This window comes from Clostridium sp. BL-8 (genome assembly GCF_002006495.1).
Taxonomy (GTDB): domain Bacteria; phylum Bacillota; class Clostridia; order Clostridiales; family Clostridiaceae; genus Clostridium.
Map to the genome: position 1 here is coordinate 1 of NZ_LZZL01000013.1, position 86,711 is coordinate 86,711.

Below are 86,711 nucleotides of genomic sequence, written 5' to 3' on the forward strand. Positions count from 1 at the left end.
TATATCATAATTGCTGTAATCGCATTTACTAAATAAAATTCAATTTATATTTGGAGGAATACATATGCTTAGATATTTAATAATTGCTAAAGGACGAGTGCAAGGCGTTGGTTTTCGCTATTTTGCAGAGCTTACAGCTTATAAGCTAAATTTAACTGGCTGGTGTAAGAACCTTATGGATGGATCTGTAGAAATTGAAATACAAGGTTTAGAAAAAAATGTTCTTTCATTTATTTCCGCAATAAAATCTGGCAACAATTTTTCTAGAATTGAAGATCTTGACCTAAGCAGCATTGATTTAATAGAAAATGAGAAGAAGTTTAGAATTAAATATTAAAAAATAAATCGATAATTTACATTCCTTGATAATTATCGATTCATTTTTCAACATGTTTCATTATCTAGGTATCCATCTGTAAACTTGCAACGGATATTTTTTAATAAGTTAATGAAGAAAAGTATTTAACCTGTTATAAGTTAAAAGTTATGAATAAGTTTAAACTATCTATTTTATATCTAGATCTTTTAACTTTCCTTTTTTCTTTAATCTAAGTAACAATTCATTTGGATCCTTATTTATTATAAGTTCTTCTGGGAATTCTATAGATTCTAACATATTTACTGCTTCTGCAAATTCTCCTATCTTTGTGCAAAAGTGTGCATCACTATTTATTATGAGCTCAGCATTATGTTTTTTGCATAATGATGCTATCTGGGTGCACTTGCTTAAGCTTCCTATTCTAGATGTTGTAAATGAACTATTATTAATTTCAATTAAGACATGATTTTCAATGGCACATTTTATTATCTTTTCAAAATCAACTGGAACTTCTGGATTTCCTAAATGTCCTATTATATCTACCTTTCCACTCTTTATAACATTTATAAAGGCTCTTGTATTTTCTTCAATACTCCCAACCTTATAGACCTCATCATGTATACTTCCAATTACAATGTCAAGCTTACCTAGTGTAAGATCATCCATATCTAAATTTCCATCATAATCGATTATATTAGCCTCTGTACCATATAGCATAATAACGCCATACATTTCTCTAGGTAAAACCTTGTAATTATTAAAATACCAAATATGTGGAGAATGTGGCATTGTAATTCCATGTTCTGTAGTTCCAAGTACCTTAATTCCTTTTTCTGATGCTGCTTTAGCATTTTCCATTAAAGTGGAGTAAGCATGCCCACTAGCTATTGTGTGAGTATGTACATCTAATGCATATTTCATCAAATCACCTCGTTTTATTTTTTATATAGTTTTATATAACACAATTACCACTATAAATTATTCCTATCCATTTCTTATAGTACCATATTTTATTTTTAATTTAAACCAAGAGCTTCATCAGTTTACAGTTTATAAGAAATCAAGTTTTTGATTTGATTATGTATATATGGTATTATTAAAAATGATATATTTTAAAATTAAAGTATTGAAAGGAGTTCTTATGATTAGATTAATTGCAACAGATATGGATGGAACATTATTAGATGAAAATGGTCATTTACCAGAAGGCTTTACTGAAATACTAAATCGCTTAAACGCTAAAAATATAAAATTAGTTATTGCCAGTGGAAGACCTTATTACACATTACAAACAAACTTTGGACCTGTTGGAAGACATTTATCTTTCATATGTGAAAATGGAGCGTTAGTTGTGGATAATAATAAAATAATATATGAAAGTGCTATCGATAAAAATCTTGTTACAGAAGTACTTAATTCTGCAAAAGCTATCGAAGGAAATGCTGTTGTCTTATGTGCAGCAAATTGTGCTTACATAGAGGATTGTTCTGAAGAACATTTAGCCGAAATAAAAAAATATTATACAAACATAGAACGTGTAGATAACTTAGCAAATGTTACTGATGATATAATTAAAGTTACTATTTGCAATTTAAATAATTCTTTTGAAAATTTGAATAACATCTTTAAACCTAAATTTGACGATAAATTAAATGTAGTAGGTTCTGGAGATATCTGGATTGATATTTCAAATAACGGTGTAAATAAAGGGCTTGCGTTAAAAAATTTAATGGAAGCTGACGATATATCTAGAGAGGAAACTATGGCTTTCGGAGATTACTATAATGATATAGAAATGCTTGAGCAAGCAGAATATAGCTTTGTAATGGAGAATTCTCCTGAAGATATGAAAAAACACGGAAAATATATAGCTGCAAGCAATATAGAACATGGTGTTTTAAGAGCTATAGTTGAATACGCACTTTAGCCTAGACTTATGTGGTGGTAACTTACCGAAATAACATACATTTTTATTCCACAGGACTTAGGCACTATCAAATAAATAACAAGTCCGCTTGCAAGGATATTTCCCATAATGCTGCGTCAACAAAATGTCCTAATAGGCCTGCTATGATGGCATTTTGTTTCCTGCCCTGATGAAAAATATCCATTGCAATTTTGGACTCGTTATTTATTTTCATGTGCCTTATGAAATTTTCGCTGTAAGTTTCTAAATTGGAGCATGCATCCATTTCTGCATGCTCCTAAAACAAGTTAATGACAAGCAGTAAATGCAGATTTATATACATCAACTTGACACTAAAAAAGGCTTATCTGCTCCATTTCTTGCTCTTTAAATGAGGATATGCTGACTCCTATTAATCTAACTTCTTCATTTAGTTCTTCACTTTCTAATAATTCTTCTGCAACTTTAAAAATTTCTTTTTGATTTCCAATATAATTATTTAAAGTTTTACTTCTTGTATGATTTTCAAAATTCTTAGTCTTATATTTCAAAGTTACAGTCTTTCCAAGAATATCTTTTCTATTTAAAATTTCCTCTATCTCAAAAGAAAATTCCTTTATGTATTCAATGAGCTCTTCTTTATTTTTCGTGTCAAATTTTAGTGTTGTTTCTTTTCCAACAGATTTTCTTTCACGCACAATTTCAACTTTTCTATTATCAATTCCCCTAATTCTATCATATATATCCATTCCATTTTTTCCGAAATATTCGATGTAAAATTCTTTAGGCATATTATATAAATCCTTTATATAATAAATACCCATGTTATTTAATTTAGCTGCTGATACTTTTCCTAGACCATGAATTTGAGATATTGGAAGAGGAAAAAGTATATCTGGAATCATTTCTTTACTTATTTCCTTAATTCCATTTGGTTTATTCCAATCTGAAGCGAGCTTTGCCAAAAACTTATTATAGGATATTCCAACAGATATAGTTAATCCAATTTCCTTAAAAACTCTATTTTTTATATATCTTGCAGCTTCCATTCCATCCTTGATCTTTCCTTCTGATAAATCTAAGAAGCCTTCATCAATAGATACTGGTTCCACTAATGGTGTTACTTCATTTAATATCTTAAATATTTCTTGAGAAACCTTAGAATATCTGCCATATCTCCCTGATACAAAAATTCCATTTGGACATTTTTCTCTAGCCATAAACATTGGCATAGCTGAATGTACTCCAAACTTCCTCGCTTCATAAGAGCACGTAGATACAACCCCTCTTTCACTTACACCACCAACGATAACTGGTTTACCTTTAAGCTCTGGATTGTCTCTTTGCTCAACAGAAGCAAAAAAAGCATCCATATCTACATGTAATATTTGATTTTTCATTTACGTAGCCACCTCATAATAGTCACAATCAAGTAAATAGCAAGTCTATTTGCCGGCCTGTTATTTATTTTCATATGCCTTATTTCTTACAATTTCATATTATCTATTATAATCTAAATTTACTTTTACATATAGAATATATTTAAAAAACTACCTAATTCTAATCAACATATGGTATAATAATAAAGTATTTTAAAAATAATAGCGTTATTGGCGATATTTTTATGTAAAGGAGTAATTATTATGGGTCTTAAAGAAAAAATAAGCGGTAAATTTGGTAACTACTTTCAAAATGCTTACATGGAAAAATACGGTGATAGACTCACAAGCATATCTGGAACTGTTTTATCTGCAAAACTTATTGAGAAGAGTTACATTATTTTCAATAGATTAATGGTTGAAATGGTTATCAAACCTGAAGTTGGTAAGAAAGTTGTTAAGTGCTGGTACAAAAAGAATAGATGGTTTAAAAAACCTGAATTTATCCCTGTAAAACAAGGAAATAAAGTCATAGTTATGGGAGTTACAGGAGATAGGGAAAGTAAAAAAGAAAATTCGCAGGAAGTTCAAATTATGAACCTGCTAAATCTCACAACTAAAAAAGATTTAATACCGATAGATCACAGTCAAATAAGAAAATCACGTCAACAAGCAACAAACATGATGAGAAGATAATAGTAGCTGTATCAAATTGAGTTTTTAAACTTAATATTGATGCAGCTTTTTCTTATATTCTCATTTTATATTTACAAATTCATTTTTAATTATTGGAATACAATTTATTCTCAAGCACGATAGATAGCTAGAAATTCAAACTTATTCATAATTTAAACGAGCATGGCTTTTCTCACTTTTTAATCTTGCATCAGCAATAACAGTTTCATACCTTATATATAAATTTGCATACACTTCGATTTTTATTTCGTCAATAAATATATTTTAACCCCTATTCTACTAAGTTCGCCTAATTTAATAATAAATTATAAAATTAACATCTTTTCCAAATGCCTTCAGGTATAATGTTTTATCCATTGATATTGTTTTTGTTCATACTAATATTATGCTCAATAAAACCACTTATTTCTCAATTCTTAAATAATAATCAGTAGCTTACTTTTTTATTAATTCAATTCATTTTAACAATTTGAAATTAAATTTATTTAAATATTTATTAATTGCTTTGTTATATCTCATTTACTAATTCAGCATATCTTTTTAAAAATTCTCTTTCATTAAACATACTTTCTGCGATTCTAATATTTTTTAATTTAGTTTGCTCGATTAACCCATTCGAAATAAGCTCACTAAAATCAGCTATATTTGTTAAGTCATTTAAAAATATTCCATTATTATCAATTATAACTTCCTTATTTCCTCCAACAGGCGTAAGAATTGGAATGTTTCCATAACTCATTGCTTCGATTGTGGCAAAATCAAAAATTGAGATTCTATGTGTAAGAATATAAAAATCTGTATATCTAAATAGAGCTAGAATATCATCATGAGGTATTTTATTCTTTATCCATATAACATTTTCCTCTATATTATATTTGTCTATGTTAGCTTGCAATTCAGATTTTTTTATACCATCTCCTACAATAATCCACTTAAATTCTCCATACTTCTTTTTTATTTCTGATAAAAATCTTGGAATCCTTTCTACTCCCTTTACTGAATTTAGAACTGCTACTGTAATAAATTTGAACTCCGAAAAATTTTTAATTTTTTCTATTACTTGCTTAGCCTCTTCTCCTAGTGGTTCAATATTTCCCGAATTCTTAAATCCATTGTATAGAATCTTTATATTTGATTTATTTACAAGATTTTCCAGAGAAGGCTCTGAATCTATTAAGCCCTGTTTTGCTCCAACCGAAGGAAAACCAAGATAATTAATTCGTGATATCGCTTCCTTAAGCAAATTATCTAGGTGCTTCTTTTTATTTTCATCTTCCACTCCACCAAAAGCCACATTTTCTCTATATAAGCTTCCTTGCTGATGATATACCAATACTGTTTTACTTGCATTAAATAAAGACATAAAAATTAAAGCGCTTTCCACATCATGAAAAATATATACATCATCATTTGAAAAGTTATAGTATGAATGTAGTTTTAAATATTTCTTCTGCGTTATTTCTTCATATGATTTTCCTCTCATTCCGACTAACTCTACAGTAAGCATAGAATCATTGTCAATTATAACATCTTTGAATATATTATACATCTCATCTATATATCTATATTCTCTGTTAGCAAACAATAATTTATAATTTACTCCGCCAGATCCACCGCATGGTTCTGCCGGACAATTTCTATTTGAAAATGAAAATACTCTTCTTTTTTGCATATCAAATCATCCTTTTTTATTTATTTCAAAATTTAACAATCTATTCTAATTATATATTTTTTTACTTACTTTATCTACATATATATTATAAAATATCCCAATAAAACATATAAATATTATATTTCCTACATATTTTTAAAACATTTTAGTAATACTATTTAATACAATATTCTAAAATATAACATATAATCTTATATTTTTTGTAAATAAAAATATATTTTTTATAGGATTTACTGTAACTTAATTAGAAAAATTCTAAAAAAACAAAAAACATAATAGTTCAAATTTTGGATTTGATATGCCCCCTTTATAGTGGACAAGTTGAAATAATAAAATTCTTATTTTTCCTTAACAGAGAACAGTTCAGCCCATTGATAAATAATTAAACCTGAATTATTTATAGATATAGTTAATAGCAAGAAAAAGTTGGATTTTTTGCTATTAGCTATTTCTGTTCTGAAATTTTAATTATTTTTATAAATATGAATATAGCTTCGCTACGGAATTTGGCCCTTTACCACATTTTATATATATAATTGTAGTTTTAATCAATTTAATAAAAGTAATGAATTAATATTTTTTAAAATGCATCAAAAATCACTTTTATAAGCACATGAGCTACAAAGTTTGAATTTTAAGTATCTGCTACTTTTTACAAGTTTACCAGCTACTTTAATTATTTTCATTCTTATTGTATCTATTTTTATAGACTTCATTGAATTTGTGAAGCATAATCTTCTAATCCAATTATTTAAGTTGTATGCTAAAACCATCTCTTGAATCTTATTAGCATTTGTAATAAAAGATGAACCAATCATTTTGTGGAAAGCAAAGCTATTTTCCCCTTTTTTGATTAAGTTATCCATTGTTCCTCTATTACAATAAAACTTTATTACTGCTTCTGAATGGCTGATCATATTTGTTACAACAAAAGTATAATCTAGACACATTTGACCTTCTTTCTTTTCTAATTTCACAACACCCCTGCGCTCTTTAGTCCATTTCTTTGCTTTATACATAAATTCACCATATATAACATGATGGTTATACATGTTTCTTTTATATAATTTCTCCATTCTTTCAGCAAATTCTTCAGAATACTTATACAATGTTGCATTTGCTTTTAGTCTTATGGCGTATTTATAATCATGTTCTTCAGCATTCTGGTAGCGCAAAACCGCTGCTGCCACGAATGTATGTGCCTATACATCTATATTTATTTGAGTATCTTTTTAGTAATGGACCAATAAAAGTCACTGTTTTTCTTGATGTATAAACATTTCCAGATCTTAATTCTGCCTTTAATAAATCACCTGTTAATCCATCAAGAACTAATAACGGATGATATCCCATTGCTGAATAATGGGAATTATATGCTGAATCATATTGCTTGCCATAAGTTTCAAATTTACTAGAATCAATATCCAAAATTATTTGATTTGGAATATCCATAGCATACCTTATCCAGTAGTAATTCATTTATTTTATTGAATTGTTTTAAATTCTCTTTATCAAGCTTGCTGTTAAAGCGTGAAGTTATTGGCTGTGAAGCCAATGCGTTTTTATCTAAAATTGTAGTAAGCGCTTGATCATACCTCAATTCATCTGAATTATCGTCGGTTGTGTAACCAGATATTCGTTGATAAATCTTTTGTATCAATATATCTTCATTTTTATGTTCTCTATGATTAATTTTATCATTAACATAAAAAACATCTTTTACAGTTCTTGAAAAACGGATTCTTTCATCAAATTCACTATATAAAATAAGTCCAGAATCTGATGTTAACTTTCCACCATCAAAATTAATTTTTATGTTTCTCTTGAAATTCAAAGATTTTTCTAATAAACTCCCTATATGGACTCTCCTTTGTTAGATGTTTTTGTGCAAATTAACCATAACAAATTTGAGTCCATTCTTCTATATTTTTTACTTAATAAGTGAAAATTTTAATTTGTTAAGAACCACTTAACGAGCCATGCGAAGCATGTTCTTATAATTTTATGAATAATTCAGGTTAAAAATAATAACAAATCATTTTCTAAATACATATATTTCAAAATCCCTACAATGGATTCTTTCCTTAATCACTCCATTAACTTATTTTGATTTAATCAATAAATACACACTATTGATCAATGCAATAATCCCAGAAAAGAATATTACAATAAGCCACTGCTTTACCGACAATGCTACAGTGTGAAATATCTCCTGCAAGAATGGAACATATAATACAGAGCACATTAATATCATTGATATTGAAACAGCAGCTACTAAATATGGATTTGTAAATAATTTTATTTGGAATATTGAGTGCCTTTCTGATCTACACTCAAATACATGTATAAGCTGCGACATTATTAAGGTACACAATGCTATTGTTCTACAGGTTTCTAAGTTCATCCTATAATATCTGCCTACCATAAATGACAATAATGTACACAATCCTATTAATGACCCTCTAATAGTTATTTTTTCAACTAGTCCTCTAGCAAATATACTTTCTTTTTTCTCTCTTGGAGGCTGTCTCATTATATCCTGCTCTGGAGGATCAACTCCAAGTGCTATAGCTGGAAGTCCATCTGTCGCTAAGTTTACAAGTAAAATTTGTATTGGGCTTAATGGATTTGGCAAATAAAATACTGTTGCCAAAAACATTGTGAGCACCTCTCCAAGATTACATGATAATAAATATCTAATGAACTTTCTTATGTTATCATATATTATTCTTCCTTCTTCTACGGCTGAAACTATGGTGGAGAAATTATCATCCATTAAAATCATGGAAGATGCTTCTTTTGTTACATCCGTACCTGATATTCCCATTGCAACTCCTATATCAGACTCTTTAATAGCTGGCGCATCATTTACACCATCTCCAGTCATAGCTACAATATTTCCTTTTTTCTTAAAGGCCCTTACAATTCTTAACTTATGATTAGGTGACACTCTTGCAAAAACTCTAACCTTCTTTATCTTTTCTTCTAATTCTAAATCACTTATTTCCTCTATTTCTTCACCTGTCATAACCTGCTCAGCACTACTGCATATATTTAATGATTTAGCTATCGCAAGGGCAGTATTTTGATGATCTCCTGTTATCATAACTGGTTTTATTCCTGCAAGCTTACATTTTAAAACTGCATCCCTTGCTTCTTCTCTTGGAGGATCTATGCTCCCTGCTATACCTATAAAAATCAAGTTTTGCTCTAGATTATCTCCCTTACTTAAATTTTCTTCTTTATATGCTGCTGCTATGCATCTTAAAGCTCTTGATGACATTGCCATAACAAATTCTATTACTTGCTTTTTCTTTTGATATGTGAACGGTTTAATCTTATTATTTTCTAATATGAAATTACACCTTTCTATTACCCTTTCTGGAGCACCTTTTACGTAACAAGTTTCTTTGTCTCCTTCCTTCGTTACAACTGACATCATCTTTCTTGTTGAATCAAAGGGTATATCAAATACTCTATCAGCATTATTTACGAAACTCTCTAAGTTATTTACATCGTTAAAAAACATACTTATTAATGCTGTTTCTGTTGGATCTCCATGAAGTGCTTCATTCATATTTTTTTTAGTAAAGTCGTAATTACAATCATTACAATATACAAGAGCCTTCATAAACTTTGAATAATCACTTAATTTTTCTCTTTCAAGTTCATGAATTCTTCCATTTAAATAAACTTCTTTTACTGTCATTTTATTTTGAGTTAGAGTTCCAGTCTTATCAGAACATATTATTGATGTACAGCCCAATGTTTCTACTGCAGGAAGCTTTCTAACAAGTGCGTTTTTCTTAAGCATTCTTGATACCCCAAGTGCTAATGAAACTGTGACAATAGCTGCTAATCCTTCTGGAATTGCCGCTACCGCAAGACTAACTCCAAGCAAGAACATTTCTGTTATATCATTTCCTCTTATTATTCCCATTATAGTTACAATTGCACATATTATGACACATATGATTACTAATATTTTGCCTAATGAATCTAATCTCTTATTTAATGGAGACTTTTCTTCTTCAATATTTTGAATTAGATCTGCTATCTTTCCCATTTCTGTGTTCATTCCTATACAGTCAACCTTAAATAAGCCTTTTCCTTTTACAACAGTAGTCCCCATAAATCCTTCATTATTTTTCTTTAGTTTTTTCTTATCTTTGTCTTTATTACTTTCTATTTTTGTTTTCTTAGTGATGGTATCATATTTACTGGACTCTTTATTTACACCAACTGATTCTCCAGTTAGTAACGATTCATCAACTACTATTCCAGAACTTTCAATAAAGAATCCATCTGCTGGTATTCTATCTCCAGCTTCCAAAATTACAATATCTCCTATTGTCAAATAAATTGAATTAATTATCTTTATGCTCGAATCTCTTAATACCTTGCAGGTTGGAGCAGCTAATTCCTTCAATGCCTCTAGGGACTTTTCTGTTCTAAACTCTTGAACAAATCCTAGTACTGCATTAATAACCACTATTATAAGTATAGTTATTGCGTCTGCTTTATCTCCTATAATCCCTGAAATTATTGTAGACGCTATTAATACCCACACAATAAAATCATTAAATTGAGATAAGAATATTTTAACTGCTGAAGTCTTATTATGGTGCTTCAATTCATTAAGTCCGAATTCTTTAATTCTCTTTTCCGCTTCCTTCGTACTGAGACCAGATGTCAACTCTTTTTCCTGTATCACAACTTTTCCTCCTATATATAGAACTTCATATAATTATATATATTTTCCTTTATAAAAGTTATGACGTTTTTTTAGTTATAAATTAAAGAGGCAAATTAAAGATAAAAAAGGTACCACAAAATACTCAAACATATATTTTGTGATACCTTATTTAACAATATATTAAATTGCATATAATTCATACTATATATGTTGCAATAATAAAATTACATTTAAAACATCTGTAGGCTAAATGAATACCAGAATATAAAATGTAGAAAGCTAATTGCAACATACATATAATTAATATTTTGATTTTTTTCGAAAAGTCTTAGGATTTTCGATCCAAACTCTTAATTTATAACTCGTAATTCTTGACTAAATTCTCTATTTCATTGAATTAATTACATTAGTAAGTGGTGGTATTACTTGTTTCTTTCTTGATAACACACCTGGTAAGAATGCCATTGAATCTTTTAATTCAACATTAAATGTTTTTTCAACATAATCTTGTCTTTCACCTGCAACTAGTACCTGTGAACCTTCTGTTAAAATATCAGTTAAAAGAAGCATTACCACATCATACCCTTTTTTATCCGCTTCACTCCTCATAAAGCTTAGCATCTCATCTTTTAGCGGCATAAATCCTTCAATATCCATTGTGTTAACTTGAGCAACACCTACTTTAGACTCACCCATTGTAAAAGGCTTAAAGTCTTGGTTAAAGATTTGTGATACACTCTTTCCCTTTAATGAAGTTCCTGCTTTAAACATTTCCTTTGCGAAATCTTCTAGACTTGATATTCCAGCGATTTCAGCAAGTTTCCTGCATATAACTTTATCCTGTTCTGTACAAGTTGGGCTCTTAAATAATAAAGTATCAGATATTATAGCTCCACATAATAAGCCTGCAACTTCTTTAGATGGAGTTATATTATGTTCAAAATAACTCTTACCAACTATAGTTGATGAACTTCCAAGCGGTTCATTTCTAAAGAAAATAGGATTGCTTGTTTGAATATCAGCAACTCTATGATGATCTATAATTTCAAGAACTTCTGCTTCTTCTAATCCATCTACAGATTGACCTCTTTCATTATGATCTACTTGAATAACCTTTTTCTTGTGGTTTGAAATTAAATGATATCTTGAAACAGTTCCAATAACTTTTCCCTCTTCATCAACTACTGGATAGCTATTATATCTAGTTTCAGCCATAGTATCCTTAATATCATCAGCTAACTCATCCTTTGAAAAAGATATTAAATCTTTAGTAGCCATAACATAACTTACTGGTATACTTTGAATTAATAATCTTGAAGCTGTAAACGAGTCATGTGGTGTGCTTATTACAGTGACTCCATTTTCCTTAGCTTTTGAAAGTAAGTTTTCAGCAAGTTTATGAGAACCTGTTATTATAATTAGTGATGTTTTTATATCAATTAAAGCTTCATGTACATCAGGTCTATCTCCAACAATTGCAATATCACCTTCATCAACGATTTCCTTTAAGCTTTCCGGCTGCATTGCTGATACTACGATTTTTCCATTAAATACTTTGCAAGCTTCATTTATGTATATGCTAGTAGCAGAAAGTGTATCTAAAATATTTTCAATAGATGTTTTACTTTTTGCTAAAATGTCATTATCTCCTATGTCCATATAGGCTGATGTTAAATTTGAAATTGAAAGGATTCCTATTAATCCACCTTTATCATCAACTACAGGCAAAGATTTAATATGGTTATCTCTCATAATGTTCCATGCCATTCTTAAAGAGTAATTTCCATTTATCGGCTTAATTGTATCAAAGTTTAAATCTTCCACCTTAAGCTTAACTGTTTCTAATAATCTTGGGGCCTTAACGCTAAAATAATCTAAAATAAATTGCGTTTCTGGATTTACATTTCCTAGTCTTACTGGTACAGCTGGAAGATCACTAGTCTTATTTTTAAATTCTGCATAGCCATATGCAGCACAAATAGAATCTGAATCAGGATTTTTGTGTCCAGTTACATAAACTACATTTTCCAAAACAATTCCTCCTATAAATCTACATTTTATTATCATAATTCACACATACTTATTGTACTTATAAAACCTATTTATGTAAAGCCCCATTAGACACAGTTTATAATTTGCAGTTCACACTTGTAAGTTAACGAAAAAACCTTATCCTGTTATTAATTAAAAGTTATGGGTTATAAGTTTAGGAAGAAAAGCTTTTAGACTTTTCAAAATATATATTTCACAATCCCACTTCGAAAAAAGTGAGAGACCAAACGTGATGCTCCAAATCTTGCATTCGGTAAGCAGAACTTTCTCTGCGAGCATCTTGTATTTGGTCTCTCAAACTTTCTCTTTGAGTTTCATACACAACTTATAACTTTATCATTCGTCACTGAATAAGGGCTTGTCACTTTTCACTAAATAAATCTTGCCAACAATAACACATATCAAATTAATGATTCTTATATGTAATTCTCGTTAATTATACAAATATGTATATTTCATATAATTTGCGCCCTAACTTCTCATACTATTTATCATACTCCAAAGATCATCTGTAGTAGTAAGTGCCTTTGAATTAAGCTGAAAAGCTTTTTGAGTTAATATAATATCAGTCATTGTTTCAGTTGTATCCACATTAGAGTTTTCTAATGATCCTGATACTATATTATAATTATTACTTGTTGTGACTTGAACACCTGAACTTGGAGTGAAACAATTTCCTCCTATTGGCGTAAAACTCCTATCCCCAACTGCCGTAAACACAGGAATAGTACCAATATTAACTTCACCTTGTTCAGTTTTTACTGTTATTCCACCTTCACTATCTATAGATACATTCTTACTATCTAATACAGGATTTCCTTCTGAATAACCATTTGCATATTGAATGTATACCTTTTTTCCATCTGAATTCACTAAAGTTCCATTTGAATCAACTTTAAAATTTCCATCCCTAGTATATACTATACTTCCATCAGCTTCTGAAAGCGCAAAATATCCTTCTCCATTTATTGCTAAATCAGTATTATTACCTGTTTTAGTAAAGCTTCCTTGAGTATTTGTTGCATAATTTAAACCAAGTTTCACACCAGTTCCTGATGTAGCTTTTGTATTTACAAGAGGAGTTCCTGCTCTGTTTAAAGATTCTGTTACAAGATCTTTAAATCCCACATCTGTACTCTTGTAACCTGTTGTCTGCATATTAGCTAAATCATTTGAAAGATAATCAAGCTTTTCCTGATATGCATTTAGCCCACTCTTTGAAGTATCAAAAATATTAAACATAAATTCTTCCCCCTAATCTTATCTGTATATTACTATACTTTGCCTAAATCATTAGCAGCTTTTTGTACTGTATCATCTTGCATTTTTACAAACTTTTGATTCGACTCAAATTGCCTCTTTATTTCCATAAGTTTAGTCATTTCAGCTGTTGCATCAACATTTGAAGCTTCAAGATATCCTTGCCTTACATTGACTTTAGCATTATAAATAGGACTTTGCTGTGTTATATAATTCTCACCAAGCGGTTCCAATGATTTATAATCTTGAAAATCAGCTGTTAATAGCTTGTCAGCAGCACCAGTTCCTGCAACATTAACATTATTTTCTGCATCTATAGTAAACTTTGAGTCTCCAATATATATTGGCTCTCTTGCACCTGTAGAATTATTTACACCTAGGACTTGACTTCCATCATTAGTTATCAAATACCCCTGCTCATTAACTTTAAAATTACCATCTCTAGTATAAACTTCTGTATTTCCATCTTGAGCTACAAAAAATCCACGTCCATCTATCGCCAAATCTGTTGAATTTCCTGTTGATTTAATAGATCCTTGAGTAAATGCAGTTTCTACATCATTAACTTTTACTCCTAAACTTAAATCACCAATGTTATTCCTCACATATTGATCTCCCACAAGCTTTTGCCTATTAGATACCATAACATCATTGAAACTGCTTTTTGTGAGCTCACGTTCTTTAAATCCCGTATTATTCATATTAGCAATATTATTACTGACTACTTCTTGTTCATTCTGCAGTGCTATAAGTCCAGAAACAGAAGTATATAATCCTCTTATCAATCTAATCCTCTCCCTTTAAAATAGATTTGCGTTCCTCCCCATAAATCATACCTAAAGCTCTAGCTTTTTCTTCTATTTGACTGTCAGATAAATTATTATTATATTTATATCCAAACATAATTATCACGCCTAAAATCAACCCAATTCCTATCCCAAATAAAACTTTATTATCCATAAGAAATACCATGGCACTTTTTATTTTCTGAATAATCCTTTTACTAATAATACTTCCCCCTTACTTACAGATAAATCATAGCATATTTGTTCTACTGTCAATCCATCTTCTAAAAGCTTTTTAATACTCTGGGTTTTATTGCTGTCTGCTTTCTCTGGAAAGCTAATTTCTGATATTACATCATCATCATAATTCAATTTATAGGATGAATTTTCATCTATAATACTTTCATTTGAACTTTCTATATCTTTTATATCTTCGTATATTTTTTCATTATTCTTAAGTTTATTAAAATTATCTTTTATCTCAATAATTTCTTCCTGTAATTCCGTTAAACTTTCAGCTATGTCTCTCCTTAATCTCCCAATTTCAATTTTGTAATCGCTTAGTCCATCCTTATTATCCTGCAACATATTCTTAAAAGAGATTTTTGAACTCTTATCTTCACTCTTGATTCCATTCTCTTTTTTTATTATGCGATAATTATAAATTACTAGAATACTTCCTATTATTAATAATATAAATGGCATAAAGCACCTCTATTCAGTTAACACTTAATAATTTATGTATATTCGTCCATTAGTATCTAATTATAATAATGAAGCTTTTTCATGCATTCCCTAAGGCTTACAATAGCCCTGCTATGTAATTGACAAACTCTAGATTCAGATACACCTAGCACTGATCCTATTTCTTTTAACGTTAATCCTTCATAATAATAGAGATTTAAAATCACTCTATCTTTTTCTTTAAGTAAATCTATTGCTTTCGTAAGAATCTCCAGCTGCTCTTTATCCTGCAAATATGTATCAGGGCTTGGACTATTTTTATCTTCTATAATTCCAATTAAATTTACATCCTCATCATCTGAAAAAATCACATTTTCCAGAGATACCATTGAAATATAGTTTATGTAATTCTCAATTTCCGCGACCTCATTCAGTGAAATCTTCAAATAGGCCGCTATTTCATTATTAGTAGGTTCCCTTAAAAATTCTAGCTGTAAGGTATCAATAGCTTTATTGTATCTATTTAACTTATCCATAGCCCCTTTTGATATGGGCCTGTTTTTTCTAAGTTCATCTATCATTGCCCCCTTAATTCTTATCGACGCATATGATGAAAATTTCATTCCCTTTGTATCATCAAATTTATTTAAAGCATCCATAAGTCCTATCATTCCATAGCTGACTAAATCCTCATATTCCATATATTTATTTTTCCCAAACATAACCCTTGAAGCAATATATTTTACCAATGGAATATACTCCTTAATTATCTCTTCCTTGCCATCGACCTTTTTCCTGACCGCTGCTTCCATATTCTATTCCCTCCCCATATACTTCTCTCATATATATTATGGCCTATACCTTAAGCCTTATTTTCATATACCAAAATTTAAGCATTTGCTCTCTGTCTTCTCACTACTTCAAAAAGCCCTTGAATAATTTTTTCACTTTGTGCATTTGTTATATCTAAAAATCTGAGTCCGCACAATTTTTGTTTATCCATTGTATTCTCAACTCTTACAATATCACACTTTATTTTAAATTCAATTGTATTTAGTTTAAAATTAACTAAGATTAAATCTTTCAGATCAATCTTTTCATTTCCTTTTAGCTTCAAGCCGCCTGCGCTTAAATCTACCATTAATCCATTTTCATATGGAATAGTATCAAACTCTTCTTCTTTAGCATTAGTAATTATTTTATATTCTACAGCATCAACAAGGCTAACTCTAAAGAAATTTCTTCTTTGTATTTTTGTCACATTAAAAGGTTTTGATATTTTATAATATATTATGTTTCCTTCTCTGCCTCTTGATATTATTTCTGAGTAAAAATTAAAACATCTATTCTCATCTAAATAAGAATTCATTTCAACTTCATCTCCTGGATTAAGCATTAAATATTCTCCATTATTCACTGGTAAATTTATTCTTAAGGAATCTTCATCTACATCTATTATTAAAGCCTTGTACACCTTATCTGCCATCATTACTTCCATTTTGTCATTTACTTCTAAGTTGAAATTATCCACTCTTAACTCCTCCTACGAAAATATATTGAATAGTCTTCTAAATAACCCTTTCGCTCCATCCATTGTATTTACATCTTGTCCAATAAGTTTCATAGCTATACTGTCGATATCTCTGGACGCCTCACAATTTGGATACAATACAACAAAAGGCTTTTGTTGTCTTACGCTTTGCACTAATTTTTTATCTTCTAATATGCTTCCTAAGTATTCAATATTTATCTCTAAAAATCTGCTGACTGCTCTATCAAATTTTTTAAATGTTTCTTCGCCTTCTTCTTTAGTAAAAGCCTTATTTACAACAATTTTTGCTTTATCTTTTAGTTTATAATGATCAGTAGCTTTAATTAAACTGTAACCATCTGTTAGTGATGTAGGTTCAGGAGTAGTTACAATAATTAATTCCTCAGATGCCGCTATAAACGATAGAACATCCCTATTAACTCCAGCACCTGTGTCCATAAGAATATAATCATATTCATCTAATGCTTCAAGTTTTTCTAAGAACATTTTTCTCTGATCTTCTTCCAAATCTTGCGCTTTAATCAAAGCCGATCCAGCTGGGATTAAATGCACTCCATTAGTACCTTCTATAATTATATCCTTTATTTCCAAACCAGTAAATAGTATATCGAATATATTATGTTTTGGATACAGTCCCATTAATACATCATCATTACCCATACCTAGATCTGCATCAAAAATCAACACTTTCTTTCCTTTATTTTGAAGTGCTATAGCCAAGTTCACAACAAAATTACTTTTACCAACTCCACCTTTTCCAGATGTTACAGTAATAATTTTCGTAGAAGCTTGTTTTTTCTCTTCTTCTCCATTATTAATTAATTTTCGTAATGATTCAGCTTGATCTAGCATATAATTTCCTCCCCAAGGATAAAACTTGCAACTTTCTCTTTTTCAGGCACCATTATATCATCGGGAACATTTTGTCCTGTAGTTATAAAGCTGATTGGCTTGTTAGAAATTTTAGCTATGTTATATAATGAACCATATACCGTAGTTTCATCAAGCTTTGTGATAATAATATTATCATATTTAAGCTCTGAATAACCTTTTAATATACTCTTAATATCACTATTCTTAGTTGTTGCACTTATAACCATGCATGTGTGATCAGGATTTGCTTTTTGAACAAAAGCCCTAAGTTCGGAAATTTGCATTGCATTCTTGCTGCTTCTTCCTGTGGTATCTATAAGTATTACATCACATTCCTTCATAGAATCGATTGCCTCTTCCATTTCTTTCATTGTAATGACCACTTTAAACGGAATATTCATTATTTCTGCATAAGTTTTTAATTGTTCTATTGCACCAATTCTGTATGTATCAACTGTTATTAAGCCAACTTTTTTCTTCTCAACTAATGCAAGCCTTCCTGCTAGCTTTGCTATAGTTGTTGTTTTTCCTACTCCTGTAGGTCCTACTAATACAATACGTCCATTTAAACTCTTACTTGATACTAAAATATCTCTTTCAAAAACATCTCGTAAAACTTCTATCTCTTCAATATCAACATTGGAATTTCCTTCTGTTATGTTAATAATTTCTTCTTGAAATTCTTCATCAATATCTAAGTTCTTCAGCTTTTCCTTTAGTAAATCATCTCTATTTTCTTCATATACAGAATTTTTTATTACCTTATTAAGTAAATTTTTTAATTCGCTCACTTCTTTATGTATAGATTCTATATCTGAATTTTCAATATCACTATCTTTTAAATTCGTCATATTTTTATCAGAGTTTTCACTTTTTTTAGGCATTCTACTGATTTCATTTATTATATCTAAACCATTCTTTTCTTCTTCATCTTTTAAAGATTCTTTCTCTACATTTAAATTATGTTCTAAAATCTTATCATTTAACGTTTCAATGTTTCTTTCTTCATTAATATCCGCTTTTTTCTGATCAAATAATTTATCATCCTGCATAAGCTTTTTTATGTTCTCTAATGAATTCATAAACTCTTCGTCGTCATTTTGTTTATAAGAATCATTATTTTGCTTAAAGCCTCTGCCATCCTTTTTCTTCTCTGCAGAATTTTCAACTGCTGCTGTAACTTCAATTACTTTTTTAGAAAATAAGCCAGTAAAGCCAGGCTTCCTGACTTTTCTTTGACTTATTATTATGGCATCTTTTCCAAGTTCATACCTAATGCGTGTCAAACCTTCATTCATGTCTTTTACTAGATACTTTTTTATAACCATCTATATTCTAACGACTCCTTCACTATTTATTTGAACATCATTAGGTATTTCATTTAATGAAATTACCATAACATGAGGAAATACCATCTCTATTAATTTTCTAAATGCAACTCTTATATTTGGAGAAACCAATATAATAGGTTGATTATTATAAAAATAAACAGATTCAATAGTATTTTGAACTCCTGTAAGTATTTTTGTAGTTGTATCTGGATCTACTGTTGGAAAAGAACCTTGAACTGATTTTTGAATATTTGCCCCTATTATGCTTTCTATATCTGGCTCTAACGTTACAACAGTAATTTTTTTCTTTTCATCTACTACTTGATTACAAATGGTTCTGGCAAGTGAAAATCTTACGTATTCGGTTAAAGTTTCAATGTCCCTGGTATTTTTAGAATTATCAGCTAACGATTCCATTATTGTAACAATATCTTTAATTGGAACTTTCTCTCTAAGTAAATTTTGTAATACTTTTTGAATATCACCAATACCCAATAAATCAGGTATAAGTTCATCAACAACAGCGCTATACTTTTCTTTAACATTATCAATAATATTCTTAACTTCCTGTCTTCCAAGTAATTCATATGAATGACTCTTTATAGTTTCAGTTAAATGAGTCACCATGACTGTTGTTGGATCAACTACTGTCAGACCTTTAATCTCCGCTTCCTCTCTTTGATCTTTATTTATCCAGATCGCTGGAAGCCCAAAGGTTGGTTCAACTGTTTTTATACCTGGTATATCAGAATTATCTCCCGTTGGATCCATACATAAAAGCATATTAGGCATAAGTTCAGATGAAACTACCATTGTTCCTCTTATCTTAATTATATATTCATTAGCCTTCAATTGTAGATTGTCTCTAATTCTAATTGGTTGAACCACTATTCCCATTTCAATAGCACATTGTCTTCTTACTGAAGCAATTCTTTGAAGCAGATCTCCACCAGAGCTTTCATCTGCAAGTGGTATAAGACCATAACCTATTTCTACTTCCATAGGTTCAACAGAAATTAGATTCATAACATTTTCTGGTTCTTTACGTTCAGCTTGAATGATTTGTTCTTCTTCTGATACGACTTCCTGAATATTTTTAGCCTCTGTTTCTTTAACTAATAAATAAGTCAATCCCCCCATTGCTAAAGATGCAACTAAAAATGGAATTTTAGGCATTTGTGGCACTATAGCTAAAAACAACATTAAAGCACTGGCTATCCCAGTAGCTACTGGGAAGGCTGATAATTGTTTGGTTACACTTTCACCAAAGTTGTCTGAACTTCCAGAACGAGTTACTAAAATACCAGAAGCCGTTGATATTAAAAGTGCTGGAACCTGGCTTACAAGACCATCACCTATAGTTAAAGTAGTATAAAGCTGAGCTGAATCTCCTGCCGATAATCCATGTTGAAGCACTCCAATTATAATCCCCGCTGTAATATTTATGATGGTAATTATTACACTTGCAATAGCATCACCTTTAACAAACTTAGATGCACCATCCATAGCTCCATAAAAATCTGCCTCTGCTTGTAAATCTTTTCGCCTTTTTCTCGCAACTGCCTCATCAATCATTCCTGAATTTAAGTCAGCATCAATACTCATCTGTTTACCTGGCATTGCATCAAGAGTAAATCTTGCAGAAACTTCTGCAACTCTGCCTGCACCGTTAGTAATAACCATAAATTGTATTACTACTATAATTAAAAATATTACAATACCGACTACGTAATTCCCACGAACAACAAATTTACCAAAGGCTGTAATAATCTCTCCTGCATTCCCATCACTCAATATTAATCTTGTTGAAGATATGTTAAGTGCTAATCTAAATAATGTTGTTACAAGCAGCAACGTTGGAAACACTGAAAGTTGTAATACACTAGTAGTAAACATAGTAATCATAATTATAACTATAGATATCGTTATATTTAAAGCTAATAACAAATCAAGCATCATCTTAGGTAATGGTATTATTATCATAAGTACTATAAAAATAACTCCAAATGCCACTATTACATCTAAATTTTTCTTTATGTCTAGCCTTCTGCTAAATTCCAAAACTCAATCCTCTCCCTTCCGATATCACTCAGTTAACTGTGAACTATTAATTATGCAATCCTTTTATGTTTTTTGTAAAATTAATTGCTAACAGTAGCAATTAATTCATCTACATAAATTGATATGTTGCAACATATGTTTTTTTAATTGTTTTTCTTTTTAAGTTTCATTACTATAACTAAAATTTCTGCAACCCCTTGATATAAATCTTGAGGTATATTCTGATCTATTTCTACCCTATCATACAATAATCTTGCAAGAGGTTTATTTTCAATAACTGGAACATCATATTCCTTTGCCTCTGTCTTTATTTTAAAAGCAATATAATCAGCGCCTTTAGCTACAACTTTTGGAGCTTCCATACTCCCATTTTCGTCATATTTCAAAGCAATAGCTAAATGTGTAGGATTTGTTATAACGACTGTAGCATCTGCAACAGACTTCATCATTCTTCTCATACCTATTTCTCTTTGCTTTTGCTTAATTTTTGCTTTTATTTTAGGATCACCTTCTGATTGCTTATATTCATCTTTAATTTCCTGCTTGGTCATCCTCAAATCTTTTCTATAAGCTCTAACTTGATAAAAATAATCTATTGCTCCAATAATAACAAGAACTATACATATCTGCTTAAAAATATCTACAATTAGATTTTTAACCTCATTTCCTAATGACGGTAAATATAAATTAGAAATAGATAATATATTTGTATAATTTTTCACAATATAATTATATGTTATAATTCCTACTATAGCTATAATTACCACGTTTTTCGCTAATCCCTCAAAACTTCTTTTCGAAAACATCTTTTTTATTCCTGCTAGAGGATCATTAGCTTTAAATGGAAGCTTGAACTTTATCTTCGTTATTAAAAATCTTGATTGAATTAAATTAATAGCAACCCCAGCAATCATAATAAACAACATAAAAGGTAATATTAAGCCTGATGTTTTCATTATAGTAGTATACACAACATTAGAAAATGTTGCCTGGTCAAAATTTTCTAGCATAGGTAACTTTAAAAAATAAACCATAATTTCTTTCATTCCATTAATTATGGTTCCCCATAAGGCGTTTATAAGAAGTGTACAAACAACCATAGTTACTGCTACAGACACATCTTTACTTTTAGCTATTTGTCCTTCTTTTCTAGCTTCACTAGTTTTCTTTGGTGTTGCTTCTTCAGTTTTATCATCAGCCGCAAAGATTAACGCTACAGGTACTGCAGGTATTAAGTTAACTATACCTTTAATAGTATTTGGTAAATTATATATAGCTGTACCTATTAATTTAAGCATTATTGGTAATAACACTATATATGTTATAATACCTAATATATTTTTTACAGGTAATCCCAAAAACATAACAGGAAATGTTGGTACTGTCCTTGAAATCAGACCTAAGCATATATCTGTTATAACAATTATCAATACCATTGGTATTGCGATCTTTACACCTAACGTAAAAAAGTTAAAAATAGTTTGAATAACTCCCATTATTGTTTCTTGATAAACTATAGTTTTTCCAATTGGTATTATGCTTAAACTTTCAGCTAACATGTTTATAATTATATGATGCCCATCCACTATAAAAAAGAAGGTTAATGAAACAAAATATGATAAATTACCAAGCAGAGTTGATGAAGTTCTACTTGTTGGATCAAATATATTTACCATTGAAAACCCAACATGAACATCCATCCATGCCCCTGCAAATCTTACAATTTCAAAAATAAGATTAGTTATGTATCCTAATATTAAACCTGTCATTATCTCGCTTATTGCATAAAATACTACTATGTAATTATTATTTATTGAGGTCATTAAATTAGAGTAATCTACTCCTGATAATATTCCTAATGAAAGTATCAAGGCAAATACTCCTTGCATAATTTGCGGTGTTCCTGATGGAAAAAATATTTGAACAGCTACAAAATATGAAGTTATCCTTAAGAAAATAAAAAATAATGCAAGAAAGTATGCGGTATCTATCACCTTTTCCTACCTCCTTATGTAACAACCCTTGAAATCAACTCGAAGATTCTATTGGTAAAAGACAACATTGTTTGAAGCATCCAAGGACCTAGAAAAATTCCAATAACTGCAGCTCCTATTAATTTAGGAACAAAAGATAATGTTGTTTCCTGTATTTGAGTTGATGCCTGCAAAACACTTATTACTACCCCTAATACAAGAACAACTAATAATATAGGTGCACTTACCTTTGCTGCTGTTATCAAGGTATCCTTAACTACTGCATTAAGCATTGTTTGTGTCATTCTATTTCACCTCACATAAAGCTCTGAATCAAAGAACTAACCAGTATATTCCATCCATCAACCATAACAAATAATATCAGTTTAAATGGTATTGAGACTTGAGTTGGCGGCACCATCATCATTCCCATTGACATTAATAAACTTGCTACTACAACATCTATTACAAGGAAAGGCAAGTAAATCAAAAATCCAATTTGAAATGCTGTCTTTAACTCACTTATAGAAAATGCAGGAATTAATGTTGTAAATGGGATATTTTCCTTTGTCAAATTATCTTGATCCACCTTACCAATATTAACAAATAATTGCAAATCCTTCTCCCTAGTCTGCTTTAGCATAAACTCTTTTAACGGTTTTGAAGCTTCTTCAACAGCTTGCTCCTGTGTTATTTTATTTTCTAAATATGGTTGAATTGCATTAGTGTTCATTACATTATATACAGGTTGCATAATAAACAATGTTAAAAACAAAGCTAGTCCTATAAAAACTTGATTGGGAATAGCTTGTTGAACACCAAGTGCACTTTTAAGAAATGAAAATACTACTACTATTCTAGTAAAAGATGTCATCATTATCACTATAGATGGCAATAACGATAAAATAGTAAAAAATATTAGAATCTTTATACTCGACACATAATCTTGTGGTGTATTTCCATCACCAAGAGATATATTTAATTGTGGTAAGTTTGTATTATTCGGAGCTGCATATGCACTAATACTGAATGCCATCATAATTCCAAGAACAGTTATAAAAGTGATTGCAATTCTTCTCTTTTTATTTTTCATGTTTCTCTTCCTTTGATTTTATATTTTTTACTATTTTAGAAAAACCTTTTTTTGATTTTACCATTAAATCAGTATAATATTGTATTGCCTCTTCTGATGCCCTCTTTTTTGCTTCCTCAACAATTCTAATTTCTTCTTCTGATAACTCTGATATTTTTTCCATGTGCCCTGCAGCACTAGTCATAACATATCCTTTTTCACCAATTTTAATTATTAATATAGCATTTTCTTTTGTTATCTGTACTCTCTCAATAACTTTAATATACTTATTGTTATTTGTAGCATCAAGCTTTTTTCCCATTAATTTAAAACTCAAAAACATCAAACCTAATGTAAACATCAAAGCTAAAATAAGACGTACAATCATTCCTAAAAATTCAAAATCCATCTCTTCTACCTACTGAATTATCATACTTTTGAATCTTACATCAGTAATTTTACCTTTAATTAAATCTTTATTTATCGCTTCAATTAATTCTTTCTTCATTGTTTGTTCATTTGCTGTATTATTAATAAAATCGGCTTTTTTACCTTTAAAATAAAATATAATATCATCTCTAACAACCGCTTGATCCGCTGTCAATTCATCTGCTAATTTTGTTTTAGTCTTATCATAGCCTAAAGATATTTCTCCTTTAAAATATCTTTTTCCACCTTCATCAGCTAAATTCACTGTAAATTCACTTAAATCCATATATGCATTTTCTACTACAACTTCCTGTGCATCCACAGTTTTGCTTGTTTTCATAAACAAATACACACCACCAAAAGCTGCTCCCCCTAATACTAGTAATCCTAAAATAAATAGAATCACCATGACCCCTTTATTGCTTTTTACTGAATCTTCACTTTTTTCTTTTTTCTTTCCAAAAGCCATTATTATCACTCCTTATTATTCCCAACAATTAAAAAGTATTGTTTTTTTAACTCAATGCTCATTTTTTATAAATACATGTTACAATTTACAATACATAAATTATATTTTAAATGTAAAAATCTTATTTTTATATTCTATAACGGCATTTTTTACTTCTTGTAAGCTTTCCAATACTATATACTTCTTCCCATTCGTTAATGTAATTATTGTTTCTGGTACTGATTCAAGTTTTTCAATATGATCAGCATTTAATACAAAGCGTTCATGGTTCATCCCTGTTACGTCTATCATAAATTCTCACCCCTTTAAATATAACTGTACAGTTCACAATACACAATTAAATATATTACCCGAACTTTATAATAAATTATTTAAAAACTTTAATTGTGCATTGTGAATTGTGCAATATAGAATTTTAATATAAAATTCTATATTTTTTAATTGATAGCAAATTGAGGCTAAATTCAACTTGCTATCATATTATTATCCCCACATATATTTCAATTATAATTCTATACTTTTATTAATTGAATATATTGCTATTAGATGGATTACCTTATCAATCCAATAACAGTATCAAGCATATCGCTTTCATTTGTTATCATCTTAGAAGCCGCTTGGAAAGATTTACTTGTTGTAATCATATTTGCAAATTCAGTTGTTAAATCAACATTAGAAGCTTCAAGATATCCAGATCTTATTGCACCAAACGAACCACTATTGTCGGTAGTTCCACTAGCAAGAGTTTTGCAGCTACTTATTTGAGCTGCTCCGGAATTTCCTGATTGTGCGAGGAAATTATTTCCTTTATCTTCAAGACCTTCAGGATTTGTAAAATTAGCCCTTGCTACTTGACCTATTGCATATGTTTTACCTGATCCTACTGTAATTGTCACAACTCCATCACTTCCTATAGCAAAACCTGTTACAGCTTCAGTAGTGGTACCACTTGTTGTAACAGTAGAAGGTATTACTAAAGGTTGTAACTTGGTACCATCATATGTTGAAGTATCTGGATCTGCAAGCCCTGTTTCAGAAATTGATATTACACCATTTGTAACTGTATAAGCACTACTCCCAGCATAATATCCCATTACTCTATATCCATTTGAAGTTACCAAGTTTCCATTTTCATCTAAATGAAAATTACCATCTCTTGTATACGCAGTATCATATGTAGTACCAGTAGCAGTTCCTGTTCCTGATGTATCAAATGCATTGTTAGTAATAGGGAGAGATTCATCTGCTGATCCTTTGGTAACTATAAAATATCCATCACCATCATTAGCTAAATCTAAAGTTCTTCCTGTTGATTCCATATTACCTGTTGACATTAACTTATCAATACTAGATACATTAGCTCCAAGACCTACTTCTTGTGCATTTGTACCCCCAGTATTTGCTGTTGGTGCACTTGCACCTGCAGATGCTTGATACAAAGTATCTGCAAAGTTTACACTTGAACTTTTAAATGCTGTAGTAGTTGAATTCGCTATATTATTTGAAATAACATCTAATTTAGTTTGGTTTGCTTTCATGGCAGTTATTGCCGTATTCATTGCTCTTGACATATAGATTCCTCCTCATAAACATAAATTATTAACTTGCATCTATCGTTCAGCAAGTTCAGGCCCCCGCAGGTTAGTTATGAGTTATGAATTACAAGTTATGAGTTATCATGGAAACCCTTACAGGATTTCTTTATTCTTTAAATTCCCGCCAAGTAATTTGTTCCTTAACTCATCACTCTTAACTAATTTAAGTCCAGCCTATAAAATTACCACACTATCAATATTCGTAAATATATTATCTTTTGCTCTCTCTTTATTTACTGCTGTTATAATAGTTTTATTTTCAATACTTGCAATCAAGGCAGTATCTTTATATATCATAACGGCATTTTTTGAGTTTTTTTCCTTTGCTATTTCAAATCCCTTTTCTACTGCTTTCATGTCTTCATCTGTAAAATTAATTTCATTCAATCTTGACGCTGCATGTTTAGATACTGTAAATTTTTCATTTTTATTTGCAACATTATCTAATATACTTTGGAAACTATTTGACTTATTAGTTTTATTTACATTAGTTTTATTTAAACTTACATTATTAGATGCATTTTCAACCTGCCTAAAATCTCCGAAAGAATATGCCTGTCCATTAATAATCCTATAACTCATTTATTATCTTCCAATATTAATTATGCGCTAGCAGAATTATTAGTAGCAGATTCACTATCATCACTATCGTAATCTCCTGCTTTCACCACAGATGCGAATGGATATTCCTTCGTAGTTCCATCTGAAGTAGTAACTTTTATCATTACTTGTCCATTATTTATATAGGCACTTTTCATTGTTCCAGAAACTTGAGTCGCTTTACCATCAGAATCAGTTGTAGATACAGTAACAGGTTTTCCTGTTAATGCTGAAGCCGCTAAGAAGCTTGAACTTAATGCAGCAGCACCAACTGCAGATTCTGTAGCGCTGCTTGCACCTGAATCCGTAACTCCCATAATATCTTCCGCATTAAAGTCCTTAGTAGTAAGTGAACCATCACTTCCTTCTATTTCTAATGTTATCATTGTATTATTATTTGAATCTGTATATACAGATTGCACAAGTCCAGCATAATTTTTTCCACTATCATCAGTATCACTCATAGCAACACCTTTACCAATTAATCCTTGATATGAAGATTTAGTCAATGTATTATTTAAGTTATCCATTTGCTCTATTGATGAAAATTGTGCCATTTGTGCTACATATTGCGATGAATCTTGATCTTGCGTAGGATCTATATTTTGTAATTCTGCACATAAAATCTTCAAAAATGCATCCTTATCCATAGCTCCGCCGGCTTCAGATTGCTTAATAATTTTAGTTCCATTACTAGTAGTTCCAGAACTAGGAGCACTGGTATGTTGACTGTCAAGTGGATTTACATTACTCATTTATTTCCCTCCTATGCTAAGAAATTTACGTTTCCATTATCGATAGCTTGTGTGTTACTATCTGCCAAATAATCTTCGTCACTTATTTTGTCATTTCCACTCTCATTAGCGTGATTAGAATTTTGTTGCTGCTGAGCAAATTGTCCATCAAAATTTCCATTTTTAAAGAATGTTGTATCTTCTTGATAAAGCTCTATATTAATCTCACTAATTTTTATATTCTTATCATTTATCTGATTCTTTATGTCAGTTAAATTTTGCATAAGTAAACTAGTAGTGTCTTTTGAATTAGCTTTTAAATTAGCTTTCATAACTCCATCTTCTTGAGTTAAGCTTATAGTTACTTCACCCAGATTGCCTGGATTAATTTTAACTGTTAATTCTTTTAATCCATTCGTGCTCATAAAGTTAACATCCTGAACTATATCATTTGCAAATGTAGCTTTATTCACAGTAAGATTTTTTGATGTTTCTGTTACTACTGCGTCTTGATTTTGGATAAGTTGGTTTCTAGAAACAAATAAATTTATTTTATTTGTTGTATCTCCAGTTTTATCATCAGTAGCTAATGAATTTAAAAATTTATCTTCTTTAGAAGATTCTTTATTTTCTAGCGTAGTATTAGAGTTACTGCTTTCATTTTCAGTAGAATTTTCATTATTACTTTGTGAATAATTCTTATTTAGCAAATCTTCTAAAGTTAAAACTTTGCCATTTTGATTTTGTTTATCATCTATCAGCTTAGATATTTCTGACATTAAATCTTTAATACCATCTTTAACTTCTTTTGAAGTGTTGCTGTCGTCATTTATATTTTTTAAAATGTTTTGTACTAGGCTTAAGGAATTAGTATCTAATTTATCTTTTACTGAATCTGTTTGTAAAAGCTTCATCAAATTATCCATAACACTGTTTAAGTTATCACTCGATGACGATGTATCCTTGCCAGCACCTTCTATCAGTTTTTGCAGCATATCAGAATTAACTTTTCCATCTGTTGATGTTATATCTTTTTGATCTATACCCAATTGAGCAAGCAAATTCATAAGTTCATTCAATATGTCATTAACATCATCTTTTGACGCTGATTTACTTTCTTTCTCCAACTCTTCAAGCTTATCTTTTAATTCATCAATTTTAGAAGAGTCTTTATCTTCAACTTGATTACTTTGTTCATTATTATCAACTTTAGATCTATCATCTTTATCATTGACTTTAGTATTAGAATCTTTATCATTAGGTTTAGTACTGATATTTTTATTATCTACTTGCTTTTCGTTTTTCTGAGAACTTAAGGTTTCTTGGAAATCTTTATTTCTAGTAGGCTTATTTGATGAACTTGTCGTAGAATTTACACTGGAACTCACTATACTATTTTGAGCATAATCATAAGATATTTTAGTAGCTGTAGCCATTATTCTCACCCCCTTTCAAGTCTAGGAACTTTACATATCTTTGAATAAAAACATGCCTTTTCCACAACTTTATTATTGAATACTTTTCCCTCTCATATATGCATAAAGAGCTAACTCATCTATATTAATCTGCTCTATTCGATCCTGTTCCTTTATGTACGAATTATATTTTTTATCCTTTAAAGTTTGAACAGTTTTTCTTTCCACCTGTTTTACTATTAAATCTTTTCTTCTGTTATTAATTTCTATATTTTTGACATCTAAATCTTTCTCTGCTGTTCTTATTCCACTTTGAACTCCTTGTATATAATATCTTTTTAACTTTTGATATACTACATCTTCATTTGGAGTTATACCTTTGTATTTATCATAATTGTCCTTAAGTTCCTTTAATCTCTCTTCTATCTTATTTTTTTCTCTCTGACTTTCAATAAGTAATCTTTTACTTTCTTCTTCTTTTGAAATTCTTATCTCAAGAAGTTTTTGCAACCCAAACTTAAATCTTTCAGCCAAAGTGAAACTCCCCCCTTAATCAGTTCACAGTTAACAATTAGCAATTTACAGTTATGATTGAAATCCATTCTAGATTTCTCTAATTATTTTCGCAACTTGTATAGTTATTACTGTTTTTTAAAATTTTTACTCTTCAATTTTAAAACAGGTATATGTACATTGTTATTATCTAAACATTGATAACAATGCAGCCTCTGTCTCTTCAAAGCTTGATTTTTCATCAATTCCTTGACATAAAAAGCTATTCAGCTGATCATTATAATTAACAGCCATATCAATCTTTTTATTACTTCCTTTAACATAAGCACCTATGTTAATTAAGTCTTCTGAGTCCTTATACGTTGCTAAAAGATCTCTAGCTATGGATGCTGCTTCTTTATGCTCTTCAGGTGCTATTTGACTCATAAGTCTGCTGACACTGTTTAAAACATCAATAGCAGGATAATGGTTTTTATGTGCTAAATCTCTAGATAAAACTATATGTCCATCTAATATACCTCTAACAGCATCTGCTATAGGTTCATTAAAGTCATCACCATCAACAAGTACAGTATAAAATGCAGTTATGGATCCATCGCTTGATGTTCCAGATCTTTCCATGAGTTTTGGAAGCTTTGCGAATACTGAAGGAGTATACCCTTTTGTAGCTGGTGGTTCTCCTATTGCAAGTCCAACTTCTCTTTGAGCCATAGCGAATCTTGTAACCGAATCCATCATAAGAATAACTTTTTTACCTTTATCCCTAAAGTACTCCGCTATTGCCGTAGCCGTTAATGCTCCCTTAATTCTTATTAATGCAGGTTTGTCCGAGGTAGCACATACTACAACCGACTTTTTCATACCTTCAGGTCCTAAATCTTTTTCTATAAATTCCCTGACTTCTCTTCCTCTTTCTCCAATTAAAGCTATTACATTTACATCTGCCTTAGCTTCTCTTGCTATCATTCCGAGAGTTGTACTCTTACCTACTCCACTTCCTGCAAATATACCAATTCTCTGGCCATCTCCACAGGTTAAAAAGCCATCTATAGCCCTTATCCCCGTTGGCATTATTTCTTGTATTCTCTTTCTCTTCAAAGGATCTGGAGCATCATTTTCTAAAGGATACTCTTCTCCATCCATCGCTATACTTTCGCAATCAATTGGCTTTCCAAGTCCATCAATTATGTGCCCAAGTAATTTATCTGAACATCTAACACTTAATGGTTTATGCTGTGGTACAACTCTACAGCCTGGTGATATTCCTATAAGCTCATCAAGTGGCATTAAAATTACAAATTCATCTTTAAATCCGACAACTTCACAATTTATTGGAATATTTCTTTCGTTATATATTACACAAAGTTCCCCAACAAATGCCTTAATACCTTGTACTTCAATGGTAAGACCTATTACTTTCTTAACAACGCCTTCACTATATATAGTCGAAGTGTTATTTACCTTTTTTATTAATCTACTAAAATCCAAGTCCAAATCAAGCATTTTAGAATTACCCCTTTACAACACACAGCATGCAGTTTACACTATCCAGTTAACAATTATGTTAAGAATATTTTAATTTAATAATTCCTTTGGAGACCTACTCCATAACTGTAAGCTGTAAACTGTGAACTGTATAAATTATCCTAATATCGCTTTGCGTATTTGTTCCATACCGATTTCTATTCCTACTTTTACTATACCGCTTGGTTTTTCCAATACTGCATTTCCTGGCTTCATAGATTCATCGGTAATTACAAAAATTTCGTTCTTTATACCATAAGATACTTTCCATCTTTTAACTTCAGCTTTTAATTCTTCTACATGGATCGAATTTGCCTTTAAAATAACATTATCTTCTCCTTTTGAAATCTTAAAAGCTTCTTCAATAATTGCATTCATAGCATCATCTCTACTTAATTCCTTTTGAGCGATGCTTTCTGCTATTTCTAATGCCAATTTCACTACTTCTTCTTTTTTTGCTTCTAAATATTTTTCATAATTCTCGTGTGCTGATTTTAAAAGTATATCTGCTTTGTTCACAATTTCAGAAGCCTCCGCTTTAGCTCCATCTATTGTCTCATCATAAGCTTTTTTATAGCCGTCATCATATCCATTTTTAAGCCCTTGCTCATAACCTTTTTCATAGGCTTTTTTCTCAGTAGCGTTAGCTTCCATTTGAGCTCTTAAAGTTATTGCCTGCTTTTCTCTTTTTGCATCTTCTATTATTCTCTGACCAATATCTTCATATTTCTTTAAAAGTTCTTCTGGATCAATTTGAGGTACTTTTTCTTCGCTTTCTTCTTTTAGTTCTTCGAAGCCTTCTAATACTGACTTCTTACTAACATATTCTGTTGAAATAACCTTGCTATTTCCCTCTTTTGCAAATCCTTTTTTTATTAAGCTATACGATGATTGCATCTTCTCCACCTCTTGCTATGATGATTTCATTAGCATCATCTAACCTTCTAATAACAGAAACAATCTTTTGTTGTGCTTTTTCAACATCCGTAATTCTTACTGGTCCTAAGAATTCCATATCTTCCTTCAATGCAGCAGCTGCTCTCTTAGATTGATTTCTATAAATACAATTTGCAACTTCATCAGAACATCCTTTAAGTGCAAGGGCAAGATCTGAAGCATCAACTTCTCTAAGAATTCTTTGAATAGATACATCATCAAGAGAAACAATATCTTCAAATACAAACATGGAGCTCTTAACTCTATCTGCAAGCTCAGCGTCTTCTCTTTCTAAGCTTTCAGTAATATTCTTTTCAGTTGTTCTATCAACTTGATTTAAAATACCTACTAAAGTCTCTACACCACCTAAGCTTGTCATCTCTGTTCTTACTACTGAAGATAATTTACTTTCAAGTACTGACTCTATTTCTTTAATTACCATTGGAGATGTATTATTCATAGTAGCTATTCTATAAGCAACTTCACTTTGTGTTTCTTCTGGTAACTCTGCCATTACTTGTGCAGCTTTATCTGCTTGTAGATAACATAATATAAGTGCTATTGTCTGCGGCTGCTCTGATATTATTACATTTAATAATTGATGAGAATCTGCCTTTCTTGCAATTGAGAAAGGTCTGTATTGAGCTGTAGCCTCTGACACCTTTTCCAATATTTCACTAGCCCTTTGAGATCCTAATGCTTTTGAAAGTAATGTCTTAGCATAGTCCATACCGCCTTCAATTATGTAATCCCTAGCTTTATTTATTTGTAAAAATTCATTTAATATTTCTTCTCTCTGCTCTGAAGTAACAGAAGTGATATTAGCAATTTCATAAGTTATTTTTTGAATATCACTTTCTGGTAATTTTTTCAATATACCAGATGAAGCTTCTGGACCAAGTGTTATAAATAGAATTGCGGCCTTATGCACTCCTGTTAATTGGTTTTGTTCCTTTGGCATATCTATCTATCACCTCTCATTTTCTGTCAACCATGACCTGATTATTTCTACAACTTGATCTGGTTTTTCAATTGCATATTTCTTTATTTCATCTTCTAGATGAGATTTTTGCGTTTTAGACTCGAATTCTATTGGTTCAAAAGCTTCTGGTTCCTTAGGTATTATACTATCATCAATTAATGTATCTAGTATTTGATCTTCTTCTGCTCTCTTCCTTCTTCTTCTTCTCATTAAGATCACTGCACCTGTAACCGCTCCAGCTAAAACTATTGCCCCTAAAACTCCTGCAATCACCATCATCCTATTTTTACTTGCTGCTGCCTCAGCTGCATTCATTGCATCCAATTCTGACTTAGCTTGATCTTGAGAGCTTGTATCAAATGCCATTCCAAGTACTGAAACTTGATCTCCCCTACTTGTATCAAGTCCAATTGCATTTGCAACTTGTGTCTCAAGTGCCTGCTTAGTTGTATCATCTAAATTTCCATCAATCATAACTGATGCTGTAAGTCTTTTAACTTCTCCTGGTGCACTAATAACTTTTGACTCAGTTTTTCCTGTATCATAGTTAGTTTTTTGATCTTCTTTACTCGAAGTTGAATTATTAGTAGCACTATTAGTAATCTGATTGCTCATATTATTATCCACAGGACTCTGACTATCTGTACCTGTCCCTGCAGTATTTGCTTCTTTAGAATTTTCTTGACTAACAATAACTTTATTAGGATCAACCACTGTCTGTGTCTTCTGCTTTGAATCAAAATCTAAATCTGCATTAACAGACACTTTTACTTTATCTTTACCAACAACTGGTTCAAGTATACTTATAATTGCTTTCTGTAATTTATCTTCATATGCTTTTTCTGCTGTCTGCTGTTTTGATAACGTATCAGAACTCACTGAATCTTTATCATCACTATTCATATCTTTAGTTAGTAAATTCATCTTGTCATCAATAACATCTATGTTTTCCTTGGGAACATTTGCTGTGGCTCCTGATACCAAAGCTACTATAGATTTCACTTGATCATCGTCAATAGTTTGTCCAGTTTTAAGTTTTAAGTATACAGCAGCCTTACCTGCTTGCTTATCCTTTGCAAATACAGAATCTTCTGCTTGCGTAATATGTACTCTTGCGTCCTGCACCTGAGGAAAACTCTTTATAGTCTTTTCTAGTTCTCCTTCCTGCATTCTAACTTCTTTAATTTTAAACTCCTCATCCGTCATCCCAAAAGAGCTTCCACCGTCCATAAGCTCATACCCTTTACTTTCTGTTGTAAGATTGGGTGCTAATGTAAGTCTTAATTTGTCAACTTGGTCTTGAGGAACACTAATAGTATTTGTACTATTATCTATTTTTGCATCAATCTTATTATCATTTAAATATTTTATTACAGTTTGTGCATTTCCTTCATCAAGATTAGAAAATAAAACTTGGTACTTATTGGTAGATGAGTAGAAAATCCCACTAGCAATTGCTATAACAAGCGCTAAAATCGAAGCTATTATAGCAATTTTCACTCTTCTGCTCTGGGATTTAAACTTTTCTAAAAGCCCCTTAACCTTTTCCAAAAGTTTCTTCATTATTTTGCTCTCCTCACCCTACTACAATTGCATCTTTATTAATTGATTATATCCATCTAATAGTTTATCTCTAGTTTGAGCTAAAAATTGCAAATTCAAACTAGCTTCCTGGCTTTTAATCATCATGTCATCAACGCTTACATCTTCACCTTTAACAAACTTTGATGTAGTAAGATCAGCCTGTGTCATTTTATCATTAGCATCATCTAAAGACTTTTTTAACACATCTCCAAAATTAACACCATTATTTTGTTCATTATTTTCATTACCATTGTCAAGTTTATTAAACTTACTGTTAAATAAAACCTCATTTTGTGCAAATTTATCCTCTATTTTCATTTCTCATACCCCTACTTTCCTATCTCTAAAGCTTTTGAAAACATACTTTTCAAAGCATTAAATGTATCAACATTAGCCTCATAAGACCTTGTGGCTACCATCATATCTGCCATTTCATTTAATACATTTACATTAGGCTTTGTAACATATCCATTGGCATCTGCATCTGGATTTGTCGGATCATATTCTTTTCTAAGTGGTGACGGATCCTTTTCAATCTTTACAGCTTTTACCCCCGCCATATCCTTATTCGCATCAAGAGCTTCCTGAAATACTGCCACCTTTCTAACATATGGGCCGCTTCCATCAGCACTCCTCGTTGTATTTGCATTTGCCATATTTGATGTTATGGTATCCATTCTTAATCTTTCTGCCGAAAGCCCTGTTGCACTAATTTGCATAGAACTAAATGCATTCATCTCTCTTCCCCCTCATTTTATAGCCTTGATATCTTGTTTTTTTACCCTAATAATTATACAAACCCAATTTTTTTACTTTAGTACAGTTTTCATATTGTTATATTCACTGTTTATCCTAGTTACTAATGCATTATATTTAAGTGTATTGGCCGCTTGATTTACTTTTTCAATATCTAAATCAACGTTATTACCATCACTTCTCATACTAGTACTATTATCTCTATCAATTGATATGTAATCACCACTTGAATCATCATCTCCAATATGCTTAGAATTAGTTTTCTTTAATTCTAATCCAGATGAAGAAGTTCCGTTTTTTAAATTTTCTTCAAAAACAACATTAAACCTTTTGTAATCTTTTGTATTTATATTAGCCATATTGTTAGCAATTGTCTTTGATCTAACGTCAGAAGCATTTAACCCTAATTTGACTAAATCATAAGTTGAATCACTTCCAATAAAATCTATCCCCATAATCTCACTCCCTTATAAATTTGTTATTATGATATAACTTAATTTTTAGAATATTAAGTATGAAACCCAAATAGTAGCTTTCTAAATTTTACACCATTTAGACTATATAATTTAATTATAGAATAATCCGAGCAAATTTTCCATATTTTTTTTTATATAATATATATAAATTGTTGTATTTATTACTATATTGGTTATAAAATGTTGTTTAATCCAATATTACGGCAAGATTATTCAAAATTTATGCATTTTTATTTAATCTTAAAATATTGTAATATGCTGTAGATTTCGATATTATAATCGCTAAATTTGTTTTATTTTTATAAGCTCAAGTAAAATTTGCAACAAATAAAAAAAGTGATAAATAACAAGCTTTACCACAAGCACTAGTACCTTTCTTGTTAATTGTCACCTTTAATTAAACTTTATAATTATTTATACTTTCCAATTTTTTATTTTTCATCCTATAATATTTTTAGTCATTTATTCAATACTATTCACTTAAGCATAAGTATCAAATTGACTCGAAGAATTAATATTGTTTAAATTATTTGTCGTATTATTTGCACTTTGAATAATTTTTTTTAAGTTATCACTTAAATAATAAGTATTATTGCTTTTTAAATTTGCAGCTATTTTTTTTATTTCATAAAAAAAACCTTTACGTCCCTTGTTATTGTTTATAAATTCACCAAGTTTTCCCTTTGAAACTGCATCGTTACATTTATCTTCATCTAATTTAAGTTTTCCTTTATCATCAATTGTAACCCCAATGTCAGATAATCCTGAAGATTGGTCATTAATAATTTTTGTCATATTTTTTTTCAAATTCTTAAGTCCCTTATCATCATAACTATCAGTATGATCAACAAAGTCATTATAAGCTTTTATAAATTTTCCAAATAACTTCGTAAACGTACTTGTAACTTTCGTGGTTGAAGATAAACTCGGATCCGAATTTAATTCTGCACTAGTAAAACTTACTCCCATAATTGTACTTGTCTTTGATTTTGCTTCTTTGTACAATTTATTTATAATTTTAACTAAATCTTCGGAATCTTTTTTTGCATCAGATAAGTATTCCGATAATTTAGGTGAAATTTTCGCTTGATCTGAACTTGTTATTGATGAATATATACTATTTATTATACTCGAAACACCTACATTACTCATAATTTCCTCCTCCTAAAAATTCATATATAATTATACTATCGTAAATATCTTTTAATAATTTATCATTTCTTTCTTTATTTATTTAAACACGTATCTAAAATCAGTCTATAATCGGCATTATTTAGTTCTGCATACATTCTTTTTTTCTTATCCAAATCTAAAATATATTTATTAGTATGATAATCATAGTCTACTAATTCAAAGAAAAATTCCTGAAGCTCTCTAAACATTTCGTAATTTACATTTTCTTCACTTCCACCTAGAGCATAAAATTTAACCATATATATATACATGTTGTATATCGTAAATGTAATTTCATCCTTATAATCTCCATAAACATTAAGCTCTTTGAATTTTTTAACCAAGCACCTCAAAGCTTCCATTTTATCATTTATTTGGATTTTCACATGTGAATCACTCGTAATTGATTTAGAATTATTGGTATAATAGTATAAAACAAGATCTGAGGCATAGACATTTTTTAAATATAGCATAACAATAGGTAAAAAATCGACATCTTCAAACGTTATTTTTTCTCTAAACCTTATATTATTATCAATTAATATGCTTCTTTTAAAAATCTTACTCCATACAAACCCTGGATATGCAATAAGATGACGTCTTTTCTCAGTATTCAATTCTCCCCATACTTCTTTGACTGTTGATAGCGCCATTTTCCCAGCACTTTTATTATCAAATCCACAATCTACCATATCATAATTTCCCTGCTTGGCTAATTTATATAATTCCTCATACATCTCTTTTTCTACGTAGTCATCACTATCAACAAACCCTATATATTCTCCCTTTGCAATTTTCATTCCTTCATTTCTAGCCCCACCAGGTTTCTTATTTTCTTTTAAATCTATTATAATAATTTTACTTCTATATTTTTGTTTATACTCCTTTAGAATTCCTATGCTTTCATCGGTAGAAAAATCATTAATTAATATTATTTCTATTTCCTCTAAAGATTGACTTACAATGGAATCAAGACATCTTCTTAGATACTTTCTACTGTTATATACAGGTACAATTATTGATACTTTAATATTCATATTGGCATTATTCCTTTTCTATATTATTTCATACATACATTGAACCACTTATAAATTAGCATTTTATTTAAATAAAATAATGACAACTAATAATTTTATCCATTTATTTCTTTCCTACAAAAATAGGATTTGCAAAAACAAATCCTATTTTTTATTTATCCTGCTTTATAATTCAAAATAAAGCAATGAATTATAAACTCGTAACTAATAGATTTAAGCAATCTTGAGGCAGCTGATTACTTTGTGCCATCAATGAAATTCCTGCCTGCATTAGCATTTGAGAGCTTGAATAAGAAAGATACTCACTTGCTATGTCAGCATCCTCTAAATCACTTTCATTTGATTGCATTGTATCATTCATTTCATCATAATTATTTAATGAATCCTGCAATGATGTCTCTAAAGCCCCATATTTGCTTCTTATTGATGCTATTGTCGCCCCTGCTGTATCAATTTCATTAAGATAATTATCAACATTTGAAGAAGTTGTAATATCTATATTGTCAAGGTTTAATCCAGTAGTTGATACATCAAAATATGGGATATCAATCGACTCACCTGCTAGCTCTCCAACGTTAGCTTTTCTTGTCGTCCCATTACTTTGCGAGAGCTGTATGCCATTATAAGATGTATTATTTGCCAAATCATTTATAGAACTTTTTAGTTCATCTATTTCTTTCTGAAGAGCTTCACGGTCACCGTCACTATAAGTGTTATTTCCTGCTTGTGTAACCAATTCTTTAAGCCTGTTTATACTATTATTCGTTTCTTGAAGCGCTCCATCATAAGTTTGAATCATTGAATTAACATCCTGCACATTTTGCTCTGCTTGACTACGACTCGATAAACTTATTTTTAATTTGTCTAACTGCCCTATTTTTTTAGGGTCGTCCTTAGCAGAACTTATCTTTTTACCTGAAGATATATTTTGTGTGCGTTTAGTAATATCACTTACTGATTTCTTATAATTATTGTATACTTTTAAAGAATACATATTATGCATTAATTGCATATGAAAACCTCCTTCTTGACAATTGCCTCTCTGTCTACTCTCTTGCATTGTATTAATGTTTAAATTATTCAACTTAAAATAAATTCTTCAATAGTTTTTAAATCACTTTACTCATTACAACTATTTCTATTTTCGTAATTGTAATTTAAATCTTTAATTATAATTCTAATTTATCTATTAATGTTTTGAATTATATACATTGAGCCATTCACTAGATCCCTCTTTACTATAAAACCACATAGGTTAAATTCTTCCATCTTCGCTTTCAGGTATTGACCAATTTACAGACATTTTCATATAATTTTCTGCTTCTTCCTTATTTCCTATAGCGTCATAGCATTCCCCTAAGCGCCTTAATGGATAATCTCCATTATAATGAACGTTTAAAAAACTTTCTGTTTCGAAGGCTGCATTGTAATACCATATTATAGCTTCATCATAATCTTTTAATTCGTAATAATATTCTCCTAATTCATAACAAAGCTCTGAACAAGGCTTATCTGCCACTCCTTTCATGCAATTCTTCAAGAAATTATATACATCATTATTTAAGCGATATCCTTTAGAAATTATGCATATAGCATATTTTATCTCATCATTTGAGCGTTCTTCGTCATATAAGACACCCTTAAAGTATTCAAGACCTGATTTAAAATCAAAAGCTTTTCCTGAAATGAATAATTCTTTAGCATACATACTTAAAAGCCTTGAAGACAACCTTTCTCCTCTTTTTATCACTGTTAAAAAAGTCTTAAAATCCCTTTCTGCATGATTAGTCTCAGGCATATGAATTATTTCAATGTCACTATCATAAATTACAGGTTCAATCCTTATAGTTTCATGAATAGAGTCAATCCATGTAAAAGTCCTTAATCTCTTAAATAACTTAGGTCTATATTCTGTATTAAAATTATATGTAGTTCCATACTGTAATTGATTAGTATACTTCATTTGCACTATTTCTATTTCTTCTAATAATACCTGCTTAATTTCTATAAACTTTTTATGGTTTTCATTATTGAGAATTTCATCTGCGTCTGCACTATAAATATAATCTTTAGTGGCTTTTGAAAAAGCAAAATTCCTTGCTGCTGCAAAATCATCTATCCATTTAAAATCGTATATTTTATCTGTATATTTTGTTGCAATTTTTTTTGTGTTATCCGTAGATCCTGTATCTACAATAATTATTTCGTCTCCAATTCCTTTAAGACTATCTAAACACCTTGAAAGAACAACTTCTTCATTTTTCACTATCAAACATATGCTTATTGATATCATAATACCCTCACCTTATTTAATTAACAATTTATAATTATTATCAATGTATTTATTTCATTTCTAACCATTTTTATTTATATAAGTAAATTTAATATATTTACTTATGTATTAATTATTTAATATTTTCTGAATTACTTTTTCGTATTTTCTCTGCCATATGTAAAAATAAAGGCTGCTGGGCATATATAAAAGCCTCTTTACTGTAGTTATAATTAATAACTCTCAAAACGTCATTTTCTGTAGCTAAAATATTTTCATATATATCAACATATATAGTTTTTAAGCTAAGATCATCCATTGTAAATATGTAATCACACATTGTAAAATTAATATCTATACCACTTGCAACATCTCTTACACGCTCTACCCTAGGATTTATGTTTTTTATTTTTTCAAACAGATATTGTCCATAGTTTTCGTAACCATCATCACTTATATAAATCCTACTTTTCTCTCTTACTAATTCCTCTAATTTTTCATCACTTAACTCTAATTTAAAGATTTTATCTTCTGTTGCTTTTCCCAGCATTTGATGCAATGCATCATCATAAGCATACATAATTGTTTTCATTCTGTTTTTTTCTCCTTTATAAAGTGCCTCATAAACCGTATTAAATATTGATCCTAAAAACATTCTTGTCATTTCTTCTAGTTTTTCTACAGGTGTGTATTTGATAAAGAATAAAATCCAATTTCTCCATGCGTAATAAGTTGGAAAAGTATTTTCACTTTCTTTTTTCGCTCCCATTGCGTGTAGCACCTTTGATTTTCCATAAGATGCAACCTTATATCCTGCTAAATTACAAAGATATCCCCATTCTGTATCATCCCAATATAGAAAATTTTCCTCAGGCATCACACCTATTTCTTTTACTACAGAACTTCTAACCATAAGCGAGCATGCTGCTACACTATCTGAATAAACTACTTCTGGCATATTTCCATCTTCAACATAATTTAAATATTTTGATTCAACACAATAATCTTTAAAATCAATATTTATTCCAAACTGCTGCACTAAATTAGGATTATTCATATGATAAACTTTAGAGCCAACCATGCCTACATCATCATGAGTTTCTAAAAAGTTATATAATTCCCCTATAGCCTCTTCGTCAACTAAAACATCGTTATCAAGGCACATTAAATATTTATAGCCTTTTTCAAGCGCTATTCTAAGTCCAGCATTAAAGCCTCCAGAACCTCCTAAATTTTCCTTATTAACAATAAGGTTAAGCTTATCTCCATATTCTTTTTGTATCATCGCAACCGAATCATCTACTGATGCATTATCAACGACATATAGATCAAAATTCTGCATTTTAGATTCTAAAACCGACTGTATACACTTCAATACATAATCTCTTTTATTATAATTACAAATTACTATTCCTATTGATTTCATATAGTAATGCCTCTTTTCTTCTTTCCTAAATTCTTCATAAAAATCATTAATCTTTCTATCTATTTTACACAATATTTTAATTATCGGTAATATTTTATAACTTTAAAGTGTTTGAGTATAAAAAAACTAGAGGTATTTCACTCTAGCACTAACATAGTTCATTTTTATATGCATAGTTTATGTTCACAAAATTCTAGTGCCTGGTAAACAACAGCATCCATATTCATATAACTGTATGTTCCAAGCCTACCTAAAAAATATACATTTTTAGTATTCTCTGCTTCATCCTTATACAACTCATAAATGTGCTTATTTTCTGCCTTTGGAATTGGATAATATGGTTCCCCATCAGCATTTGAAATTTCTTTCATTATGGTTGTTTTTTCGTGTTTTTGACCTGTAAGATATTTATATTCTGTAATTCTTGTATAATCATAATCATTAGGATAATTAACAACTCCTACTGACTGATAGCATTCTTTATCATAGGTTTCTTCTATAAACTTTAATGACCTATAAGGAAGCTTTCCATGTTTCTCTTTAAAAAACTCATCTATACATCCAGTAAAAATAACTTTGGAATATTTTACTTCATCTTTTATTTCCTTAAAACTTGTATTTAGCATAACTTTGATATTTTCATGATTAATGATATTTTCAGCCATTTTAGTATAACCATGCTTAGGCATGCCTTGATATTTATCTATAAAATATCTTGGGTCTCTATTATATCTTGTAGGAACTCTTGAAGTTACTTCTTTCCCTAATTCATAAGGATATAAATCCCATTGTTTCTTAGTATAGCCTTCAAAAAATAACTTGTATAACTCTTCTCCCACCTGACTCACTATTACATCCTTGGAATTATTAACTGCCTCTACATTTTCTCTAACGCTATTAAAAAAATCTTTTATAGTTAATGAATCATAATTTGTATTATAAAGCATGTTAATTGTATCTAAATTTATGGGCATTGGTACAAGCATACCATTTACATAAGATAAAACTTTATGTTGATACTCTCGCCATTGTGTAAATCTACTTAAAAATTCAAAAACTTCTTTATTATTTGTGTGAAAAATATGTGGCCCATATTTATGTATTAAAATCCCTTCCTCATTATAATAATCATATATATTTCCACCTATATGATTTCTTTTATCTATAACGAGAACCTTTTTCCCTTTTTCTGCTAATATTCTCGCCGCTGTCATCCCAGCAAGTCCACTACCTACTAATAAAAAATCAAACATAATTTTCCTCCATACATTTTACTATGAATATTCATAAAAGCTTAACTATCCTTAATTCTTCTGCAACTTAACTAATTAAGTACATTTTAATATTATTATATCTTTGTTATCATATGATAAATTATAATATTTGAATAAGTTTCTTTATTTACAATCAACTTACTTTTTATGCATTAGCATAAGTTTTAGCAAATTCTTTCCAATCATCCTTATTGAAATTAGCCTTTAAATTCTCTACAAATTTTCCAAATTCATTATTAATAATTATATAGTTTTCTAATAATGAATTTTCTTTATAATTAGGAAAGGCTTTTTTTAATATCTCAGTTATTTTAACAAGTATCTCACACGGCACCGGGTCGCATCCTATAATCAATAATTTAGCCACTTCATAATAAAATCCCCTTATAAAATCCAGTTCAATTTCTTCATAGCAAACTGCCATAATTCCTAATTCTTTATACTTATCCAATTTCATGAGTTCTACTGTCAGTTTATCTGAGAAATTAAATTTATCCATAGTACCTATGGCAGAATCAAGATGACCATAATAATGATACATCTGTTCCTCTACAATATAAATGCTTTGAACATAAATTCTAAATACATATCCCCAGTATGAGTCTTCATATATTACTCCCTCTGGAAAAGTAATATTATTTTCATCTATAATCGATTTTTTATATATTCTTCCCCAAACTCCACCTTCACCAAAGTTCAAAAACCAATTTTCTTTTAAATCTTTAAAGTCATTTTTTTTAATTATTATTTTTTGGTCTTTATTTCCTACAAAGCCTTGTCCTTTTCTTGCGCCTTCTCCTATATATCTGCAAGATACCACATCATATCTATATTCTTCTAATTTAGAATAAAGCTTTTCGTACATATCTAAATCTACCCAGTCATCAGCATCAACAAATGAAATATACTCGCAGGATGCATACTGAACTCCAAGATTTCTAGCTCCTCCATGTTTTAAATTTACAGAAGATTGAACAACCATGACCGAGTCAGGATATTTTTTTTCTAAATCTAGTAATATTGAAAAGGTTGAGTCTGTAGATGCATCATCTATAAAAATCAATTCTAAATTCTTTATTCCTATGGTTTGATTTACAAGTGAATCGATGCATCTCTCTAGATATTTTTCAATGTTATAACATGGAATAATTATACTTATTTTTGCCATTATAGAATACTCCTTATACTTTTTTAATTACATAATTTTTCATATTTCCAAGCATCTCTGCACACTTCTGTTATGTCTCTTTTCGCCCACCATCCTAATTTCTCTTCAGCTTTTCTAGGATAGAAACCACTTAGCTATAGGTAATCATTTCCTACATACCGAAACAATATACTATAACCATATTTTATTTAAATTTATCCATAATATTTTTTCATTAGGTATTCCTCTACCAATTAATTCTTCACGTATGCTTTCTGATAACTCTTTATTTAAAACACCTATTATAATATTATCATACTCTACATTACATATTTCATCCGGGTCAACAACTTTGTATACCTTTTTTCTATACTCTTTATAATTCTTATCTACCCACATAACTATATGACTATTTGAGGAATGATTTATTTTTCTATATAAATCTTTACCTAATTTGCCAGCTCCATATAAAACAACTTGCTCACCAAGCATTTCACATGGAAAATTAGCTGCTAACCCATAAAGCTCTTTTTTACTAATTATTTTCTGAAACATTCGCACTAAGTTGCCTAAAAATAAATTATTGTGCTTTTTATAATATTCAATTTTTCTCTTCTCTTCTTCTGTAGCCCTTAAAACAGAATATTCTAAACTTGATCCTTTATAATAATTTTCTAACGGCTCATTTGTTCTAAATAAAAAAATAGAACAAATTTCTTTTTTAGATAATCTTGGAGCAAATTCTATAATCTCTTTTTCACGACCAGATACACTATTAGGCATTCCTCCAAAAAAATCAAGAATTTCTTTATCTGGAGTCTTAGTTATATATTCCATGTATTTAAGAAGAAGTTCTAGATTATCTCCTTGAATATAATTATTTCTTAGAATTAAAGCGTAATACTCAGTAATTTTTTTTATTCCATTTAGATACTCATTGAACCCATGCTTTACTAGCGCCTCACCTTCATCTTGCTTAAGCACCGGAACAATTTTATCATTTTCTCTACAATAACGCATAGTTTGTCCATGAGGTGCTCTACATAGCATTTCTATAATCAAGCTTAAATGCAAAAAACTTGGAATAAAATCATAGTAGATACAATTGTTCATAACATTCATTTGATCTAGCTTAAAAAAGAAATTTCTTATTTTTTTATCATAAAAGTCGCTCATAAGATCTGCCATACAGCCTTGGGTAAGTCCTCCTCCTGCAAGATCAACAAATGCAAAATTATCATCAGTTATATCTATCTCTTGTTTTAAATATTCAACAACCAGTTCTCTTTTTTCTTTATGTGCTTCCTTAAAATACTTTTTAAACTCATTATTATCATTTAATTTCTTCATCAATAATGCAATAAAAGGTTCAGTTAACTTAATATCTTTGTTCTTTAAACTTTCTGGTAAAAAACTTTTTAAATCCTCAACTGGAATTTCAAGAAACTCTGCTAAAGCCTTAACATCTTTAATTTTACTTGCATAAGACCATCTCATAAGTTTAAATAAATCATTATTTTTCTTACTGAACGAAGGAATTCTCCATGCAAGTCTGGACCCATATATATAATAGGTTGAAATATTATACTTGTGCTTTTCAATAATAATATCTGCAATTTCTTTTAATACAAAACCGTCTCTTGCAATGAAATATAATCTTTTAATTCCTTTTCTAAGACTTTCCTGAAGTATCCACCACACATATGGAAAAAGTATAACTGCTCCAACAGAAGCACCTATGGCAGCCGGTCCTGCAAGATTCTCATTAAGCCTTACATTTCTTGTAGAACCTATTGTTAATTGCACAAAAAGATTTTCCTTATTATTTTTTATAATCTCTTTTTCGCATTCTATAAATGCTTCAAAGTCAAATAATTGCGTTTTTATGCCAAACTTTTCTGCTGATTTGATATCTGAAATTTTGTTATCCCCACAGTGTATCCAATTTTTATATTCAGCTTTTTCATTAGTTTTAACAATCTTATATAAATTCCCACTCCACTTAGACTTTTTATATTCTGATGATACATATAAATTTATATACTTAAAAACTGAATCAGTTTTTATAAGCATTTCTTGAATTGTTTGTTTATCTAAATACATATCAGATATAAGCACAACATGTTCTCCACTTGCAATAAGCTGCTTTATTTTATTAATATTAATATTTATACCTACAACATTCTCAAGTTCTGTCTCTTTCTCCAAAGATATGAGTTTTTGAACTTCTTCCCCTGCAACGCTTCCTGTCATGCTCATCGCTTCATATATTTGTTCTAATGTTATGTCCTCTGCTCCACCAACCGCACAGTAGGTATATCTAGCTAATACCTCTGCATTTATACGTAGATGATAAAAATTATTTTTTATGTACTCTGAAAATCCTAAATACTCTTTATTTCTCTGTATTTTTTTTTGTATCAATGCAAAGATACCTTCAGGCGTTGCAGTTTTCCGAGTAATAAGCGTATCAAAAACATCAAAAGTATACATTGAAGTTCACCTCTAAATTAATGATTTTTCAATTAATTGTTTAATTTTTGTAGAACTAGTTCCTTCGGTATACTGAAAAAATTCCATATTAGATCCAACATCACGCAATTGCTTTAAATCGTAATCCCAATCAGATCCATGATCATTTCCCGAGAAATGACAGTCATAATGATACAACTTCCACGCATCTATTTTTACTGTATTATCAAATGATACTGGTACAACTTTATCAACATATTTTATAGATTCTACTATAGCAATCCGTTCTTCAAAAGGAATGTATGGTTTTCTCCCCTTAAAATGAGCAACAAGCTCATCAGTTAAAACTCCCACTATCAAATACTCGCATCTTTCTTTAGAATTTCTAAGCAAATTTAAATGCCCAATATGAAATAAATCAAACACTCCAGGCACATATCCTATTTTATACTTTTTCATGTTTCATCCCCTACTTTATATATTAGTTTAGTTGCAATGCTTAATTATGTGGTTATATTATCTTCAATGATAATATTTAAAGCTTAGTTTTATTCTTCTTCAATCATCCATTCTTTTTCCTGTATATATATGTAATAGTCCTCTACCCCCATGTTATTAAGCTGTTTTTCAATCTCACGATAATGAACGCTGCAAATAATAACTTTACGTTTTTCTTTTTGTATCTTAAGAATTTCCTTTGGATTTCTTATTTCAATTTCATGCCTTTTAGTTCCCCATTTGCCCTTATCATTATCTACAAGAAAAGCTGGTGTGTGCTTTTTACTATTTTTTCTCATATAATCTTCAAACATTAATCCTGCACCAAATAATATGATTATCTTATTTTCGCAATCTCTAAATATATCAAAAAATAAATCTCTATATTTTTTATAAGAATATTCTGTATTAAAAATTCCTTTATGATGTGGTTTTCGTTCTTCTAAAGAAGGATATTTCATATAATCTCTTCCCAAAGACATTTCTAAGCAGCGCTTATATCCTATTGGAGCTTTTAACTCTAAATCTTCAAACTCTAATTCTACTGATGATTCGAAATTACTTTTATCAAATACTTGGTATCTAGCATAATGAGTAAAAATCCCTACATATTCTGTATCTGTTTTACTATAAGCTGTAATAGCAGTATTTAGAAGTCTACATAGCCAGTTATGCTTAACTAAGCGTGCTACAAAACAGCATAGCTTCCACTGAAACTTGCTCATATTCAAAAATTTTTCATAATCCTTACCATATACTTTTGCATAAATTAATTTTTGAAATATATTTATATATTTAACTTTCCTTTTTAATTTCTTCTGATCACTTACACAAGTATCTAACGGCAGTATATCTATCCATATTCCATTATTACAGTCATGACCAATATCCATGACACTAATTCCTGTTGTATCACTATTTCTAAGCCTTGAATATCCATTATAAAAACAATCTGCATCATTTTCTGGCATTTGAAAAAAATAAGGTTCTTTAAATTCATTAGCAGAAATTTTTTTTAATTTCTCATAGTCTTCCCTTGGCATAGTAACATCAATATCATCATCCCACGGTATAAATCCTTTATGTCTAACAGCACCAAGAAGAGTTCCATAAATTATATAATATTTTAATTTATTTTTTTCACATACTTCTATAAAAGCTTTAAGCAAATCCAATTGCACTGCCCATATATTTTTCATTTTTGGTGTTACTTGGTATTCTGAAATACTTTCTATGTTTCCTGCTAGTACTTTTGCATTATTATACATTCTATTTTTATCTATTGCTGCCCATTTATAGAACTGTTTATACAATTCATGATTTCTAACACTCGCAAGAAATTTATTTTCTTCCGCCACAAAAATATTCCAAAGTTCAGTGAGTTCATATTTTTCCTTAAGTATATCTAATGAAATAATATCATTTACATGAGGTGCAAAATAATACATATAATTTAATGCTCTAAAGAGAATATATTTAGCTGGATAGTTATTCCTTACAAATTCTTGGTCAAAAAATAGTATTTCATCATCTACATAAAAACTATTTAAAGGAATAAGCTCAATATATGCCTTCTTTAAAATTATTCCCCAATTTAACTCTCGAGTTTGATCATTACACAATGCATTAAACTCTGACGAAACATGTTCTGAGGATGACAAAATATACTCATACAATCTGTCAAATATATTCACAAACTTGTCCTTATCTATTTTAATTATTTCTTTTAAATAATTCGATAAAGTTATATTCTTCATATAAGGCATTACAACAGAATTCTTTTCTAATTTATGAGGTACAATTTTTAATCCATGGGACTTTATATCCATCATATTCTCATAAAGCTTTAATGTACTTTTTACACCTTCATTATAAATAGCTCTTTTTCTTACAATATCATCCTTATGTATTGTTGTTAAAAATCCATTTTCCTTGCCGCGATCTATTGAAATTGCCGCATAAATAGTTGAACAAAATTCTTCATCAAGTGAACATTCAACCAGAAATGAATTAGAGAAAAACTCAAAAACATGATTATCTACTAAATCATTATATAAATCATTCTCATATGCAATCAAAGTATTCTTATTTATATAATACGGAATTAATCTTTCACCAATATTCTTTTCTGGCAAATAATTTTCCGAATAAATCAATTGAGGCAATTTATAATCTGGCAGTGGATAATAAAATTTGTGAAAAGGAAATCCCGCCATATTAATTATATCCGTGAGTTCCTGCTTACTAAAAGAATATCCTTTTGTTTTATTAGGATAATTATTAATACCAGCAAAAGCCCTGCCTGTATGTAGATCTTCAGCACCGCAAAAGTACTTAATACCATATCGATTTTCAACAGCCAATAACAATTTGCCATCAGGCTTTAGAAGCCCCAAAATTTTATGTAGGTAATCTGCATAAGTATCTTTTTGAAAAGAGCCTGCCCATTGCCGTTCCAATAAACCTACTAAAACAATATAATCAAATTTTTTCTCAAAAGAAATATCTTCTAATTCTCCTGCATAAACATCTAGATTTTTTCTATTTGAATATCTTTTGGAAATAGTTTCTGCACGAAATAGAGAAGATTCTACGGTTGTAACATGAGAATTTCTTTCACATAATGTTCCTGTGATTGCACCAAATTCTCCTCCAATTTCCAAAATCTCTGCACCTTCCTTAAATTCATACCAATTTAATAATGCAGAACGCATTTCGCTTAAGTGATAAAAGACTTCCCATCTATCGTCTTCTTTTATAATTTCATTATACTGTCCTGTATTGTTTTCTTCGATATATTTTCTAATATTTTTATCAGTATCAAGTAGCATTTCTATATTATCTACAAATTTATAATATTGTGTATGTAATAAAGCCATCTATTTACCCTCTAATTATATTTTTTCTTTACTTAATTCATTTAAAATAAACGAATCGATTGAAAGAATATTCTTAAACTCTAGTTTTCTTAATTTATCAATAATCTCATATTGATCTTTTTCTTTTATAGCAACCACTATAACACTTCTATCAATATAACTAGTTAACTCTTCAATGCAATGCACTCTAATTCCTAATACTGATTTTGGGTTTTTGTTAATATCTGATACCGCAAAACAATAAATATCTTTTTCATTATTCATAAAACTTTTTGCAACTTTTTGACCAATAATTCCAGCTCCAAATATAATAATGTTCTTATATTGATTGATATTGTCGAGAATTCCCTTAGTATATAATTTCACATTAAGAGTTGAAAATAATTGTAGTCTCTCATCGTTATAGTCTTTTGCTGTCTCTTTAAAATATTTATTAGGATCATTTAGAACACACTGAAGATCCTTACTTTCAACGTCTGTCCAATACATAGATTCAAATAGCCCATTCTCATACTCTCTTTTTAGTTCTTCATGCATTTTCATTAAGAACGCATATTGAAATACTGAGGCTAATCGCCTATAATTCCACTTATAAGCTATATACTTCATTGCAAATTTTACAGCATTAAGTTCAATTTTCTTAGCAAAATTTTGTTCTAAGAAGTTTTCTATTTCATGATATTCATCACAAACACAAAAAATTTTTCCATGGGAGTTTACGGAAGAATTCATATTATCTACTCTATAATTTAGAAATGCATCCTTCATTAAATACACCCTCTTAGCACATGCCAATATCTTAAACGTAAAAGATATATCTTGATACGAAGCTCCAGGTGTTTCATTAAATTTGATTTCATTTTCAATTAGAAAACTTCTTTTATAAATTCCTGTCCAAATATTTGCTGCTGTGAAAAATATATTCTTCTCATCAATAGTAGAAAAGATACAATCATATCTGCATCCTTCTAGCATCTCTATATATTTTTTTTCTATTCCAAAAGTGCTTTTATATGCAAAATAATTAGACTTAACCACTTCTGCTTGATTATCATTTGCTACTTTATATAAAGATTTAAACATTTCCTGTTCTGCAAAATCATCACTTTCCACAATTCCAATATACTCACCTTTTGCTCTTTCTAATCCAATATTCATTGTATTACCATATCCGGTATTATGTTTATCTATAACAATTATTCGGTTATCTTTTGAAGCATATTCTTTAAGAATATTTAACGATTTATCAGTAGAGCCATCATTTATACAAATAATCTCTATATCTTCTAACGTTTGACTTATAAGACTTTCAAGACATTGTCCTAAATATTCTTCTACATTAAATATCGGAACTAATATAGATATTAATGGCTTGTTCATTAATTATATCCTCCATTTCTCAATATTATGTATTCTTTATAATTTCTTGTGCTAATATCTGTATTGCTGTACTATTTAGATAATAAGGCTTACAACCATATTTAAAATTTCCATCTGTGTAATTAATTTTTTCAGGTACATTAATCACTTTTATTCCCCGGAAATTTTTTTTAAAGAATGAATAATATTGAAACAAAATTTTATTAATCTCAAATATTTTTTTACTTAAATAATATTCTTTTTCTTTTTCTTTTGTATATGCCTCACATAAATACATCTCAACCAAAATAATCTTCTCAATTTCAAATTTATTTTTTAAAAATTCTATGAATTTCAAACAACTATCTTTCCATAACTTATGACATTCTCCACTATTTCGCTTTATTAAATCATATTTATTATTATGAAAAGTACTTTGATCTAAGACTTCACTTTTAGTTATATATGTATCATCTATCTTTATGATGTCGTATCTTTCTTCTAAAAAGTCTATTAGCAAGTAATCATCTTTTTTAAACTCTAATTCTTTAAATGATTTATCTATATCTCTATTTAGCATGTTTAATCTAAATGAATTATGGTGGTCAATTCTATTTAACATACATTTATTTGACATAAGAGAGATAATGCTAGAGAATCCATAATATTTAGTATTTTTATCACAGATATCATATTCAAGCATCAAATAATTTGCAATACGGCTTAAATTATAACTTCCCCATATCCAAAATTTATTATCATAAATATTCCTCCAATTATCAAAATATTTATCTAAAACTTTTTTAAATGAAGTACCTACCTTTTCATATTGTTCTTTACTACATGCCCTTTTTATTCTGCTCAATCCGCTTATCATATGAAATACTGATGTATTTAACAACATTTCTGCATTGTCATTGAACAAATTTAATCTTATAAATTCATCTATTAAATAACTTAATGCTTTAGAATAATATTTTATATTATCCAAATTATCCATTATACTTTTTCCAGTATTAATTCTATAGTAATATAATACTTTACCAACAGACGTTCTTTTTTTAGCAAGCATAACTAAGATTGGGTAAGTCGCTAAATCCTCGTATGGAATTGCTGGCATTTTTATATTGTATTTTTTAAATAAATTTATATTATATAGCCTCCTCCACATATTGGGAGCTTGAAAGTTATTACTTTCAATAACGTTCTCTTCTAAACTCGACGCTAACAATTGAAAGTTATTATTTTGCTCATTGTACATTTGATAATTACAAGTACAAATATCTGCACCTTCAATTAAAATTTTATAATATAATTCTTTAATATAATCTCTATGTACCCAATCATCCGAATCAACAAATGTTATATATACTCCTCTTGCCAAATCGATTCCACGATTTCGTGTAGGGCCTAGTCCACAGTTTTCTTGAAAAAAATACCTTATACGTTGATCTTTTTTTGTCCATTTCTTGCAAATTCCTTCTGACTCATCTGTGGAACCATCATTAATTAAAATAATTTCAATATTTTCATAACTCTGATTATGTATAGATTCTAAACATTGTTCTAAATATAATTCAACATTGTATACTGGAATTACAACACTAATTAGTTTTTTTTCCTTTACCATCAGAAATCCACGCTCCAATTTTATGTAAATATAAAACTTTTACAACATATCTCATCTTTTATTCTATTTAAATGCATTAACAAAAAATTCTAAATCATCAGTAAAATATTTCCAAATCTCAATTCGTTCAATCTGTTTATTATATCCTTTTGGTATTTAGGGATTACAGATACCAACACTATTGAGTTGTCGCAATATTTTTCTAGTTCTTCTATGGAATAAACTGGTATTCCCATTATATATTTAGGATTGTTTTTCTTATCTGAAACAGCAAATCCTAAAATACCTATTTCATTATCATCTATAACTTCTAGTATTTCTCTAGCGATTGTTCCCGCTCCATATATAATGACATTGGGGAAACTCTTAATTTTTTTTAATTTGTCTTCACCAATTTTATTATAAATGATTGGCTTTTCAACTCCAGCTATAAAAAGTTTGAATAGTTGATTCAAAAATACGTTGTTATGCTCTAAGTTGATTTTTATTTTTTCATTTAAAATTTTTATATATATATTTTTTGCTCTTCTATAAAGAGTTAAACTATAAAGTTCAATAGCATCGTTAACATCATCTTTAAATTTATGAGATTGCCAAAAAGCAAGTACTTCACAATATGATATAAATACTCCTTCAAGATTTTTTTGTGAAACGTTTCTTGTCATAATAGAATTTTCTCTATATCGTCGAATAAAATATTTTTTATTTATACAAAATGCTCTTTCGGCTTTTAACAATGCTAAAAATGAAAATATTTCATCTTCATGAATAATTCCTTCATAAAATGTAAGCTTATTTTCTAATAAATACTTTCTACTCCAAAACTGGCGCTGAACTTGTGCCATCCATTCCTCATTTTCAATAAACTTTGCAAATAATTGCTCACCTTTTAATATACCTGAATATTTCTTTTGCCTTTCTGACATTTCAAAACATTTTTCTATCAACAACTTATTTTCAAATATAATTCTAGCATCAAAAAATATAACATCTAATTTTTTTTCTTTAGCTATAAAATACAATTCTTCCATAGCTTCTTTTGTAATCATATCATCTGAATCAAGAAAATATATATATTCTCCATTTGCCAATTCCATTCCACGATTTCTGGCATATGATAGTCCACTATTATTTTTATTATTTATTACTTTGATTCTATTATCTCTGTTTGCATATTCATTTAAAATATTTAAAGAATTATCTGTCGAACCATCATTTACACATATAATCTCTATCTCTTTAAGTTCTTGTCCAATAATGCTCTCCAAACAATCAGCTAAATACTTTTCTACATTAAAAACCGGAACAATAACGCTGACCTTTATCATATTTTCAACTCTTTTCCTTATTTAAAATATTTGTACATTCTTCTTATATATATTGAACTTCTATTAACCCTTTTCTTTATGTTGCATTATACAATTCAATTTTTAATTATACTTTATTCTAGTACATCTTGTTCCTAATTTGTGAATTGCAATTTTTATACTTTAATAGCACTAGTACAATTTCGGCACAATATACTTTCTCCTTGTTCCTTACGCATTTCATTCTTTACAAAATTAATATTTTTTCCATTAATTATATTTTCGTATGATTCATCTAGAAGATTTCCAATTACATGTTGCATTCCAAAATCCATACAACATAATACTACAGATCCATCTGGAAGTAGAACATTGTGATTTAAGCCATGAGCTCTATTGCAATAAATTAATCCCTTAACATTAGATTTTCTAGCTAAGTTTTCATCTGCTAAATTTCCTGCACGATCTATTAATTCTGAAAAGATACGAATTTTTCCATTTGTATGCTGTAATACCTTCTGGTGTGGTTTACTCTGGCAATTCGCACTGTCAATAAACATACTTCCATCATTTTTTTTTGTATCTATTATCAAGTCTAATACTTCAAAATATTCTTCTGTCAATGGAATATTGGCATACTCCTCTTCGTCTGGGGTATGTAATACTACTTCAAGAAATGGAATCTTCTTTATTTTATGAAAAATTTCCTTGGTCATACCTACTAATGTAGTATATAAACTAATATAGCGTCCTTTTTCAGCCGCATATAATATCATTTTTAAACATTCTGGATTTAAGAATGGTTCTGAAAATCCAGAAAAATCTACCATTAGGTTATCTGGTGTTTTATCAATACATGTTTTAAAAGTATCAAACGACATATTGACCGTACTTTTTTTATTATCAAAATAATTTTTACATAATATATCTTGTGGACAATATCTGCAATTAACACTACATCCAATTCTTGTGGTAATCTCCAATACCGGTCTGCTACGTTTATCAATAATTTTCTTATCAAAATATTCTACATACTTTGGAACATCAATATAATTATCATATCCATATTCTTTAAGTACACTTATAACTTCTTTACTCCATTTTTTCCTAACACCAATCAAAACTAAAGTTTTACTTTTTTCAAAATTCATTTCATCTATTTGAATAATTTGTGTTCCAAATTCCTGAGTTTTATTTATTGATTTATCTGTCACACAAAACGCTGATACAATAATATTCTCTTCATTTAAAAGTTTATATAGTGGCTTTGCAATTTTACCTGCTCCATATATAATAACATGATCATATAATTTTGCTACCTGTCTAACATAATCCAAATATTCGTTTTTGCTATTCAACATTTCTTTATTTGTATCATTCTCCATACTTTTTATCTTCCTTCATTTCATAATCTAAATAATATTAAATTTCTTATATTCAAAATTTTCTTTTGCATAAATTTTAATAATAACTTGCTATTGTAAATTAATAACTAAAAGTATAAATCTAATTAGTAGGATGATAATAAAATTTATATAACTATATATTATTTTATGCTTGTGCCAAACAACTGTAATTCATCAAAGTATATTGGTAAAACATTTTTAAATTGTAATTCTTCTAATTTATTTCTAATTTCTTGATGATGATTAGTAAATGTAGCAATTAAAACCAAAGAATTTTCATTATATGAAGTTATTTCATTGATATTTCTCACAGGTATATCATAAATATTACTAGGATTTTTACTTGCATCTGTAACCGCAAAACATATTATATTTATTCCATCAATAGATTTTAAATAATCAGCAACAGTTTCTGCTACCCTACATGCTCCATATATAATAATTTTTTTATATTCCTGCAATGTATGAATGAATTCCTTTTCCTTTATCATATTCTTTTTAATATGCTCTGTAATCTGTTGTGGTTCTAAAAGATATATCTTTGAAAATGCCTTATCTATTTCCTTAGACGACTGATTCTCTATAAAACTGTTAATTTGACATAATAAATCCCTTAATTCAAGATTACCTTCTGCTATGTGTTTATAAATTGCAGAAGAAAGATCATCACGCATTGTTTCTAAAACAATTGCTTGTAATTTTTTTAATCCATGTTCCTTTGATATATTTAGAACATCTAAAACGCCTTTTGCATAATCTATTGTTTTTCTTAACGTTAAAATTACTCTTTTATATCCCGTTCTATAACAATAAGTTATCTTTTTTATAGAATAAAATTCCTTTGCACAAATCATAGCCCTAACCAAAAAAGGAGGATCTTCATATCTTACATATAATGGGAAATATATATCATTTTTTTTCAAAAATTCTAAATTATAAATAAATCTTTGAAATCCAAAAAAACATTGATACTCTTTAAAATTAACTTTCTTGTAAGAAGTAAATGTAAAATCTTTAAGCCATCCATAATAACTTGTAATTATTTTTCCATTTCTGAAACTACTATAAGAACCACCACAAATATATACATTATTCTCCTTTGCACTATTATACAGACATTCAAGAATATCATTTTCCGGATAATAATCATCGGGATCCATAAATACTACAAATTCTCCATTTGCTATATTAATTCCATTGTTTCGTGCTCTAGCAACTCCACAATTTTCTTGATTTAATATTATAATATTGTTATGTACTAATGAATATCTTTCTAAAATTTCGAGTGAATTATCAGTTGATCCATCATTAATACAAATTACTTCTATATCTTTTAATGTCTGCATCATGACACTTTTCAAACATTCTTCCAAATATAATCCCATATTATATATAGGAATAATCACACTTATCTTCGTCATAATTATCACCAACCTTGAATTATTACATTAGATCTCCTGCTCTAGCAAATAATTAATTCTTTTAATTCTATCCGGATATTCCTTATTTGTTTCAATATACTCCGTTATATAGCACCTTATTTCATTTTTCATTAACAAAATATTTTTATTATCGTTAGTTTCTAAAGCAATTTCTGTTAACAAACTGGCATGATATGCATAAAACCTTTTTACCCAGATAATAATCTCATTACTTATCTTATTTTCTTCAAGTAATTCTATTACATGCCTATATGCTTGTAAACTTCCTTTTCTTTTTTCAATATCTTTAGCATGAAAAAGAGAATCTTCTCTCTGAAAATAGTGATAACATGGTAATTCACAGTAAATTGCACTTTTTGCTTTTAATGCGCATTCTGTAAAAAGCAAAACATCACCACCTACTTGCAACTCTTCATCTGCACGAATCTCATATCCACTATTTCCTTTTGCCCTAAAAAAAGAAGCATTAAATAATTTATTCCAATAATACGCTCCAAAAGCAGGATACCTGTCTCTAATAAATGTATACTTTAATATCTTTTCCCTATTAAATTTTCCATTTTCTATTGACAATTTATTTCTAATTACAGTAGACTTTTCAAATGTTTCTTTATAATATCCACTACACACAATATCCGCTTTATTTTTTTCAATTTCATCATATAATGTTTCATAATAATTTAACTCAATCCAATCATCTGAATCCACAAAACCTACATATTCCCCAGTAAAAATATCTAGCCCTAAATTTAATGCTGAAGAATTTCCTTCATTACTCTTATGTATAACTTGGAATCGTAAATCCTTTTTCGCATACTCATCACAAATTTTCCCTGAAGCATCTGTTGAACCATCATCTATACAAATTATTTCAAGATTTTTATACGTCTGATTAATAATGCTATCCAAGCACTTTCGTACATATGGTTCAACATTATAAACTGGAACTATCACTGATATTTTTTTCATAGTAAATCTCCTCTTTGATAATACGAATTGCAGATATTATCTATTATTATATTAATTGTAATAATTTAATGATTACCTTTGTTTAATTGTAATGTCTTCATAATAATTTTGTCTTATTATATGGAATAGGTTTATCTATTTGTATTGCAGGCTCTATTTTAGGATCAGATAACGCCCTTCCATTGCAGTAATCGCAGGCTGCAATATACTTAGTGTTAGCTGTGTAATTTCTAAGTAGTTCTTTTAATTTGTTTATTTCACTCTCTTCATAGACTACTTTCGAAAATTCAACATAATTTGTTTGATCATTAGGAATTGCTAACAATCTAGAACCATGTGCTGCAAACGGACATCCAAATAATTTTCCTTCAATTAATGTAAATATATTTTTTACACAACATTTTTTATATACATCCTCATTTTCTTTGTTCGTTCTATTATGTTTACTAATCACACCACACTTAGTCCAACCGCCTGATTTTTGAATATTATAATCAACTTTATTTTCTATTAACAACTTTTCAAATTCCACTATTTTTCTCGATAAATATCCATAATCTGTAATAATAACTACCAATTTATTATCTTTTAGACACTCAATATCTTTTTCTCCTGGAAGAATTGTTGCATTAGTATAAATTACAATTCTTTTAACTTTCGGTTCATTTATCAGTTTTTTTACAACTAAGTGCCATTCTTTATTCATAAAAGGTTCTCCACCAATTACTCGAAATTCATTAACCTCATCTACCACAGAACACAAACTATCTATTGATTCAAGAGTCATGTCGATATTGCAGTCTTTGGGCTTTTCATAATATTGCATTAAATTAGAGCAATCCCTACATTTTAATGAGCATCTTTCTGTTATTACAATATCTACACTTCTTAAAAAAATTCTTTCAGAATGCAAATAATTTTGATGACAGTTAATATACGTATCAATTCTAAATTTAATATATTCTTCTGATTCATCAAAATCATATTCATTAATATTAATATCTTTTATGAATTCTATCCCTGAATACAATTGATAATCACCAATATCATCCATTTGGTTAACTATATCTCTTATATTAATAGCGCTAATTAATATTATTGCCTCTTTATATCTATCTTTTATTTGTGGAGTTAAAATCACTTCTTTATCCAAGCATTTTTTTTTAATTTTCATAATATTATTATCACAGAAGCATTCTATATCAATACCTTGATCTAAGCACACTTTGCATAATATTTTACCAATTTCCCCAGCACCAAAAATAATTACAGGTATTTTTTCAAATTTGATTTTTTTTATAATTTCATTTTTTTTTATATCTTTACAAATCATATATATTACCTCTTCATAATTTACTACAAAAAAATCTTGCAGTTCTTCTAATTATTAATTTTAAAACACAAATTCCACTCAAATTTGCTACATATTTTGCTTATAACTACTTTCCACCTAACAAATAATTAATTCTTTCAATCCGTTCTGGATACTCTTTATTAGTTTCAATATACTCCACCAAATAGCGCTTCATTTCATTTTTCAGTAATGAAATGTTTTCAGAATCATTATTTTTTATAGCCATTTCTGTTAATAAACTAGCATGATAAGTATAGAATCTTTTTACTAAATTATTGATCAAATTATATTTATCATTTTTTTCAATGAGCTCTATTACTTCACTATAGGCAATTAGAATTTCCTTTCTTTTTTCAATATCTTTAGAATGAACAAGAGACGTTTCTCTTTGAAAATAGTGATAATATGCCGATTCACAATATACAACTCCATTAGCCATTAAAGCGCAATTTGTAGTTAATATAATATCACTTGCCAATTCTATATCTTCACTTAAGCGAAACTGATAACCACCATCTTTAATAGATTTAAAAAATATACTTCTATACAACTTATTCCAGAGATATGCACTAAAAGCTGGATATACATCTCTTTGAAATGTATATTGCAATACTTGTTTCGAATTAAGCTTACCACTATCTATCTTCAATTTATTTTTCATTCTGATGCAATTTCCATCTGTATCTTTATAAAAACCAAAACATGCAATTTCTACTTCATTGCTTTTAATTATATTGCAAGCTGTTTTATAGTAATCTTGTTCAATCCAATCGTCAGAATCTACAAATCCAACATACTCACCCGTAAAAATACTTAGACCATAATTCACTGCAGACTGATAACCACCATTAACTTTATGAACAATCTTAAATCGCGAATCTTTTTTAGCATATTCATCACATATCTCTCCTGATTTGTCAGTTGAACCATCGTCTATACAAATTATTTCAAGATTCTTATATGTTTGATTTTTAACACTATTCAAACATTTCCTTATATACGCTTCAACATTATATACAGGTATAATGATTGATATCTTCTCCATGTCATTCTCCTTTATTATATTCATATATAATATTTTTCGTCCTATCCGGATAATTAGTGATAATGGTATTAATATTATTTTCACAACAATATTTTATATCACTATCTCTAACATTCCATACATTAATTTGCAGTCTATTTTTTTTACATGATTCTATAAAATTATGATATTTAAGATTATTAAAGGATGGATGAATTGAATTGACTCTCATTTTTTTACAATATCTTGGCATATCAATAAATCCATCTGTATACAGAAATCCAAGCTTTGCTTCTGGACTTAGTTCCTTAATCTTCATAACCGAATAGTGATTAAATGAGGAATATATAATTCTATCCTGTATATTCATCATATTTGCCAATTCAAGAACTTTTTCTTCTATGCTATCATAAAAAATTATTCCCGTTTTAAGTTCAACATTAATATATAAATTTGTATTCTTTAAAAGTGCATATACTTCATTTAATGTTGGAATTTCAGAAAACTTATATTCTGGATGCATCTTATTATAATTAAAACCTTTTAATTCCTTAAGAGTATAATCCTTCACCCAACCAGTACCATTGCTAACACGTTCAATAGTTTCATCATGAATTACAACAAGTTCTCCATCTTTAGTTAACTGGACATCAAGCTCAATCCCATCTGCTTTCATTTCCACCGCCATTTGAAAAGCCTCTAATGTATTTTCAGGAGCGTATCCTGATGCCCCTCTATGTCCCCAAACTTTTATTCGTGACATATTATTTCACCACACTTTTCCATATTAATTATTCCATATCTATTCATAAAACATTAGTTTTACATTTTTTTAATACTGTAATACAATCTATATTTTTCACTTTAAATCCAAGATCAACGTCTATTTGCTCTAAAATCTCAAAATTACTTTTCTTTGCTATTCTCATAACATCTTGCTTGCATATTTTTGCTCTCCATTCAATGTTTTCATTAAAGTTTTCACTTGTATTATTACCATCAAGCATGCATCCATCTAAATTAGAATGGTGTATAAAACAATATCCTCCATTTTTTAAAATTCGACTAAACTCACTAATATATATATCAAGCATCTTATAATTAAAATGCACCATAGCATCCCAAGAATATATCAAATCCAAACTTTCATCATTAATAGATATCTCTTGTGGTAAACTTTGAATATATTCAATATTGGAATTACAATCAAATCTCATTTTGCAATAATCTAATGCATCTTTTGAAATATCGCATAATATTAATTTTTTATAATTATCTTTTAGAAAATTGGCAATCCTTCCTCTTCCACATGCAAAATCCATTACCTTCATTTCTTTATTAATCAATGAATATTTTTCTAAAACCGGTTCTATTATTTTTTCAAACTCGCTTAACGCACTTTTTTCTGAATATATGTAATAATTTGTCCAATTCCGTTCTGGTGTAATATATTCCTCTGTATAATATTCATCATCTAAAAGAACAATCTTTTCACTCGGAACGAATAATTCACTCAATAAAATCGATTCTATATCAAACTTATACTTTTCAGAAGCAACCACTACATAATCATAATTCATATCTCCAATTGCTTTTGGTGGCAATATCTCCCACCCAGCCACTGAAATCATATTCTCATGCATTTTATCGATACAGCCTACTATATTACAATAAGAAAGGCAATTAATTTGCATAACAAATCTTTCTCCAATTTGACCCATTCCATATATTACAATATTACTATTCTTCGGTATTTTATTAAATGGAAATAACTTCATTTTCATATATTAAACTCCTTTTTATATCTTATATATTATTTCAACTATTTCAATCATATTTCTCTTTGTATTTTAAAATTCTTGACATTTCATACATGAAATATTGAAAACATTTTGCCTGGTTTTAATACCTGTAACCTTATATATTCATAGTAACTCTACTTTATTTATAATAATTTTAATTCATTTTGAATTGTAAATTTATAATCTTCACTAAAGTGTTCTATCAACTCCTGCACCAAATCTTACAAAATCAATTTTATTTTCTGATGGTGTTATTATTAGCGTATCCCAAAGTTCCTGGGATACTGTATTTAGTTTCCTTTTATGTGTAATAGCTCCCTCTGGCTTTTTATCTGTAAAGTATTCACATTTTGAACATCCTATAGAAACAATAGGGAATACCTTTTGTGTATAAATATAGTCAGCATGTGTATGTCCATGAATAAATGCCATTATCTTTCTATTTTCACACAAATGATACTCTTCCAAGATAGACATAAGTTTATCTCCATTTCTAATCTCATCAGTCCAATAATCTAATATTGAAAGAGGCGCTTCATGGCTAAATACGATAATAGAATATCCTGTAGGAGTAGTATCCAAAACCTTCTTTAACCATATTAATTCTTCATCTGGAAACCCATATCTTAATTTTTCGTTATGGTCAAAAGACGTTAAAAATATGCATCTTAAAGAAACATCATTAAAATCTGAAAAGTAATATAATTTTTGAAAATCTCTATTTACATATTTCTCACTATGTTTTTGATAAATTTCATATTGTTCCTTTTCTGAAAAAGATTCTAGGTTTCCATTAAAATAATTAGTATCATGATTTCCAATAGCAATGTAAAGAGGAACATTAATTTCTCTTAAATCATTAATAATTTTTTGTGCATATTTTCTAGTAACATCAGCTGAAACCATTCCATCTGTTAGATCTCCTAAATGAACGATTCCATTAAAACTCACTTTTCTATTAATGGATTTTATGTTATGTATAGTATATTTCCATGTTCCATTTATTGTAACATGAGAATCAGATAATACACATAAAACCAACGACTTTTTAGTTCTTTTTTCAAGAATTGTATCTACCGTTTTTTGCAGTTCATTTGAAAAATATGATTTTTCTTTATACCCTTCTGTTGAATCTTTTGATAAAAATAATAAAATATTATTAATTTCCTGTGCTTCCTCATCTGTAAAGTCTTTACAATCTACTCTCTTTAAGCAAATTCTGAAATATACTTCTTCTGTAAATATATAATCTTCCTGCCTATAAGAATCACCACTTAAATCATGATTATAAGTTGTCCAACATTCTTCTTCTTGATAGCAGTATGTATAAATATATTTATCATCAAAATTTAAAGAATAAGTAGCAACATTGAAATAATAATCTGAATTTAATAAAATTATCTTGTTTCCTTTAAAAGCCTTATAAAAAAACTCAGTAGACATTCTATTTGGACTATTTTTTCCAAGTATTCCTGTTGATGCAAAAATAGTTGTTCCAGCTTTTACTTTCAAATGTTGTCTTTTAAAATCATTGTTCATTCTTAAACAATTGCTCCTTTGATATAATCATGAACTTTTTCTCCACATGTTCCATCCATATTATTTATATTATTGAAATAATTTTTCTTCTGAATTTCCGAGTTATTTTTATTTTCTAATTTAACATACTCTTCAATAAATTCTTCTAAATAAAAATATTTACTTTCATTGCTAGCATAAGGTATGTTTTCTCCTTGTTCACCAAACTGTTCTACTGTATTAAGATATTTTTTAACTTCATCTAACCTTAGCCTACATTTTTTAATGGAGAACTCTTGTGTTTCTGTATTAATTATTAACAAACTGTTATCATAAGCGGTTAACGCTACTACATATTTATCATCATATTTTTTTGCAAAATAATAGTTTGTATCAGTCATATTATTGCATATATCTCGTTCTCCCTCTTTGTAAGGCAATTTAATCTTATATTCACTCATATTTCCTGTTGAAATATTAATTTCAAGAATCATATTTGCCTCTCTAGGAAAGGCAAGCATATATTCACCACACCATACAATCCCTCTAAATAGTCGTGTTTCTCCTTTAAAATTCGGAGGATAATTATTATACTCTCTTGTTTCACCTGTTTCATAATTCCATCTAATAATAGTTTTTCCATCCTCGGGAATAAGCCAATAATCTTTTCCATCAAAAGCCATTCCAAAATAATTCATTTCTTCTGATCCAACAGTATGAACCTGTGATTCCCAAGTATCCATATTAAATTCTAATACTTTATTTGCTATAGATGAAGCCATTAAAAGTAAATTGTCTCTAACACAAACTCCCCACATAAACATAGGTTTTCCATCACTAATTTTTTCAAACTCTTTTATACACTCATTATGATATTTATATTCAGCAGAATTAATATTATATTGCACGATAGCCTGATAATTTTTAGGTTTCATAAAAAGTGAGTCTTTATATCTTATTATTCTATCAAAATTAACGATAGCTGCATCAGGGATGCTTTTCTTCTTTAATATATCTTTTTCCAAATCATATTCACACATGTCAGAAGAAAAATAAGGTAGCATATAAATTTTATTTTCAATTTTCATAACATCACAATATTGTATCATTTCTGGATTTGTGTTAGACGATATTTTTTTAATAACTTCCACTTTTTCTGTTTTCAAATCCATTTTACATAAAACATTAAGTCCACTGCATACAAACCACATATTATCATTTTCAAAGTACGCATCAAAAAATGATAATGACGTTCTATCTTCTTCAGTTAGCTTCCTATCTATTTCTGTATTTAAAATAAAAATAGGTTTTCCTGCAACCCCAAATAAATGAACCATAGATGATGAACCTTCTCCAATATACGCGTCACATATTGCAATTGATTCTGTTACATCTGCGTTGTCATCATAAATGCCTATATTTTCATCTATAAACTTTTCTTTTAGAGTGATATATTCTTCTACCAAATCTGGCAACATTGATTTTAATGTAGATTCAATCAAAGGATGCGGACGCCATAATAATACAACATCTTTTCTCTCTTTAAAAATTGAAAATACATACTCCATTTTCTTTATTGCTTTAATTCTATCTTCTAATATACCTGAAATACTAACATTATACATAACAACTTTTTTATTTCCAATAATTTTTCCCCATTCATTAGAGATATTGTGTTTATGTTTTTCATAATATAAAACCCTATCAACTTTAGGAGATCCTAAAACTGCTAATTTATCTTCTGGTATAATACTCTTGTAAAATTCTTTATGTTTCTCAGACTGTACAATCATTTTATCCATATTTTGAAATACCGGAAGGTTTATCTGACTTTCTTGTATGTTACTTCCTGTAATGTAGTACGGTACATATACAAGCATATCTGTATACTTTTTTAATTCAGAAGAATAATAATTTGGATGAACTGATGTAACATAATTACAATCATCATATGGATTATGTATATATATAATATCTGGTTTATGTGCACTCAAATTATAATCATTATAATGAGTTATAGAAATATCCTCTGGGAATTTATCTCCTTCATAGCAAAATTCAATTTTATTAACATCAGCATTTCTAACATAATATGGTATTGGTATAACATAACATTCACAGTTCGAATCTTCATTAGCAGCTTTCCATATACTTTCAAGAGAATCCCACATTGAAGCTTTATATGGCATAAATACAACTTCAAGCTTTACTTCTGCTTCCCTTGTAATTTCTTTTTGCAAAATACTTATTTGTTTTGTAATTTGCTCAAAAATTCCAGCCGTAGATTTTTCATTTATAATATTCATATTTAATTCTTCTAATATATTTTTAGGTTCATTAATTGTATTTTCATAATAGGAATATCTTTCTTTTGACAATCCCTCTATTAGTGCTTTTTCAATCGCTTCTAAGGCTGCATAGCAATCCTGTAAAACTCCTCTGGCAGAAGCTTGTTCAGTTTCTGAATTTATGACATAATTTATGCCCTCTACAATCGTTGGAAAGAGATCCAATATCCATTTTTGAACATGTTTTCTCATTTTCTAACCTCCAATACCTCAATATTTTATACTATGTACATTTTTTCTTCTAACAAACGCCTCAATAGCTGCTGAAATTTCAATTGATTCATTTGACGTCAACTTAAATTCGTTCTTTCCATTGCCATTAATCCTTGAAATAAAATCACTAAGTTCATACCTTAATCCGTCTCCGATAAACTTAGAAATAAATTTTTCATTTTGACTAAAATCTTCATGTCTAACTTCAAAATATTGAGTTTTCCACCATGGAGCCTCAACATATATATATCCTTCAGTTCCTGAAATCAAAAGATTGCCTTCTGATTTTACCCCTAATCCAACTTTTGCAGTAGCAATTGAATTATTGTATTTAAAATGTATTTTAGTATATAAATCAATACCTTTATCATCTACGAAAGTTTCAAAATTAAGTTCTTTATAGTCTAAACCTAATAACTTAATAATTGCAAGAAGAGGATAACTTGCAAGTTCAGTAACACTCCCTCCAAATTCCTCTGGTTTTAATTCACGTATATCACCAGATACCAGCTTAGTAAAACATGCTTCTACATCACGTATTCTGCCTATTCGCCCACTTTTAGCAATAGCAAGAAGCTGTAAAAATCCAGGAGCATATGCTGTTTTTATTCCTTCAAGCAAAACAAGTCCTTTTTTCTTAGCAATACCAAAAACTTCTATTGCCTGCTCTTTTTTTAAGACAACTGGTTTTTCACACAATACATGTTTATTATTTTCCAAAGCCTTTTTTATGTAATCATAATGGGTTCCATGAGGAGATGCTATATAAACTGCATCTACTTTATCAAAGAAACCTTCCAAATCATTTGTAAAAAATTTCAATTCAAATTGCTTTGCGAAATTTTCTGCACTATTTATATTAGGATTATATACTCCTTCTAAATTAGTTCCGCTTACATATTTAGCTTCTGGTACAAATCTTTTAGCTATTCTCCCACTGCCTATGATGCCTAACTTTACTATATTATAATTTTTGTTTCTTATCATAGTACTAGAAACTCCCTTAGTACGTTCTAAATAAATAACATCACAATATTGTTTTAAATAATCAAACTTTCCTCTCCAATCAGAACCTACAACAAAGATATCCACTTCATGCTTTTGTATTTCTTCTACCTTTTGACCTTCGTGATCTTCTATAATAATTTCATCTGCAAATCCTGTTTTTTTTACATTTTCAATTCTTTCCATAAGAGAATCAATAATATTTAACTTTCCTCTATATTCATCATATTTTTCTGTTGTTATTCCTACTATCAAATAATCTCCAAGTTCTTTTGCACGTTTCAAAAGATTATAATGACCTTCATGGAATAAATCAAAAGATCCAAAAGTAATTACCTTCTTCATATTCTAACTTCCTCTACATTATTTTAATTAACAATCCTAATCCTTATTAGTTCTTACCTGTTCTATCTCTACAGGAACAAGCTTATAACGATTAAATGAATGCCCTTGACGCTGTTCTATCGGTGGCAATTCTTTATAATTACCAAATTTAAAAGTCAGATATCCATCATAATCCTTTGGCCCCGGAAAGTAGTATCCTTCAAATTCTATATTTTGAAGCTCCATATACCACCTTTTATAATAACCATAATATCCATTATCAGGTGTTGGAAAAGTTAAAATTCTAACCATTTCAGTGTTCTTTTTATTACTCACTATCATTAATTTGTTATACAATGAAAAAATTAAATTTCTAGGAACTATTGAAATCAGCATATATATGCATCTCATAAGCATATTTTTGTCACATTTTGCTCCGACTGCAGACCAAAGCATTTTTCGAATAACAGTACATGCAAAATTATGAATTTTACGTATGTAAACATTGTTTGGTACATTATCTAATGGGAATATATCAATAAAAACACCTGACTTATACGGCATATGCTCCTGTCCCTTACGTATAAATTCCGTCCCTACTCTTCGAATTTTCCCATATCCCCAACGATATCCAGGCGTATTTAAATGATTTTGAAAATAAAAACGTGTTGTATCTAACTCAGTTTCACAAGCTTTGCAAAACTTTTCATATTCACCACGAAGCATTGCTACATCCGCATCATCATCCCACGGAATATATCCTTTATGTCTTACAGCACCTAAAAGGGTTCCTGCTATAATGCAGTATTTTATGTTACATTTTTTACAGATACGTTCAACCTCTAAAAGCATCTCAAGCTGTATAAGCTGCATTTGCCGTAAATCCTCTGGAGACATAATCTTATAACTCATATCCATCTAAATCATCCTCTAATTATAAATATACATTCTATTATTTAATTATCGTAATTATACAAATTATCTTTAGAATAACATTAAGCACACCATAAATTGCTATAGTAAAAAATAGAAATTTATGGTGTGCTTTTTAATAAAATAATTGTTTCTTTGACATCTTTGTCACTTTAAATATTCTTTTTTGTTTCTAATTATTCCTGTGCTAACTCGATATTTTTCATTTACATTTTTTTAAATATGAGTTTAACATTTGGGTAAACTTAACTGCTCCACTATAATTCAAATGACAAACATCATAATACAATTTATTATCATAAGATATTTCCATATGATTTTTAAAATTACAATATTCAAATTCATATTTTTGCTTTGCTAATGAAATCATTTTTTCAAATTCCTCTTTAAATGAAACTATATTAGGAGATATATTTTCTAATTTTTCCATAGTATAATATCTTGGCATTAATAAAAGTATAATTTTAATATCTGGATTTATTTCTTTTAATATTTTTAATATCTCTAATAAATTTTTATAGTTTTCATCAACTACATCCTCATGCCTTACATTAAATATATGACTATTAAAGAAAGTCTTATCACAAGCATCTTCATCAATACAACTTGAATAAACTTTTTTTAATGGCACATCAGAATACCACAAAAAATCCACATGTTTTTGATAAACATTTAATGCTTTAAATGCTTTTCCATTATCAAATAAAAAACCTCGTACTTTTTTATATTTTTTAGCTCTTAAAGATGAATAATATCCAGCCAAAGTCAATTCTTTATCTATATTCCCATTAAAATTGCAATTAATAGGAAATCTATGCAAATCCTCCATGCATCCTCCATGAGCATAATAATATACTGCCATTCTTGAAACTGATGTATCCCAATTAAAATTCACATAATCATACATCTCTAATAAAGCAAATTTTAATTTGCTAATATTATCTTTATAATTGTTAATGCACTTTTTTAATACTTGAAGATCATAATATAAATCCTGGCTTCCATTTGACAAATTACACCACTTGCCATCTAAATATTCTGACCTGATACCATATGCAGCATGAGACAGTCCTAATATAATGCCATCATAAGCTATTCCTTTAGATACCTGCATAATATTATCAACTTTTTCTCCTGTATATGCTTCAAAAAAATCAATTATTCTGTCTTCAGATATTGCAGTATTTGTTAATAAAAATTGAATTATTTTTTCTGATTCTCTTCTGTTTCCTACAGCCAAAATAAAATAATCACATGAAAATTTTTTTAATTGTGTTAATTTATCATAATGTTCTTCTTCAATTTCTATATATTTTATAATTTTATGTTCTTTTTTTAAAGATTTTTCTACCAGCTTTATCTCTTTTTCTAAACCACATAAAATAACATTCATTCCTATAGATAGCTCTCCTTTATCTATTGTCCCTTATACTTCCCTTAGTTAATAATTTAATACGTTCTGTAGACAACTTATAACATTTGCTTTTTTCATAATATTTAATAGCTTCATCTATTTTTCCTAAACACTCTAATATTAATCCAATATTATAATTAGCTAAATAATCATTTACTCCTTTAGTTTTGCAATTTTTATATTTTTTTGCTTTTTCAAATTCCTCTATAGCCTTATCAAAATATCCATTATTCATATAAATATGCCCAACTAAAAAAACAAAATCTGCTGAATTATTAAATTCTGAATATACTCCTAATAAACTCATCGCCTCTTTGCATTTATCTTGATTTATCAGTGTATATCCATAACATTCTATCATATCTTGAACATATTCCAATTTTGTGTTCAAATCAAAATCTATAACCCGGCTAAAATAATGCTCCGCCATCTCATAGTTCTTTTCTACATAATAAGACTTGCCTAATTGATATAATATGTACGGATCTAAACCCTTAATCTCCAATTCACTTTTTAATAGTTCAATATTCCTGTTGATTTTATCCTTTCTATCTAATTGTTTTTTTTCATAGCCGCTGTGTTCAATAGTTACAGGTATATCATAAGTTAAATAATCTTCTCCACTTTTTGATACAATTTGTTCATGAATAATTCCTTCATATTTAAATAGGCTTTTACAAAAAAACCTGCTGATTTTTTCTCTAGATTCAAAGATTTCACTATTATTAGAATACCTATTTACTATAAGTATTCTACCAACTTTGTCCTTACATATATTTTTTTCTAATAACTTTTTATCAGTATTTATAACAACCTCATCTGCATCCAGTACTAATATGTATTCATTACTTGCCTTATCTATAGAAAAATTTCTTGCCTTGCTAAAATCTTTTTCCCATATAAAATCATAAACTTTATCTGTATATTTATATGCTATATCTTTAGTATTGTCAGTGGATCCTGTATCTACAATTATTATTTCATAGCCATATTTACTTATGCTTTTTAAAGAATTCTCTAATATTTCACTTTCATCTTTTACTATCATGCAAATGCTAATCATTACTTACTCCCTATAATAACGTTTTATTATATCAATAATTTGAAAATATCTAATACTTATAAATGTGCAGCTATAAGTATTAGATAAATATTTCGTACTTTTTTCATTTTAAACTATTATATTAACTTTTATCTAAATGTCATTAATTAAAATCTCATTACTTTTTATAATTATCTTTGAAGTAATATTTCAGCTATTTCTCGTATAGCTCCTTCTCCACCATTTACTTTAGTTACATAGTCTGAAGCTTCTTTTACAACTTCCATTGCATCATTTACTGCACATCCAAAGCCAACATTCTTTATTACTTCTAAATCATTTATATCATCACCTATATATGCGACCTCCTGTAGAGTTACAGCATATTTATCACATATTTCTTTTACTATTTCTAATTTATTACCTATTCCCATATGTAATTCATCAACCTTAAGTTTATCCGCTCTCATTTTTATAAGTTCTCTTTCTTCACCAGTAATTATTCCTGTTTTTATCCCATGCTCTCTTAATATTTTAAATGCCATGCCGTCTTTTGCATTGAATTTTTTTAATTCATCACCATTTTCACTATAATACATTCCACAATCAGTTAAAACTCCATCACTATCGGTTAACAAAATTTTAATATTTCCAAATTCGTTTTTTTTTCTGCTTTTCTTTAGTAATTGTTCTGTTATAATCCAATCAGATATCTCATCAATTTCAGTATATGAGTCTTCATCCATTTCTACATATCCTATTTTGCCTGATATTCTACATTGATTTTTTAACAATAATTCTTTACTTGTAATATAAAATGCTCCATTTTCAACTAAAAAACCATTAAATTCCTGTCTTCTAGGTCTATTTAAATAATCATAGTTTAATGGGTTGACTGCTTCATCTTCATTATCTTGCCATATAAATCGTTTTTGTCTTACTAGTGAAATTATACTATCTGCTTCTTTACATTTTAACTTTTCAAATCCTTCATCAATATTCTTAGCTAAAATTAATGGAGATGTTGCTTGAATTAAAATAATTTTATCAAAATCATATTCATCTGCAAATTCCAGCATGCAAAATTCAGTACTTGCTGTATCACTTGCACTTTCTTCTGATCTGCCTATCACCTTTACTTTATTTGATGGATATTTTTCTACTACTTTTCTAATTTTTTCACTATCTGTTGCAACATAAACTATATCAATATGTTTTGAGTTAACAGCAGCATCTAAGCTCCAATATATAAGTGGTCTTCCAGCAATTAATTTTATATTTTTTAGCGGGATAGATTTACTACCTCCTCTTACCGGTATAAAAGCAACATTCATAATATTCCCCTCACTATTTTTTTCTATATTTTAGTTTTTCTCTTTGCACCATTTCTACCTCTAACATCTCACTCTTTTTATTAGTTAATGATAAATAAGTAGCATTTAAATTTCTGACTAACTTTCTAACTCCATCCGGTTCTAATGATGCAGCATGATCCGTTCCTTTCCAAGTTCTGTTCAAGGTATAATGTCTTTCTATTGTTGTTGCGCCTAAAGTATATGCTGCCACATCTACTGCAATACCATTATGATGACCTGAAAAGCCTATTTCTTTTACTCTATCTCCATACATATCTTTTAATCTAGTAATTTCTAATAAACAAACATCTTCAAAGTCTACAGGATATCCAGACGTACACGCATATAAAACCAGATCTTTATTTCTTCCTTTGTGTTCAAATAAACTTATTAATTCTTCTTCTTCTTCTCTAGTAGTCATTCCTACCGATACCTGTATCTCTCCATTATAATTTTCACATAACCATTCTAACATTTCATAGTGGTTGTTACAGGCCGATGGTATTTTTATAAAACTAGGATTTATTGATGCAATTTCTTTAGCAGAAGTTAAATCCCACACTGATGTACTGTATTCAATTTTTGCTTCCTCACACCATTTTTTTAATTGCTTATGTTGTTCTAAATCAAACTCCAAATATTCTCTATGCTCTCCATATGTACTTCCGTATGAATTTTCCGGATTAGGATGAGGTTTGTTATATTGTTCTTCAGTTAGTAATTCTTTATTGTTTCTCTTTTGAAATTTTACTGCATCAGCTTTACAAAATACTGCTGCACATTGAATAAGCTCTTTTGCAATACTCATATCTCCCTTATGATTACATCCTATTTCTGCAATTACTCTTGGTTTTTTATAATTCATATGTATACCCCTATCTATTTAAATATTTTAATTGTATCTTATTCTGTTATATACTATTTTTATATTTTTAATTTCACATAAATAACATTCTTTGTTTGTCTAAAAACAGCCTATTTCATATTATGTTATTTACTTGAAATCACCTCTCTTATATTACCTTGTATTTTTTCAAGTAATGGTAAAAATTCATATTGAAATAAGTCTCCAACTAATACATAATCTTGATTTTCAAAAGCTTCTATCATTTCTCGTAATATTTCATCCATATTCTCTATAGAAATATTACCCTTATGTAAATCTGTAGAATTATTTATTGCATCTATAAGTTTTTCTACTTCTTCAACAACAGCAACTATCAAATTCATACCATTACTTTCTTGCCCAGAATTAATTTTATCTGTTAATTCTAGTATTCTAATTTTAATATTATCTATATATCCACTGGCATTTGCTAATATTTGAATTTTATCTTCCATCATTACTAATTTTCTCCTTTCATTTCACTTATTTTTTCTTCAATCTCTTCATAGCAGATTTCTAAAATTCTTCTAATTTCTGAATATAATGCATTACTTCTATTTAACTCCTTATTAAAAGCTGTAATTTTGCTGTCAGAATAATTTACTATAAATTTGTCGTCATGCTCTATATATACAACTACTTCCATTAATACTGTGGTTAATAAAGTAATCTCATGATTTTTTTCTATAATTTTTCTGTCTAGTACATTTAATTTTTCTATATTTTTATCTACTTCCCTCTGGTTATTTGAACGATAACTTATCTCATAATCTTTTAAAGTTATTTGAGCTGTCTTACAGATTTCAACATAATCTTTAATTTGTATTAAAGTTAATTCCAATTGATTTATAATATCATCAGTTTTATTCACATTATTAAAAAATTTTTTCATAGGAATTATTTTTTCTTCTTTTAGTTCTTTTAAAACATCTCTTAACCTTCTATTTTCAGTTCCTTCTATATTAGCTCCGCCTTCAGTAGCATTTATAAATTTAATGTTTTTATTATGTTCAATTAGATTTTCAAGAGCTACCCTAAAATCATTAAAAAGTAAACTTGTTCGTACCAGCTTACCATCTATACCTTTTACATATATATTATTTTCATCTTCATTTCCATCAGGATTTGGATTTCCATCTTTATCAACGCAACCAATTGAATATTTTCTTTCATCAGTATATGCTAAGTCTTGACCTATAAAAATAATCGGATTACATCCCATATATATTGCTAAATTAGTTAGTGTATGAGCTACTGATCCTCCTGCAAACAAATTAGTTATCTTCTGTTTGAAAGCTTTTTCAATAAGATCACAATCACTATAAAAAAATTTTTCCGCCTGATGTTCTTTTACAACATCAGGATTAGATGATTCATTAAAAAGTAAAGGACAATTGATTTTTCCTATAAAGTTTTCTACTAATTTATATGTATTTTCCACCGGATCAATAACCCCTAAACAAGTTGGAGTAATATCTCTTTCCAAAAGTGCTCCTAAGTTTCTTCCACCTGTTAGTATTACTGCATTATCTACACCTTTAAGTTCATTTATATTCTTAATTAGCGACGGACCTGCTGAAACTATTATTACTGGTTTATTTTCATAAACATTCTTCAGAGAATTTACCGGTGTTGACTCTCCAATATATTTTAAATTTGATATAGAATTATCAAAAAATTTTTTTCCAAGGTATTTATATGTGTTTCTATTAATTTTTTTGCTTATTACCAAATTTCTTATTATGATAAAAGCATCTCTCCACTCTTTTTTATATATCTTTCCATAATTACAATATTCTTTTACTTGCAATCTTTCAGAATTAAATTCATTTATGTTTTTCAAAATAAAATTTTTAACATCAGCTTTCTTAGAAGTAATTGTTAATCTTTCATTTTCAATAATTTTACTTATAACTTCATCATTTTTACAATACTCTATAAGTTCTTCATTAAATTCTATTATTAATATTTTATTACTTTCATTAATAGCTTTTAGTAATTCCTGTATATGCTCGCCAAAGGATAATCCAAATATTATAAAAGTGTCCTTAGATGTAGTTTCTTCAATTGAACTTAAAAATTTTTCTATTTCTCTTTTTTGATTATATTTACTTCCAAAATATATTTTTTTGTCATTTCTATTAACTTTTAATACTTTATATCCATCCCTCGATATCTCAATGTCCAAATTCATTTTAATCACTCCTAATTAATTTATCGCATATTTTCCGTTTTTCTTTATATGGTAAATCAATTTAATTTTTAACGCAAAAACGGGCACCGTTATAATAACAGTGCCCATCTTTTAGCTCTAAATTCCAAAAATGAATTATCCTCTTAATAATTGAAGAACATTTTGTGAATTTGAATTAGCTTGTGATAACATTGATTGTGCTGCTTGAACTAATGTATTTTGTGAAGAATAGTTCAAGTATTCCTTAGCCATATCAACGTCTCTTATTCTTGATTCAGCTGCTGATAAGTTTTCTGAAGTATTATCTGTAGCTGTAACAGTATGTTCTAATCTGTTTTGAACTGCTCCTAAATTAGCTCTCTTAGTAGAAACAGAGTTTATAGCTGTATCTAATGTAGCTAATGCTGCAGAAGCTTTAGATCTAGTTGATAAACTGAAGTTTGATGAATCTACTCCTAATGTAGTTGCAGTAGCACTTGTTAAGTTAAGTGTAATTTTTTGTCCAGCATCTCCACCAACTTGGAAGCTTAAAACACCTGATGCTGAATTTAATACTTGTAAGCCATTGAATTTAGTTTGTGTAGCTAATCTTGATATTTCTGATTGTAATTGTGTAACTTCTGTGTTAATTTGTCCTCTATCACTTGAAGTTAATGTGTCATTAGCAGCTTGAGTTGCTAATGTTTTAAGTCTTTGTAACATTGATTGAGTTTCATTTAATGCACCTTCTGATGTTTGAATTAATGAAATACCATCTTGTGCATTAGTTGAGCCTTGATCTAATCCTCTAATTTGAGATCTCATTTTTTCTGAGATTGCAAGACCTGCAGCATCATCTCCAGCTCTGTTAATTCTATAACCTGAACTTAATTTTTCACTTGCCTTTGCAGCAGCGTCATTGTTAATGTTTAAGTTTCTGTTAGCGTTCATTCCGCTTAGATTGTGTCTGATTACCATAATAAATTCCTCCCTGATTTTGAAAATTTAGACTTCCATGTCTTTTTTAATTTATATCAACTCTTAAGAGCTAATAACTTATAAGCTTTATATTTATATATTCGCTGACATTTATAATAACTTTAGAGTTTTTTTTATATTTTTTTCATTAATTATGCTTTTCCTCTAAATAAAACAAATTTTTCTTGCTGTAAACTTTTATAATTTCTTCTTGCCAACTTAGCTGTTCTTATATTTTCTATTTTCTTTTTTATTTTCACCATTTCTTTTTTTATTGTTAGCTCAAGCTCATTTTCTATAGCTGGTATATTAAGTTCATCTAGATTTCTTCTAATTTCCTCTTCATCATACTTTGCTTCTTTTATCTCTTTCAAAAGATTATTTTTCTTTCTTAATAGTAAATCTGATAATTCTTGATTTTCTTTTACTCCTTCTATCAAATCTACAATTGTGCTTTCATATTCTTCTAATTGCTGTCTTAAACTTATCATGATGATGATGATGAGAATACACTAGATGAAGATTGCAATTCAGTTAATCTTGATTCTAACTGTGAATACTTATTATACAGAGCTGTTTCTTTATCTGACAATTCATCTTGATATTGCGTAATTAAATCATTTTGATCCTGTAATTCTTTATAAAACTCGTTAGTAGTTGCAGTTACTGGATTATCATCAGTTCCACATAATTGTGAAAATGTTGAAGTTGTTGTCATTACATTATTATTAAAAATCACCTTAAGTTTTGCTGCTATCCCATCAGTTTTTGAATTAGTAGTTGAATATGAAGTAATACTCTTACTGCCATCCAAAAATAAAGATTGTATTTTCGAAAAATTACTTTGATCTTGAAGAGCAGTTGTTAATTTACCTGAATCTACTGTATACGTTCCATTTTTAGTCGTATAATCATCAACAGGTTTTATACCAAAGGATTCTAAATCTACACCACTACTTTTCATAAATGTTGACATAGCATCTTTCATTTGCGAAGCCAGAGTGTCCAAATACTTATCACCATGAAGTAATCCAGTTTGAGCTTGCGTATTCCAACTACTTATTTGAGTATCAGTCATGTCTTTCTTTTGTGCATCTGTTAACGGCTGATAATCATTATCATAGCTTGCATAATACTGCGTATTTATACTAGTTATTAAAGTATTATAGTCATTAATGAACGACTCTATATTATCTTCAAGATCACTTACATCTCTACTGCCTGTTAATGTTGTTGTTCCAGTATTTGTAAAATTAAAATTCACTCCATCAACTGTTAATGAATTTGAATTATAACCTGTTTTATCAACATTAGTATCAGTAGACTCTCCTACTATATAATCATTACCTGAACCATCTGTAATTGTCGCATGAAGATTTTTCCCCGTTACAGAAACTGTTGCTGCAGTAGATGTATCGCTTGAACTTGATATATTGTAGGTATTCAACTTAGCACTACTTCCTAATGCATCAGTCTTTATAACTATTCCTTTAGAATAACTACTATAAGTAGCCGAAACACCTGACCCACTAAGCTTTGAATTTAATGCTGACGCTATCTTTGATAAATCTCCACCACAGTTTGATATTTCACTTGAAGTAAGACCTATTTTTGTTGTTCCTCCATCAATTGACACAAACAATCCATCTGTATATGAATCCATGCTCGTAATTGTTGTAGTTGCTGATGCTGCCAATTGCGTAACACTAATATTATAATTATTGACACTTACACCAGCGTTAGATGACGCTGTAGCTATTGAAGAATCTGATGATGCATATGTATTCGTGTTCCAATTACTATCTTTTCCTATATAATCATCACTAGTAATATCCAAATACTTTTTATAAAAAGTTGAGACATCTGATCCTATAGATTTATATGCTGTTTGTTCCCATTCTAATTTCTGTTGCTTCTGTTTTGCTTGGTCTAATTTGTTTTGATAAAATGATGATCCCGCTTCAACTAAAGCATCTACATCTAAACCTGAAACTAATCCAGTTATTCTAGTAGTCATTTTTTACCACTCCTTAATATATTTTAATGTTTTTTAGCTTCTTTATAGCAATCACTCCATAGCTGTCTCACTGATTCAATTAACGGAATAATTTCATCAAGAATTCCTAAATCTTTCTTTAAATTAATCTCTACCAATTTGTCTTTTATATATCTGTATACTTCAAATAAATTAGACAACCACTCTGCTTTAGATACATCTAAAGTGACCATTAATTCTATGAATATATCCTGAGTTTTTATTAAATAATCGTGTGCCTTTTTAATATCTTTATCTACAATAGCTTGTCTTGATATTTTAGCAAATTTAACAGCCCCATCTACGAGCATCAGAAGTAATTGTTCCTTTGATGCATAAGTTACACTATTGTTTTTATAAATATTATATCCATTTGAATACATTTTTTGTCCTCCTACTTTCTGGTATCCAATATTCTTCCTTTAGAGTTACCTTCATATATTTGTTCTTCTTTTTCCACTTCCACAGATAATACATCTTCCAAATTTTTAACTCCGTCTACTGTTATAACCTTATTTTTTCTTTTATTATTTTCTTCAGGTTTTTCGTATTGCTTTTTAGTATTATCCTTTAAGTTATTATTAACGCTTATTTCTTTCGCAGAATGTATCTTGTCGGTCTTTATTTGTTCTTCAACTTTATCTCTAGCAATGATATCTATATTATTTTTTATAAATTCCAACTCCTGCACACCTTCCTTAAATAAAATGCTTTTTAATATATCTTTATTTTATGCCCTTTTATCTATAAGGCCCGCATTTTCAAGTAAACCGGCTATAGCATCCAATAATTTTTCTTTTGGAATTTCCATAACTACTTCATCAGTTTCATCATTAACTATTTTTATAACTGTTCTTCCTAATTTTTTATACACCGAATATTCTGCATGGGTTTTATCCTTTTCTAAAAGTTTATTTAATTTTTCAATAGCCTCTTTATCTTTATTATTAATAGTTTCATTTGTATTTTTACCATCAATATTTTGTTCCGTAGTTTCTTTGGAATCTGGTAATTTTTCAGAATTCGAAGTCCCCTCTTCCAAAGTCTTACCAGAATTATCATATTGATTTACAGAACTAAAATCACTTAAAACCGCTTTAACATCCATGTTTACGCTTCCTCCTTGATCAATAACAATTTCTACTTAGTCTATTTTTTCTTCATATTTCTCAATAAATTTATATCCACATTAACTGCTGCTTTATTTTCTTTTTCAACTTCCTCATAAAGTTCCTTTCTTAATATAGATACATCTTTAGGGGCATTTATTCCTATCTTTACAGAACCATCCTCTATCTTGTTGATGACAATTTCTATATCATCGCCAATCATAAATGATTCACCTTTTTTTCTTGTGATAATCAGCATATCATCACTCCCTTACTAAAGGTTGTTTGACTTTATATTTAGAATTATCTACTATTATTTGTTCCCCTAAATTATTCGAAATATTAATAATAATTGGCCCTTGTAAGTTAGTAGTAATTTTCTCAGGATCTGAATTCAATGTTACTGTATTTATTAATTTCACTTCTTCTGGCGATTTAATATTTAAATTCTTAACAGTATCTTCATTTAATTTTATCTCATATTCTTTAAAAAAATCAAAAGGTGAAATCACTATAATTCCAATATTTTCATCTTCTATAGAATGAAGTAACTTGAAAGGTTCTAATCCCTCTAAATCCACAAGAAAAAACTTTTTTAAATCCCCAAATCCTAAAATTCCTTTTTTAAAAGTAATTATATCTTTTTCTTCATATTTAATTTCACCATGAATTTTTGAATTAAATATCATTTACTTTTCTCCTTCCATAGGCGGTTTATAGATAATCCAATAATGTCATTTTTAAAACTTGAGAACTCACTTGAAGGCTTGCTTTATACACTGTTTGGGCAGATGAATAATACACTTCTTTTTCTGCAATATCAATGTCTTGTATATCTGATAATGATGCTGTCATATTATAGTTTTGATCATCATTAACATTTGCTGCAGTATCCATTCTATTTTGCATTGTTCCAACTTTTGAACGATAAGTTGTAAAATTATCTATTACTTCATCAAATTGAGTTAGATCAGCTCCATTAAGATTAGCTATAGCCGCACTTTTATCTGAAGCAGTTGCAGTCTTATCAGATGCTGTTCCTAAGTCTTGTATGATAGTTGAAAGGATAGACATAGCATTAACATTATTACCACTGCTATCTTTAAATTCTAATAAATCAGAAGCTGATACATTATAATTAACTGAAACCCCGTCTGAAATATCTGCATATAAATCTGAATCAACTTGTGCTAATTGAGAAACCTCTCCATTATTTAAGATTTGATTAATCTCAGTCTTTCTTTGCGGAGTTGTGCTTGGATCTTTCAATTCATTTTGTAAATTTCTTATATCAGACACAGTTATCTGACTATTAGCAGTAGTTGATGATAAAGTCAGATCTCCTGCTGCATCTACATAAACATCATCATCTGCTGTAAGCTCTGTATTAGTTGTAGTTCTCGATGTTATTATTTTTCCGTTGCTATCTGCGTATAAAGATTCTCCCGTTTTTAGAAGGTTAGTTTTTACTTGCCCACTTCCGTCAATATATAATGTTGTTGTTGATGGTATTGGTGTGTTTTGAACTCCAGCTGTAGTTGAGTTCTTTACTACATTACCATTTGCATCTACATATAAATCTTGCCCTGATGGTAGTGCGTTTGTTGCCGGGCTTCCTATAGGTACATTAGTTACATTTCCATTTGTATCTACATATAACTGTGTTGTTGACCTTGTTATCCCAATAGGTTGAGTCGTTATGTTTCCATTTCCATCATCATATAGCTGAACATCTGATGTTATTAAGGTATTAGCCTGTACTGTTGTTAAATCTCCGTTTACGTCTTTATATAAAACAGTTTTACTACTATCTATTGCTGTGTTTGCCACACTACCATCTGTAGCTTCAGTAGTTATATTTCCTTTTGAATCTGTATATAGCTGAGTAGTTTTCAAATCTATTGGTTCATTTGGTGGTGCTTGTCCTTTTAAAGTTGTCACTCTTCCAAATGCATCTTTATATAGAGTATTTTTTGAATCTACTAATGTATTTGTTGCCGAATTTGATACATTTCCATTTGCATCCTGGTACAATTTATCATCTGAATCTATCAACGTATTTTCTCTGGTCTCAGATACAGTAATATTTTCATAGTTATCTATATATAAAGAATCAGTCAACAATATTTTAGTATTTCCTGTTCCATTATTAGTAATATATCCGTTACTATCAGTATATAAAGTAATTTGATCTGATGGAATTACCGTATTTGGTGGCGTTACGTTTCCAATTACAGCTTTTGCTTGAGCATTTGTAGCTGTTGTGTCTATGCTTAAATCATCCCTTACTGATACCGCTTTATTATTAACTATTTGATTTGTTGTTACATTTCCATTTAAATCTACATATACTGTATCAGTTGGTTGTAAAGAATTATTAGCATTGCCACTAGAATCTTTTGCCATTGTAGTTACATTTCCGTTTGCATCTCTATATAAAGTTGTACCTGAAAGTACTTCTTCGTTTGCTGGATATCCTCCTGGTGAAGTAGTTACATTTCCATTTGAATCCTTATATAAATGTATTTCCTTATTAGTTGAAGAAGTCGGTGTTGAATTCACTACATTTTGAGTTGCGGGATCTATATATGCATTATTCCACAAATCTTCCAAAGTAGACTGTCTTTGACTTAAATCTGTAGTACCTGAATTCGTTAAATCTCCTCTAGAATCCATATATACATCACCAGAACCGTTTATTGTAGTTTGCGTATATCCACTTCCTGGTGTATATTGTGAAACTTGAATAGTTGTTACTGATGCAGCTTGCGATATTTGAGTATTAACTGTAACCGATGATGTTGTCACATTTCCCAATTCATCTGTATATATCGGTGTTGCAGTATCTATCTGTTTATTTCCTACAGCATTTGTAGTTGTAACTCTGCCAGTTGAATCTTCATATAAAGTTGTTCCTGTAGGTATTAATGTATTAGATATTCCACTTGTTGTTGCATTTGTTGTTACCTTACCATCAGAAGTCAAATATAGTAATTCATCATCTGAAGTTATCAATTTATTTTCTGTAGTTTTTGCTGCTGTAATATTTCCATTTTGGTCTTGATACAACTCATCTCTCAACAGAAGAGGATTAGTGTTTGCCCCCGGTGATGTAGAAACAACTCCTGTTGTCTTATCTACATATAAAGAACTCCCTTGTACTATTAGTGTATTATCTACTCCATTTGTTGTTGAATCTGTTGTGACTTTCCCATTTGAATCTAAATATATTGGGGTTGCTGAGTTATAGTTTGTATTATTCGAAATAGCATCATTAACAACATTCCCACCTGCATCAAGATATACATTTATTGTTGTTCCATTACTATCTATATAACTCATATTACCATTGCTATCTACTGTAATAGACTTGGAATCAGTTTTACTTCCACCGAATATATAGTTTCCAGCATATGAAGTATTTAATTGATCACCTAATTCCTTAACGCATGCCACTACTTCATCCTTAATTGATGATATTTCATCTTCTGTATATGTCCCATTACCAGCCTTAACCAAAAGATCTCTAATTCTTGATAATACATTATTAGTTTCACTTAAAGCCGTATCAGTTGTATCAAGCAAATGATTTATACTTTTTATATTGGAACTATACTGAGTATTAGCAGAAATACCATCATTCATGCTCATGATTTTTGAAGCACCAATTGGGTCCTCTGCACCGCAGTCTATGTTTTTCCCTGAAGATAATTGATTTTGAAGCACGCTCATGTTTCCATAATTCGTCTGCAAATTTCTAAGATAGTTAGTATTTAACATCGAATTTGTAATTCTATACATTTTGAATCTCACCTCTTTATAATTTCATAAAAAATTATTACTATTTTATATATTTTTATATACTAAATGTACTTGAGTTACTCAATACTATTTTACTAAACCTATTACTGTATCCAATAAATCACTTACTGTAGATATTATTTTTGCACTTGCCTGATATGCATGTTGAAATTCTATCAAATTTGACATTTCTTCATCTAGTGAAACTCCAGAAACAGATGTTCTGTTATCTTCATAGATATTTAAATTGCTTTCCCAATTAGTAGAAGAGCTACTCGCTTCATTAGCGTCACTATCTATACCACTAACAAGATTTGAGTAATAATTACTTAAGGTTGTTCCATTTGATGCACTTGATTTTAATGCACAGTCCTTATCATCTGCCCAAGCTAAACCAGTGCCAGATGCAGAAGAAAAAAAGTCAGCCCTTGTTGAAGAATTTGTAGTATTAACACTGCTATAATCTATTTTTAAGCTTGCAATATTAGCCATCGCTAAAGCCCTTGCTCCATCATTACCACTACTATTTGATGTATTACAATTTAGATTTGACGCATTTAAATTCGAATTTATTGCTATATTTTTAGCACTAATGCCATCATCCGTAACTGACGATGATGTTGATTTATCACTGTTTATAAATATTGGTACATTATTTGGAAGACTTGAATTTGCAGTTCCATCTGTGCTTCCTGTTTGAATTGCATTTACTGTATATGCAAATGTTATTGCAAATGCATCTAATTCACTTTTGTAACCCTCTATTTTATTTTGCGTTTCTATATTTCCACCAACATCTCCCTTGCTTGGTGTAAATATAGATTTTTCTATTGTTGCTAAATCTGTCGTTATTGACGTTGTTGTTGCTCCATCTGTTAGGTTCGCAGTTACATCGCCACCTGTTACTGAGCCAATGCTAACAACACCATCTTTATCAGCAGTTAATATTCTATTTGTTTCAAAACTACTTTTTAATTTTTCTGCATCTGCATCACTTAACCCTGTTAATGTAATTGTGTCCTTATTGCCTGAATCTCCAAGTTTATCATAAGTTATTGTTAATGAATAGGTACCATTTCCACTTCCATCATCTGTTGGATCAGTAACGCTATCAACATAAGAAAATCTTGCAGAACTAGTACCTGTAGTATCTGCTGAATCTACTAATTTAATTGAAGGGTCATCTGATGATGTAATATCTAAACCATCATTATCTCCTTCCTTTACTGTTATTCCAAATTGCTTACTTAGTGTATCTATATCATTATCTCTTCTATCCATTAAGTCATTTGCAGTCAATCCCTGTGCAGTTATCTTTTCTATTTGCTTGTTATAATCATTAATTTCATCCAATAAGCCATTAATTGATGTTACATTTGTTTGCAATTGCTGCTGAAGATTGCTTTCTTCTGTATCCAATTCTTTATATCTAGTACTTATGTCATTTGCCAAGGTCTCTGCTGCTGAAATTGCTACAGTTTTATTACTGTCAGTATTACCTGTTGCAGTAGATAACTCTTGAAGATCATTGTAAAAATCACTTAAATCCTTTTTTAAACCTTCATCAGAACTAGTTTCATCAAGCTCCTTTGAAACAGCAGACAAATATGAATCCTGTATATCATAGTACGAACTTTCTGTTTGTGTATCTCTAACTTGCTTATCAATAAATGTATCTCTAATTCTTTGTATTGATGTTATTTCTACACCTGTTCCTATCTGTCCTACTGAAATGCTGTCAAATTTCGAATTTCCTCCCGAAGGAGTCGTAGTTGTTGCATTTGCTCTTTGCCTAGTGTACCCAACTGTCTCCGAATTTGATATATTATGTGATGTTACATCTATGTTAGTTTGTTGCGCCGATAATCCTCTTTTTCCAATTGAAAAGGTATCAAACAATCCTCCCATTTATTAATATCCACCTTTCTATTATTAACTTATTATTTCTAATTTGAAATTTCACTTTGCTTAATATTTCATAAAGAACAACCGTGCTATCTTGATAAGTTTCCAAATGAAGTATATGTTTTTATCCTTCTATCTGGATTAATCACAGCCAGCATTTTATTTGTGAATAAAAGCTGCTGCTTTAATATCATTTCATTTGTTTCCTTTTGCGACATTACTGTTTTTAATGTGATTCCAATTTTTTTATAGGCCTTTTTCAATTCAACGTTATCAGAATTTGCTACCACTTCTGAAAGTTTCATTTCACCTAATAGCTGTCTTCTTTGCAGCTCTTCTTTTGCAATTTCTTTGCTAACTCCAATAAGCTTATCAACTAATCCTTCTAGACCAAATAAATCCTTTTTTACTGCCATATCACATTGTACTTTTAACAGTTCAAAAAGTGTCTGCAAATCTTTTTCTTGATCTATCATTAACTTAATAAGTTCATCTATCATGTTATGACTTATCCTCCTTCATGATATTTATCATACTTTTTGCAGTTAATTTTGCATCAACATTATATGTTCCGCTTTCAATTTTACTTTTTATTTCAGCTATTTTTTCTGCACTATTTTTATCTGAATTTATAGAATATTCATTAAGATTTTTTCCTATTGATGATATTTCTATTGTATCCGAGCTCTTAACGGTACCTGTCTTTCCCGCACGTTCACTACGGTTTGAATTATACGCATTTATATATGTTAAGCGATTAATTCCATTTATACTCATACTTTAATCCTCCATATTTTTGCTTGTTATTTTATTATCGTATACTACTTAATTAAGTTTACACCTTTTTCTAATAAAAAAATCTCAATATCAATACCTG

81 protein-coding genes are annotated in these 86,711 nt (G+C 29.1%); 3 read left to right on the forward strand and 78 right to left on the reverse strand.

Features of this window, described 5'->3' with window-relative positions; genetic code table 11:
- The first annotated feature begins 64 nt into the window (after positions 1 to 64).
- Positions 65 to 337 (forward strand): acylphosphatase, encoded by a 273-nt coding sequence (locus CLOBL_RS06305; protein WP_077858239.1) that lies wholly within the window; start codon positions 65 to 67, stop codon positions 335 to 337.
- 168 nt (positions 338 to 505) lie between these two features.
- On the opposite strand, the gene CLOBL_RS06310 is transcribed toward CLOBL_RS06305, so the two are convergent.
- Positions 506 to 1,240, reverse strand: coding sequence for a phosphatase (locus CLOBL_RS06310; protein WP_077858240.1), 735 nt, complete (start codon positions 1,238 to 1,240; stop codon positions 506 to 508).
- A gap of 220 nt (positions 1,241 to 1,460) precedes the next feature.
- Here CLOBL_RS06310 and CLOBL_RS06315 point away from each other — a divergent pair, with 220 nt between their 5' ends.
- Positions 1,461 to 2,246 carry a Cof-type HAD-IIB family hydrolase gene (locus CLOBL_RS06315; protein WP_009172096.1) on the forward strand — a complete coding sequence of 262 codons (786 nt, stop codon included), beginning with the start codon at positions 1,461 to 1,463 and terminating at the stop codon, positions 2,244 to 2,246.
- 67 nt (positions 2,247 to 2,313) lie between these two features.
- Here CLOBL_RS06315 and CLOBL_RS06320 read toward each other — a convergent pair whose 3' ends face one another.
- Positions 2,314 to 2,511, reverse strand: a complete 198-nt coding sequence (locus CLOBL_RS06320) for a hypothetical protein (RefSeq protein WP_077858241.1) — start codon at positions 2,509 to 2,511, stop codon at positions 2,314 to 2,316.
- A 67-nt stretch (positions 2,512 to 2,578) separates the two neighbouring features.
- The gene (locus CLOBL_RS06325) at positions 2,579 to 3,625 is read right to left on the reverse strand and encodes a DNA polymerase IV (protein ID WP_077858242.1); all 1,047 of its coding nucleotides are present in this window, start codon (positions 3,623 to 3,625) and stop codon (positions 2,579 to 2,581) included.
- 243 nt (positions 3,626 to 3,868) lie between these two features.
- On the opposite strand from CLOBL_RS06325, the gene CLOBL_RS06330 reads away from it, so the two are divergent.
- Complete coding sequence (locus CLOBL_RS06330; protein WP_009172098.1) at positions 3,869 to 4,300, forward strand: hypothetical protein; 432 nt, start codon at positions 3,869 to 3,871, stop codon at positions 4,298 to 4,300.
- A gap of 508 nt (positions 4,301 to 4,808) precedes the next feature.
- On the opposite strand, the gene CLOBL_RS06335 is transcribed toward CLOBL_RS06330, so the two are convergent.
- The 75 genes from CLOBL_RS06335 to flgM form a co-directional block, all read right to left on the reverse strand.
- The gene (locus CLOBL_RS06335; protein WP_077858243.1) at positions 4,809 to 5,972 is read right to left on the reverse strand and encodes a glycosyltransferase; all 1,164 of its coding nucleotides are present in this window, start codon (positions 5,970 to 5,972) and stop codon (positions 4,809 to 4,811) included.
- 590 nt (positions 5,973 to 6,562) lie between these two features.
- Positions 6,563 to 7,162 carry a transposase gene (locus CLOBL_RS06340; protein ID WP_077858244.1) on the reverse strand — a complete coding sequence of 200 codons (600 nt, stop codon included), beginning with the start codon at positions 7,160 to 7,162 and terminating at the stop codon, positions 6,563 to 6,565.
- A complete protein-coding gene (locus CLOBL_RS06345) occupies positions 7,128 to 7,424 on the reverse strand; it encodes a transposase (RefSeq protein ID WP_179117692.1) in 297 nt (98 codons plus the stop codon). The genes CLOBL_RS06340 and CLOBL_RS06345 overlap by 35 nt, the downstream gene beginning before the upstream one ends.
- Complete coding sequence (locus tag CLOBL_RS06350) at positions 7,390 to 7,806, reverse strand: transposase (RefSeq protein ID WP_179117693.1); 417 nt, start codon at positions 7,804 to 7,806, stop codon at positions 7,390 to 7,392. Before CLOBL_RS06350 ends, CLOBL_RS06345 begins: the two co-directional genes overlap by 35 nt.
- 267 nt (positions 7,807 to 8,073) lie before the next feature.
- Entirely contained in the window at positions 8,074 to 10,686 is a 2,613-nt protein-coding gene (locus CLOBL_RS06355; protein WP_077858247.1) for a cation-translocating P-type ATPase, read from the reverse strand.
- Between the two features lie 366 nt (positions 10,687 to 11,052).
- Entirely contained in the window at positions 11,053 to 12,699 is a 1,647-nt protein-coding gene (locus CLOBL_RS06360) for a putative manganese-dependent inorganic diphosphatase (RefSeq protein ID WP_077858248.1), read from the reverse strand.
- 492 nt (positions 12,700 to 13,191) lie between these two features.
- A complete protein-coding gene (locus tag CLOBL_RS06365; RefSeq protein WP_077858249.1) occupies positions 13,192 to 13,962 on the reverse strand; it encodes a flagellar hook-basal body complex protein in 771 nt (256 codons plus the stop codon).
- A 32-nt stretch (positions 13,963 to 13,994) separates the two neighbouring features.
- Entirely contained in the window at positions 13,995 to 14,765 is a 771-nt protein-coding gene (locus CLOBL_RS06370; protein WP_077858250.1) for a flagellar hook-basal body complex protein, read from the reverse strand.
- 1 nt (position 14,766) lies between these two features.
- On the reverse strand, positions 14,767 to 14,940 hold the full coding sequence (locus CLOBL_RS27915) for a hypothetical protein (RefSeq protein WP_179117694.1): 174 nt from the start codon (positions 14,938 to 14,940) through the stop codon (positions 14,767 to 14,769).
- A gap of 20 nt (positions 14,941 to 14,960) precedes the next feature.
- The gene (locus CLOBL_RS06380) at positions 14,961 to 15,470 is read right to left on the reverse strand and encodes a hypothetical protein (RefSeq protein WP_077858252.1); all 510 of its coding nucleotides are present in this window, start codon (positions 15,468 to 15,470) and stop codon (positions 14,961 to 14,963) included.
- A gap of 56 nt (positions 15,471 to 15,526) precedes the next feature.
- Positions 15,527 to 16,261, reverse strand: a complete 735-nt coding sequence (locus tag CLOBL_RS06385; RefSeq protein WP_077858253.1) for a FliA/WhiG family RNA polymerase sigma factor — start codon at positions 16,259 to 16,261, stop codon at positions 15,527 to 15,529.
- Between the two features lie 77 nt (positions 16,262 to 16,338).
- A complete protein-coding gene (locus tag CLOBL_RS06390; protein WP_077858254.1) occupies positions 16,339 to 16,980 on the reverse strand; it encodes a PilZ domain-containing protein in 642 nt (213 codons plus the stop codon).
- A 12-nt stretch (positions 16,981 to 16,992) separates the two neighbouring features.
- The gene (locus tag CLOBL_RS06395) at positions 16,993 to 17,853 is read right to left on the reverse strand and encodes a MinD/ParA family protein (RefSeq protein ID WP_077858255.1); all 861 of its coding nucleotides are present in this window, start codon (positions 17,851 to 17,853) and stop codon (positions 16,993 to 16,995) included.
- The gene (flhF, locus tag CLOBL_RS06400; protein ID WP_077858256.1) at positions 17,847 to 19,202 is read right to left on the reverse strand and encodes a flagellar biosynthesis protein FlhF; all 1,356 of its coding nucleotides are present in this window, start codon (positions 19,200 to 19,202) and stop codon (positions 17,847 to 17,849) included. Before flhF ends, CLOBL_RS06395 begins: the two co-directional genes overlap by 7 nt.
- Entirely contained in the window at positions 19,203 to 21,266 is a 2,064-nt protein-coding gene (flhA, locus tag CLOBL_RS06405) for a flagellar biosynthesis protein FlhA (protein WP_077858257.1), read from the reverse strand.
- 143 nt (positions 21,267 to 21,409) lie between these two features.
- A complete protein-coding gene (locus tag CLOBL_RS06410; protein ID WP_077858258.1) occupies positions 21,410 to 23,260 on the reverse strand; it encodes a fused FliR family export protein/FlhB family type III secretion system protein in 1,851 nt (616 codons plus the stop codon).
- Between the two features lie 14 nt (positions 23,261 to 23,274).
- The gene (locus CLOBL_RS06415) at positions 23,275 to 23,544 is read right to left on the reverse strand and encodes a flagellar biosynthetic protein FliQ (RefSeq protein WP_077858259.1); all 270 of its coding nucleotides are present in this window, start codon (positions 23,542 to 23,544) and stop codon (positions 23,275 to 23,277) included.
- Between the two features lie 11 nt (positions 23,545 to 23,555).
- Complete coding sequence (gene fliP / locus CLOBL_RS06420; RefSeq protein WP_077858260.1) at positions 23,556 to 24,332, reverse strand: flagellar type III secretion system pore protein FliP; 777 nt, start codon at positions 24,330 to 24,332, stop codon at positions 23,556 to 23,558.
- Positions 24,322 to 24,720, reverse strand: a complete 399-nt coding sequence (locus CLOBL_RS06425) for a flagellar biosynthetic protein FliO (RefSeq protein ID WP_077858261.1) — start codon at positions 24,718 to 24,720, stop codon at positions 24,322 to 24,324. The genes fliP and CLOBL_RS06425 overlap by 11 nt, the downstream gene beginning before the upstream one ends.
- A 9-nt stretch (positions 24,721 to 24,729) precedes the next feature.
- The gene (locus CLOBL_RS06430) at positions 24,730 to 25,209 is read right to left on the reverse strand and encodes a flagellar basal body-associated FliL family protein (RefSeq protein WP_077858262.1); all 480 of its coding nucleotides are present in this window, start codon (positions 25,207 to 25,209) and stop codon (positions 24,730 to 24,732) included.
- 99 nt (positions 25,210 to 25,308) lie between these two features.
- Positions 25,309 to 25,500, reverse strand: coding sequence for a flagellar FlbD family protein (locus CLOBL_RS06435; RefSeq protein ID WP_077858263.1), 192 nt, complete (start codon positions 25,498 to 25,500; stop codon positions 25,309 to 25,311).
- A 260-nt stretch (positions 25,501 to 25,760) separates the two neighbouring features.
- Positions 25,761 to 26,780, reverse strand: coding sequence for a flagellar hook-basal body complex protein (locus CLOBL_RS06440; RefSeq protein ID WP_077858264.1), 1,020 nt, complete (start codon positions 26,778 to 26,780; stop codon positions 25,761 to 25,763).
- A gap of 198 nt (positions 26,781 to 26,978) precedes the next feature.
- Entirely contained in the window at positions 26,979 to 27,386 is a 408-nt protein-coding gene (locus tag CLOBL_RS06445) for a flagellar biosynthesis protein (protein WP_077858265.1), read from the reverse strand.
- A gap of 20 nt (positions 27,387 to 27,406) precedes the next feature.
- Positions 27,407 to 28,159, reverse strand: coding sequence for a flagellar hook capping FlgD N-terminal domain-containing protein (locus CLOBL_RS06450; RefSeq protein WP_077858266.1), 753 nt, complete (start codon positions 28,157 to 28,159; stop codon positions 27,407 to 27,409).
- An 11-nt stretch (positions 28,160 to 28,170) separates the two neighbouring features.
- Positions 28,171 to 29,574: a flagellar hook-length control protein FliK gene (locus tag CLOBL_RS06455; RefSeq protein ID WP_077858267.1), complete on the reverse strand. Its 1,404-nt coding sequence runs from the start codon at positions 29,572 to 29,574 to the stop codon at positions 28,171 to 28,173.
- Between the two features lie 72 nt (positions 29,575 to 29,646).
- Positions 29,647 to 30,087 (reverse strand): flagellar export protein FliJ, encoded by a 441-nt coding sequence (gene fliJ, locus CLOBL_RS06460; RefSeq protein ID WP_077858268.1) that lies wholly within the window; start codon positions 30,085 to 30,087, stop codon positions 29,647 to 29,649.
- A gap of 165 nt (positions 30,088 to 30,252) precedes the next feature.
- Positions 30,253 to 31,569 carry a flagellar protein export ATPase FliI gene (gene fliI / locus CLOBL_RS06465; protein ID WP_077858269.1) on the reverse strand — a complete coding sequence of 439 codons (1,317 nt, stop codon included), beginning with the start codon at positions 31,567 to 31,569 and terminating at the stop codon, positions 30,253 to 30,255.
- Positions 31,570 to 31,707: 138 nt separating this feature from the next.
- Positions 31,708 to 32,487, reverse strand: a complete 780-nt coding sequence (locus CLOBL_RS06470; RefSeq protein WP_077858270.1) for a flagellar biosynthesis protein — start codon at positions 32,485 to 32,487, stop codon at positions 31,708 to 31,710.
- The gene (gene fliG / locus CLOBL_RS06475; RefSeq protein WP_077858271.1) at positions 32,471 to 33,487 is read right to left on the reverse strand and encodes a flagellar motor switch protein FliG; all 1,017 of its coding nucleotides are present in this window, start codon (positions 33,485 to 33,487) and stop codon (positions 32,471 to 32,473) included. The genes CLOBL_RS06470 and fliG overlap by 17 nt, the downstream gene beginning before the upstream one ends.
- Before the next feature lie 9 nt (positions 33,488 to 33,496).
- Positions 33,497 to 35,071, reverse strand: coding sequence for a flagellar basal-body MS-ring/collar protein FliF (fliF, locus tag CLOBL_RS06480; protein ID WP_077858272.1), 1,575 nt, complete (start codon positions 35,069 to 35,071; stop codon positions 33,497 to 33,499).
- Positions 35,072 to 35,092: 21 nt separating this feature from the next.
- On the reverse strand, positions 35,093 to 35,410 hold the full coding sequence (gene fliE / locus CLOBL_RS06485) for a flagellar hook-basal body complex protein FliE (protein ID WP_077858273.1): 318 nt from the start codon (positions 35,408 to 35,410) through the stop codon (positions 35,093 to 35,095).
- An 11-nt stretch (positions 35,411 to 35,421) separates the two neighbouring features.
- Positions 35,422 to 35,829 (reverse strand): flagellar basal body rod protein FlgC, encoded by a 408-nt coding sequence (gene flgC / locus CLOBL_RS06490; RefSeq protein ID WP_077858274.1) that lies wholly within the window; start codon positions 35,827 to 35,829, stop codon positions 35,422 to 35,424.
- A gap of 72 nt (positions 35,830 to 35,901) precedes the next feature.
- Positions 35,902 to 36,303, reverse strand: a complete 402-nt coding sequence (flgB, locus tag CLOBL_RS06495; RefSeq protein WP_077858275.1) for a flagellar basal body rod protein FlgB — start codon at positions 36,301 to 36,303, stop codon at positions 35,902 to 35,904.
- A 501-nt stretch (positions 36,304 to 36,804) separates the two neighbouring features.
- A complete protein-coding gene (locus CLOBL_RS06500) occupies positions 36,805 to 37,476 on the reverse strand; it encodes a hypothetical protein (RefSeq protein ID WP_077858276.1) in 672 nt (223 codons plus the stop codon).
- A gap of 74 nt (positions 37,477 to 37,550) precedes the next feature.
- Positions 37,551 to 38,534 (reverse strand): glycosyltransferase, encoded by a 984-nt coding sequence (locus CLOBL_RS06505; protein ID WP_077858277.1) that lies wholly within the window; start codon positions 38,532 to 38,534, stop codon positions 37,551 to 37,553.
- A gap of 190 nt (positions 38,535 to 38,724) precedes the next feature.
- Entirely contained in the window at positions 38,725 to 39,546 is an 822-nt protein-coding gene (locus CLOBL_RS06510; protein ID WP_179117695.1) for a flagellin, read from the reverse strand.
- 243 nt (positions 39,547 to 39,789) lie between these two features.
- Positions 39,790 to 40,827 carry a glycosyltransferase gene (locus tag CLOBL_RS06515; protein ID WP_077858279.1) on the reverse strand — a complete coding sequence of 346 codons (1,038 nt, stop codon included), beginning with the start codon at positions 40,825 to 40,827 and terminating at the stop codon, positions 39,790 to 39,792.
- A gap of 112 nt (positions 40,828 to 40,939) precedes the next feature.
- Complete coding sequence (locus CLOBL_RS06520) at positions 40,940 to 42,232, reverse strand: glycosyltransferase family 2 protein (protein ID WP_077858280.1); 1,293 nt, start codon at positions 42,230 to 42,232, stop codon at positions 40,940 to 40,942.
- A gap of 164 nt (positions 42,233 to 42,396) precedes the next feature.
- Positions 42,397 to 43,485 carry a UDP-galactopyranose mutase gene (glf, locus tag CLOBL_RS06525; protein ID WP_077858281.1) on the reverse strand — a complete coding sequence of 363 codons (1,089 nt, stop codon included), beginning with the start codon at positions 43,483 to 43,485 and terminating at the stop codon, positions 42,397 to 42,399.
- A gap of 166 nt (positions 43,486 to 43,651) precedes the next feature.
- The gene (locus tag CLOBL_RS06530; protein ID WP_077858282.1) at positions 43,652 to 44,674 is read right to left on the reverse strand and encodes a glycosyltransferase family 2 protein; all 1,023 of its coding nucleotides are present in this window, start codon (positions 44,672 to 44,674) and stop codon (positions 43,652 to 43,654) included.
- A gap of 171 nt (positions 44,675 to 44,845) precedes the next feature.
- Positions 44,846 to 47,146 carry a hypothetical protein gene (locus CLOBL_RS06535; RefSeq protein WP_077858283.1) on the reverse strand — a complete coding sequence of 767 codons (2,301 nt, stop codon included), beginning with the start codon at positions 47,144 to 47,146 and terminating at the stop codon, positions 44,846 to 44,848.
- A gap of 12 nt (positions 47,147 to 47,158) precedes the next feature.
- Positions 47,159 to 47,584 (reverse strand): adenylyltransferase/cytidyltransferase family protein, encoded by a 426-nt coding sequence (locus tag CLOBL_RS06540; RefSeq protein ID WP_077858284.1) that lies wholly within the window; start codon positions 47,582 to 47,584, stop codon positions 47,159 to 47,161.
- A gap of 89 nt (positions 47,585 to 47,673) precedes the next feature.
- Positions 47,674 to 50,502: a LicD family protein gene (locus tag CLOBL_RS06545; protein WP_077858285.1), complete on the reverse strand. Its 2,829-nt coding sequence runs from the start codon at positions 50,500 to 50,502 to the stop codon at positions 47,674 to 47,676.
- A gap of 15 nt (positions 50,503 to 50,517) precedes the next feature.
- Positions 50,518 to 51,882 carry a glycosyltransferase gene (locus CLOBL_RS06550; protein WP_077858286.1) on the reverse strand — a complete coding sequence of 455 codons (1,365 nt, stop codon included), beginning with the start codon at positions 51,880 to 51,882 and terminating at the stop codon, positions 50,518 to 50,520.
- Between the two features lie 25 nt (positions 51,883 to 51,907).
- Positions 51,908 to 53,491 carry a glycosyltransferase gene (locus CLOBL_RS06555; protein WP_077858287.1) on the reverse strand — a complete coding sequence of 528 codons (1,584 nt, stop codon included), beginning with the start codon at positions 53,489 to 53,491 and terminating at the stop codon, positions 51,908 to 51,910.
- A gap of 89 nt (positions 53,492 to 53,580) precedes the next feature.
- Positions 53,581 to 54,819: a glycosyltransferase gene (locus tag CLOBL_RS06560; RefSeq protein ID WP_077858288.1), complete on the reverse strand. Its 1,239-nt coding sequence runs from the start codon at positions 54,817 to 54,819 to the stop codon at positions 53,581 to 53,583.
- A gap of 155 nt (positions 54,820 to 54,974) precedes the next feature.
- Positions 54,975 to 56,183: a radical SAM/SPASM domain-containing protein gene (locus tag CLOBL_RS06565; protein ID WP_077858289.1), complete on the reverse strand. Its 1,209-nt coding sequence runs from the start codon at positions 56,181 to 56,183 to the stop codon at positions 54,975 to 54,977.
- A 161-nt stretch (positions 56,184 to 56,344) separates the two neighbouring features.
- On the reverse strand, positions 56,345 to 57,625 hold the full coding sequence (locus tag CLOBL_RS06570; RefSeq protein ID WP_077858290.1) for a glycosyltransferase family A protein: 1,281 nt from the start codon (positions 57,623 to 57,625) through the stop codon (positions 56,345 to 56,347).
- A gap of 27 nt (positions 57,626 to 57,652) precedes the next feature.
- Complete coding sequence (locus CLOBL_RS06575; RefSeq protein ID WP_077858291.1) at positions 57,653 to 58,615, reverse strand: glycosyltransferase family 2 protein; 963 nt, start codon at positions 58,613 to 58,615, stop codon at positions 57,653 to 57,655.
- A 97-nt stretch (positions 58,616 to 58,712) separates the two neighbouring features.
- The gene (locus tag CLOBL_RS06580; RefSeq protein ID WP_077858292.1) at positions 58,713 to 59,948 is read right to left on the reverse strand and encodes a radical SAM protein; all 1,236 of its coding nucleotides are present in this window, start codon (positions 59,946 to 59,948) and stop codon (positions 58,713 to 58,715) included.
- A gap of 106 nt (positions 59,949 to 60,054) precedes the next feature.
- Positions 60,055 to 61,014, reverse strand: coding sequence for a glycosyltransferase (locus tag CLOBL_RS06585; RefSeq protein WP_143323841.1), 960 nt, complete (start codon positions 61,012 to 61,014; stop codon positions 60,055 to 60,057).
- Position 61,015: 1 nt separating this feature from the next.
- Positions 61,016 to 61,756: a glycerophosphodiester phosphodiesterase gene (locus CLOBL_RS06590; protein WP_077858294.1), complete on the reverse strand. Its 741-nt coding sequence runs from the start codon at positions 61,754 to 61,756 to the stop codon at positions 61,016 to 61,018.
- A gap of 43 nt (positions 61,757 to 61,799) precedes the next feature.
- The gene (locus tag CLOBL_RS06595; protein ID WP_077858295.1) at positions 61,800 to 62,777 is read right to left on the reverse strand and encodes a class I SAM-dependent methyltransferase; all 978 of its coding nucleotides are present in this window, start codon (positions 62,775 to 62,777) and stop codon (positions 61,800 to 61,802) included.
- A 207-nt stretch (positions 62,778 to 62,984) separates the two neighbouring features.
- On the reverse strand, positions 62,985 to 64,334 hold the full coding sequence (locus CLOBL_RS06600; RefSeq protein WP_077858296.1) for a metallophosphoesterase: 1,350 nt from the start codon (positions 64,332 to 64,334) through the stop codon (positions 62,985 to 62,987).
- A 2-nt stretch (positions 64,335 to 64,336) separates the two neighbouring features.
- On the reverse strand, positions 64,337 to 66,853 hold the full coding sequence (locus CLOBL_RS06605) for a hypothetical protein (protein ID WP_077858297.1): 2,517 nt from the start codon (positions 66,851 to 66,853) through the stop codon (positions 64,337 to 64,339).
- 18 nt (positions 66,854 to 66,871) lie between these two features.
- Positions 66,872 to 68,224 (reverse strand): Gfo/Idh/MocA family oxidoreductase, encoded by a 1,353-nt coding sequence (locus CLOBL_RS06610; RefSeq protein WP_077858298.1) that lies wholly within the window; start codon positions 68,222 to 68,224, stop codon positions 66,872 to 66,874.
- A gap of 36 nt (positions 68,225 to 68,260) precedes the next feature.
- The gene (locus CLOBL_RS06615) at positions 68,261 to 69,121 is read right to left on the reverse strand and encodes a LicD family protein (RefSeq protein ID WP_242953793.1); all 861 of its coding nucleotides are present in this window, start codon (positions 69,119 to 69,121) and stop codon (positions 68,261 to 68,263) included.
- 217 nt (positions 69,122 to 69,338) lie between these two features.
- Positions 69,339 to 70,529 (reverse strand): hypothetical protein, encoded by a 1,191-nt coding sequence (locus CLOBL_RS06620; RefSeq protein WP_077858299.1) that lies wholly within the window; start codon positions 70,527 to 70,529, stop codon positions 69,339 to 69,341.
- Positions 70,530 to 70,548: 19 nt separating this feature from the next.
- The gene (locus CLOBL_RS06625) at positions 70,549 to 71,613 is read right to left on the reverse strand and encodes a glycosyltransferase (protein WP_077858300.1); all 1,065 of its coding nucleotides are present in this window, start codon (positions 71,611 to 71,613) and stop codon (positions 70,549 to 70,551) included.
- A 170-nt stretch (positions 71,614 to 71,783) separates the two neighbouring features.
- Entirely contained in the window at positions 71,784 to 72,926 is a 1,143-nt protein-coding gene (locus CLOBL_RS06630) for an acylneuraminate cytidylyltransferase (RefSeq protein WP_077858301.1), read from the reverse strand.
- A 13-nt stretch (positions 72,927 to 72,939) separates the two neighbouring features.
- Positions 72,940 to 73,812 carry an N-acetylneuraminate synthase family protein gene (locus CLOBL_RS06635; RefSeq protein WP_077858302.1) on the reverse strand — a complete coding sequence of 291 codons (873 nt, stop codon included), beginning with the start codon at positions 73,810 to 73,812 and terminating at the stop codon, positions 72,940 to 72,942.
- 125 nt (positions 73,813 to 73,937) lie between these two features.
- Positions 73,938 to 74,291 (reverse strand): hypothetical protein, encoded by a 354-nt coding sequence (locus CLOBL_RS06640; protein ID WP_077858303.1) that lies wholly within the window; start codon positions 74,289 to 74,291, stop codon positions 73,938 to 73,940.
- A 2-nt stretch (positions 74,292 to 74,293) separates the two neighbouring features.
- Positions 74,294 to 76,027 (reverse strand): 6-hydroxymethylpterin diphosphokinase MptE-like protein, encoded by a 1,734-nt coding sequence (locus CLOBL_RS06645; protein ID WP_077858304.1) that lies wholly within the window; start codon positions 76,025 to 76,027, stop codon positions 74,294 to 74,296.
- A gap of 135 nt (positions 76,028 to 76,162) precedes the next feature.
- Positions 76,163 to 76,984 (reverse strand): flagellin, encoded by an 822-nt coding sequence (locus CLOBL_RS06650; RefSeq protein WP_077858305.1) that lies wholly within the window; start codon positions 76,982 to 76,984, stop codon positions 76,163 to 76,165.
- Between the two features lie 152 nt (positions 76,985 to 77,136).
- Positions 77,137 to 77,475: a hypothetical protein gene (locus tag CLOBL_RS06655; protein ID WP_077858306.1), complete on the reverse strand. Its 339-nt coding sequence runs from the start codon at positions 77,473 to 77,475 to the stop codon at positions 77,137 to 77,139.
- Positions 77,472 to 79,001, reverse strand: a complete 1,530-nt coding sequence (fliD, locus tag CLOBL_RS06660; RefSeq protein WP_077858307.1) for a flagellar filament capping protein FliD — start codon at positions 78,999 to 79,001, stop codon at positions 77,472 to 77,474. Before fliD ends, CLOBL_RS06655 begins: the two co-directional genes overlap by 4 nt.
- A gap of 23 nt (positions 79,002 to 79,024) precedes the next feature.
- A complete protein-coding gene (gene fliS / locus CLOBL_RS06665; protein ID WP_077858308.1) occupies positions 79,025 to 79,402 on the reverse strand; it encodes a flagellar export chaperone FliS in 378 nt (125 codons plus the stop codon).
- An 11-nt stretch (positions 79,403 to 79,413) separates the two neighbouring features.
- On the reverse strand, positions 79,414 to 79,701 hold the full coding sequence (locus CLOBL_RS06670; protein ID WP_077858309.1) for a hypothetical protein: 288 nt from the start codon (positions 79,699 to 79,701) through the stop codon (positions 79,414 to 79,416).
- A gap of 48 nt (positions 79,702 to 79,749) precedes the next feature.
- Entirely contained in the window at positions 79,750 to 80,127 is a 378-nt protein-coding gene (locus CLOBL_RS06675; RefSeq protein WP_077858310.1) for a flagellar protein FlaG, read from the reverse strand.
- Between the two features lie 41 nt (positions 80,128 to 80,168).
- Positions 80,169 to 80,387 (reverse strand): carbon storage regulator CsrA, encoded by a 219-nt coding sequence (csrA, locus tag CLOBL_RS06680; protein WP_077858311.1) that lies wholly within the window; start codon positions 80,385 to 80,387, stop codon positions 80,169 to 80,171.
- 4 nt (positions 80,388 to 80,391) lie between these two features.
- Positions 80,392 to 80,817 (reverse strand): flagellar assembly protein FliW, encoded by a 426-nt coding sequence (fliW, locus tag CLOBL_RS06685; RefSeq protein WP_077858312.1) that lies wholly within the window; start codon positions 80,815 to 80,817, stop codon positions 80,392 to 80,394.
- A gap of 25 nt (positions 80,818 to 80,842) precedes the next feature.
- A complete protein-coding gene (flgL, locus tag CLOBL_RS06690) occupies positions 80,843 to 83,929 on the reverse strand; it encodes a flagellar hook-associated protein FlgL (protein WP_077858313.1) in 3,087 nt (1,028 codons plus the stop codon).
- An 87-nt stretch (positions 83,930 to 84,016) separates the two neighbouring features.
- Positions 84,017 to 85,837 (reverse strand): flagellar hook-associated protein FlgK, encoded by a 1,821-nt coding sequence (gene flgK, locus CLOBL_RS06695; protein ID WP_077858314.1) that lies wholly within the window; start codon positions 85,835 to 85,837, stop codon positions 84,017 to 84,019.
- An 86-nt stretch (positions 85,838 to 85,923) separates the two neighbouring features.
- On the reverse strand, positions 85,924 to 86,334 hold the full coding sequence (locus CLOBL_RS06700) for a flagellar protein FlgN (RefSeq protein WP_077858315.1): 411 nt from the start codon (positions 86,332 to 86,334) through the stop codon (positions 85,924 to 85,926).
- A 1-nt stretch (position 86,335) separates the two neighbouring features.
- Positions 86,336 to 86,611 (reverse strand): flagellar biosynthesis anti-sigma factor FlgM, encoded by a 276-nt coding sequence (gene flgM / locus CLOBL_RS06705; RefSeq protein ID WP_077858316.1) that lies wholly within the window; start codon positions 86,609 to 86,611, stop codon positions 86,336 to 86,338.
- Positions 86,612 to 86,711: the final 100 nt, after the last annotated feature.

Excerpts from the sequence above, each read along its gene's own strand:
- flgK (WP_077858314.1), bottom strand. The coding sequence starts at position 85,837 with ATGGGAGGATTGTTTGATACCTTTTCAATTGGAAAAAGAGGATTATCG.
- fliW (WP_077858312.1), bottom strand. The coding sequence starts at position 80,817 with ATGATATTTAATTCAAAAATTCATGGTGAAATTAAATATGAAGAAAAA.
- flgC (WP_077858274.1), bottom strand. The coding sequence starts at position 35,829 with ATGAATGCATTTAGTTCTATGCAAATTAGTGCAACAGGGCTTTCGGCA.
- CLOBL_RS06380 (WP_077858252.1), bottom strand. The coding sequence starts at position 15,470 with ATGCCATTTATATTATTAATAATAGGAAGTATTCTAGTAATTTATAAT.
- CLOBL_RS06345 (WP_179117692.1), bottom strand. The coding sequence starts at position 7,424 with ATGGATATTCCAAATCAAATAATTTTGGATATTGATTCTAGTAAATTT.
- CLOBL_RS06470 (WP_077858270.1), bottom strand. The coding sequence starts at position 32,487 with ATGCAATCATCGTATAGCTTAATAAAAAAAGGATTTGCAAAAGAGGGA.
- CLOBL_RS06540 (WP_077858284.1), bottom strand. The coding sequence starts at position 47,584 with ATGAAAAAGTATAAAATAGGATATGTGCCTGGAGTGTTTGATTTATTT.
- CLOBL_RS06645 (WP_077858304.1), bottom strand. The coding sequence starts at position 76,027 with ATGAATTTGGACATTGAGATATCGAGGGATGGATATAAAGTATTAAAA.
- CLOBL_RS06310 (WP_077858240.1), bottom strand. The coding sequence starts at position 1,240 with ATGAAATATGCATTAGATGTACATACTCACACAATAGCTAGTGGGCAT.
- CLOBL_RS06530 (WP_077858282.1), bottom strand. The coding sequence starts at position 44,674 with ATGGCAAAAATAAGTATAATTATTCCATGTTATAACATTGAAAAATAT.
- CLOBL_RS06330 (WP_009172098.1), top strand. The coding sequence starts at position 3,869 with ATGGGTCTTAAAGAAAAAATAAGCGGTAAATTTGGTAACTACTTTCAA.
- CLOBL_RS06590 (WP_077858294.1), bottom strand. The coding sequence starts at position 61,756 with ATGTCACGAATAAAAGTTTGGGGACATAGAGGGGCATCAGGATACGCT.
- fliP (WP_077858260.1), bottom strand. The coding sequence starts at position 24,332 with ATGAAAAATAAAAAGAGAAGAATTGCAATCACTTTTATAACTGTTCTT.
- CLOBL_RS06675 (WP_077858310.1), bottom strand. The coding sequence starts at position 80,127 with ATGGATGTTAAAGCGGTTTTAAGTGATTTTAGTTCTGTAAATCAATAT.
- CLOBL_RS06510 (WP_179117695.1), bottom strand. The coding sequence starts at position 39,546 with ATGCAATTAATGCATAATATGTATTCTTTAAAAGTATACAATAATTAT.
- CLOBL_RS06335 (WP_077858243.1), bottom strand. The coding sequence starts at position 5,972 with ATGCAAAAAAGAAGAGTATTTTCATTTTCAAATAGAAATTGTCCGGCA.
- CLOBL_RS06615 (WP_242953793.1), bottom strand. The coding sequence starts at position 69,121 with ATGGATATGAGTTATAAGATTATGTCTCCAGAGGATTTACGGCAAATG.
- CLOBL_RS27915 (WP_179117694.1), bottom strand. The coding sequence starts at position 14,940 with ATGGATAATAAAGTTTTATTTGGGATAGGAATTGGGTTGATTTTAGGC.
- CLOBL_RS06430 (WP_077858262.1), bottom strand. The coding sequence starts at position 25,209 with ATGGCTTTTGGAAAGAAAAAAGAAAAAAGTGAAGATTCAGTAAAAAGC.
- CLOBL_RS06365 (WP_077858249.1), bottom strand. The coding sequence starts at position 13,962 with ATGTTTAATATTTTTGATACTTCAAAGAGTGGGCTAAATGCATATCAG.
- CLOBL_RS06565 (WP_077858289.1), bottom strand. The coding sequence starts at position 56,183 with ATGGAGAATGATACAAATAAAGAAATGTTGAATAGCAAAAACGAATAT.
- CLOBL_RS06700 (WP_077858315.1), bottom strand. The coding sequence starts at position 86,334 with ATGATAGATGAACTTATTAAGTTAATGATAGATCAAGAAAAAGATTTG.
- fliI (WP_077858269.1), bottom strand. The coding sequence starts at position 31,569 with ATGCTTGATTTGGACTTGGATTTTAGTAGATTAATAAAAAAGGTAAAT.
- CLOBL_RS06555 (WP_077858287.1), bottom strand. The coding sequence starts at position 53,491 with ATGGTAAAGGAAAAAAAACTAATTAGTGTTGTAATTCCAGTATACAAT.
- CLOBL_RS06320 (WP_077858241.1), bottom strand. The coding sequence starts at position 2,511 with ATGGATGCATGCTCCAATTTAGAAACTTACAGCGAAAATTTCATAAGG.
- CLOBL_RS06535 (WP_077858283.1), bottom strand. The coding sequence starts at position 47,146 with ATGTATACTTTTGATGTTTTTGATACGCTTATTACTCGGAAAACTGCA.
- CLOBL_RS06415 (WP_077858259.1), bottom strand. The coding sequence starts at position 23,544 with ATGACACAAACAATGCTTAATGCAGTAGTTAAGGATACCTTGATAACA.
- CLOBL_RS06620 (WP_077858299.1), bottom strand. The coding sequence starts at position 70,529 with ATGAATGTTATTTTATGTGGTTTAGAAAAAGAGATAAAGCTGGTAGAA.
- CLOBL_RS06650 (WP_077858305.1), bottom strand. The coding sequence starts at position 76,984 with ATGGTAATCAGACACAATCTAAGCGGAATGAACGCTAACAGAAACTTA.
- CLOBL_RS06500 (WP_077858276.1), bottom strand. The coding sequence starts at position 37,476 with ATGAGTAATGTAGGTGTTTCGAGTATAATAAATAGTATATATTCATCA.
- CLOBL_RS06425 (WP_077858261.1), bottom strand. The coding sequence starts at position 24,720 with ATGGATTTTGAATTTTTAGGAATGATTGTACGTCTTATTTTAGCTTTG.
- CLOBL_RS06625 (WP_077858300.1), bottom strand. The coding sequence starts at position 71,613 with ATGATTAGCATTTGCATGATAGTAAAAGATGAAAGTGAAATATTAGAG.
- fliE (WP_077858273.1), bottom strand. The coding sequence starts at position 35,410 with ATGAAAATAGAGGATAAATTTGCACAAAATGAGGTTTTATTTAACAGT.
- CLOBL_RS06435 (WP_077858263.1), bottom strand. The coding sequence starts at position 25,500 with ATGATAGACGTAACAGGGATGAACCATGAACGCTTTGTATTAAATGCT.
- CLOBL_RS06505 (WP_077858277.1), bottom strand. The coding sequence starts at position 38,534 with ATGAATATTAAAGTATCAATAATTGTACCTGTATATAACAGTAGAAAG.
- CLOBL_RS06450 (WP_077858266.1), bottom strand. The coding sequence starts at position 28,159 with ATGAGTAATGTAAATCCACTTGACAGTCAACATACCAGTGCTCCTAGT.
- CLOBL_RS06640 (WP_077858303.1), bottom strand. The coding sequence starts at position 74,291 with ATGATGGAAGATAAAATTCAAATATTAGCAAATGCCAGTGGATATATA.
- CLOBL_RS06585 (WP_143323841.1), bottom strand. The coding sequence starts at position 61,014 with ATGGAGAAGATATCAATCATTATACCTGTATATAATGTTGAAGCGTAT.
- CLOBL_RS06610 (WP_077858298.1), bottom strand. The coding sequence starts at position 68,224 with ATGAAGAAGGTAATTACTTTTGGATCTTTTGATTTATTCCATGAAGGT.
- csrA (WP_077858311.1), bottom strand. The coding sequence starts at position 80,387 with ATGCTGATTATCACAAGAAAAAAAGGTGAATCATTTATGATTGGCGAT.
- CLOBL_RS06395 (WP_077858255.1), bottom strand. The coding sequence starts at position 17,853 with ATGCTAGATCAAGCTGAATCATTACGAAAATTAATTAATAATGGAGAA.
- CLOBL_RS06385 (WP_077858253.1), bottom strand. The coding sequence starts at position 16,261 with ATGGAAGCAGCGGTCAGGAAAAAGGTCGATGGCAAGGAAGAGATAATT.
- CLOBL_RS06515 (WP_077858279.1), bottom strand. The coding sequence starts at position 40,827 with ATGATATCAATAAGCATATGTTTGATAGTGAAAAATGAAGAAGTTGTT.
- CLOBL_RS06315 (WP_009172096.1), top strand. The coding sequence starts at position 1,461 with ATGATTAGATTAATTGCAACAGATATGGATGGAACATTATTAGATGAA.
- CLOBL_RS06575 (WP_077858291.1), bottom strand. The coding sequence starts at position 58,615 with ATGAAAAAAATATCAGTGATAGTTCCAGTTTATAATGTTGAACCATAT.
- CLOBL_RS06545 (WP_077858285.1), bottom strand. The coding sequence starts at position 50,502 with ATGGCTTTATTACATACACAATATTATAAATTTGTAGATAATATAGAA.
- fliD (WP_077858307.1), bottom strand. The coding sequence starts at position 79,001 with ATGACTACTAGAATAACTGGATTAGTTTCAGGTTTAGATGTAGATGCT.
- CLOBL_RS06570 (WP_077858290.1), bottom strand. The coding sequence starts at position 57,625 with ATGACGAAGATAAGTGTGATTATTCCTATATATAATATGGGATTATAT.
- CLOBL_RS06445 (WP_077858265.1), bottom strand. The coding sequence starts at position 27,386 with ATGAGTTATAGGATTATTAATGGACAGGCATATTCTTTCGGAGATTTT.
- CLOBL_RS06550 (WP_077858286.1), bottom strand. The coding sequence starts at position 51,882 with ATGAACAAGCCATTAATATCTATATTAGTTCCGATATTTAATGTAGAA.
- flgL (WP_077858313.1), bottom strand. The coding sequence starts at position 83,929 with ATGTATAGAATTACAAATTCGATGTTAAATACTAACTATCTTAGAAAT.
- CLOBL_RS06630 (WP_077858301.1), bottom strand. The coding sequence starts at position 72,926 with ATGAATGTTGCTTTTATACCGGTAAGAGGAGGTAGTAAATCTATCCCG.
- fliF (WP_077858272.1), bottom strand. The coding sequence starts at position 35,071 with ATGAAGAAACTTTTGGAAAAGGTTAAGGGGCTTTTAGAAAAGTTTAAA.
- CLOBL_RS06600 (WP_077858296.1), bottom strand. The coding sequence starts at position 64,334 with ATGAACAATGATTTTAAAAGACAACATTTGAAAGTAAAAGCTGGAACA.
- fliS (WP_077858308.1), bottom strand. The coding sequence starts at position 79,402 with ATGTATTCAAATGGATATAATATTTATAAAAACAATAGTGTAACTTAT.
- flgB (WP_077858275.1), bottom strand. The coding sequence starts at position 36,303 with ATGGGGATAGATTTTATTGGAAGTGATTCAACTTATGATTTAGTCAAA.
- CLOBL_RS06605 (WP_077858297.1), bottom strand. The coding sequence starts at position 66,853 with ATGAGAAAACATGTTCAAAAATGGATATTGGATCTCTTTCCAACGATT.
- CLOBL_RS06655 (WP_077858306.1), bottom strand. The coding sequence starts at position 77,475 with ATGATAAGTTTAAGACAGCAATTAGAAGAATATGAAAGCACAATTGTA.
- CLOBL_RS06520 (WP_077858280.1), bottom strand. The coding sequence starts at position 42,232 with ATGAAATCAATAGGAATAGTAATTTGTAATTATAATAAAAGAGATTAT.
- glf (WP_077858281.1), bottom strand. The coding sequence starts at position 43,485 with ATGTTTGATTTTTTATTAGTAGGTAGTGGACTTGCTGGGATGACAGCG.
- CLOBL_RS06560 (WP_077858288.1), bottom strand. The coding sequence starts at position 54,819 with ATGATAAAGGTCAGCGTTATTGTTCCGGTTTTTAATGTAGAAAAGTAT.
- CLOBL_RS06305 (WP_077858239.1), top strand. The coding sequence starts at position 65 with ATGCTTAGATATTTAATAATTGCTAAAGGACGAGTGCAAGGCGTTGGT.
- flgM (WP_077858316.1), bottom strand. The coding sequence starts at position 86,611 with ATGAGTATAAATGGAATTAATCGCTTAACATATATAAATGCGTATAAT.
- CLOBL_RS06440 (WP_077858264.1), bottom strand. The coding sequence starts at position 26,780 with ATGTCAAGAGCAATGAATACGGCAATAACTGCCATGAAAGCAAACCAA.
- fliG (WP_077858271.1), bottom strand. The coding sequence starts at position 33,487 with ATGCCAAAGGAACAAAACCAATTAACAGGAGTGCATAAGGCCGCAATT.
- CLOBL_RS06635 (WP_077858302.1), bottom strand. The coding sequence starts at position 73,812 with ATGAATTATAAAAAACCAAGAGTAATTGCAGAAATAGGATGTAATCAT.
- CLOBL_RS06455 (WP_077858267.1), bottom strand. The coding sequence starts at position 29,574 with ATGGCTACAGCTACTAAAATATCTTATGATTATGCTCAAAATAGTATA.
- CLOBL_RS06580 (WP_077858292.1), bottom strand. The coding sequence starts at position 59,948 with ATGATTTGTAAAGATATAAAAAAAAATGAAATTATAAAAAAAATCAAA.
- flhF (WP_077858256.1), bottom strand. The coding sequence starts at position 19,202 with ATGGTTATAAAAAAGTATCTAGTAAAAGACATGAATGAAGGTTTGACA.
- CLOBL_RS06595 (WP_077858295.1), bottom strand. The coding sequence starts at position 62,777 with ATGAAAATGAAGTTATTTCCATTTAATAAAATACCGAAGAATAGTAAT.
- CLOBL_RS06325 (WP_077858242.1), bottom strand. The coding sequence starts at position 3,625 with ATGAAAAATCAAATATTACATGTAGATATGGATGCTTTTTTTGCTTCT.